General features: G+C 53.7%; 105 protein-coding genes, 1 tRNA gene and 3 pseudogenes (2 of these 109 cut by a window edge). 36 read left to right on the top strand and 73 right to left on the bottom strand.

Going from position 1 to position 115,343, the window contains the following annotated elements:
• The 5 genes from ABC336_RS15445 to ABC336_RS15425 form a co-directional block, all read right to left on the bottom strand.
• A protein-coding gene (locus ABC336_RS15445) for an Ig-like domain repeat protein (RefSeq protein ID WP_413239475.1) crosses the window boundary here: on the bottom strand, positions 1 to 2,611 show its 5' portion. 4,733 nt of this gene lie to the left of the window's left edge; 2,611 of the gene's 7,344 nt are visible here — the first part of the coding sequence; its start codon is at positions 2,609 to 2,611; the stop codon falls past the left edge of the window.
• 357 nt (positions 2,612 to 2,968) lie between these two features.
• Positions 2,969 to 4,288, bottom strand: a complete 1,320-nt coding sequence (locus ABC336_RS15440; protein WP_413239474.1) for a sensor histidine kinase — start codon at positions 4,286 to 4,288, stop codon at positions 2,969 to 2,971.
• Positions 4,289 to 4,300: 12 nt separating this feature from the next.
• Positions 4,301 to 4,927 carry a response regulator gene (locus tag ABC336_RS15435; RefSeq protein ID WP_413239473.1) on the bottom strand — a complete coding sequence of 209 codons (627 nt, stop codon included), beginning with the start codon at positions 4,925 to 4,927 and terminating at the stop codon, positions 4,301 to 4,303.
• Positions 4,928 to 5,442: 515 nt separating this feature from the next.
• Entirely contained in the window at positions 5,443 to 5,766 is a 324-nt protein-coding gene (locus ABC336_RS15430; RefSeq protein WP_413239472.1) for a type II toxin-antitoxin system PemK/MazF family toxin, read from the bottom strand.
• A complete protein-coding gene (locus ABC336_RS15425) occupies positions 5,767 to 6,039 on the bottom strand; it encodes an AbrB/MazE/SpoVT family DNA-binding domain-containing protein (protein WP_413239471.1) in 273 nt (90 codons plus the stop codon).
• A 213-nt stretch (positions 6,040 to 6,252) separates the two neighbouring features.
• Between ABC336_RS15425 and ABC336_RS15420 the strand changes: the two genes are divergently transcribed.
• The 4 genes from ABC336_RS15420 (at position 6,253) to ABC336_RS15405 (ending at position 12,312) form a co-directional block, all read left to right on the top strand.
• Positions 6,253 to 7,503 (top strand): hypothetical protein, encoded by a 1,251-nt coding sequence (locus tag ABC336_RS15420; RefSeq protein ID WP_413239470.1) that lies wholly within the window; start codon positions 6,253 to 6,255, stop codon positions 7,501 to 7,503.
• Positions 7,504 to 7,505: 2 nt separating this feature from the next.
• A complete protein-coding gene (locus ABC336_RS15415; protein ID WP_413242530.1) occupies positions 7,506 to 10,505 on the top strand; it encodes a DEAD/DEAH box helicase in 3,000 nt (999 codons plus the stop codon).
• 59 nt (positions 10,506 to 10,564) lie between these two features.
• A complete protein-coding gene (locus tag ABC336_RS15410) occupies positions 10,565 to 11,416 on the top strand; it encodes a helix-turn-helix domain-containing protein (protein ID WP_413239469.1) in 852 nt (283 codons plus the stop codon).
• A 104-nt stretch (positions 11,417 to 11,520) separates the two neighbouring features.
• Entirely contained in the window at positions 11,521 to 12,312 is a 792-nt protein-coding gene (locus ABC336_RS15405; RefSeq protein WP_413239468.1) for an SDR family NAD(P)-dependent oxidoreductase, read from the top strand.
• 106 nt (positions 12,313 to 12,418) lie between these two features.
• Here the strand turns inward: ABC336_RS15405 and ABC336_RS15400 are convergent, their stop codons facing one another.
• On the bottom strand, positions 12,419 to 13,438 hold the full coding sequence (locus ABC336_RS15400) for a nitroreductase family protein (protein WP_413239467.1): 1,020 nt from the start codon (positions 13,436 to 13,438) through the stop codon (positions 12,419 to 12,421).
• 406 nt (positions 13,439 to 13,844) lie between these two features.
• Here ABC336_RS15400 and ABC336_RS15395 point away from each other — a divergent pair, with 406 nt between their 5' ends.
• The gene (locus ABC336_RS15395) at positions 13,845 to 14,333 is read left to right on the top strand and encodes a MarR family transcriptional regulator (protein WP_413239466.1); all 489 of its coding nucleotides are present in this window, start codon (positions 13,845 to 13,847) and stop codon (positions 14,331 to 14,333) included.
• Positions 14,334 to 14,448: 115 nt separating this feature from the next.
• Here ABC336_RS15395 and ABC336_RS15390 read toward each other — a convergent pair whose 3' ends face one another.
• Entirely contained in the window at positions 14,449 to 15,279 is an 831-nt protein-coding gene (locus ABC336_RS15390; protein WP_413239465.1) for a helix-turn-helix transcriptional regulator, read from the bottom strand.
• A gap of 115 nt (positions 15,280 to 15,394) precedes the next feature.
• Here ABC336_RS15390 and ABC336_RS15385 point away from each other — a divergent pair, with 115 nt between their 5' ends.
• Positions 15,395 to 16,237, top strand: a complete 843-nt coding sequence (locus ABC336_RS15385; protein ID WP_413239464.1) for an NAD-dependent epimerase/dehydratase family protein — start codon at positions 15,395 to 15,397, stop codon at positions 16,235 to 16,237.
• An 88-nt stretch (positions 16,238 to 16,325) separates the two neighbouring features.
• On the opposite strand, the gene ABC336_RS15380 is transcribed toward ABC336_RS15385, so the two are convergent.
• Positions 16,326 to 16,616 carry a hypothetical protein gene (locus tag ABC336_RS15380; protein ID WP_413242529.1) on the bottom strand — a complete coding sequence of 97 codons (291 nt, stop codon included), beginning with the start codon at positions 16,614 to 16,616 and terminating at the stop codon, positions 16,326 to 16,328.
• Between the two features lie 122 nt (positions 16,617 to 16,738).
• A complete protein-coding gene (locus ABC336_RS15375; protein ID WP_413239463.1) occupies positions 16,739 to 18,076 on the bottom strand; it encodes an FGGY-family carbohydrate kinase in 1,338 nt (445 codons plus the stop codon).
• 383 nt (positions 18,077 to 18,459) lie between these two features.
• Here ABC336_RS15375 and ABC336_RS15370 point away from each other — a divergent pair, with 383 nt between their 5' ends.
• On the top strand, positions 18,460 to 24,195 hold the full coding sequence (locus ABC336_RS15370) for an InlB B-repeat-containing protein (protein ID WP_413239462.1): 5,736 nt from the start codon (positions 18,460 to 18,462) through the stop codon (positions 24,193 to 24,195).
• Positions 24,196 to 24,314: 119 nt separating this feature from the next.
• Here ABC336_RS15370 and ABC336_RS15365 read toward each other — a convergent pair whose 3' ends face one another.
• The 5 genes from ABC336_RS15365 to ABC336_RS15345 all read right to left on the bottom strand — a co-directional run bounded on the left by ABC336_RS15365 (position 24,315) and on the right by ABC336_RS15345 (position 27,316).
• Entirely contained in the window at positions 24,315 to 24,590 is a 276-nt protein-coding gene (locus tag ABC336_RS15365) for a GNAT family N-acetyltransferase (protein WP_413239461.1), read from the bottom strand.
• A gap of 2 nt (positions 24,591 to 24,592) precedes the next feature.
• Positions 24,593 to 24,829, bottom strand: a complete 237-nt coding sequence (locus ABC336_RS15360) for a (4Fe-4S)-binding protein (RefSeq protein WP_413239460.1) — start codon at positions 24,827 to 24,829, stop codon at positions 24,593 to 24,595.
• 23 nt (positions 24,830 to 24,852) lie between these two features.
• Positions 24,853 to 25,245 carry a MarR family winged helix-turn-helix transcriptional regulator gene (locus ABC336_RS15355; protein ID WP_413239459.1) on the bottom strand — a complete coding sequence of 131 codons (393 nt, stop codon included), beginning with the start codon at positions 25,243 to 25,245 and terminating at the stop codon, positions 24,853 to 24,855.
• Positions 25,246 to 25,395: 150 nt separating this feature from the next.
• The gene (locus ABC336_RS15350) at positions 25,396 to 26,064 is read right to left on the bottom strand and encodes a DNA alkylation repair protein (protein ID WP_413242528.1); all 669 of its coding nucleotides are present in this window, start codon (positions 26,062 to 26,064) and stop codon (positions 25,396 to 25,398) included.
• A gap of 319 nt (positions 26,065 to 26,383) precedes the next feature.
• Positions 26,384 to 27,316 (bottom strand): NADP-dependent oxidoreductase, encoded by a 933-nt coding sequence (locus ABC336_RS15345; RefSeq protein ID WP_413239458.1) that lies wholly within the window; start codon positions 27,314 to 27,316, stop codon positions 26,384 to 26,386.
• Positions 27,317 to 27,480: 164 nt separating this feature from the next.
• On the opposite strand from ABC336_RS15345, the gene ABC336_RS15340 reads away from it, so the two are divergent.
• Entirely contained in the window at positions 27,481 to 28,044 is a 564-nt protein-coding gene (locus ABC336_RS15340; RefSeq protein WP_413239457.1) for a TetR/AcrR family transcriptional regulator, read from the top strand.
• A 191-nt stretch (positions 28,045 to 28,235) separates the two neighbouring features.
• On the opposite strand, the gene ABC336_RS15335 is transcribed toward ABC336_RS15340, so the two are convergent.
• Positions 28,236 to 28,979, bottom strand: coding sequence for an SDR family NAD(P)-dependent oxidoreductase (locus tag ABC336_RS15335; protein WP_413239456.1), 744 nt, complete (start codon positions 28,977 to 28,979; stop codon positions 28,236 to 28,238).
• A gap of 214 nt (positions 28,980 to 29,193) precedes the next feature.
• On the opposite strand from ABC336_RS15335, the gene ABC336_RS15330 reads away from it, so the two are divergent.
• On the top strand, positions 29,194 to 29,757 hold the full coding sequence (locus tag ABC336_RS15330; RefSeq protein ID WP_413239455.1) for a TetR/AcrR family transcriptional regulator: 564 nt from the start codon (positions 29,194 to 29,196) through the stop codon (positions 29,755 to 29,757).
• A gap of 181 nt (positions 29,758 to 29,938) precedes the next feature.
• Here the strand turns inward: ABC336_RS15330 and ABC336_RS15325 are convergent, their stop codons facing one another.
• Entirely contained in the window at positions 29,939 to 30,484 is a 546-nt protein-coding gene (locus ABC336_RS15325; protein ID WP_413239454.1) for a helix-turn-helix domain-containing protein, read from the bottom strand.
• A gap of 65 nt (positions 30,485 to 30,549) precedes the next feature.
• Here ABC336_RS15325 and ABC336_RS15320 point away from each other — a divergent pair, with 65 nt between their 5' ends.
• Together ABC336_RS15320 and ABC336_RS15315 are read left to right on the top strand one after the other, a co-directional pair.
• On the top strand, positions 30,550 to 30,939 hold the full coding sequence (locus ABC336_RS15320) for an MBL fold metallo-hydrolase (protein WP_413239453.1): 390 nt from the start codon (positions 30,550 to 30,552) through the stop codon (positions 30,937 to 30,939).
• Positions 30,940 to 30,985: 46 nt separating this feature from the next.
• Entirely contained in the window at positions 30,986 to 31,885 is a 900-nt protein-coding gene (locus ABC336_RS15315) for an alpha/beta hydrolase (protein WP_413239452.1), read from the top strand.
• A gap of 86 nt (positions 31,886 to 31,971) precedes the next feature.
• On the opposite strand, the pseudogene ABC336_RS15310 reads toward ABC336_RS15315, so the two are convergent.
• Positions 31,972 to 33,116 (bottom strand): annotated as a pseudogene (locus ABC336_RS15310) (ABC-F family ATP-binding cassette domain-containing protein).
• A gap of 202 nt (positions 33,117 to 33,318) precedes the next feature.
• Between ABC336_RS15310 and ABC336_RS15305 the strand changes: the two are divergent.
• Genes ABC336_RS15305 through ABC336_RS15285 form a run of 5 tightly spaced genes read left to right on the top strand, consistent with a single transcriptional unit; the run spans position 33,319 to position 35,617 of the window.
• Positions 33,319 to 33,564: a spore gernimation protein GerQ gene (locus tag ABC336_RS15305; RefSeq protein WP_413242527.1), complete on the top strand. Its 246-nt coding sequence runs from the start codon at positions 33,319 to 33,321 to the stop codon at positions 33,562 to 33,564.
• A 14-nt stretch (positions 33,565 to 33,578) separates the two neighbouring features.
• Positions 33,579 to 33,965 carry a spore coat protein gene (locus ABC336_RS15300; protein ID WP_413239451.1) on the top strand — a complete coding sequence of 129 codons (387 nt, stop codon included), beginning with the start codon at positions 33,579 to 33,581 and terminating at the stop codon, positions 33,963 to 33,965.
• Positions 33,962 to 35,098, top strand: a complete 1,137-nt coding sequence (locus ABC336_RS15295; RefSeq protein ID WP_413239450.1) for a zinc-dependent alcohol dehydrogenase — start codon at positions 33,962 to 33,964, stop codon at positions 35,096 to 35,098. Before ABC336_RS15300 ends, ABC336_RS15295 begins: the two co-directional genes overlap by 4 nt.
• 15 nt (positions 35,099 to 35,113) lie before the next feature.
• Entirely contained in the window at positions 35,114 to 35,308 is a 195-nt protein-coding gene (locus ABC336_RS15290; protein ID WP_413239449.1) for a hypothetical protein, read from the top strand.
• Between the two features lie 12 nt (positions 35,309 to 35,320).
• Positions 35,321 to 35,617, top strand: coding sequence for a spore coat protein (locus tag ABC336_RS15285; protein WP_413239448.1), 297 nt, complete (start codon positions 35,321 to 35,323; stop codon positions 35,615 to 35,617).
• Between the two features lie 130 nt (positions 35,618 to 35,747).
• Here the strand turns inward: ABC336_RS15285 and ABC336_RS15280 are convergent, their stop codons facing one another.
• Entirely contained in the window at positions 35,748 to 36,683 is a 936-nt protein-coding gene (locus ABC336_RS15280; RefSeq protein WP_413239447.1) for a helix-turn-helix transcriptional regulator, read from the bottom strand.
• Between the two features lie 204 nt (positions 36,684 to 36,887).
• Here ABC336_RS15280 and ABC336_RS15275 point away from each other — a divergent pair, with 204 nt between their 5' ends.
• The gene (locus ABC336_RS15275; protein WP_413239446.1) at positions 36,888 to 37,256 is read left to right on the top strand and encodes a VOC family protein; all 369 of its coding nucleotides are present in this window, start codon (positions 36,888 to 36,890) and stop codon (positions 37,254 to 37,256) included.
• A 226-nt stretch (positions 37,257 to 37,482) separates the two neighbouring features.
• On the opposite strand, the gene ABC336_RS15270 is transcribed toward ABC336_RS15275, so the two are convergent.
• Positions 37,483 to 38,019 carry a TetR/AcrR family transcriptional regulator gene (locus tag ABC336_RS15270; protein WP_413239445.1) on the bottom strand — a complete coding sequence of 179 codons (537 nt, stop codon included), beginning with the start codon at positions 38,017 to 38,019 and terminating at the stop codon, positions 37,483 to 37,485.
• A gap of 247 nt (positions 38,020 to 38,266) precedes the next feature.
• On the opposite strand from ABC336_RS15270, the gene ABC336_RS15265 reads away from it, so the two are divergent.
• Complete coding sequence (locus tag ABC336_RS15265) at positions 38,267 to 39,061, top strand: SDR family NAD(P)-dependent oxidoreductase (RefSeq protein WP_413239444.1); 795 nt, start codon at positions 38,267 to 38,269, stop codon at positions 39,059 to 39,061.
• Positions 39,062 to 39,330: 269 nt separating this feature from the next.
• On the opposite strand, the gene ABC336_RS15260 is transcribed toward ABC336_RS15265, so the two are convergent.
• On the bottom strand, positions 39,331 to 40,290 hold the full coding sequence (locus ABC336_RS15260) for a helix-turn-helix transcriptional regulator (RefSeq protein ID WP_413239443.1): 960 nt from the start codon (positions 40,288 to 40,290) through the stop codon (positions 39,331 to 39,333).
• Positions 40,291 to 40,421: 131 nt separating this feature from the next.
• On the opposite strand from ABC336_RS15260, the gene ABC336_RS15255 reads away from it, so the two are divergent.
• Complete coding sequence (locus ABC336_RS15255) at positions 40,422 to 40,901, top strand: hypothetical protein (protein ID WP_413239442.1); 480 nt, start codon at positions 40,422 to 40,424, stop codon at positions 40,899 to 40,901.
• Between the two features lie 12 nt (positions 40,902 to 40,913).
• Positions 40,914 to 41,390: a GyrI-like domain-containing protein gene (locus ABC336_RS15250; protein ID WP_413239441.1), complete on the top strand. Its 477-nt coding sequence runs from the start codon at positions 40,914 to 40,916 to the stop codon at positions 41,388 to 41,390.
• Between the two features lie 94 nt (positions 41,391 to 41,484).
• Here ABC336_RS15250 and ABC336_RS15245 read toward each other — a convergent pair whose 3' ends face one another.
• Entirely contained in the window at positions 41,485 to 42,336 is an 852-nt protein-coding gene (locus ABC336_RS15245) for an aldo/keto reductase (protein ID WP_413239440.1), read from the bottom strand.
• Positions 42,337 to 42,488: 152 nt separating this feature from the next.
• Here ABC336_RS15245 and ABC336_RS15240 point away from each other — a divergent pair, with 152 nt between their 5' ends.
• Positions 42,489 to 43,436: an AraC family transcriptional regulator gene (locus ABC336_RS15240; protein WP_413239439.1), complete on the top strand. Its 948-nt coding sequence runs from the start codon at positions 42,489 to 42,491 to the stop codon at positions 43,434 to 43,436.
• A 270-nt stretch (positions 43,437 to 43,706) separates the two neighbouring features.
• On the opposite strand, the gene ABC336_RS15235 is transcribed toward ABC336_RS15240, so the two are convergent.
• Positions 43,707 to 44,291: a Crp/Fnr family transcriptional regulator gene (locus tag ABC336_RS15235; RefSeq protein ID WP_413239438.1), complete on the bottom strand. Its 585-nt coding sequence runs from the start codon at positions 44,289 to 44,291 to the stop codon at positions 43,707 to 43,709.
• A 110-nt stretch (positions 44,292 to 44,401) separates the two neighbouring features.
• Here ABC336_RS15235 and ABC336_RS15230 point away from each other — a divergent pair, with 110 nt between their 5' ends.
• Positions 44,402 to 45,367: an NAD(P)-dependent alcohol dehydrogenase gene (locus ABC336_RS15230; RefSeq protein WP_413239437.1), complete on the top strand. Its 966-nt coding sequence runs from the start codon at positions 44,402 to 44,404 to the stop codon at positions 45,365 to 45,367.
• Between the two features lie 22 nt (positions 45,368 to 45,389).
• Here the strand turns inward: ABC336_RS15230 and rlmH are convergent, their stop codons facing one another.
• Positions 45,390 to 45,869, bottom strand: coding sequence for a 23S rRNA (pseudouridine(1915)-N(3))-methyltransferase RlmH (rlmH, locus tag ABC336_RS15225; protein ID WP_413239436.1), 480 nt, complete (start codon positions 45,867 to 45,869; stop codon positions 45,390 to 45,392).
• A gap of 378 nt (positions 45,870 to 46,247) precedes the next feature.
• Between rlmH and ABC336_RS15220 the strand changes: the two genes are divergently transcribed.
• On the top strand, positions 46,248 to 46,436 hold the full coding sequence (locus ABC336_RS15220) for a hypothetical protein (protein ID WP_413239435.1): 189 nt from the start codon (positions 46,248 to 46,250) through the stop codon (positions 46,434 to 46,436).
• Positions 46,437 to 46,624: 188 nt separating this feature from the next.
• On the opposite strand, the gene ABC336_RS15215 is transcribed toward ABC336_RS15220, so the two are convergent.
• On the bottom strand, positions 46,625 to 46,792 hold the full coding sequence (locus ABC336_RS15215; protein ID WP_413239434.1) for a CxxH/CxxC protein: 168 nt from the start codon (positions 46,790 to 46,792) through the stop codon (positions 46,625 to 46,627).
• A 126-nt stretch (positions 46,793 to 46,918) separates the two neighbouring features.
• The gene (locus tag ABC336_RS15210) at positions 46,919 to 48,250 is read right to left on the bottom strand and encodes a S1C family serine protease (protein ID WP_413239433.1); all 1,332 of its coding nucleotides are present in this window, start codon (positions 48,248 to 48,250) and stop codon (positions 46,919 to 46,921) included.
• Between the two features lie 129 nt (positions 48,251 to 48,379).
• Between ABC336_RS15210 and ABC336_RS15205 the strand changes: the two genes are divergently transcribed.
• A complete protein-coding gene (locus ABC336_RS15205; RefSeq protein WP_413239432.1) occupies positions 48,380 to 48,625 on the top strand; it encodes a hypothetical protein in 246 nt (81 codons plus the stop codon).
• Here the strand turns inward: ABC336_RS15205 and ABC336_RS15200 are convergent.
• The 15 genes and pseudogenes from ABC336_RS15200 to ABC336_RS15130 all read right to left on the bottom strand — a co-directional run bounded on the left by ABC336_RS15200 (position 48,583) and on the right by ABC336_RS15130 (position 68,481).
• On the bottom strand, positions 48,583 to 49,401 hold the full coding sequence (locus ABC336_RS15200; RefSeq protein WP_413239431.1) for an MBL fold metallo-hydrolase: 819 nt from the start codon (positions 49,399 to 49,401) through the stop codon (positions 48,583 to 48,585). The genes ABC336_RS15205 and ABC336_RS15200 overlap by 43 nt on opposite strands.
• An 84-nt stretch (positions 49,402 to 49,485) precedes the next feature.
• Positions 49,486 to 50,235 (bottom strand): two-component system regulatory protein YycI, encoded by a 750-nt coding sequence (gene yycI, locus ABC336_RS15195; RefSeq protein WP_413239430.1) that lies wholly within the window; start codon positions 50,233 to 50,235, stop codon positions 49,486 to 49,488.
• Between the two features lie 152 nt (positions 50,236 to 50,387).
• Positions 50,388 to 51,887: a YycH family regulatory protein gene (locus tag ABC336_RS15190; protein WP_413239429.1), complete on the bottom strand. Its 1,500-nt coding sequence runs from the start codon at positions 51,885 to 51,887 to the stop codon at positions 50,388 to 50,390.
• Positions 51,884 to 53,719: a cell wall metabolism sensor histidine kinase WalK gene (gene walK, locus ABC336_RS15185; protein WP_413242526.1), complete on the bottom strand. Its 1,836-nt coding sequence runs from the start codon at positions 53,717 to 53,719 to the stop codon at positions 51,884 to 51,886. The genes ABC336_RS15190 and walK overlap by 4 nt, the downstream gene beginning before the upstream one ends.
• A complete protein-coding gene (yycF, locus tag ABC336_RS15180; protein ID WP_413239428.1) occupies positions 53,719 to 54,456 on the bottom strand; it encodes a response regulator YycF in 738 nt (245 codons plus the stop codon). Before yycF ends, walK begins: the two co-directional genes overlap by 1 nt.
• Before the next feature lie 201 nt (positions 54,457 to 54,657).
• The gene (locus ABC336_RS15175; RefSeq protein ID WP_413239427.1) at positions 54,658 to 56,151 is read right to left on the bottom strand and encodes a peptidoglycan DD-metalloendopeptidase family protein; all 1,494 of its coding nucleotides are present in this window, start codon (positions 56,149 to 56,151) and stop codon (positions 54,658 to 54,660) included.
• A gap of 190 nt (positions 56,152 to 56,341) precedes the next feature.
• Entirely contained in the window at positions 56,342 to 57,175 is an 834-nt protein-coding gene (locus tag ABC336_RS15170) for a hypothetical protein (RefSeq protein WP_413239426.1), read from the bottom strand.
• A gap of 1,151 nt (positions 57,176 to 58,326) precedes the next feature.
• Positions 58,327 to 59,613, bottom strand: coding sequence for an adenylosuccinate synthase (locus ABC336_RS15165; protein ID WP_413239425.1), 1,287 nt, complete (start codon positions 59,611 to 59,613; stop codon positions 58,327 to 58,329).
• Positions 59,614 to 59,917: 304 nt separating this feature from the next.
• Positions 59,918 to 61,279 carry a replicative DNA helicase gene (gene dnaB / locus ABC336_RS15160; protein WP_413239424.1) on the bottom strand — a complete coding sequence of 454 codons (1,362 nt, stop codon included), beginning with the start codon at positions 61,277 to 61,279 and terminating at the stop codon, positions 59,918 to 59,920.
• 72 nt (positions 61,280 to 61,351) lie between these two features.
• On the bottom strand, positions 61,352 to 61,798 hold the full coding sequence (gene rplI, locus ABC336_RS15155) for a 50S ribosomal protein L9 (protein WP_413239423.1): 447 nt from the start codon (positions 61,796 to 61,798) through the stop codon (positions 61,352 to 61,354).
• A pseudogene (locus tag ABC336_RS15150) lies at positions 61,795 to 63,761 on the bottom strand (DHH family phosphoesterase). The gene rplI and the pseudogene ABC336_RS15150 overlap by 4 nt, the downstream one beginning before the upstream one ends.
• Positions 63,762 to 63,779: 18 nt before the next feature.
• Entirely contained in the window at positions 63,780 to 64,691 is a 912-nt protein-coding gene (locus ABC336_RS15145) for a DUF2232 domain-containing protein (RefSeq protein WP_413239422.1), read from the bottom strand.
• A gap of 219 nt (positions 64,692 to 64,910) precedes the next feature.
• Positions 64,911 to 66,896 carry an amidohydrolase family protein gene (locus ABC336_RS15140; protein ID WP_413239421.1) on the bottom strand — a complete coding sequence of 662 codons (1,986 nt, stop codon included), beginning with the start codon at positions 66,894 to 66,896 and terminating at the stop codon, positions 64,911 to 64,913.
• 15 nt (positions 66,897 to 66,911) lie between these two features.
• The gene (locus ABC336_RS15135; RefSeq protein ID WP_413239420.1) at positions 66,912 to 67,358 is read right to left on the bottom strand and encodes a CBS domain-containing protein; all 447 of its coding nucleotides are present in this window, start codon (positions 67,356 to 67,358) and stop codon (positions 66,912 to 66,914) included.
• 91 nt (positions 67,359 to 67,449) lie between these two features.
• On the bottom strand, positions 67,450 to 68,481 hold the full coding sequence (locus tag ABC336_RS15130) for an LCP family protein (protein WP_413239419.1): 1,032 nt from the start codon (positions 68,479 to 68,481) through the stop codon (positions 67,450 to 67,452).
• A 196-nt stretch (positions 68,482 to 68,677) separates the two neighbouring features.
• Here ABC336_RS15130 and ABC336_RS15125 point away from each other — a divergent pair, with 196 nt between their 5' ends.
• Complete coding sequence (locus tag ABC336_RS15125) at positions 68,678 to 69,025, top strand: DUF4870 domain-containing protein (RefSeq protein ID WP_413239418.1); 348 nt, start codon at positions 68,678 to 68,680, stop codon at positions 69,023 to 69,025.
• A 295-nt stretch (positions 69,026 to 69,320) separates the two neighbouring features.
• Here the strand turns inward: ABC336_RS15125 and ABC336_RS15120 are convergent, their stop codons facing one another.
• From ABC336_RS15120 to rpsF, 10 genes are all read right to left on the bottom strand, one after another.
• Positions 69,321 to 70,223 (bottom strand): aldo/keto reductase, encoded by a 903-nt coding sequence (locus tag ABC336_RS15120; protein ID WP_413239417.1) that lies wholly within the window; start codon positions 70,221 to 70,223, stop codon positions 69,321 to 69,323.
• An 83-nt stretch (positions 70,224 to 70,306) separates the two neighbouring features.
• Positions 70,307 to 71,209, bottom strand: a complete 903-nt coding sequence (locus ABC336_RS15115) for a fumarylacetoacetate hydrolase family protein (RefSeq protein WP_413239416.1) — start codon at positions 71,207 to 71,209, stop codon at positions 70,307 to 70,309.
• Between the two features lie 65 nt (positions 71,210 to 71,274).
• Positions 71,275 to 72,048: an SDR family NAD(P)-dependent oxidoreductase gene (locus ABC336_RS15110; RefSeq protein ID WP_413239415.1), complete on the bottom strand. Its 774-nt coding sequence runs from the start codon at positions 72,046 to 72,048 to the stop codon at positions 71,275 to 71,277.
• Between the two features lie 238 nt (positions 72,049 to 72,286).
• On the bottom strand, positions 72,287 to 73,036 hold the full coding sequence (locus ABC336_RS15105) for an IclR family transcriptional regulator (RefSeq protein WP_413239414.1): 750 nt from the start codon (positions 73,034 to 73,036) through the stop codon (positions 72,287 to 72,289).
• A 95-nt stretch (positions 73,037 to 73,131) separates the two neighbouring features.
• Positions 73,132 to 73,785 (bottom strand): hypothetical protein, encoded by a 654-nt coding sequence (locus ABC336_RS15100; protein ID WP_413239413.1) that lies wholly within the window; start codon positions 73,783 to 73,785, stop codon positions 73,132 to 73,134.
• Between the two features lie 27 nt (positions 73,786 to 73,812).
• Positions 73,813 to 74,667, bottom strand: coding sequence for an amidohydrolase family protein (locus ABC336_RS15095; RefSeq protein WP_413239412.1), 855 nt, complete (start codon positions 74,665 to 74,667; stop codon positions 73,813 to 73,815).
• Complete coding sequence (locus ABC336_RS15090) at positions 74,664 to 76,286, bottom strand: family 43 glycosylhydrolase (RefSeq protein ID WP_413239411.1); 1,623 nt, start codon at positions 76,284 to 76,286, stop codon at positions 74,664 to 74,666. Before ABC336_RS15090 ends, ABC336_RS15095 begins: the two co-directional genes overlap by 4 nt.
• A gap of 185 nt (positions 76,287 to 76,471) precedes the next feature.
• Entirely contained in the window at positions 76,472 to 76,747 is a 276-nt protein-coding gene (rpsR, locus tag ABC336_RS15085) for a 30S ribosomal protein S18 (protein WP_413239410.1), read from the bottom strand.
• 21 nt (positions 76,748 to 76,768) lie between these two features.
• A complete protein-coding gene (ssb, locus tag ABC336_RS15080; protein WP_413239409.1) occupies positions 76,769 to 77,323 on the bottom strand; it encodes a single-stranded DNA-binding protein in 555 nt (184 codons plus the stop codon).
• 34 nt (positions 77,324 to 77,357) lie between these two features.
• Positions 77,358 to 77,651: a 30S ribosomal protein S6 gene (rpsF, locus tag ABC336_RS15075; RefSeq protein WP_413239408.1), complete on the bottom strand. Its 294-nt coding sequence runs from the start codon at positions 77,649 to 77,651 to the stop codon at positions 77,358 to 77,360.
• A 247-nt stretch (positions 77,652 to 77,898) separates the two neighbouring features.
• On the opposite strand from rpsF, the gene ABC336_RS15070 reads away from it, so the two are divergent.
• Entirely contained in the window at positions 77,899 to 78,084 is a 186-nt protein-coding gene (locus ABC336_RS15070; RefSeq protein ID WP_413239407.1) for a YjzC family protein, read from the top strand.
• 693 nt (positions 78,085 to 78,777) lie between these two features.
• Here the strand turns inward: ABC336_RS15070 and ABC336_RS15065 are convergent.
• The 4 genes from ABC336_RS15065 to ABC336_RS15050 form a co-directional block, all read right to left on the bottom strand.
• A tRNA-Ser gene (locus ABC336_RS15065) sits at positions 78,778 to 78,868 on the bottom strand.
• A gap of 80 nt (positions 78,869 to 78,948) precedes the next feature.
• Entirely contained in the window at positions 78,949 to 79,188 is a 240-nt protein-coding gene (locus ABC336_RS15060; RefSeq protein WP_413239406.1) for a DUF951 domain-containing protein, read from the bottom strand.
• A gap of 26 nt (positions 79,189 to 79,214) precedes the next feature.
• On the bottom strand, positions 79,215 to 80,069 hold the full coding sequence (locus ABC336_RS15055; RefSeq protein WP_413239405.1) for a mechanosensitive ion channel family protein: 855 nt from the start codon (positions 80,067 to 80,069) through the stop codon (positions 79,215 to 79,217).
• A gap of 38 nt (positions 80,070 to 80,107) precedes the next feature.
• Complete coding sequence (locus ABC336_RS15050; RefSeq protein WP_413239404.1) at positions 80,108 to 80,341, bottom strand: putative Se/S carrier protein; 234 nt, start codon at positions 80,339 to 80,341, stop codon at positions 80,108 to 80,110.
• A gap of 116 nt (positions 80,342 to 80,457) precedes the next feature.
• On the opposite strand from ABC336_RS15050, the gene yyaC reads away from it, so the two are divergent.
• Positions 80,458 to 81,048, top strand: coding sequence for a spore protease YyaC (gene yyaC / locus ABC336_RS15045; protein ID WP_413239403.1), 591 nt, complete (start codon positions 80,458 to 80,460; stop codon positions 81,046 to 81,048).
• Here yyaC and ABC336_RS15040 read toward each other — a convergent pair.
• From ABC336_RS15040 to rpmH, 18 genes and pseudogenes are all read right to left on the bottom strand, one after another.
• The gene (locus tag ABC336_RS15040; protein WP_413239402.1) at positions 81,023 to 81,463 is read right to left on the bottom strand and encodes a DUF4446 family protein; all 441 of its coding nucleotides are present in this window, start codon (positions 81,461 to 81,463) and stop codon (positions 81,023 to 81,025) included. The two genes, yyaC and ABC336_RS15040, sit on opposite strands and share 26 nt — an antisense overlap.
• Before the next feature lie 81 nt (positions 81,464 to 81,544).
• Positions 81,545 to 82,708: an aminotransferase class V-fold PLP-dependent enzyme gene (locus ABC336_RS15035; protein ID WP_413239401.1), complete on the bottom strand. Its 1,164-nt coding sequence runs from the start codon at positions 82,706 to 82,708 to the stop codon at positions 81,545 to 81,547.
• Between the two features lie 128 nt (positions 82,709 to 82,836).
• Positions 82,837 to 83,688, bottom strand: coding sequence for a ParB/RepB/Spo0J family partition protein (locus ABC336_RS15030; protein WP_413239400.1), 852 nt, complete (start codon positions 83,686 to 83,688; stop codon positions 82,837 to 82,839).
• On the bottom strand, positions 83,669 to 84,442 hold the full coding sequence (locus ABC336_RS15025; RefSeq protein WP_413239399.1) for a ParA family protein: 774 nt from the start codon (positions 84,440 to 84,442) through the stop codon (positions 83,669 to 83,671). The genes ABC336_RS15030 and ABC336_RS15025 overlap by 20 nt, the downstream gene beginning before the upstream one ends.
• Before the next feature lie 123 nt (positions 84,443 to 84,565).
• Positions 84,566 to 85,391, bottom strand: a pseudogene (gene noc / locus ABC336_RS15020) (nucleoid occlusion protein).
• A 963-nt stretch (positions 85,392 to 86,354) separates the two neighbouring features.
• Positions 86,355 to 87,905, bottom strand: coding sequence for a hypothetical protein (locus ABC336_RS15015; protein WP_413239398.1), 1,551 nt, complete (start codon positions 87,903 to 87,905; stop codon positions 86,355 to 86,357).
• Between the two features lie 21 nt (positions 87,906 to 87,926).
• A complete protein-coding gene (locus ABC336_RS15010) occupies positions 87,927 to 89,696 on the bottom strand; it encodes an extracellular solute-binding protein (RefSeq protein WP_413239397.1) in 1,770 nt (589 codons plus the stop codon).
• A gap of 34 nt (positions 89,697 to 89,730) precedes the next feature.
• Positions 89,731 to 90,639 carry a carbohydrate ABC transporter permease gene (locus ABC336_RS15005; RefSeq protein WP_413239396.1) on the bottom strand — a complete coding sequence of 303 codons (909 nt, stop codon included), beginning with the start codon at positions 90,637 to 90,639 and terminating at the stop codon, positions 89,731 to 89,733.
• Positions 90,633 to 91,553 (bottom strand): ABC transporter permease, encoded by a 921-nt coding sequence (locus tag ABC336_RS15000; RefSeq protein WP_413239395.1) that lies wholly within the window; start codon positions 91,551 to 91,553, stop codon positions 90,633 to 90,635. Before ABC336_RS15000 ends, ABC336_RS15005 begins: the two co-directional genes overlap by 7 nt.
• A gap of 205 nt (positions 91,554 to 91,758) precedes the next feature.
• Positions 91,759 to 93,378 (bottom strand): response regulator transcription factor, encoded by a 1,620-nt coding sequence (locus tag ABC336_RS14995; protein ID WP_413239394.1) that lies wholly within the window; start codon positions 93,376 to 93,378, stop codon positions 91,759 to 91,761.
• 43 nt (positions 93,379 to 93,421) lie between these two features.
• Positions 93,422 to 95,188 carry a sensor histidine kinase gene (locus ABC336_RS14990; protein WP_413239393.1) on the bottom strand — a complete coding sequence of 589 codons (1,767 nt, stop codon included), beginning with the start codon at positions 95,186 to 95,188 and terminating at the stop codon, positions 93,422 to 93,424.
• A gap of 43 nt (positions 95,189 to 95,231) precedes the next feature.
• Positions 95,232 to 95,945 (bottom strand): 16S rRNA (guanine(527)-N(7))-methyltransferase RsmG, encoded by a 714-nt coding sequence (gene rsmG, locus ABC336_RS14985; protein ID WP_413239392.1) that lies wholly within the window; start codon positions 95,943 to 95,945, stop codon positions 95,232 to 95,234.
• A 7-nt stretch (positions 95,946 to 95,952) separates the two neighbouring features.
• Positions 95,953 to 97,845, bottom strand: coding sequence for a tRNA uridine-5-carboxymethylaminomethyl(34) synthesis enzyme MnmG (mnmG, locus tag ABC336_RS14980; protein WP_413239391.1), 1,893 nt, complete (start codon positions 97,843 to 97,845; stop codon positions 95,953 to 95,955).
• Between the two features lie 12 nt (positions 97,846 to 97,857).
• Entirely contained in the window at positions 97,858 to 99,237 is a 1,380-nt protein-coding gene (gene mnmE, locus ABC336_RS14975; protein WP_413242525.1) for a tRNA uridine-5-carboxymethylaminomethyl(34) synthesis GTPase MnmE, read from the bottom strand.
• A 165-nt stretch (positions 99,238 to 99,402) separates the two neighbouring features.
• A complete protein-coding gene (gene jag / locus ABC336_RS14970) occupies positions 99,403 to 100,026 on the bottom strand; it encodes an RNA-binding cell elongation regulator Jag/EloR (protein WP_413239390.1) in 624 nt (207 codons plus the stop codon).
• Positions 100,023 to 100,778 carry a YidC/Oxa1 family membrane protein insertase gene (locus tag ABC336_RS14965; RefSeq protein WP_020620976.1) on the bottom strand — a complete coding sequence of 252 codons (756 nt, stop codon included), beginning with the start codon at positions 100,776 to 100,778 and terminating at the stop codon, positions 100,023 to 100,025. Before ABC336_RS14965 ends, jag begins: the two co-directional genes overlap by 4 nt.
• A 107-nt stretch (positions 100,779 to 100,885) precedes the next feature.
• Positions 100,886 to 101,248 carry a ribonuclease P protein component gene (gene rnpA / locus ABC336_RS14960; protein ID WP_413239389.1) on the bottom strand — a complete coding sequence of 121 codons (363 nt, stop codon included), beginning with the start codon at positions 101,246 to 101,248 and terminating at the stop codon, positions 100,886 to 100,888.
• Positions 101,249 to 101,339: 91 nt separating this feature from the next.
• Positions 101,340 to 101,474, bottom strand: coding sequence for a 50S ribosomal protein L34 (gene rpmH / locus ABC336_RS14955; RefSeq protein ID WP_028563561.1), 135 nt, complete (start codon positions 101,472 to 101,474; stop codon positions 101,340 to 101,342).
• A gap of 693 nt (positions 101,475 to 102,167) precedes the next feature.
• Here rpmH and dnaA point away from each other — a divergent pair.
• From dnaA to ABC336_RS14915, 8 genes are all read left to right on the top strand, one after another.
• Entirely contained in the window at positions 102,168 to 103,520 is a 1,353-nt protein-coding gene (dnaA, locus tag ABC336_RS14950; protein ID WP_413239388.1) for a chromosomal replication initiator protein DnaA, read from the top strand.
• Positions 103,521 to 103,805: 285 nt separating this feature from the next.
• The gene (gene dnaN / locus ABC336_RS14945) at positions 103,806 to 104,948 is read left to right on the top strand and encodes a DNA polymerase III subunit beta (RefSeq protein ID WP_413239387.1); all 1,143 of its coding nucleotides are present in this window, start codon (positions 103,806 to 103,808) and stop codon (positions 104,946 to 104,948) included.
• 198 nt (positions 104,949 to 105,146) lie between these two features.
• Positions 105,147 to 105,362: a S4 domain-containing protein YaaA gene (gene yaaA, locus ABC336_RS14940; protein ID WP_413239386.1), complete on the top strand. Its 216-nt coding sequence runs from the start codon at positions 105,147 to 105,149 to the stop codon at positions 105,360 to 105,362.
• A gap of 46 nt (positions 105,363 to 105,408) precedes the next feature.
• Positions 105,409 to 106,518 (top strand): DNA replication/repair protein RecF, encoded by a 1,110-nt coding sequence (gene recF, locus ABC336_RS14935; RefSeq protein WP_413239385.1) that lies wholly within the window; start codon positions 105,409 to 105,411, stop codon positions 106,516 to 106,518.
• Positions 106,519 to 106,586: 68 nt separating this feature from the next.
• Complete coding sequence (gene remB / locus ABC336_RS14930) at positions 106,587 to 106,835, top strand: extracellular matrix regulator RemB (RefSeq protein ID WP_413239384.1); 249 nt, start codon at positions 106,587 to 106,589, stop codon at positions 106,833 to 106,835.
• A gap of 45 nt (positions 106,836 to 106,880) precedes the next feature.
• A complete protein-coding gene (gene gyrB, locus ABC336_RS14925; protein WP_413239383.1) occupies positions 106,881 to 108,791 on the top strand; it encodes a DNA topoisomerase (ATP-hydrolyzing) subunit B in 1,911 nt (636 codons plus the stop codon).
• Positions 108,792 to 108,996: 205 nt separating this feature from the next.
• A complete protein-coding gene (locus ABC336_RS14920) occupies positions 108,997 to 110,064 on the top strand; it encodes a cobalamin-dependent protein (protein ID WP_413239382.1) in 1,068 nt (355 codons plus the stop codon).
• Positions 110,065 to 110,089: 25 nt separating this feature from the next.
• Positions 110,090 to 112,153, top strand: coding sequence for an ATP-binding protein (locus ABC336_RS14915; protein ID WP_413239381.1), 2,064 nt, complete (start codon positions 110,090 to 110,092; stop codon positions 112,151 to 112,153).
• Between the two features lie 98 nt (positions 112,154 to 112,251).
• Here the strand turns inward: ABC336_RS14915 and ABC336_RS14910 are convergent, their stop codons facing one another.
• The gene (locus ABC336_RS14910) at positions 112,252 to 113,004 is read right to left on the bottom strand and encodes a YheC/YheD family protein (protein ID WP_413239380.1); all 753 of its coding nucleotides are present in this window, start codon (positions 113,002 to 113,004) and stop codon (positions 112,252 to 112,254) included.
• A gap of 319 nt (positions 113,005 to 113,323) precedes the next feature.
• Between ABC336_RS14910 and gyrA the strand changes: the two genes are divergently transcribed.
• On the top strand, positions 113,324 to 115,343 hold the 5' portion of the coding sequence (gyrA, locus tag ABC336_RS14905) for a DNA gyrase subunit A (RefSeq protein ID WP_413239379.1). It continues 491 nt past the right edge of the window; the window shows 2,020 of its 2,511 coding nt (coding positions 1-2,020); the start codon lies at positions 113,324 to 113,326; its stop codon lies off the right edge, out of view.

Genomic DNA, 115,343 nt, shown 5'->3' with positions numbered 1-115,343 from the left:
CCTGATCCACCGTCTGATCCACATCGCCGCTGCTACCCGTGAACGAATCGTCGCCCGTGTATTCCGCCGTGATCGTGTGCGTACCGACAGCCAGATCGCTCACTGCCAGCGTCGCCTCGCCATTGTCCAACATGATTGTGTCCAGCACGGCCGTACCGCTCCGGAACGTGACACTGCCGCCCGGCGTCCCCGCACCCGGCGCCTCCACCGTCACCGTGGCGGTGAACGTCACCCGCTCACCAGAGACGCTGGCGGCCTGCGAGGTAGCCACACTGGTCGACGTACCCGCCTGACCCACGGCCTGCTGCAGCGTATCTGCACTTCCAGCGTACCGGCCCGAGCCGTCGTACTCCGCCGTAATTGTGTGCGCACCGACTCCCAGATCGTCCACGCCGCTCAACACCGCCTTGCCGTCCGCCAGCTCTTCCACGCCCAGCACTGCAGCCCCGTTCCGGAACGTTACCGTGCCCTCCGGCGTGCCGCTGGCTGCGGATACGTCCGCCGTGAACACCAGCGCTTCCCCGAAGACGACCGGACCCGGCGGTGCCGTCAGCACCATCGTCGTATCGAGCTTATTCACCGTCTGCTCCACTGTCCCTCTGCTAGATGCAAAGGATTGGTCTCCGCTGTACTCCGCCGTGATGGTGTGCCTGCCTACTTCCAGACTGTCCACATCCAGCGTCGCACTGCCCCCGCTTAATGGGGCAACACCTAGCGTTGTCTGTCCGTTTGTGAAAGTTACGCTGCCAGTCGGTACTCCGGCACCCGGCGACATGACCGTCACATCTGCTTGAAATGTGATGCTCTCTCCTGGCTGGATGCCGTTCTTTGAAGATTCGACATCGATCTTTGTATTCGCCTTATCCACCGTCAGATTAATCGTATTGCTGCAGCCCGCGACAGAGCCGTCTCCACTATATTCAACCGTGATCGTATGAGAACCTACCTCCATATCGCTAACAAGCAGCGTGGCCCAGCCCTCGCTTAACGTTGCTACGCCTAGCGTAGTCATCCCCTTCTTAAACGCCACATCGCCGGTGGGCATTCCGGCTCCCGGAGCCGAGACTGCTACAGATGCCATCAGACTCACTCTCTCCCCAAAAACGCTGTATTCGGCAGCATATGGAGTGACGACGGACTCGGCCTTGGCCACGGTCTGCAGGACCGTACCGTCGCTGGGCTCAAACACAGAGTCCCCATCAAAATGCGCGGTAATGGTATGTGTACCTACAGCCAGATCGTCGCTCGTCAAGACAGCCTGTCCTCCGTCCAGCGTTCCTGAACCGAGCACATCTGTCCCGCTGCTGAATATAACCGATCCGGTCGGAGCCTCGCCGCCGGGCCCTGCCCCGTTCACGGTTGCCGTGAATGTGGCCGGCTCGCCCCAGGTTGTGTTCGCCTTTGAGGTTTGTACAGTTATGGAGCTAGCCATCCTGGCAACCTCGATCACCATAGCTGCAGATATGCTCTGGGCGTGATCGCCCGATCCTTGATACACCGCCGTAATCGATCGGGTACCGCCATGCAGCGCGGATGTCGTATAACTGGCTGTTCCGCCCGCCAGGTTGACCTCGCCTACCTTGATGTTGCCGTCCATCAAAGCGACCGTTCCCATCGGCGTACCGATCCCGTTATTCGCTGTCACGGAGATATCAAAGGTCACTGCATCGCCGTATTGGATGGAATCGGAGCTGGCCGCTGCCGTCACCGTCGTTCCCGCGTCCTTGAACACCCGCACGCCACCGTACCGATAGACGAGGTAAACATCCTTCGTAACCGGATGAACCGTGAGACCATGCACGGAATCGTTATATTCAGCGTAGATATGTTCGCCAAGGGTGCGGCCGTCCGTTGCCGATATTTTACGGAACCCGACACTGCTGCTATTGCTTATCGCTACATACAAAGCGCCATCGTGATAAGCCAGTCCGGTCAGGTAATTTCCCCCGAAATGCCAACTTTCAAGCAGGTTTTTATGCTTATCGAATTTATGGACATAGCTATGAGACATCACATAGAGATTGTCCTCTTCGTCAATCGCAACGTCCTGGCCATCTGTTGTATTGTTAGATGTGCTGAAGTCGAAATAGATGGAGGGTTGACCTGAGGGACTCACTCTCATCATGTGATAATAGCCGGCGGTGTACATTGTCCCCTCGCTATCCAATGCCATTCCATAAACGGCCCCGCCCACCAGATAGCCTACAGGGATGTCCTCGCCAATGGGTTGATAATTATTGTTGAGATCATAGCGATTGACCGATGATCCATCTACCATGTAGAGGATGTCATCCTTGATCGCCATATATCCTGGACGACCCCATGTTTCGATCTTCCCATTCTCAGTCCCGTCCGGGTTATACACCACGATACGGGATTGCCCGTTTTCCCCGACATAGATCCTCCCGCTCTCATCGATCGCGATGCCCCTTGGCCCATTGAATGGCATTCCCTCAAATGAGGTATAACTGCCGACTTGTCGATAGCTCGCTGCGGCCTGCTCTGGCCGCTCCAATATCCCTGCAGCCAGGAAAAAGATGAGCAGCGCAAAGATCAGCCGTTTCCACCAACGACTCCCTCTCTTTTGCCGCGTGGCCGTTATTTGTTTCATTTTCCGTTCCCCCCACCCACTAATGCTTACGTATCTTCAGTATATTTCTCATGTCCAATCGACGTAAGTAGACACTTTTAGGTGTACCTTCGACAAGCAAGAACGATATCGTCGTTCCAAGTCCATGCTTACGAAAGAGCCGGGTATTGGCCGTAAGTCGCTGATACTGTTGTGGCTAAGCGGCAACGGCGCGACCCTTCGGGGGACCCGGGATGAAATAATCTCCGAAGAAATACAAGCCAAGTAGATGTGAGAATGCTTTCTTGTTATTTTCAAAAAAAAAAGCCTCCTTAACGGAGACAGATGGATCAGTAAGCTGTAAAGGAAGAAAAGTACGTTACCGCTCCACGGCTTACCCTAGGGAAACAGCAGCGTAACGGTCGTTCCGGCTCCTGGTTGACTCACAACGCTCACCTTGCCCCGGTGGGCAGTCATAATTTTTTTCACGTGGAACATACCAAGTCCGAAGTTGTGTCCCGACTTGTGCTTCGTAGAGTAGAACGGTTCGAACAGGCCCTTCAACTGATCCTTGCTCATCCCTTTCCCGGTGTCGGTAATATGGATCCTCACTCTCCGTTGCACTTTCTCAACTGTAACTGTCACCTGCCCCCGTCCGTCCATCGCTTCGATCGCATTGCTTATAATATTCGAGAGACACTCCGCGATCAGCGTACGATCGACCAGCAGCATCGCAGGCGCGTACTGCTTGGCAAACGAGACGGACGTGTGAGCAAACTGTTCTGTCACCTCATCCAGCAGGACGGAGAGGTCGGTCGCCTCGGGCTCTACAGATAGCCGGCTCCGGGTAAGATAGGACAGCCTGGACACCATGCTCATGAGATGCTCATTGGATCGCAACAGACTTTTCACTTGATGATTGGCCATGTCATACTGCTTCGATTCGAGGCTTCGCTGGATATTCAGCGCATGCAGCTTGTTTTTGGCGACCACATTTTTGAACGCATGCTGCATCAGGCTCGTCCCGACCTGCATCTTGGTCAGTGCAGCTGAGGATTGGAAACGGGTAAAGACATTATACACATATAGCACCAAGCCCAGCACCAGGCTGATCAGACAGATAAAAGGGATAAAGGCAAGCAATTGTACGGGGGATTGAAAATAAATTCCTTCCAATTGCAAAAGCAGCAAAAACGTGAGAGGGATCAGGATCATCAGGCCAATCCCAAGATAAGGAAGCCGATTCCCTATGCCAGGCCCGGCCCTCCACACCCGCTTCCCAAACAGGGCCATCGACGCCGCCATGTACGGAACACCCCAACTCAGGATGTATGTATAATTCATCCTGGATACCGGGTACACATCGCTGAAGAAAAAGGAAAACAAGACCGGGACGAGCAGCAAGCCGGTCAGCATGGGATTCGAATAGCCGGCAAAATGCATAAAGAACCCAAGAGCCAAATAATAGGGAAAGCTATGAATGAGAATATTCAACCCGGTAGTCGCCACCTGTAGCGCAGTCATCCCGGCCGCCTCCACACGGACCGCTTCCATATATGGCAGAGCGAGCTTCTCCAGGCCGACCTGCAGACCGCTCAGGCCGGCAGTGATCATAAGCAGCGCGCCCCAGATGAGCAGACTGTTTTCCCTTCGCTTCACGAGCAGATAGATGCCCAGCGGCGTCATGACAACGAACAATAACAAGAATGCAATGATCATCCCTTGCTCCCCTTACTCCAGCAGCCCCCATTTTTGACACTTGTCCGCCAGTTCTCTGGTGGAACGGCTCCAGTTGAATTTGACCAATAGACGACCGACATGCTTCTTCACCGCCGATAGGCTCACACTGTTCATATCCGCAATCTCCTGCTGCGTCTTACCCTCCAGGATCAGCTTGAGCAGCACGACATCATAAGGGGTGATGAGTTTTCTTTTCTTATCGTAGACGAGCTTTTTCAACCTCGTGCCATATTTGCTCTCCAGATCGCTCGTCGCGTTAGCGATGATGGTCGGGATCTGTTCGAATTCATCCTTGTACACAAAGTCGTATGCGCCATTCAGGAACGCTTCATTAAATACTTCATCATCGTCATCCAGAGAACTCAGAATAATGACTTTTATGGCAGGATACTTGTGTGCAATATCGAGCGCCGCATCCAATCCGGACGCATCGGCATCGCCCAGCATAATATCCATCAGCACGATATCCACCGGAGCTTCGTCAAGCGCTGACATACAGGTCTCCTTGCTGTCTACGCAAGCAACGATCTCAAATCCGGATTCGTCTGCGAAGAAAACCTGCAAGCCCTGGCTCCATTCCACATCGTCCTCGACAAGCATCACGCGGGCTCGCGTCATGCCACCCACACTCCCCTCATCCATAGCAATAGGTGTAGCTTCCATCTATTATAATAGTCAGCACCTTTAAGCGTAAGTAGACACTTTAGGGTCTACCTATTCTAATGCTTAGAGGGTTTGGGCGGTACTGTAAGCACCATTTTGGCGCTTAGAGCGGTCAGCTGATGCTTGGGCCAAGGCTGTAAGCACCATCGTGGTGCTTTCAGGGCCCTCACCTTTATCGCCAGGACATGTTTTTCAAGCCTGACTTTTGCACTTGTCGGGGGGAGTGAGCCGATGCTTGGCGCCCGCATTCCGAATTCCCGCTAAGCACGCGCTCTTTTAATAATAGGCCCTAGAGTGAATGTAAGCTGAGGACAGAAAATAGCGGCGCAAGGGGATCCCCTTGCGCCGCTATTTTCTTCGTTGCGATGTGGTGCTCTAATTGAACCATTGCCCGTGGCGGAGCCTTCCGCAGACGGTAGGCTTCTTTACCCATGCCAACACCTCGCAGGCGGCGGCGTAGCTATGACAAGCTACAAAAAGGTGTGTATTTTGTCTAAACACGCGTTGACTACTTCATGGGAAGCTTTTCCTGCAATATCAATACGTCTAGCTCGCCAATCCAGATTTTTAATCTGATCCGTTAGAATAACTCCTTTAAAAATCAGTCCATCGGGCAGCAATACCTCATATCCCCAACCTCGAACCGTATGCGTAATTGGACAAACCGATACAAACCCCGTCGCATCATTAAATGCTTTTGGTGAAAGTACGATTGCGGCTCTCCTACCCGCTTGTTCATGACCTGCCTGTGGATTAAAGTTGATCCATACGAGATCTCCTCGATCTGCACTCATCTACAGCAATTCCTGCCCTTCAACACCGAAATCCACTTCCTCGTGGCGATTTTCAGGTTTGCATTGGGCCAGCAATTCTTCCAAGGTTGGTTTTTTCTTATGGGGTCTTACGATCAGCGTATGGTCATCACTTACAATCAAATCGACTTCTGATCCTTGACTGATCGCGAGCTTTTCCGCAATTTGGCTGGGAATACGAAGGCCCAGACTGTTTCCCCATTTCTGAACGGTGGTCGACATCGAGAGCCCTCCCTCTTTTTTACTTTCTCTCATTTTATCACACCTCCAACCATGCGTATATACCAGTATATACAAAGAGGTTCAATAGCATACCTTAAAGCGAACTGTAAACATGCCTCTCACCACAACCATGGATAGCAGCCTCTTCTCTTGCACTGGGCGAGTATGTCATCTTACTAAATATTCGTTATAATAAAGAAATCGATTGACGAGCGGACCGGCTCTATAGAAAGGAATACCCCATTCATGACGAAAATGGAATCTGATCGCTTGGCAGAGCTCAGCGTCGCCCAGTGGCAGGACTGGATCGCCAAGCACGCCGAAAACGCGCTCAGCACCCCCTACCAAAAAGAGTATGGCAACGAGGTTCGATTCGCGGTACGCGAAAACTTGCCAGAGCTGACTGCCGAAGAAGACTGGCTGTTCGAGCTGAATGTTCACCTGTTCCTGCTCCGCCAGCAGTCGACCAGCGGCTACTCGAGCTACTTTGCCCAAATTGCGGCCTCGGAGACGATGCAGGCGGTTGCAAGCCACCTGACAGACGGATTGACGCTGAACCTCCGGGCCAGACAGTGGGATCGGCTCTTGGAGACTTCCACGTACATTCGAGAAACAGCGGTCACGCATGCATGGTCACCAGCCGCCTATCTGGATATCTATGTGGAACTGTGGATTCGGATGATCGCTCCTGCGGCGGATAGCACCCGTCTCTTCGAGGATGAACTGGAGCGGCTACATGAGGCTGAGGCGGCGGTCATTGCGGCAGAGAAGGCAGAGGCATCCCAATCCGGCTCAACCTATGGCCATGGGCCGCGCAAGACACACAAGCTCTTCCCGCTGGTCGCCCGCGCCTGGATGCACTTCTGGCTGGAGGAGGACCAGCAGGCGTGGCAGCTGCTCGAAGCGGCCGAGCGGCATCGGCTGAAGCCCGACCAGGTGCTGCGCTTCCTGAGAGTACTGGAGGAGGCCGGCGCCTGGAGCCGGCTGGAAGCTTGGCTGACCGGTTGTGCGACTGAGCGGGTCGGGCGCCATCACGGCAGCCTGTACCCTTATGGCCACTACTGGGACGCCGTGATCCAGCGATTGCCGGAGGCGGAGGAGCGCATGTGGCAGGCGATGACGAGCTTGCTCCCCTACTCCCGCGACCTGTATGAAGAGATGTTGATGCGCTACAGCCACTGGCGGCAGTGGGTCGATTACCACCTCAGCCGGGGCAGCGATCCGCTCGACTTCCGAGCGAAGGATCTGCAGCCCATCGAGAAAGGCGCGCCGGAAGCGCTGCTGCCTTTTTACCACCAGGGCGCCGAGCGATATGTCCTGCTCAAGAACCGCGACGGCTACAAGCGGGCGGTGAAGCTGCTCAAACGGCTGGCCAAGCTGTACAAGAAGTTGAAGCGCGAGGACCGGTGGGAGTCGTACATCGAAGCATTCGCAGGCCGGCATAGCCGGCTGAGGGCCTTGCAGGAAGAGCTGCGGAAAGGAAAGCTGATCCCATGACGATGACCAACTATAATGTGGAGAGCATCGCGGTCCGATTGGTGCTGACGTCGCACGGCGACGCGCTGTTCTTCACAGATCCGGACACGATGCAGGCGGCGAGCGGACTCCTGCTGAAGCACCGCTTGTTCGCCTGGCATGAGCCGTCCTTCTACGGCACGGAGCTCGAGCTCCGCAAGGTCGGGGAACTGGAGGCTGTCGTACTGCCCTCAGAAGAGGTTATCCCTTACTTTGCCCGGTGTCCGCAGCTGGCGCATATCGAATGGAGGTGGGAAGGCGATGCGGCCAGGCTCTCCACCTTGGCGCCCCTGCTCAACGAAGTGTTGGAGAAGCGGTTGTATGCGCCTGATCTTGCTGCCTACCGCAGCGGCGAGCTGGCCTGGAGCTGGGATGTAGGGGCGATCGGAGCGACCCTGGGAAAGGAGCGCCAGAGCGAGCTGGACCTGGCGCGCGGCGGCTGGAGCGAGGAGGCGCGTGCCGGGCTGAAGGCGGCCTTCTCGGCGACCGTCACGAGCCGCTGCTACGGCACGGAGGCCGACGAGGCGGAGCTGCGGCGGGAGTTCCCGGCGCTGTTCGCGCGCGAGCATGCAGCGGCGGCGACGGCAGGACTGGATAGCGAGTCCTGGCTCGTGCAGATCGGCTGGAAAGCGGACGTCGCGCCTTTCCGCCCGATGCTGCAGCTGATCGAGCCGTGGGAGGGCGACGAGCACTCACGCTGGCGGCTGCGGCTCGTGCTGCAGGACAAGAGCGATCCGGCGACGCTCCGCCGGGTGAAGCTCAGTGGCAACGGCGAGGCGACCGGCAAGTGGCCGGATAGCTGGACGGAAGCCATCCGCAGCCGCTCTGCCGGCTGGCTGGACCGGCTGCGGGCCTGCTTGCCGCCCGAGAGGCTGTGGCGCGGTGAAGATGTGCTCGGCGCGCCGCTGGACGACGCGGCGGCTTGGCGGTTCCTGAATACCGACAGCCGCCGGTTGCTCGAAGCCGGCTGGCAGGTGCTGCTGCCCGCCTGGTGGGAAGCCGCCAGCCGCAAGAAGCCGCGCCTGCGGGCGGCGGTGCAATCCGAAGACGAGTCCAAGAAGCGCGGTGGCGGCAGCAAGTCGCTGTTCGGACTGAACGCCATCCTGAGCTTCGACTGGCGCATCTCCATCGGCGAAGCCGACCTGAGCGAGCAGGAATTCGATGCGCTGGTCGCACGCGGAGAGCGTCTCGTAAAGTTCCGGGACCGCTGGATCGCACTCGACCCCGCCCTGATCGCCCAGATCCGCCGCATGATGGAAGGCATGGACAAGCGCGAGGGGCTGAGCTTCCAGGATGTGCTGCAGCTGCACCTGCTCTCGCAGGCCGAGATGGCGGGCGATGCAGCTGAAGGGGCAGACGGCGGCGCGGAGGCATCCGAAGCCGATCCGGCCCGTGTCCAGCTCGAGGTGGAGCTGAATGCGCATCTGACGGGCCTGATCGCCCGGATCAACCAGCAGCGCGAGTGGCCGCCGCTTGATCCTCCGGCCGGCCTGCGCGCCGAGCTGCGCAGCTACCAGCAGGACGGCTTCGCCTGGCTGGCGTTTCTGCGCCGCTTCGGGCTCGGGGCCTGTCTCGCGGACGACATGGGCCTCGGCAAGACGGTGCAGTTGATCGCCTACCTGCTGCACAACAAGGAACAGACGGAGGAGGCCGCGCAGCTCCCTTCACTGATCATCTGCCCGACATCGGTACTTGGCAACTGGCAGAAGGAGCTGTCCCGCTTCGCCCCGTCGCTGCGGGTGGCGATGCATTACGGCTCCAGACGGGCAAGCGGTGCAGCATTCCAGGAGGAGGCCCGCAGGGTAGACGTCATGCTGACCTCGTACGCTACCGCCTCGCTCGACCAGGAGACGCTGGCACAGTTCCAATGGGGAGCAGTCTGTCTGGACGAAGCGCAGAACATCAAGAACGCCCAGACCAAGCAGGCGGCGGCGGTCAAAAGCATCCCAGCGCTCCACCGCGTCGCGCTCACCGGGACGCCGATCGAGAACCGGCTGGCAGAGCTATGGTCGATCTACGACTTCATCGTGCCGACCTACCTCGGATCCGCCAAGGCGTTCCAGGACCGATTCGCCGGGCCGATCGAGCGGGAGCGGGACGGGAAGCGGACGTCTGAGCTGCAGCGGCTCGTCAAGCCGTTCCTGCTGCGGCGCAAGAAGAAGGACCCTGCCATCCAGCTCGACCTGCCGGAGAAGAACGAGATGAAGACGTACGTCCCGCTCACCTCTGAGCAGGCGGCCCTGTACGATAATAGCGTCAAGGAGCTGCTGGAGCGGCTGAAGAAGCTGGACGGGATCCAGCGCAAGGGCGCGATCCTCGGCGCGCTGACGCGGCTCAAGCAGGCCTGCGACCATCCGGCGCTGCTGGATGAGGATACAGGCGGGGATCCGGAGGAAGGCCCGGCATCACCGGAGGCGATCGCCGCCCGCTCGGCCAAGCTGGAGCGGCTGGTGGCGATGGTCCGGGAGCTGCGCGAGGCGGACGAGCGCTGCCTCATCTTCACACAGTACATCGGCATGGGCAAGATGATCCAGGATGTGCTGCAGCGCGAGCTGGACGAGCCCGTGCTGTACTTGAACGGCAGCACGCCGAAGGCGCAGCGGGACCGGATGATCGAGCGGTTCCAGTCCCGCGAGCTGCCGCCCGCCGAGCAGCCCAGCGTGTTCATCCTGTCGCTCAAGGCGGGCGGCGTCGGGCTCAACCTGACAGCGGCGAACCACGTCTTCCACTTCGACCGCTGGTGGAATCCGGCTGTCGAGAACCAGGCCACCGACCGCGCCTACCGGATGGGCCAGACACGCGACGTCCAGGTGCACAAGTTCATCTCGCTCGGCACCCTCGAGGAGCGCATCGACGAGATGCTCGAGAACAAGCAGCAGCTCAGCGACAACGTCATCACCAGTTCAGAGGGCTGGATCACGGAGCTGTCGACCGAGGCGCTGTCCGAGCTGTTCACGCTGCGGCGGGACTGGTCGGCGGATTGAGCCAGATTAGTCTCGCTTACACAGATTTGGAAATGTTGATTAAGGAGGTCTCCCGTCCAATGGAGAACCGTCACACCTCCTCCGCCTTGGGGGAATTCATCACCTCGCGCCGCCATCGGCTTCAGCCGGAGCAGGCGGGGATTCCGCGATTTCCCGGCAGGCGGCGCACCCCGGGACTCCGCAGGGAAGAAGTCGCATATCTCGCCCATGTCAGCGTCACTTACTATACCTGGCTCGAGCAGGGCCGTGAGACGAACCCTTCCCCGGAGGTTTTGTCCCACATCAGCCAAGCGCTGCAGCTGGACGCGGACGAGCGGAAGCACTTATTCGATCTCGCCAGACCCACTCCCGTCTATTCGGAATCAAGCTTCGAGCACCACGATTCCGAATTTCTGCAAAACCTTGTGAATCAGTTGCGCTATCCTTCTTTTATTGCCAATGAGGTTGCCGATGTCATCGTGTGGAACCAGGGAGCGGAGCTCGTGATTGCCGATTTTGGCCGTCTGCCGGCAAATGAACGCAACATGATGACGCTGCTGTTTCTGGATCCGGAATACCCCAGAAGATTGGTCAATTGGGAGGCATTCGCTCGTTACATGACGGGGTTGATCCGGGCAAGCTTCGAGCGTTACAGGGACAACCCGATGTACATGGAACGGTTCGAGCGTTTGCAGAAGAACAGCGAGGACTTCGTACGTTTGTGGGAGAGACATGAGATCCGGCAAAAGAGCACCGCCGTCCCGGTACATTGCCGGCTGCCGGACGGACGGGAACTGACGTTCACGATTCATTGCGCCGCCGCCATCGACAACGACCCTGGGCTGCACTGGTGCTTCTTCGTGCCGACGCCAGGTTCGGGCACGGAGGAGCGGCTCGCGCGCCTGCTGGCTCAAGGCTCCGAGTTGCCTTAGCTATCCTAGCCTGTTAGTCCAGTTAATAGTAAGGCAGCGCTGTGGTTAACATTCCTTTATCGTTGGTATGATCAAGGCAACTCAACGATAAAGGGGACTCTTAGATGAACTCATACCGCTATCAAGGCAAAACGGCTTTAATCACTGGCGCTTCCTCTGGCATCGGCGAAGCATATGCCAAAGCACTGGCTGCGCGAGGCTGTCATGTCATCCTGACCGCGCGTTCCCAAGCCAAGCTGGAAGCACTGGCCAACGAGATCACACGCGCACACGGCGTGCAGGCATATGCCCTTCCCTGCGATTTGTCCCAGGCAGGGGCACCGCATCTCCTGGCCCAATCCGTCTCCAAGCTCGGCCTGACCGTCGATATTCTCATCAACAATGCAGGCTTCGGCACATACGGCCGCTTTGAAGATATCGATCCGGCGCGCGAGCAGGCAGAGATCATGCTGAATACCGGCGCGCTAGTCGAACTAACGCATTTTTATCTGCCCGGCATGCTGGAACGCAAAGACGGCATCGTGGTCAACGTGGCTTCCATGGCGGCATTTGCCCCCTGCGCCTATCTGGCCGTGTACGGCGCGACCAAGGCATTCGTGTTATCCTTCTCCGAAGCGCTGTGGGCAGAAACCCGCGGACGCGGCGTCCGTGTCATGGCGCTCTGTCCGGGTGCGACGGATACCGGGTTCTTCGATGAGGTGGGCAACCGGGACATGGTGGCAGGCAACAAAATGTCTACTCCCCAGAGCGTCGTTCAGGCCGGATTCCGCGGCATCGACCAAGGCAGCAGCTACAGTATTGACGGACGCGGCAATTATGCAACGGCCCTGATCTGCCGGCTGCTTCCCCGGCGCAGCCTAGCGCTCATCAATGAGCGCAATTCCCGGCCCCGCTAAACGTTGCTAACGCGCAGCGGTATCCGGTGAAGCGGTATAGATCATGATCTTCAGCTGGCCACGCCACCTCCCCTTTCCTTTTCTTTACAAAAGAATTGCTGCTCTATCAAAGACGTATCATATTTACCGTCGAGGAAGTGCAGGTTGAACATGATCGTTGCGCCACTGCCCCAACTTCCAGCACGGCTACAATTCTCTCATGCGGGTCTATCTCCAGTGGTATAGGCAGCTGATGCTCATATATCCATTCCGGAATGGTACGATGAACATACCATCCTTTATCGCTGGCCAACAATTGAAAGTTCTGAATCAAACAACATACTGCGGCATAATCCTCCTCTTGTTTGTGGGGGTCAGCTTCTTTCTTTGCCAATACTACAAGGAATGAGGGCGAGGTATTGGCATGTGAGGGCTGGAGCTTGGCAACTGCTTCATGGTCAGTCACATAAATAAAACGCCATGGCTCGCGAAGTCCATCATTTGGCGCCCAAACCGCGATGTTCAATGCTTCCAAGATGTCTTTAGACGATACATATTGGCCTTCCGCATGGGGCTTGGTATCTGTCGGGTATTGGGTCCAGTATTGTTCTGCGGGGGTCCTTTTCCGGGCTCTAGGCGATTTAACAACATATCCAATATTTAAGACACCGGCAAATTTTTCCCCGTCCTTCAGACCGATCTCATTAAAAAAGGACGGATTGCTCAACATGGGGTCGGTGTACCAAAGCATCCCCAAACCGTTTTCCCAGCCAAGCAATTGAAGATTCTGCATGACGCTGCAGACGGCGGCATAATGTTCGTCGCGCTGTCGTTGAGTGGCCGCAGCTTCTGCAATAAAAACCAGTTGGACCGGCGTGTTGAGAATGGATTTGGTGAGAAATCCTGTTATTGAGGACGGGATTAACTTACCAAATTGACTATCGGTTACTTTGGCAAACATGCTCTCAGCCAGTCGCAAACGCGATGCCTCGGAGTCATAATAAATGCAACGCCAATGCGTCAGCTCGTCGGATTGCCACAAACTCGAAGCTTGCTGGAGCAAGGAGTTCAACAATTCGAATGGGACAGGCTCTGCTTTAAACTTACGAACACTCCGTCGTTCTACTATCGTTTTGGCAACATTCATTGTAATGCCTCCCTGTGACAGAATGAATAGGCGGCGCAAGCTTAGCCTGTGATTGTCCATTGCACCATTTTAAAATCGAAGGTAAAGCAGTTCATTTAGTTGGGAATGGCAACGTTGATGACCGTGCTATCCAGGAGCCCATGAAAGCTCTGTGCGAAGGCTTCGGACCGAGTCATATGCAGCGCCTTCTTTTCGATTATTGTTAACAATGAAACTATATTACGCAACGGTTATTCTTGTCAACTTTCTTTTTAAATGCGGAATTCAAAAGTTGATCCCCACTACCTCATATGTTAAAATAATTTACAAATGAACAATAATATTCGACGCACTCCACCATGTAGCTTTAGCTCGCATATGAAATTTTGAATCGGGCAATTCTTTTTAATATAGGGGATGTTCAATCATGTCTGAGGGATTAAAGCGAACGCTGTACGAACGTTTTCTCCACTATGCACATTTAATCGAGCAAAGGTTTGCAGCAGAGAGTAATGAGTTTACTAGCCTGGCACAATTACATGGCATTACATCCATTCCAAGTAATTTAACAAGCGTACATGTAATTGATTGCATCGGAAACAATGAACCTATAAATAACACGTCTATTGCAGAAAAAATGAATTTGTCCAAAGCCAGCATTTCGAAAATAAGCAATAAGCTGCTTCAAGAGGGCTTTATTAAGCGAAGACAGATGGTTGATAATAAAAAAGAGGTTTATTTTACTCTCTCTCCCGAGGGCAAAAAGATTTTTGAAGTGCATGCCGCCATGCATGAAGTGTTGGAGGAACGATTCATAGCGGTTTTGCATTCATTATCCGAGTCAGAAATCCAAGGTGCCTTGAAATTTATTGATGTGATGATAGAAAACCAAGATATGGGTAAGGGAGAATCTTAGGCCATAACTCGGGGGGATTGGGTTGAGCGGGGGTGTACTCGGGAAGAACTTTTTGCAACAACACATTTAGGCCATCCTCTAACGGATAGCCTTTTCTGTAACGCAAAGCAGGATATCACGGCTTCGAAGCACCCACTAAACGTTGCAAACGCGCAGCGGTATCCGGTGAAGCGGTATAGATCATGACCTTCAGCTCCGGATTGGTGGCCTGCGGTTGCAGGGTCACATGTTCAAACTCCATGTCGCCGATCCGCGGATCGTAGCTCCTTTTATGGCGATCTGTTACGGCCTGAACGTCATGCAGCGGCCATATCTCGCGAAATAGCCGGCTCGTCTGCATGAGCTCGTCAATAAGCGCCTTAAACCCCGCATCATTAGGAAAGTGTGCGTAATCTGCACGAAATTGGGCGATCAAGACTTTGGCACCGGATTCCCAATCCTGAATGGTTGACCCCAGTTCTGTAAAAAGATATCTGAGCCAATTGAGCCGCTGCGCCCTTTGATCCGAAACCGAAGGCAATCGAAAAACGAACTCGGCTGCCTTGTTCCACATCAACACATCCCAATACCTTCCGAGCACAAATGCCGGATTTGGATCAAGAGCCCTTATTGTCCGTTCCAAACCCACGTGAATATGCTGATTGACTTCCGCTTCCTGTTGTGCCGGTTTGGCAAGAAGATGAAGATGCTGGCGTTCATCCTCTGTTAGTCGCAATGCTTGAGCTATGTTATTGAGCACATCCTCCGATGGATTGACATTTCGGCCTTGCTCCAACGAGGTATACCACGATATTCCGATATAAGCAAGCTGAGCCACTTCTTCCCTTCGCAGCCCGGGAATCCGTCGCCGCCCATAGGATACCAGCCCGACATCCTCTGGCGTAAGACGTTCCCGACGCGAACGCAAGAATTCCCCTAACGACATCTTGGAAGACACGTCCTCCATGGCTTCTCCTCCTTATCCTGACACTCCCAATCATACGATAAATGAAGGAAGGATGCTATTCGCACCTGCCATTATACTCAACCTATGACGCCAACAAATATAGGAGGATGGTATAATGAATTTTTTTGTAACCGGTGCGACAGGTAAAGTAGGCAGCCGTTTTGTGCCCCGTCTATTACAGCGCGGCCATCTGGTCAAACTCTTGGTCAGGAACGCTGCAAACGTGGAGGGGCTTCTCCAGCAAGGAGCTGAAGTGATAGCAGGCGATCTCTTGCAGCCGGATCAATACCTGGACGCTCTCCGGGGCTGTGATGTCGTGATTCATTTGGCCGCACAGTTCAGAGGTGTAGATGAGGAGACCACCCGTATGGCAAATATCGACGGCTCCGTCGCCTTGGCTCGTGCTGCGTTAGATGCGAAGGTGCCAAGGTTTGTGTTCTCAAGCACCATTCACGTTTACGGTTCGGGAGAGCATGCAAGACCCAGCCGGGAGGAGGATGAGCTCCACCCCGCTTTTGCTTATCCTCAGAGCAAAGCAGATGCCGAAGCTGCGCTGCTCCAGCTTCACCATGAAGATGGATTAGGGCTCCGCATCATACGGTTTCCATTCATCTACGGTGAGCGCGACCCCCATATCGCAGAGGTACTGCCCTACTTCCGTTCATGGCATCCGGCCAGACGGATCCATATGGCCCATCATGCGGATATCAGTCAAGCCTTGATGCTCGCGGCGTCCACACCGGGTATTGATGGGCGAATCTACAATGTTGCCGACGATGCGCCGATCTCCGTTGCGGAGATGCTGCAGCTTCATCATACCGACTTATCGCCGGAAGCGCTGCAGCAGGAGTATGATCCATGGGATATGATCGCCGATACTACGCGGATTAGAGACGAATTGCAATATCGGCCGATCTATCCGTCGTTCTATACGGCAAGAGATGCCGGAGCGTTATAAGCTACGAGGCGGCTGGGCTAGTCGCGCATAAGTATGAAAAAGACGCTCGGGATCTTCCCAGCGTCTTCTCGTTCCGACCAATGGCCGTCTATTTACCTCTTTCAAACTCCCTGTTTGCGGCTTTCAGCATCGTCTCCCAGTCCGGAAAATCCGTCTCCCTGTCAATATGCCGATCGAAAAGCTCACCGGCTATTTTTTCAATGTCTTGCAGCGTATCCGCCTGGAAGTTGCCCTTTTCCTGAAACTCCTGGAAGCTATTGAATCTGGAATGCTTTTGCATAAACGATGCAGGAAAAAGCTTTTCCAATGAAGGCTGACTGGGGTCGTCTTGCATCGTTTTCTGTCCTTGCAGGTCCTTTAGCAGATCATCAAATGACATCGGTTGTCTTTTTCTCAGAATACCACTCCTCATTATTAATTTAGCAAATTCCATCATAGCATATCTTCTCCGGAATGACGAAACTCGGGTTAGGACAAACCCCTTTTCGAGGGGTTATTAGCTTACTTCGTCCAATTTTCCAAAAAATGATCTACCGCTGCCTGCTCAATCGCCAGCCCTTCCGTGTAACGCTTCATAAACAAGGCAAAACCATTCACATCTGCGCTGTCAGGGTAAACGTCTACTCCCTCGACATCCTTGAACACCTTAGCAGTAAGGTAATCAGCCAAGCCCTCGTGCAGCTCCTTATTAGTCATATAAGAGGCCAAAATCGCCATTCCCCATGCGCCGCCCTCACCCGCCGTAGACATGATCTTAACAGGAACATTCAGTGCTGCGGCACACATTTTTTGACCGACTAGGGGCGTCTTGAACAGTCCGCCATGCGCCAAAATGCCGTCAATCGTGACATCCTCCTTCTGTGTCAAAATATCGACACCTAGCCTTAATGCAGCAAACGCGGTAAACAGCTGAACTCTCATGAAGTTAGCTAGATTGAAACGGCTTTCCGGAGAACGAACGAACAGCGGGCGACCTTTTGCAAGCCCGGTAATGTTCTCGCCTGAATAGTAACCGTAGCTTAGCAAACCGCCGCCATCAGCATCTGCCTCCAGCGCTTTGCCGAACAAAACGCTGAATAGCTGGTTCATATCGGGTTCCAGCCCCATAGCTTCATAGAATTCACGGAACAAGCCGAGCCAGGCATTAATATCGCTGGAGCAGTTGTTAGCAAGAACCATAGCGACAGGGCTGCCATCAGGAGTATTCACGATGTCAATCTCGGGGTACACCGCAGATAAATCTTTCTCCAGTACTAACATGGCAAAAATCGACGTCCCTACAGAAATGTTGGAGGCATCCCCCAAACCAAGTGCCTTACTGCCCGTTAATAGCCAATGAATGTAACCCGACAAAGTTGTCAAATAATCAATATTGGCTACATGCTCTTCATTGTCCAAAATCGCTTGATACAAATGTGCGATGCTCCAGCGTTGAGGAATTTTACACTGGAATCTCTCGGTTAGCTCAGCTGCAGCTGTACCCGTTGTGGCATTGCGCCATGTCCGGAACGGAACCAAAAGCTCCCCTGAGTGATGAAGTGCAATATAGCCCTGCATCATAGCGGAACATCCGATTGATCCGATTTTCCCCAGTGATACGCCATAAGTTTCCTCAACCTCTTGCTTCAATTGGCGATAGGTTTCTTGCAACCCGTTCATCATATCTTGCTGATGATAGGTCCAATAACCGTCGATCAATTGATTTTCCCACTCATAGCTGCTGGAAGCAATGGTTTCAAACTTGTCATCAATCAGTATAGCCTTGATTCGTGTAGATCCAAACTCGATGCCAAGCGAGGTTTCTCCCCTCACTATGGATTGTTTAATATTTTGATCCATGATGGTGTCGCTCCTCTACTTTCAAGACTCGACTCCTACTTGCGTTTTTGTATACCTTAGTGATTCGCCCAGCTCTGCCCGTGGCAAGTCAGCGCCCTTACTAAGGGACCGAGATTGTTCAGATTCTGTCAAGAACCATATATTACAATAAACAAGCAGGATGCTTATAAGTCATTAGACCTATTTTTATTGATTAATCGGAACCGAGAGAGGTGTCCGGGAAATCTGAAAGGGGCATGATTTTAATTGATTTCAATAAGCCCAAGTTTGATCTGTCAAGGGGTTGATCCATGGGATTGGCATTAGAATCAACCCGATAGAACAATCCTTGGAGTGCAGCGCAATGACAAACATAGATTAACGTTATACGAGGAGGAAGACCTTTGAAGTTGAAAAACAAATCAATGAACCGCATTTGCACGTGGCTGCTTATCGTCACCATGCTGAGCGGGATGCTGCCGACACAGGTGTGGGCGGATCAATCCGGAGCGCAAATGAACGGCCTTAACAACTACGTCGTGGAGTTAAGCTCAGATCCGTCCACAGCCGCACGGCCTTCTACTTTAGGCACTGCCACTGACGACGGCCGTATTTGGGCGGACAAATCTGTTTCGGTAAACGAAACTCAATTTGACGTCACCCTGTCGGCATTAGCCCAGGAATACGTCCGCACCTCTACCAACACAGGGCGGGAACAGGCAGCCGCCGACGTAGCGATGGTTCTGGATATGTCGGCGAGTATGACAGCGGATCGTGTTACCAGAATGAAAGATGCCGTAAATAAGGGGATCGATATGATTATGGCTGCCAATCCGAGGAATCGGATCGGTATCTATTATTACGGTCTCTCGACCCCCGGCAACGTCGGGACATTGTTTCCGCTGGCCTCCTATTCTACGCCTGAAACCGGGGACAGCACCACCGTAACCGACCGTTATATCACCAGCAATAATCAAACCATAACCAGGAAGGCAGGAGTGACCCAGACATTCCTTGACGGAACAACGGGAACAACTACAGCCCAAACGATATCTACCTCTACCGGTACGGCCACTCAAATGGGGCTGTATACGGCCATCCATGCTTTAAAAGCAGACATTACAGAACTACCAGTTAGTAGCGAAGACACCGAAAGGTCTCCGTATGTTCTGCTCCTGACCGACGGTGAGGCCAACAGAGCCTATACGAACTGGTATAACAGTCCACCGAACGGAACAGAAAGAGCGGGCAGCGGTTCAACCGGTACGGCTGAGATTACGGCGCTGAGCATCTTGAGTGCGGCCAAGCTTAAAGAAGAGCTCAAGATGGCGTACAGCGCACATAGCGGCGGCAAGGATGTTGTATGGTTTAATGTGGCCTTTGGTCTGAGCGAAGGCAACAATCTGGCCACAGCTCTATTGAAGCCAAGTCGGCTGGCATCGGCATCGGCTGGCGCTGAATTAGATGTACGTAACCAACTGACCACACTTACAACAAACGCACCTGGGGATAATAATAAGTATGGTATAGCGGGTACGCCCGGCTACGTATATGCAACCGATTATATTTATTTTATCTCTCCGACTGATCTGACCAAGGTGGATGAGGCGCTTGGCGATCTGGCAGCATTGGTAGAGGCCGCTACCAAGGAAAAAAATATACCGTTCGAACAGACCAATGAGTTCGGCGAACCGTTGAATCTTATCCTCACTGATGTGTTGGGGGACGGGATGGAGCTACAATCAGCCCCCAGAATGGGTGCATTAACAGGAACGATAAAATCCCAATCCGGGGCAGTGACCATCTATGAGTTCCCGAACATGGGCACGACGGTTGAGTACGACAGGGATACGAGGGAAATCAAATGGATCATCCGTCCCGATGAAGTACCGTTGATCATGTTCAGCGATCGTCAAAATCCTGTGCCGGGCAGTTATTCCAATGCTCAACTTCTCCCTGTGCAGCTTACCTATACGGTGGGATTAACGGATATCTACGATTCCGGTACGTTCTACAGTAACGAGTATATGGATAACAACATTGCAACTGCAACTGCGCGCTTCATACCGAACGTAGACAATCCGTATTATTATGATAACATTACTGAGAGTGAAGGCGAAATCTCAAGCACCCCTAAAGTAATCGACAACAACGTATTGGCATCCCAGCCGAAAGGCAGCAATATCACCGGCACTGCCGGTGCGGCATACGCCAATGCATGGCTTGGTGATCAACATGGCACGTTTGTTACCAGACTGGGGAATAACGGCAAGATTATCCCTAAACTGAAAATCGATATCGCCCCAGCATCGGATTCGGTGTCTGCAGGTGAAAAAGTCATCTATACCATTACTGTTACCAATCTGACCAATAGTGATATTACTAACGTCATCCTTAACGATAATTTGCCCATCGGTCTGACATTTGTGGATGAGAGTTTAATCGAAGACGGCGATGCGAAAGAAAACGCCACCTTCCCTTATACGATAAGCTCCGTACCTGCAAACGGTCATACGGAATTGACCTTTGAGGCTTCCGTGCCGTCTGGTGCAACGGCAGAAACAGAATATATCAGTGAGGCTACCATCACATCGGTCGAAGGCACAGCATTGCCTACCCCAGCAACAGCAACAAGTGATAAGGTGACCGTTGCCGATACCTTCTCTCCGAGCGTAACCATCCTGCTCGACGGAGCGAGCTATCCGGGTCGAACGGTGGAGCTGTGGCAAGACGGCACCCGCCAATACACGCTTGCAGCAAGTGAAAATATCCATTCGGCCAGCGGCGTCGCGCCCGGGACTTATGACATCTATGTCAACGATATGAATACCGGGGTACAGCTCTCTGACTCCAACGCGAGCAGAGACATCCATTATTACACTGTAGCCTTCTATGACGGAGCACAGCTGCTTGATAATCCTGCTCCGCAAACGATGCTGTCTGGTGGGCAAGCCACCTCGCCGGCAGACCCGACGAAAGTGGGCTTTACTTTCAACAGCTGGGTAACCACAAACGGAGGCTCCACGGCGTTTGACTTCCAGACGGCGATTACAGCAACCACAGCCGTCTACGCCACATGGACACCGAACACCGGTACAGCGTATACGGTTAACCATCATCAGGCGGCCATCGACGGCGGTTATACCGCAGCTCCCGACGTTGAGAGCCTGAGCGGTACGACCGGGACTCCAACAAATGCTGAGGCGAAGACCTATCCCGGCTTCACCGCCTTACCGTTTGATCAGGAAATCATCGCAGCGGACGGCAGTACGGTCGTGGATATCTATTATGCGAGAAACGTGTATACCATTACCTTTGTCATCGACCCGGCTAAGGGAACGACGACAGGTGCCACCACGTCGCAGGTTGTCTACGGGGCAACGCCGACGGCACCGGGCATTACAAACATTCCAGGGTATGCGTTCACCGAGTGGGACAAGACCATCGAACCCGTCACTGGTGACGACACCTATACGGCACAATTCGAAGTGACCGACTTCACGATCACCTACATTCTTAACGACGGCAGCGATAACGACGCAAATCCTGATACCTATACGGTAGAAAGCGATGACTTTACCTTAACCAATCCGACAAAAACGGGGTATACCTTCGCGGGATGGACGGGAACAGGGCTGTCTGCACCAACCCAGACGGTAACGGTAACAAAAGGTTCGACAGGCGATCGCAACTACACGGCGACATGGACAGCCATGACTAGTATCGTGACGTTGGACGACAACGGCGGCAGTGGCGGCAGCGACAGCGTCACGGCAACGTACGATCAGCCTATGCCGGCTGCAACAGCACCGAGTCGGGCAGGATATACCTTCCTCGGATACTTTGACCAACCAAGCAATGGCACAAAGTATTATGATGCGGACATGAGCAGTGAGAGAGACTGGGATAAAGCCGATGGTTCCACGACTCTCTATGCCGTGTGGACGGAGATCGGTCATATCACGATTGAATATGTTGTCAATCATGCGGACTACGGTACAGTTAGTCAGACCTATGAATCGTTGAACCCCGAGAGCGGTACGGCAACGGGTTCGGTAGCAACGGCAAACCCGGGATATCGCTTTGTCGAATGGCAGGACGCATCCGGTGCGACTGTTAGCACAAGTGTTAGCTTTGACCCGCAGAAGGAGGATTCCGGCCGTTACGCGGCGGCAACCTATACGGCTGTCTTCGCAGCTGACATCTACATGATCAACTACGAGCTTGACGCTTGGACAGTCGATCCGTCGAACCCGGCAACCTATACCGTCGAGAGTGAGAACTTCACCTTAACGAACCCGACCAAACCAGGGTATACCTTTGCGGGATGGACGGGCACGGGGCTGTCCGAACCGACCCTTACTGTCACGATAACAAAAGGCTCGACAGGCCGTCGCGATTACACCGCCACCTGGCAAGCCGAGCCATCGACCGGGAATTATATTGTCATCGGCACTGTGGTGGACGACAGCACGCCTGCCGTTACCCTTCCGGGAGCCACCGTGGAGATTGTGAAAGGCAATACTCAGTATGGAGACACAGCGACTACGGATGCCGCAGGTCGTTTCACCATCCATGATGTACCGGCGGGGACGTACAACCTGAAGATCACGCTAGGCGAGAAGACAGCCATCATTGCGATTGTCATCGGGGGAGAGCTACAGGTTGTAGATCTTGGCAACGTTGTATTCCCCTACAATGCCAGCAGTGCACTGAAGCTGCAAGGCACGGGTACGCCGCCGATCGTCATCGATAATCTGCATCCTGAGTCCGTAGAATACCTGCTCAACGAGTATAACAATACAGGGTTTACCAAGGTTGAAATGGTCATTGAAAAGGTCGATGAAACCACGAATGATTCCGATATCTTAGATGCCATCAGAAAGATCGATACGAGCGCTCGGAATAACAATACGACAATCGGGTTATACCTCGACATGATTATTGAAAAGTTCTATCGTGTTACCGAAGCGGTTAACTGGGATTCCGAGGGCCTTATCGGACAAACCAATGGGCTGATCAAAGTCATGATTCCGATTCCTGCGGAATTGCAAGGCAAGTCGAATTATACCGTGTATCGCTATCACGGGAACGCGGTCAATGTCATCCGCACGACTCCGAATGCCGATGGGGAGTATCTCACCCTGGATTCGTCCGATTGGACGCTGACCTTATATGTGAAGAACTTCTCAGTCTATGGTATCGCTTATCCTAACCTTAGCTCCCCTCCTCAAACGCAGTACCCGCCATTTGTTGGCCAACCAACTGCGTTCACGGTCACCTTTGACGGGGATGGAGGCACGCTAGCACCAGCCACACAATCGGTGACCAGCGGAGGGCTGCTAACCAAGCCGGCAGATCCGATCCGAACCGGTTACACGTTTGAAGGCTGGTTTAGAGCGGATGGCACGGAGTGGAATTTTGGCACCGACAGGGTGAATGGCGATCTGACCTTGACTGCAAAATGGACACTTGCCGATGTGGACATCCCTGTTCTCGACAAGGTCAATCATTTTGCTTACATGCAAGGCTATCCTGACTTGACTTTCGGTCCCCAAAAGAATATGACACGCGCAGAAGTGACGGTCATGTTCGCGCGGCTGCTGGTCGAGAAGATGGACGTAGACAAACGATATCCATCCCGATTCAACGATGTGGATCCTGCGAGATGGTACGCAGATGCCATCGGATATATGGAGCAATACGGCATCATTACGGGCTACGCCGACGGCGCCTTTAGGCCGGATGCAGCGATTACCCGTGCAGAGTTTGCAGCCATTGCCTCCCGATTCGATGAGCTGGTCACAGGCGAGCCTGTGATGTTCTCAGATGTTACAGCGAATTACTGGGCAAGAGATTACATTTCCTTTGCTGCTGCCAAAGGGTGGATCAAAGGCTATCCTGACGGAACCTTCAAGCCCGGCAACAACATCACCCGTGCTGAAGTGGTAAGTCTGGTCAATCGTATGCTTGAGCGAGTGGCTGACAGAAGTTATGTAGACAGTCATACAGATACCCTTAACCAATATGTAGATTTAACTAATGCGCACTGGGCTTACTACGATATCATGGAAGCTACCAATAGTCATAATTATGAAAAGACCGCAGACAGCGAAACTTGGATCAGTCATACGAAGTAAAAGAGAATCGTAAAAGAAAATAGCGGGCGAGGGGAGGCAAGTGGCTTCCCTTCGTCCGCTATTTTTTGTGTATCGGTACACCTGGTATGATGTCTTGAACTTAGCTGCAAGTTGCAATATTATTTCAATAATACATCAGCATACGATTCATGACGGTCAAATTGACCCTTAGCAAAGGGGCATAGCGGCATGATCTTCACACCCTCCGCCCGGGCATATTGTACCATTCGCTCCACTAACGCCTGTCCCACACCTTGACCACTCAGATGATCGGAAACCATCGTATGGTCTATAATAATGATATCCTTGCCACTTGGAACATAATGGATCTCCGCTTCCTTTTGATCGGCTTCCCCTACGTAAAACCCGTTCTCCGCTTCTTTAATTTCGACCACGTTTATTCCCCCTCCCCTTGCGTTTCTTTTCTCCGATATTGCAAAGCTCCGCTGGGGCATTGCCCAATCTGAGCCGCGATGGCCTCCGCCGATGCTCCATCCGCATGAACCCAAGGCTTCTTCTTCACATTGAAGACGCCCGGCAACCCCTTTACACAATTAGCAGAATGCGTGCATTTATCGGGAGAAAAGTGAACTTCAATGTCCTGCCCCACATACCGCTTGAACTCATCACTCATTAGGATCACACTCCATGAAAAGATTATAAATCTTGTGCGCTTAGGCCGATCTTCTTCAATAAAAGCAAGAGCTGTTCTTTTTCTTCGTTCGTTATAGCAGCGAGATTGGCGGATATGGTTTCCACATGCTGCGGGAAAATCTCATCGAAGAGCAATGTTCCTTTTTCAGTCAAGACCACATGGTAAGCTCGACGGTCGGTTGGATTCACCTTCCGCTCGACCATCCCTTTTTTCTGCAATTTATCGATAACGTAAGTGATGCTTCCACTGGGAATCGACAATTTCTCGCTTATTTTTTGAACGGGATGAGGCCCCTTGCTATACAGCAGCTCAAGAACCATGAAATGCTCCGGACTGATCTCATAACGATCCACATCCTTGCGAACATTATCAAAAACCACTTTGGATGCTTTCATCCAGATTCGAAAAAGTCGTAAATCCAGCTGATTTTGTTCATTGTGGCCATCCTTTGTGAAAATGGGTACTCCTCTCCTTTATCCTAATGTTAGGGTGTATACATCCTAACATTAGGACAAAGGACTGTCAACCTCCCTAGTGGCTTCCCTTCAGGATTGTTCCGTTCGTTTATTCACTTCCATCGCAATAAACTCCGGCAAATAATTGGGCGTGCAGCCCTTGGATACCATTTCATCTTTATACAGACCCGTTTTCTCACCCAGCTCAATACAACGTGCCCGATACGTTTGATCGTAAACGCCGATCCAGCCTGCCGTGAAATTCATAGCCCATTGCACTTCTGGTTCTTCCCCCGCCATATTCGCTTCAATGGCAGATAATAAGTGTGCGGTGTTATCAGGCGGTGTTTGTCCCGTCCATCTCAATCGCGCTTGATAATACCAGAAGATTCGCCTTTGAAGAGCAGCAGGACTATTCTCCCATGACTCGATCAATGCCATAGTCTTCTTGTCTTTGGTGAGTTGGTTAGCCATTAACCAATCCATTAAGTTATTTCGTTCATCATAGGTGTGAATCTGCATATCCTGATCCAGCTTATTTAGGACATCTTGAGAAAGAAGTTTTTTGTCCATGATCAAGATCGCCAACAGTCTGGGTAGAAACCGTTCAGTTGACCAAAGCTCCATCGCTAGCTCGTGGTCTTTTTTAATGTCCTTCGCGATTTTTCTTAAGTCGCCTAGCTTAGTTTCACTAGTGATTTGTGATAGAATGTCTTCTGCTTTTGAAGAGCGTTTCACTGAACTTTTCGTCTTATTCATCTGATACCACTCCTTTTTTACTATTTTTGGGATTGAAGTTATAGTAAAATGTATTGATATGCTTATACACGACCATATCAACAGGATAACCGGTGTAAATAAGGTTCGCAAGCCGTCAAGGACGATAACTGCCGCGCCCGATAGCAGACACTTGACAAGCGCCACGCGAGCCTTCTGTCCACCGGACAGAGCCAGCGGGTCTTCCGGTATATCGATGTCGAAGTCGATGGACAAGGCTTCGGCTTCGAAGGGGGGCCAGGCATTAAGATAACCACTCGAAAGATTCAAGGCCGTCCCTTCGCGAGACGGCCCTTTCGCCTTAATTCCGAATTTGGATTGCCAATTTCCCCCTGGTATGCTTGGTCTCAATTTGACGATGCGCCTTGCGCAAGGCTGACTCATCCAAAGGGAAGATCTCGTTTATGTGTACTTTTAGCTTTTGCTCCTGTACCCACCGATCAATCAGCTCTAATTCATCACGTTTCGGATCGACAACTACAAACTTCCCGTCCACACCGTATGCTTGAGCGATATCCGCAATGGCTGGAGTTACAATTGAAACCACCCTGCCACCTTTCTTCAACACCCTACAATTTTTCTCCTGTTCAAGTCCAACAACGAAATCAAGAACCATATCCACGTCTTTAGCTTCCTCAGAGAAATCCGTATTGGCGTAATCGATTACCTCATCCGCGCCTAATTGACGGACAAACTCATGATTCCTTAAGCTTGCAGTTGCGATAACATGGGCGCCTGTTAACTTGGCCATTTGAATCGCTATATGCCCCACACCGCCTGCCCCTCCATGAATGAGTACGCGTTCGCCTACCTTCAACTCCCCGTAACGGAACAATGAATGCCAAGCTGTCAGGGCAACGGCAGGCAATGCTCCTGCTTCAATGAATGTATGATTAGAAGACAGTTTTGCAATTTGATCCTCTGCAGCAACCGCGTATTCGGCATAAGTCCCTGAACTCCCCAACCCGAACACCCTGTCTCCTATCTTGAAATGTTTCACGCTGGCTCCCACTTCCCTAACTATGCCTGCAAGGTCCAGTCCTAGAACATGCGGAAATGTATGTACCGGAAAAACCTCCTGTACTCGACCTGTCCGAATGTTACTGTCGACAGGATTTACGGAACCGGCATGCAGCTCAACCATGACCTGATTGTCGTTGCATGTTGGTACGGACACTTCCTGTTCTACCAGTACGTCCGGATATCCATATTCGTGGATCGCTATTGCCCTCATCTATTGTACCCCTTTCGTTATTGAACATCTGTTGATTTACCAACATTCGTTTACTATAATTAAAATTGTAGACCGTGTCCCAGAAATCTTCAATCGTTAAGACAACTGCGATTGTTCATTAATCAACACAGCTTCGATAAATGTCCATTTTTGAGGGGGTAGCAATGGGATCCGTGGATCGCAGAATCTTAAAAACGCGAGAAGCCATAAAAAAAGCCTTCTTTGAGCTCATGGCTCAAAAAGACTTTGAGAGTATTACAGTCCAGCTTATATCGGAAAGAGCCAATCTAAATCGGGGCACGTTCTATTTGCATTACTTGGATAAATTTGACCTGTTAGACAAATGCATCGAGGAACAATTTACTGAGTTACTACGGGTCTGTGCATCGCAAGGGCATGAACAGACGCAGGTCCCTAGCTTCGAGTCCCTGCTCTCGACCACAGCGTATTTTGAAGAGCACTTCTTATTCTATTCTTGCATGCTGAACAGTAAGGGGATGCCTTCCTTTCGGGATCGTTTGCATCAATTCATGGTGAAGGGCATTCGTGAACAGTTGAATATGGACGATATAAATAAAGGGCTAAATAAGGAAATCCTGGTTCAATTCATGGCATCAGCGATTGCAGGCATTGTGGAGTGGTGGATTCATAACAAAATGCCTGTCCCTGCAAGCGAACTGGCTCGTGAATTGTGGGCCCTGTTGGAAAGAAATCAAATCCACAAATAATTGAATTTGTCTCTACTTGTGGTATGGTTCACCTTAACATTTCAAAGGCGAAATTACTTCCATGGCACTATTGCTAAAAAAAAAGCCAGCCCTTAGAAAAGGACTCGCTACACTTACCACTAAATCCACTTCGGTTATCACGGATTTTCGATTCTACAAACTCTGCTCCGAGAAATATCCGATGAGAGCCGTCAGACCGCCATGAAACCGCCATCAACAAAAAGTTCGGCGCCCGCGATGAAACTACTCTCATTCGATGCTAGGAATAGCACCGCCTTGGCTACCTCATCTGCCTCGCCGAGTCTACCGAATGGCGTCATCTGCTTCATCGCTTCCTCGGCCCCCTCATTGGCTCCAAGATACGTTTGGATTGCTGGCGTTAGGATCACTCCAGGGGAAACTACATTCACGCGGATGCCCTGACCTTTAAGGTCGGTTGTCCATGTTCGCGCGAACGAGCGGATTGCGGCCTTAGTGGCACTATAGATCGACAAATTGGGAAACCCTTTGCTGCCCGACCCCGATCCCGAAAGGATCACCGTGCCCCCAGCCTCCATTAATGGCAACGCCTTCTGTACGGTGAAGACCATACCCTTTACGTTCGTGTTGAACACACGATCGAAGTGCGATTCCTCGATACCGCCGAGTGGAGCGGACTCGGATATCCCTGCGTTAGCAAACACGACGTCAACCTTGCCGTGGTCACGCTGGATGTGCTCGTAGAGCCGATCGAGGTCGGCGGAGTTGCTGACGTCTCCCTGGACGCCGACGGCACCACGGCCGATTTCCTCCAAGGCCTCGTCCAATCGTTCTTGCCGACGCCCTGTGATGTACACATGCGCGCCTTCTGTCGCGAACAGTTTTGCCGTCATCAAGCCGATACCATCACTACCGCCCGTGATCACTACGACCTTGTTCTCAAATCGCTTTGTCATTTCATCTGCCTTCTTTCCTTAAAAGTGGAGTATTACTCCACTTATTATACGGAGGATCCCTCCATTTTTCAAGTAGCAGCGAAAACATCAACTTCCTTTTTAACTCCCTAATCCCTTTTGACACTTTCTCCGACTATCATTACACTAATGAGAGCAGAGCAACTGTCCATAAAAAGACGCTTTACGACACGGAATCACTAAAGAAGGACTGGGGTTGAAAAAATTGACTGACATAAATCCACTGAGGGCAGATGCCCAACGTAACCGCGAACGCATCCTCGCTGCGGCTGAAGATGTCTTCCTGGAGCAAGGTGCTAATGCTTCGTTGGAAAATGTCGCAAAGCGAGCGGGGGTTGGAATCGGAACGCTCTACCGGCGCTTCCCTACGCGCGACGCGCTCTTGGCTGCAACCTACAACGACCGCTTCCTGTCATTCGCACAGGCCAGTCGGGAAAGAGCTGCAGGGCTTGATCCAGCAAGTGCGGTGCGTGCCTATATTGAAGAACTCGTCCTGCACACGAACGTTTATCGCGGACTTGCTGCCTCGCTAGGAACTGTTCTTCAAGTCGGCACACCAGGGTGCCAAGCGACAAGCGAGGAGGGCATGCGGTTGCTGGACCATGCCCAGAAGGCTGGGGTTATTCGTGTTGATATCACCTTCGATGATCTGGTGTACGTCGTAACCGCGATCTCCCTTGCTGTTGAACAAGAGGGCTCGCCGGAATCTCGTATTGCTCATTTGGTCGGCTTGTTCCTCGACGGCATCAGCGTGCGGTGACGGTCCGGAAACTCTCAGATCTGTTATCCGGACTTTCAGCGTATCGATGGTGCCCATGCTGGGTACACGAAAACACCGCCACGTTGCCCATATGAACTGACCCGGAAGGTGGACACTTAGAAAAAAGTGCCTACCTTCCGGGTCATTTGGGTTTATAGCATGTTAACAGAGGGGAGTCAGGTCAAAAAGTAGGCGGAGTAGCAACCGCTAGTAGCAGCGTTTCGCCTTCCCAGATATTCTTATAACTATGGGGGATTCTGGCATCATAATAGATACTGTCCCCTTCTTCGAGCGTGTAACGTTCATTGCCCAGCATAAACTCCAATCGCCCGGAGTGGACAAACAGAAATTCCTCTCCATCGCTATGTCCGACGCCAATGTCACCGTAAGCCGCTCCTTCTTCCAATACTCCCCATATCGGTCCCATTCGGTTGCTGCTTCCTTGACTGAGCGCGTACCAGGTAATACGGGAGCCTTCGGAATGCACCAAAAGTTTGCGCTCGCTTTCCCTTACGACAATGCTTCGTTTCTCCTCGCCAAACAGATCGGTAAAATTCACGTTTAATGCATTCGCTATGCGCTTCAGAACACTGATGGACGGATTCGCCTTATCGCGTTCAATTTCACTGAGAAAAGATAAGGATACAGAGGCGGCTTGAGCTACCTTCTTGAGCGTTAATTTATGTTTCTTTCGCGTGCTTCGAATGGCTTCGCCGATCGAATTCATATGCAAGCCTCCTAAATTTTCAATGAGATTTCGCTAGCGAGGCCAGCCACACCAAAGCAAACGAAGTGAATTTTAACGTTTACGAAGAAAGCGTATTGCCTGTTGTTGAAGCTGGCTTAACGCAAACCATTGGTCCTGAGGGCGGGGAATTCCTTGATCTATTCACATTCATTCCGACACCCAGCCACAGCATCGGCCAAATGTCCATCCGTCTTAAATCCGGTGAAGAAGAAGCTTTATTCTGCGCCGACGTGATGCATCATCCGTTTCAGGTCTACAATCCGGAATGGAATTCTGTGTACTGCGAATTTCCCGATCAAGCGCGTATTTCTCGGCTCCAGGTGCTAGAGCTCATCGCGGATCGTGCGGTCATTTATTTCAGTACGCATTTCCCCGGAAGCGCGGCGGGGTACGTGACTAGCAGCGGGGACAAGTATAAGTGGGACTTTATTTAAAATAACCTGACAATAAAAAAAATGAAATACGGAAGGCGATGAGCTTATGATAACCCATGATTTTTTTAAAGATAACGAAAAAACAATCCTGATGGTTCATGGCGCGACCTATTCAATTGGCAGTCTGTACGATGTGGAGCTAGACGGCTTCACTTTTCTGGACTACCTTGCCAGCTATGGCTATGACGTGTACGCCGTGGACGTTCGCGGCTACGGCGGCTCGACAAGACCGCCTGAGATGGAGCAGCCTGCCAATCTTAATCCACCGCTTGTCCGTACGGAGACAGGGGTGCGGGATTTGGGTACAGCCGTGGACTACGTTCTGAAACGCCGGAATTTAACGAAGATCAACATACTGGGAATGTCTTGGGGGGGAACGGTTGCGGGAGCTTATACCAGCCAAAACAACGAGAAAGTAAACAAGCTTACGCTTGTCGCGCCGCAATGGCTAAGCTCCAAACCGGTTCCGATCGATACCGGAGGCCCGCTCGGTTCGTATCGCCTTGTTGCTCCCGACAGCACGAAGGAACGCTGGCTCAGCGCGGCACCCGAGCATAGACGCGATGGTCTGATTCCGGACGGTTGGTTTGAACAATGGGTCAAAGCCACTCTTGCTTCGGATCCGGGGAGCTTAACCGATCATCCTGAGCATATCCGGGCGACCAACGGCCCCATCCTGGATATCCGCGAATACTGGACAGTTGGCAAAGCTTTCTATGATCCTAAGGATGTCACGGTTCCCGTCCTTCTTGTCCATGCCGAGTGGGATATCGATGTCCCTCTTGATTTGTCTCGGAATTTCTTCACTTCCCTGACAGGAGCCGCCTATCGCCGCTGGGTGGAAATCGGTGAAGGAACGCACATGGTATTGCTAGAGAAAAACAGACTTCAGGCTTTTCAAGCCATCCGAGGTTTCTTAGACGAAGCATACGCGCCGGCGAAGTAAAGCTACCACTGCACGAGCGGACTTAAAGATGATAACTCTTTCTCATTTATGGTAAGGTTCTACATCACGGATTTGTCCATTGGCTTCTACAGACTCTGCTCCGTCACTCCCGCTACAGGGTCGAAGGTTAACATCTTCGTCCCGATCTTATCGATGAAGAAGCGATCATGACTTACCGTAATGACGGCACCGGGAAAATGGATGAGCGCTTGCTCCATGACCTGAATACTCATGAGATCCAGATGGTTGGTAGGCTCGTCCAAGACAACAACCGCCGCACCCGATAGAAGACACTTGGCAAGCGCCACGCGAGCCTTCTGTCCGCCGGACAGATTGCCGATCACTTTGCTCAGATCCGCTTCCGAGAATTGCAGCATGGCTAGGAATTTGGCCACCCTTTTGCGCGGGGCGTCCAGCCCCAATCCATACGTATTCACCGCGTGACTGACGGTATCCTTGGGATCAAGCTCCTCCCACATTCGGTTGAAGTAGGCGTAGCTGACGCCCTTCTCCCAGATCACCTCTCCTGACTCCGGCTTCTCCGCCCCGGTAAGGATCTTGATGAGCGTGGACTTCCCGCTTCCGTTCGGTCCCGTGATCACCAAGCGATCTTCCTTCTCTGCTCCAGCCAGGTGATGCCTTCGATGTCCAAGTAATTGGTAGGCTCGTCGAGCAGGACGACATCGGGCAGCTCAATGAGCATCTTCGCGAGCGCCGCGCGGTTACGCCATCCCCCGGACAGCTCATCGATCGGCTGATTGCGAGATCTGTCGTTGAATCCTAGCTTCGTGAGCACGGTATTAATTTCGACGGACACGTTCCAGCCATCGAGATGATCCATTTGCTCGAATAACTCCGCCTGCCGCGCTAGCAGCTGCTCCATTCCGTTATCGTCTGCAACCAAACCCAGCTGATCTCCGACCTCTTGCAGCTCTCGTTCGATCTGGGCAACCTGCTCGAAGCATCGTTCCAGTTCTTGCTGAACGGACAGGCTTCCGCTTAATTCCGAGAATTGCGAGAAATATCCGATGTTCACCTGAGGATCGATTTCTACTCTGCCGGACGTTGGCTCTTCCTTGCCCATAATGAGTTTAAATACCGTAGACTTGCCTGCACCGTTCCGTCCGATCAGGCCGATCCGTTCCCCTGGCATCACTCGAAAATAAATATCGCGAAAGATCAGGGACTCTTCATACTTCTTCGTCACATTCTCCAACCGTATTATGCTCATGGCTCTCACCCTTCTGGTTCCAACACTCTAGAGTGATTATACCATCCTCGTCATAAAGATTCTTCTCTGATCGCCAACATGCGCAGCTTCCCCCCTCTGTTCTCTTTATTTCCGGCGTAGTTCTAGCCACTGTGCAGGGACCAATTTTCCATGCATATCGCTGACTCCTTAGGGAAAAATATCCTCGATGATTAAGGGGGTGATAAAAATGCAACCTCTAGCTCCGCATGAAGCGTTAGAGATTCACGAAGCAATTAATTTCAAAACGTTATGTCTGGCCAAATCGAAGCTGATGCAAGGTCTCGTGTTTGACCAAGAACTGAAGGATTTAATGCAAAAGGACGTTAATCAGACGCTCCAAGCCTTGACCGATTTGCAGGCTTTATATACGCGGGCGCCGTTCAGCGCTCCTGTACCGGAAAAACGGCCCAATCCCATTCTAAACTGAGGTGACCTCCATCAATGACTATGGATTACTTGGATCCGTCTGAGGCGCTGAATATGCCTGAGAAGGCGGATATGACCTTCGCTCTGGATTTTCTCGTGCGCGTGAAGGACGGCGTGCGCAACACCGCCTTTTCTTTGACGGAAACCGCATCACCGGATGCACGAGCACTGCTGCGCGCCCAGCTGAACCAAGGCATTGCGCTGCATCAGGAAATCTCGGAGCTGATGATCCGGAAGAAATGGTTCCATCCCTATGAGCTGCAAGAGCAGTTTCAGCTGGATATGCTTGGAGCGACGCAGACGATGGACATCGCGAGGATGAAGCTGTTCCCCGACGACACATCACGCAAAGGTATGTTCGACCGTACGCCGGACGAGCATTTGGGAGGTCATCAAGCATGAAGGCAGTAACCTATCAAGGCATAAAGAATGTCATGGTCAAAGAAGTGCCTGATCCGAAAATCGAAAAGCCGGACGATATGATCATTCGTGTGACAGCCAGCGCAATTTGCGGCTCGGACCTCCATCTAATACATGGAATGATACCGAATATGCAGGAGGATTACGTAATCGGTCATGAGCCGATGGGCATTGTCGAGGAAGTAGGACCGGAGGTCACCAAGCTGAAGAAAGGGGATCGCGTCATCATCCCATTCAACATCAGCTGCGGGCATTGCTGGTACTGCCAGAACCACTTGGAAAGCCAGTGCGACAACTCGAATGAGAACGGCGACATGGGCGCTTATTTCGGATACACCGGCACAACCGGCGGCATTCCTGGAGGGCAGGCTGAATATTTGCGGGTACCTTTTGCCAACTTTACACATTTCAAAATCCCGGAAAGCTGTGAACAGCCCGACGAGAAGCTAAGTGTAATCTCCGACGCGATGTCGACGGCCTTCTGGAGCGTCGACAATGCGGGAGTGAAAGACGGGGATACGGTCATCGTGCTCGGCTGCGGCCCGGTCGGCCTATTTGCGCAGAAGTTTTGCTGGCTGAAGGGAGCCAGACGGGTCATCGCCGTAGATGTGCTGGATTACCGGCTGCAGCACGCAAAGCGGACGAACAGCGTGGAGATCATGAACGCGGAGCAGTATGAGAACGTTGGCAATAATCTGAAGGAGATGACGAAGGGCGGTGCGGACATCGTGATCGATTGCACCGGCATGAGCGGCAAGATGTCGCCGCTTGAGCAACTGGCCTCCGGCCTCAAGCTGCACGGCGGCGCGATGGGCGGTCTTGTGATCGCCTCCCAATGCGTGCGCAAGGGAGGTACCATCCAGGTGACCGGCGTCTATGGCGGAAGGTATAATGCCTTTCCTTTCGGAGACATCTTCCAACGCAATGTGACGGTCAAAACCGGACAAGCTCCGATGATCCACTACATGCCTTATATGTATGAGTTAGTGGACACCGGCAAGATTGATCCGAGCGATGTAGTGACACACGTGATCCCTCTCAGCGAAGCGAAGCAGGGATATGAGATATTTGACACGCGACAGGATAACTGCATCAAGGTCGTATTAAAACCGTAGAAGGGAGCACAAGCTATGGAATACGCATTACATGAAACGCTGGAGGTCCACGAGTTGGCTGCCTTCAACACCGTCTGCCTGACGAAGTCCAAAACCATGCAGGCGCTGGTCAGCGATCCGGCATTAAAGGAAATCTTGCAGCGAGATGTTGAAGTTACGACGCGGAAGCTGCAGGAGCTCGGCGCGATCCTATCCAAAGTCAAATCTTAGGCGGGGGACAACATGAACATAATACTAGAGCATTTAACCAGGATGAATGTACTAACCGATCAGGTCATTGTGATGGATTATTTAACAGCTGCCAAATCCGCGGTGCGCAATTATGCCGTAGCCGTTACGGAAGCCGGCACGCCTGAAATTAAGGAGACGCTGATACGTCAGTTGAACGAATCGATCGATATGCACGAGCAGATTACAAATTACTTGATGGTGAAGGGTCTTTACCATCCATGGGATCAACAGGAACAGCTGCAGCTTGATCTGCAGAACATCCAGACGGCGTTAAGCCTTCCATCCTGATGATACACTCAATCTAAATCCACTTTACACGCATGATGTTAATCTTAATTCTGACCGGGGAAGTAAATTACTCCTCCGGTCAGTAGTACATAACCATGTTTTGGTGAAAACTGCTGCTACCAACAAAATATCAGTAGTATTTTAACATTTTTTCGGCTTCTTCCCGAATCCGGAAACGTAAAGACTCCGGTTCCAAAACCTCAACCTTTCCTCCCCAGCTCAGGATATGATGCAGCAACTCCTCCGGCGTTCGAACGCGGAAGTGGATCAAGAGACATTCCTCCCGCTCCTCGATCTCTGCCAGATAAAAGCTAGTCGACTCAACAATTACACTTAACATATCCTGATCGGTTCGTACAAGCACGCCTACGTTGCGGTCATCCTTAGGACGATAATGGCTCAAGTTAAATCCATGTGGTATAGCAAAGTGCTGATCCAATATAGATAGTTCCATCATCCGTGACAAACGGAAATGACGGATATCCTGTCTCAGTTCGCAATACGCAACCAAAGTCCAATGGCCTTGAACTAGAGCCAATCCATAGGGGGCAATCTCACGCTTACTTTTAGAATCCGTTGCTTTCTTCTGATAAATAATCCTTATCTTTCGTCGTTCCAGAATGGCTCTTCGGACCTGCCCGAGATAATCCTTTTCCCTCGCGCCTGTAACCGGTTCGCTAGGGTGCCGAAGCTGCATGGTTTCACGAATGCGTGTCGACTCCTCCTGCACGGGTTGGGTAAGAATAGCTTCAATTTTGCGTCGAGCTGCTTTTGCTATAGTTGCGTAATCGCCATCTAAACGTTGTTCAATAAAATCAGTACCCATCAGCAGGGAGACAGCCTCTTCAGCGGAAAATGCGACTGGCGGAAGAAAGTATCCCTCCATTAGAGAATATCCATGACCGGGGGTGGCGAGTATCGGAATTCCCATTTCGCTTAAGGCTTGAATGTCTCGATATATCGTCCGTACACTCGTCTCGAATCGAGCGGCCAAATCCTCTGCTCTAATCACCTTATTTCGTTGCAATTCTAGCATGATGGCAAGCTGCCGGTCTGTTTTGTTCATGTCCTTTTCCCCAGTTCTACTATATAAAGTCGTCACCCCATAGATTAGATACATTCGTACAGACATCCCTTTGTTCCTGCTTCCATGACCGAGTAAGAGAAAATTTCGAAAAAATGAAAGGACGCTACTGACATACTGTTGGCAGTAGGGGGCTAGTATACTCAAGACAACACCCTAAACAACCCCAAATACAAGGAGGACGTTATGTCAGCTATTGGACCCGACTTCATTTCACTTCAAGTGAGCAATCTTGAAGGCTCTGCGCAATTCTATCAAAACTATCTCGGACTGGTCCGATCACAGGCGGGACCCCCTCATGCTGTGGTCTTTGAAACAAAACCTATTGCCTTTGCGCTTCGTGACCTCATGCCAGGAATAGAACTCGGTTCAGGTGCTCAGCCTGGACTTGGTATCGCTCTGTGGCTTCTTGCCCCTGATGCGCAAGAAATCCACGACAAGCTCTTTGCAGCAGGTATACAGATTACATCCCCGCCAATAGATGGACCATTCGGGCGAACCTTTACATTTGCCGATCCCGATGGTTACCTCGTTACCCTTCACAGTAAAGCCTGATATGCAAAATTGTAGAACCTACGCAAAATGGGGAGAATCCTTGTAACGCAAGGACGCTCCCCTTTGTTTTTACCAAAAAGCTCGTCATTTGTGATACGGTTCACCGTAACCCGTCATACGGCGAAAGAACGTGTATCCATGTAAATGTTGCGGTAGCTCTACTTCCTAAACTGCTCTAACTTTCTAATGATCATCATTCTCAAGCCCGTTGCTTTCACTCGCCAAACTACACCTTAATCACTTTCCAGCAGGATTCCAATATAAATTGAACATGCTTCTCTTCAAATGAATATTTATTTTCATAATAACCTCTGACGGCTGAATTAATAAACCCCACAATGATATGACACAAAAACAAAGCATCCATCTCACGAATAACGCCTTGTTTCTGCCCTTCCTCAATAATCTCATAAACCACCAGATCGGACGGAGGCTGCATTGTTCTCACCGTCTCCTCGATAAAGGGGGATTGACAGTAATTATCAATAAAAAAAGCATGATCAGGATAATCTTTTGCATACGTCAGCGTCCTGGATAAAATATGCTTTACTTTTTCATAAACCGTACGATCGGAGCGAAAGCCCTGCAGCACGTGTTCACTCATATGAAGACGAGTATTTCTAAAAAGCTCCGTTACCAAAGCTTCTTTTGTACTGTAATAGTGATAAACCGTGCTGTAACCCACATTTGCTTCTTTAGTTATCTTGGCAAATGTCACCGACTGCAATCCTTCGGCAATGATTAATTTTAAGGTCGCCGCCAAAATATCGTCACGCTTGCTAATGACACCTCACCTGCCTATCCCATTCGTTCATTCCCCTCAATTATAAACGATATGGTGGTTAGTTTAGCAATAATGGATTAAAAAATCCACAAATATCATGCAATCCACTAATTGAGGGAGAGAATCTCTATAGATATAAACAATTTTTCATCCGCCCTTGCATAATCCCCTTCAATCGAATACACTATAGTGGATTAAATAATCCAATATGGAGGAGTGTACTACATTGAACTATACAGGGAAAATTGCATTGGTGACTGGGGCTTCTTCCGGCATTGGCAAAGCGTATGCCAAGGAATTGGCCGCAAACGGAAGTGACGTCATTCTCGCGGCGAGGTCGATTGAGAAGCTCAACACTTTGGCTGCGGAGTTATCCTCACGTTATCACGTGAAAGCTTACCCCTTGTCAATTGATCTTTCCAAACCTGAAGCTGCTGCGGAGCTGATGCAATCCGTTGAAAAGCTGGGGTTGACCGTCGACATTCTGATTAACAACGCCGGGTTCGGCACGCATGGTCGTTTTGAAGAAATTTCACATGCGCGTGAATATGACATGATGCAAGTGAACATGTCTTCTTTAGTAGCTCTGACACGCATGGTATTGCCCGCAATGCGCAAGAGAAAGAGCGGCATTATAGTCAATGTCGCTTCCGTAGCTTCCTTCCAGCCGATTCCTTATATGGCGACCTATGCAGCGAGCAAAGCTTTTGTTCTGTCGTTTACAGAATCGATATGGGCCGAGAACAAAGATGCTGGCATTCAGGTACTTGCCCTGTGCCCGGGCACGACAAAGACATCGTTTTTTGATGAAATCGGAACTTCGGAAATGCCGGGCGGCATCAATGGAACCCCCGAGTCGGTTGTGCGGACTGGATTTAAAGGCCTGGCTAAAGGCAGAACTTATATCGTAGATGGTTTGAATAACTATTGGTTGGTGCAAACGGCACGATTTCTAACCAGACGCTTCACAGCAGTCATAACTGAAAGAATAAATCGACCGTCACATGTTCAGCAAAACTGAGGCAAATGGGGGAGGGTGCGGGTTCTTCAAGTCTAGAGATCTCGCATCAAGGCTTCCATATGCTCAACCTTAGCCCTGCCATTGACAGAGATCCTGCCGTCCGGGGAAAGGAAGACCTCGAGGCGGTTGGGAATATCCCGTAAAGATCCTTCGCCGTTGTACCTTAATCTCCATAGCGGCAGTGGTAATATTCCACTAACTCTGAAGCAACCTCCACAAGTTTATTCTTCTAACTTGAATTGATTTCCCATAGGGAAGTTCTATCAAAACTACCTCGGACTGGTGTCGGCACTTCCCCTTAACCGGTCTTCCATAATCAAGCGCAGCTCATCAGGAATCCGTTCAAACTCGACCCCTTTCCCCAAAAACAAAAGCCAATCCGCATAATACGCTAGCGTCTCAACATCGTTCACATCCAGTTGAACATTGAAAATCCCACTCGACTGGAACATCCCTGTGAAGGACAAAATAATCCCCGGGGGGTGCAAGCGCTTAAAGCGCTGAATCCCAGTCGTATCAAGCTTTACAACCAGATTGGACTGACGTGCACCAAGCCGTTTTTTGCTTAATATCTCTTGCTCAGATCGCTTCAACTTCTTCTCGGAAATTGTCGAATCCCGCAGCATCTCAACAGGCAAATAACGAAACTCATCCGTATCCAAGTCATATACCTCGACCAGCCAACGAGCGTTTGAGTTAAAAATATGAATCAAAAAAACGTCCATCAATTGCGGCCAGCCAGGGCTCGGCTCGTAAGTCAAGCGCAAGTGCTTATCCCGCACAGCAAGGGAAATCAACTGGTTCAACTCCGCAGGCGCAGCATCATCGAGTTCCAATAGATTCGGATTGGCAGGGTTTGTATTCTCAAAAAGCAAGATATGGTTCAGCTCGATCAACTCGTCGTGCTGGGTTTGTGACGCAATGCCGATGAGTTTTTCCGTGATGGAGCGGCGATTTTGCAAATAAGGCAGCTGCGAATTTTTCGAGGCGATAAAGCTGATAAATATCGCTTTCAGTTCTTCTGGCGTGAAACGGACAGCGGACAGATACTGATTCTGCAGGACATGGTAACCGCCGCCGCGTCCAAGCTCGGTCGTCAGCGGAAAGCCCATCGCCTGAATTTCGTTAATGTCGCGGATCGCGGTCGCGCGAGAAATCTTGAACTCCCGCTGGATCTCTGCAATCGTAAAATGCGCGCGGTTATTGATGAAGCGCATAATCAGATTCACTCGTTCTTTTTTTCATGATTTTATTGTATCAGAAGTGTAGCATCATGCACTAGATAAAAGGTATCGTTTTTTGATACATTTAGCGAATAGTATCAATCTTGTAAGAATAAATCCACTAAGGAGAGATTAAAATGTCTAACTACTCTATCCAAACCATCTCAGAAAACTACAAAATGACTGCTTTCGGTGTTACACTTGAAGACTACAACGACTGGGCAGGCAATGCAGCAAAAACGGCGGCAAAAAAAGCGGAAATCACGGAAAACGGCAAGCTTGCTGAACTTCTCGCACTCGCTGACGGGCAAGAATATCAAATCAACTACGTCCTGGCCGGCAAGGCTTGGCGCGGCTTTGGCGTGATGGGCGCGTATGACGTGGAAGGCGCGATCGCTCTCGACTTTCTGGCTGGCGACTACATCGTGGTGCCGGGCACAGGTGCTGATCAAGACCGTCTTGCTGACGAAATCACAGGCAAAGTATTCGGTGGGCTGCTGCAAGAAATCACAGACTACAAATACGTTGGACCGGGTAACTTCACATTCGTCAAACCGGCTGAAGACGGTACATTTTACGGCGAAATGTGGCTTCGTGCCAAAAAAGCAGAAGGCTAAAGGAGCGTCTCCATGGCAGTTTATACCGTTGAACACAAACAATCATTTTTATTGACCGGTTATGGGTTTTGTATTCAATCTAATTTCCAAGACGTGCCATCGTTGCAAAAGGAAAAAGCAGCGTTTTGGGGAGGACTGCAGGCTGACGGGCGTTTTAGTAAGCTTAAGGCTGCCGCAAAGGATGATCGCGAATGGTCCGTCAACGAGGTGTATCAAGGAAAACCGTGGAATTATTTTGCGGTAGAAACAGGTAAAACGGTAGCCGACGCCACACGTCTCATCGAGTTTCCAGAGAGCGAGTACATCGTGGTCGCAGGAACCGGGGACAAAGAAACATTGTTCGATCAGTTGACTTATCGTGCTTTTGGCGAAGTTTTATCTCAAATCACGGACTATGCTTATATCGGCGGTCCCAACGCGACTTATCGCAAAGAAAACGGTGACGGCACTTTCTACGGCGAATTTTGGGTGCCTGTGGTAAAAAAATAAGGATTCGGAATTTGTTAACCAGAAAGAGGGGGTTCCTCAGATCACTTTCATGACCTTTTGGAACACCCCCTTCTTGCATGGAAGGTATCTCCCGTTAATGTTCCAGCTTAAGGCTGCTAAACATTTTCACGATTTCTGGATCCCTATGAGAAAAGAATAAGCTCTTGCCCGTGTCTAACGAGGCAATGTTCACCATATCCTCTTGGCTGATCTCGAAGTCGAAGATGTTGAAGTTCTCGATGATTCTCTGTTTCTGAACGGACTTTGGAATCACAACGACTCCCCTTTGCGTCAACCAGCGCAAGATCACTTGCGCAACGGATTTGCGGTATTTCTCGGCGAGCGATACGAGAACTTCATTCTGAAACATGTTATTTCGTCCTTCCGCAAAAGGCGCCCATGACTCGATCTGAACGTTGTTCTCATGCATCAGCCTGGCATCATCGGCCTGTTGGCAGAATGGGTGCGTCTCTACCTGGTTGATGGCAGGAATAATTTCATTATAAATCATCAGATCCAGCAGACGATCCATCTGGAAGTTGCTGACGCCGATGGCCTTAGTTCTCCCCTCGCGATACAATTCCTCCATCGCGCGCCATGAACCGTGGACGTCTCCGTACGGCAGATGTATTAAATACAAATCCAAATAGTCCAACTGCAATTTTTTCAGCGATCTTTCAAACGCTTGCTTGGTTCTCTCATAACCGGCATCTTGAACCCAAAGCTTGGTTGTCACGAATAATTCTTCTCTTCGCACGCCGCTTCGCTGGATAGCCCTGCCGACTGCCTCTTCATTCTGGTACGCGGCAGCGGTATCGATTAGACGATAGCCCGCCATAAGGGCATCGTATACGGCTTGTTCGCACTCCTTCGCATCTGGAATTTGATAGACGCCAAAGCCGATGATCGGCATTTCAACCCCATTGTTCAAAATAACTTTTTGCATCTAAATTCCTCCCGTTTATTTTTTGATCCCTTTCCCCGGGTACAGTCTTATTATGCAATAATTGGCCAACAGGCCGGTATCTCATTCGTCTTAAATGGTTGCCTATTCCTACCACTGTCGATGAAAATACAGAACCAATCGTCTATAATTAAATGAGAAGTAAGCCACTAGGAGGAGGACATTTCGTGGATGAAATATATAAGCTGCAGAATGAGTTGGCCGCACGAATCGAGCGCCATTCGGGCAAAAACGGCCTTTACGAGACCACAATTCCATCGTTGTCATTCATTCATTACTCCGAATTCACTGAACCGGCCTGTCGGGTATACAACCCGTCGCTCTGTTTCATAGCTCAAGGGTTAAAAGAGGTCTTGCTCTCTCAAGAGTGTTATGAATACGGCCCTGCCAACTACCTTGTTGCTTCCATGAATCTGCCGATGACTGGCCAGGTTATCAAGGCTTCTTCCGATCATCCACATTTAAGCTTAATGTTCGAATTCACGCACAACCAAGTCTTGGAGGTCCTTAAAGAGTCGGAAAATCATTTCTCCTCGAAGGAAAACACCAGACGGGCGCTATTTATCGGTCAAATCGACGTACCGTTGCTGGATGCGATCGTCCGTTTCGTTCGGCTGCTGGATCAGCCACAAGAAATTCCGTTTCTGGCTCCTCTCTATAAGAAGGAAATATTGTATCGACTTCTGCAAGGGCCGTATGGCATCGCGCTGGCTCAAATCGCCTTGGAAGGAAGCAACACCTTCCGAATCCGGGATACGATCGAACAAATCGTCCATCACTTCGATCGGCCTTTGCGAGTGGAGGAGCTTGCGGAAACGGCTCGCATGAGCGTCTCTTCGTTCCACAGACACTTCAAAGAGGCCACCGCTATGAGCCCGCTTCAATTTCAGAAACAGATCAGGCTGCAGGAGGCCAGACGCATCCTATTATCCGAGTCGGCGGAAGCTGCCGAAGTCGCGTTCCGGGTAGGCTACGAGAGCGCATCCCAATTCTCACGGGAATATGCCCGCATGTTCGGCGCTCCTCCCAGGGAAGACATCAAGCGTCTGAAGGAAAGATACGATCACCAGTTGCAGGCCTGACTTTTTCGGAGAAGGTTTATTTCGAAAATCAAAGGAGCCCTCCCCAAGTCGATGATTTGGGCCCGGCTCCCTTTGCTGTTTACAACACTTTTTGCTTTGCTATTGGATAAGGCTCACCGCGCAGGCTGTAACGGCAAGTTCGTTTTTTACGTGTAAACGCAGTTTAGCCTCATCTCTTGACTTAAGTCAATGCACGTAATCAACCCCCTAGTTACAATAAAATCATTGGTTGAACTAGGGGGCAATTGATTCCAGTATAGGGTAATCGGATTAGCGGGGTTTTTGGTAGAGTCTTTTCTTAATTCTGCTCAATGACTCTGGTGTAATGCCCAGATAACTGGCCAATTGATGTTGGGGTACCCGTTCGATGAGCAAGGGGTTTTTCATTAGCAACGTCTTGAAGCGTTCTTCAGGCGTAGAAGCTATAAAAGCAGCAAATTCCTCTTGGACCTGACCCAAGTTCTCCTCGATCATCATGCGGGTCATCGTCTCCAATTGAGGGTATTTGTTGTACATGTCCTTTTCCGTATCGAGGTCGCCAACGACCATTACCGCATCTTCAACGCACGCGAAGGTGTAATGGGATGCCTTTTCCAGTTTGTGATGATTGAAAATTGCAATTGCTTGCTCTTCAGTGTAGAAGTTGGATGTGATCTCTCTCCCCTCTTCATCTATGGAATACTGTCTTACGCAACCTTTCAGAATGAAATAACAGGTCGTAGGGACATCTCCTTGTTTAATTAGAACGGTCCCCTTTTTATAATGTTCTACTGGAATCAGGTCCATAATGACTTGCTGTTCTTCCTCGTTCATGGAAGTCCATCTTGACATATATTTAAATAAAATGTCCTTCATTGCCGGTTTTCTTCACTCCTTCTCTGAGATACTCCTCCATCCATTTTCTACTCTTAGGGAGCATATTGTAAAGAAATATTGCAGTGAAACTAAAAATAGGAGGGAACTTCATGAAAGCTATGGTTCAACACTCGTATGGTCAACCGGAAGTGATCGTCCCGCAAGAAATCCCGAAACCGTCGCCTGAAAAAAAGGAGATTCTCATTCGTGTCCAAGCTGCCGTCGTAGGTCCGTCGGACTGCGCTTTTCGCAAGGGCGATCCACGAATCATTAAATTAATCTACGGTTTTTCCAGACCGAAATTCGCCGTTGGAGGATGCGAGTTAGCCGGAGAGGTCGAATCAGTCGGCCAAGAAGTGAAGCAGATTAAACCCGGGGATCGCGTTCTGGGGATGAGCGTCAAAACCTTCGGTGCTTATGCCGAATATAAATGTCTGCCCGAAGATAGCCCCCTTGTCGTTATACCGGATAACCTTTCTTTTGAAGAGGCTGTCGGCATCTGTGACGGGGGAGCCACCGCTTTGACGTTTCTAAGAGATAAGGCAAAATTGCGGAAGGGACAGAAAGTGCTGATTAATGGTGCCTCGGGGGCTGTCGGCATCTACGCAGTGCAATTAGCCAAATTCTATGGCGCTGAAGTAACAGGTGTTTGCTCTGCCAGTAATTTGGGTCTGGTAAGAAGAGCAGGCGCAGACTTCGTTATAGATTATAGCCAGGAGGATTTCACGAAGGCGGGCAAAGCTTATGATGTCGTATTCGATGCTGTTGGCAAACGCTCCTTCTCGGCATGCACGCGTGTACTTACGGCCAAAGGTATTTATCTGACTACCGTCCCCAAGCTGTCTATCGTTATACAAATGATGTGGAGCTCCCTGTTTAAAGGCAAACGAGCCTTCTTCGCAACAGCTGGGCTAATGCAAAACAAAGCAAACTTGGAGTATCTCATGGAACTCGCAAGTAATGGAACGTTGAACGCTATGATCGATCGTCGATATCCTCTGGAGCACCTGCCTGATGCCCACAGATATGTAGAAACTGAACGTAAAAAAGGAAACGTGATTATTGTAGTGCCATGACGAATCACTCAAAAACTTGCCGTTACTTATGGTAAGGTTCCCCCCGGTTAATCTTCACCGCCCGATACACCTGTTCTACCAGCATCAGCCTCATAAGCTGATGCGGATAAGTCATCCGCCCAAAGCTCAGCTGCTGCTGCGCACGAGCCAGCACCGCCGGTGACAACCCATTACTCCCTCCAATGACAAACACAATGTGGCTGCGACCATACGTAGCCAGCTTGTCCATCTGCGACGCCAGCTCCTCTGATGACCATAGCGCGCCTCCGATGGCTAGCGCAATGACGTGGGCATCCGGTTTGATCTGAGCCAGTATACGCTCACCTTCTTTTTGTCGCACCTGATCCTCTTCTGCCGCGCTCATAGTGTCAGGTGCTTTTTCGTCCGCTACCTCCGTCAGCTGCAGCTTCACGTACGGCCCCAGCCGCTTGGCATACTCTGCGATGCCCTGCACCCAGTACTTCTCCTTGAGCTTGCCTACTGCCAGGATCTGAATGTTCATCTGGTCCGGCACTCCTTTCTCGTATCCTATATGTAAATGTTGGCTTCCTACGTGGTAGAAAGGGCTGAAGCAGGTGGGGTGTTCTGGAGAAATGAAATGCTCGCCTTTGTCCGCCGGATTTTTCCCCAGGGAAATCTAATCCATAAATCCGGCGGACAACAGCGATCGGAAGAACCCCCATTCTGCGCAAGCCCCCCGACCACGTATCAGCTCCATATATTTACATCCCCTCTCCAACCAAAACCATAACCCGCCCCATGTGAGGTTGAATCTTAAGCTTTTCTAACCGTAAAAGCCGTTTATACTTCTCGTTAGCGGTTAAATAGATGTCAGGCAAGCAAATTCCAAAACGCGAAAGCGCGAAAGGGGAAGATGAAAATGAAAACACGTAAAAAGTGGGTAACGATGTTGCTGACGTCTATTATGAGTGTGGGTCTGGTATTCGGCGCTGCGGCTTGTGGTGATGCAGGCAACGGTACGAATAACAGTCTGACGGATCCAGGTACAACACCTCCGCCAGCTGACGATCCAATGACTCCAGATGACACTGCTCCTATGGCGCCTTAATGCAGGGATTGCATAAAGGGCTGAAGCAAGCAGGGCAGGTAACACCTGCTCCGCCATGGAGGCTCGGTTAGATGGTGCGCGTCCGTCAGCGCAAGCCAGCGGTACGTCGGTACCCCTCTAACGCCGAACCCCCCGCGTCACCTACGCATCATGCGTAGGGACGCGAGGGGTTTTGTGCGTTCCATGACTCAAACAATTAAATATGACGCTGGTTCCTCACACAGCTCGCACTTGAGCGGAGGGTCCCAGTTGGCAAAGCGCGTCTCCTGCAGATCGACGACATCCGGGGCGTCCTCGTATTCATCGACAAACTTGTCAATCGACAGCTCGATATGTTCCTTGCATACACAATACATGCGTTACCCATACACTCCATCTCTGCCAGGCGCCGGAAGCGTGCGCGATCATAGAAGGTCTGATGTATCCAACACCCAACCCTGTTCCCGGCCGTCTGCCCGCCGCGGCGCCTGTTCTGCTAGTCTTTATTGATCCTCGTCGCTCACTTCCGCCAGCGTGAGGGTGGTCGTCTGCTTCTTGCCTTCCCTGTAGAAAGTGACCTCGATCTTGTCACCGATCGCTTTCTTCATATACAGGTATTTGCGCAGCTCCATCGTACTGCCGATCGGCGTGCTGTCGAGCTGGACGATCACGTCGTCGAGCTCCAGTCCCGCCCGTTTGGCCGGTCCGACGGCTTCCAGGACGATGATGCCCCGCTTCACCTCGGCCGGCAGCTGCAGCGTCTTCTCCGACTCCGTCTCGGTCTCCTCGCCCTCATCCGCGGCCGCGCGCTTGCGCATCTCTTCCTGCAGATAGTATTGCTCCAGATCAAGCGTGAATACTCCGACATAAGGCCGCTTCACCTTGCCGTACTCGATCAGGCTCTTGACGACCGGCATCGCTTGGTTGATCGGGATCGCGAAGCCCAGTCCCTCGACGCCATAATCCGACACCTTCATGCTGTTGATGCCGATCAGCCGGCCATTGAGGTCGATGAGCGCACCGCCGCTGTTGCCCTGGTTGATCGAGGCGTCGATCTGGATAACTTCCTGCTCCCAGTCATATACGCCGTCCTGATTGAGCGAGACGGGGATGACACGGCGGGTCTTACTGACGATGCCCATCGTCAGTGAGTCGCCGAGGCCGAGCGGGTTGCCGATGGCGATGACGGTCTCACCGTCGCGGATCTTGGTCGAATCGCCGAGCTCGGCGACGACATCGATGCCCTTGCCGTCAATCTCTAGTACGGCCAGATCCGTGATCTGATCCTTGCCGATGATCTTCGCTTCGCGGATCTCGCCGTTGATCAGCACAGCCTTCACGGAGACAGCATCCTGGACGACGTGGTAGTTGGTGATGATGCGGGCTTTGCCCTTTACCTTCTCGAAGATGACGCCCGAGCCGAGTCCGGCCTCTTGCAGCGTCGCTTCCTCCTCGAACCAATCAGCGCCGCCCTCCTCCTCATCCCAGAAACCGCCGGGCAAGCCGAAGCTGTCGAGCAGTTGCTCGTTGATGATGCTGACGACCGCCGGTCGAATCTTGGCGGAGGCCTGGATCGGCCGTTCGAACGGGTCGTTGGTCTGGATCGTGCCGGTCGCCGGTTTATTCGTCGATATCCCCGATCCGGAGCCCCAGCTCTGCGTGACCAGCGCAAAGACCAGTACCACCGTCAGCGAACTGATCAGCGAAGAGGCCACGATGATCCGCAGCGGCGACCAGCCGCTGCTCGAGCGTCGGGCGCCAAAGGCCGGCCGGGGCTCCCGGTGGCTGCGCCGGGATACCTTGGTCGAGAAAAAATCGTCATCGAATAAACTCATAAGCTCCCGCTCCCCTCGATGTCTCCGACATCAAGACAATATGTTAGTAAATCCCCCGGTTAGGAATGATCTCTATATCTTTAGACTACACTAGTGATAGAAATGTTACGGTGAAGGAGCGATATAATCATGCAAACCATATCCCGCACGACCTGGGAACACGTCCAGCTGGCCGCGAGCGTCGGCGATCTGAAGGACGAGCATTACCAGCTGTTACTGAACGTAAGCGCCATGATGGAACTGCTCGTGGAGAAGGGCATCCTCACGCGCGAGGAGATCCGCCAGAAAGCCGCTTTCCTCGACCGCGATGCCAGCGCCGGCGTGCCAGATAGCTATCTGCGTTTCACTTCGTCCCACTCGGTCGACCGGTTATAGTACGTATCCTTCAGGGCGAACTCGTCGCGCTTGAAGAAAAACCCGTTGCTCTCTAATACATTATTCACCGTGAGCTTGGCCAAATCCATCAGATTATGGTCCCGGCTCAGGTGAGCCAGGTATACCCGCTGGGTCCGGTCCGACAACAGCTCGCACAGCGCCTCGCCGGCTGCTTCGTTGGAGAGGTGGCCGATGTCGCTGAGGATGCGACGCTTGATGTTCCACGGATAACGGCCGACGCGCAGCATATCCACGTCATGATTGGACTCCAGCACCAGCACGTCCGACTCGATTACCTGTTCCTTGACCTTGTCGCTCATGTAGCCGAGGTCGGTGACGAGGCTGAGCTTGCAGCCGCCGCTGTGGAAGCAATACCCTACCGGCTCCGCTGCATCGTGGGAGATCGCGTAAGACTGCACCCGCAGCCGTCCCAACATGCCCCCTAATTCTACCGCAGTCCCGGTCTCCATGACAAATCGTTTGTCCGACTCGATAGCGCCCACATGCTTGTGCATCTCTTCCCATGTCGCCTCGTTGGCGTAGATGGGCAGCTCGTGCTTGCGAGCGAACGCCCCGAGTCCTTTGATATGATCCGAATGCTCATGCGTGACGAAGATGGCATCGATATCCTTGCCCTCGACCTCGCGCTCCCGCATCAGCTCCTCGAGCTTCTTGGCGCTCAGGCCGGCGTCGATCAGCACCGTCGCATCCTCCGACTGCACGATCGTCGCATTCCCCGTCGATCCGCTAGCCAATACTGTAAACCGCAGTCCCATAGCTCCCCTTGCCTTCTTTCTCGTCCCATTGCTGTAGTGTACATCCTAAATGTATCTATATTATATCAATTCATGCCTGTCCGCTCACAGGCCGTCCAGCGTCACCGTGCTGTTCTCCGTCACGATGTCGCCGCTGATAGCGTGCACGTACACTGGCGGTTCCCCGTCCTCCAGCAGCACGCGCCAGAATGGCGCCGATACCTGCGTCTCCGAATCGAACATCTGGCCCTGATAGCCGAGCCGGATCTCCTGGATCGTCGAGCCCTCCTGCAGGAAATTCTCGATCAGGCTCTCGATCACCTGCAGCGCCGACAGCACGGTCTGCGCCTTGGCCTCGCCCGGCTGCACCTGATCCACGCGGTCCTGGCGGTAGGCGATGATCTGCTGATTGCTGTAGTACAGCTCCAGCTTGACATCGAACATCGGCAGCCCGTCCGTCATCCGGTACAGGGTGAAGATGCCGTCGCTTCCCGCTGTCGAATCGATAAAGGTGTACTGGTCGAGCTCCGGGATCACATCCCCCAGCCCTCGCATCAGGTCCTTCTCCGAGTAGACGATCGTACTCGGCACCGGCTCCTCCAGCTCCTGCCGTTCCTCCGGCTGCGAGGTGAACCGGTACGTCAGATCTCGCAGCTCCGGCTTGTCCGAGGGGATGCTGCCGGCCAGCCGGATATTCTTCTCCTGCATGGTCCGCTGCGTCGCCTGAGGCAGGTCGCTCAGATCGGCGCTGTTGTTCAGCCGCTCCCGCACATCCAGCCACAATTGATAGCCGAGTATGATATTGAGCAGCAAGAAGGAGAAGATGAGTACACTCTTCGCCCGACTCCAATCCATCGCGTCCCTGCCTCCTCTCCAAAATGGTGGGCTCAAACCCTGCGAAGACGGATCGTTCTTCCGATCGCTGTGGTTCCCAGATTCCGTCCTCTCCGGTTTCACCACCATTCTCCGAAATCCAACTAACCTCCGCTATTTTCATGTTAGCTTCGTCACTCTACAGCAGGCGCACCTTCTTCGTCACCCAGCGTGTCGCCGTCATTCTCGTCGTCAACGCCGTCAGCAGAGATATCGACGCTGGCCGGTGACTCGCCGTCTGGCAGGTCAGCCTCACCATTCATACCTTCCGCTTCCTCCGTACCTGTCTGGCCTTCCTGCTCCTCCACCGGCGTCACCGGGATCGAGATCTCGACGGCGGTGCCCGACGGCAGCGCCTCGGACAGGATCTGCTGCGTGCCGTCAGTGAGACGCACCGCCCAGACCGGCGTCAGCGACAGCTGCTCATCCCCCAGCACCTCGGCCTGCAGCGCCGGGTACAGCGCTCTCACCTCGTCACGCCGCTCGTACGCTTGCAACTGATTCGTCAGTGTCTCGCCTCCCGGCAGATAGCGGATTGACTTGTCGACCTCTTCGCCGAGCGTCAGAAGCGAGCGCTCGTACTCGCCGACCCCGCCGCGCTGCAGCGTCAGCCGGATCTGGCCGAAGCGCAGCGGCGGCTCGGTGATAACCGGCAGTGAGTGCCAGTACTGCTGGAAGACGACGACGCGTCCGCCTTCGGCGCTACCAGGATTGACGAAGCGGTGCTTGCCGTCCCAGCCGCCGTGTTCGTTGGTGAACTGCAAGGCCGCCACGACGTTCTCCGTGAGGTTGTTGACATTGCCGCTGGAAGCTACCGGATCGGTATACCGCACCCACTGGCCGTTCTGCTCCACCTGCAGGCCCTGCTTGCCGTCGGTGAAGATCTGTGTGCCGCTGCGGTCGCGGATCGTCCGCGTCACTGCGGGATCGAAGAACAGATTGCGCTGCATTTGCTCGGTCGTATAGCTGTCATAGCCGAGCACTGCCTGTACCGTTTCCAAAGGCTCCGTCGGTAGATATAGCAATCCATCGGTCGTACGGTACTGCGGCCAATACGTGCCGTAGCCGACATATTCCTGGATATCGCTGATCGTCAGATCCGCCCGTACCGACTCATAGACTAGCTGACGGTCGGAGCTGAAAAAGTACACTCTGACTTCCTCGCGTCCCTGCGGGTTGAAAATCCAGATTCGGTCGATCTGATCGGACAGGAACTGCGGATCGGCCTCCAGCTTCAGCACCCGCTGCAATAATTCGACAGGCATCGGGCTGCCGAAGCGCAGCTCGACACCTTGATCGCGGGTCCGCACCTCGCCCCAGTCGACCACCGTCCGAGCGCCCCGCTGGAACCCCTTGAACTCGCGGCCCCGCAGCTTCTCGAAGATCCGTTCGTAGAAGTTGGTCCCCGGATAGAACACTGTGTGCCGGTTCTCGCCCAGATGCACCACCATATCCTCGGGATAGATCAGATTCTCCAGCCGCTCCACGTCGCCCATCTGCTCGGTCTGCACATAATCCTGATCGGTCGTCGTTGTCGTCCGCAGGGAGGGGACGCTGTAGGCAAGAAAATAACTCTGTACCAGACTGAGCGCCACCAGCACGACAAGCGCACCGGTCTTGAATTTCTCCATCATGCGTTCTCACCCCCCTCTTCCAGGGCAGGCAGCGTGAACGTGACCGTCGTGCCTTCGTTATATTCCGAGGCCAGTGCGATCGTCCCGCCATGGGCTTTGATGATTTCCCGGGCAATAGACAGCCCCAGTCCCGTGCCGCCCATATTGCGCGAGCGAGCCTTGTCGACCCGGTAGAAGCGGTCGAAGATCCGGTTGAGATCACGCTGCGGGATGCCGATCCCGGTGTCGGACACCTGGATGGCGATCGCCCCCGCCTCCGGCTTCATCGCGGCGATCTCGATGCGCCCGCCGTCCATCGTATACTTGATCGCGTTGGAGACGAGATTGTCGAGCACCTGGTCGATCTGGTCGCGGTCGAGCCATACGGACGATATGCCGTGCTCGACACGGACTGACATGCCGATCGACTTCTGGCGCAGCTGGAAGGAGAACCGGTCGGCCACCTCCTCCAGCATCTCCGGCACGCTGGTCGGCTGGCGCCGCAGCGGCGCCTGGTTGGAGTCGAGACGTGACAGATGCAGCAGATCGGTGACGAGGCGGATCATCCGCTCGGTCTCGTTGCGGATGACGCCGACGAACCGCTCGCCCAGCTCCCGCTCCTGCATCGCGCCGTCGTCCAGCGCCTCGGCGTAGCTCTTGATCGTCGTCAGCGGCGTCCGCAGCTCATGCGAGACGTTGGCGACGAATTCCCGCCGCGAGTGTTCCAGCTTCTCCTGCTCGGTAACGTCCTGGAGCACCGCGATCGTCCCGGCCGCGCTCTTGTCGCGGCGATAGATCGGCGTGAAGGTGACGCGGATCAGGCTGTCTTCCTTGTCCAGCGAAGGCTCCATCCGGATCACCGCCGCATGCTCGATGCCCTGGACGAGCTGCTGCACCCGCTCCTCGGTCATGCCGAGCAGCTGGCTGAGGTACTCGCCGTCATGCTTCTTCACGCCGAGCATCTCGCGGGCCCGCCGGTTCGTCACCATGACCTGGCCCTGATCGTCCGCAGCGACGACGCCATCGCTCATGTTGGCGAGGATCGACGACAGCTTCTCCTTCTCCTCCTCGTTGGCGGAGAGCGCCTCCCGGAGCCGGTCGGTCATATTGTTGAAAGCCTGGCTGAGCTGGCCGATCTCGTCGTCGCCGTACACCGGCACCCGCTGGTCGAAGTCGCCCTCCGCCACCGATGACGCATGCCGCGTCAGGCCTTTGATGGGACTGGTGATCGTGTGCGCCAGCAGCACGCACAGCACGCCGGTCATGCCGAGCGCGATCAGCATCCCCGAGACGAAGATCCGGTTCACCCGGTTGATCGTATCGTTGACTTCATTCATCGAGGCGACGATGTAGACGGCGCCGACGATCTTGGCCTGGCTCGTGCCGGGGCGCGAGATGACCGGCTTGGCGATCACCTTTTTGCGGACATTGTCGGTGTCGATAATATCTTCTTCGTTGTTGCTGATCCCCTGCAGCGCCCGGCTGACGGCGAGCGTCGTGTTCTTGCTGCCTACGTACGACTGATGCGCCACTACCGAGGTCGTCAGCACCTTGCCGCTGGCGTCGAGCACCTGGATCTCGGCTTCATTGATGCTGAACAGCGTACTGACGAGGCCGCGCAGATCCTCGATCATCTGCTCCTCCGTCAGCTGCGAGGGGGCGAGCTTCTGCTCCACCAGCCGGGTGAGCATGTCCGCCTGCTCGTTGAGGTTGTTCGTGAAGGAGGCAGTCAGCGAGGTCTTCATCGTACTGATAAAATAAACCCCGATCAGCTGCATGGCGATCAAAATTAGCAGCACATAGATGATGATCAGCTTGACCTGGATCGTGCGGAAGAAGCGCGCGCCTTTCATCATCCGTAACCGAAACCGCCGGACTTGGGATTGCGCATCAGGTAGCCGAGGCCACGGCGGGTGAGGATATACTCCGGCTTGCTGGGGTCATCCTCGATCTTCTCCCGCAGCCGACGGATCGTCACATCTACCGTGCGGACGTCGCCGAAGTACTCGAAGCCCCAAACCGCCTGCAGCAGATGCTCGCGCGTCATCACCTTGCCGCTGTTGCGCGCCAGATAATAGACGAGCTCATACTCGCGGTGGGTCAGATCGAGCGGCTCCTGGTCCTTGTAGACGACGTACATGTCGGTGTCGATGAACAGGTTGAACAGCTTGAGCCCCTGGTTGCCGCTCTCCCGCTCTCCCGCGTCCTGGGCCGCCGAAGCGCTCTTCTGCTGCCTGCGCAGCTGCGCCTTCACCCGCGCCAACAGCTCCCGCGTGCTGAAGGGCTTGGTCACATAATCGTCCGCACCCAGCTCCAGCCCCAGCACCTTGTCGAGCTCCGTATCCTTGGCAGTCAGCATGATGATCGGTGTCTGCAGCTTCAATCGCACCTCGCGGCAGACGTCCATGCCGTCCTTGACCGGCAGCATCAGATCGAGCAGGATCAGATCCGGCTCCTCGGCCAGCGCCAGCTGGACCGCCGTTCCGCCGTCGAACGCGCAGATCACCTCATAGCCTTCCTTCTCGAGATTGAATTTGATAATATCGGCGATCGGCTGTTCGTCGTCTACCACCAGGATTTTCCTCTGCACAAAGCACACCGCCCTTCGCTTGTCCGTAATCGTACTGTATTCTTGTGCCGCATCGCTGCGGTCATCTGTCGATCATAGTTACGCTCTCTATTTTACCATATCTGGGTCCCCCCGTTACAGCCATTGTTGGCCATTCCCCAGCCCTGCTCAAAAATAAGATCGCCGCAGTGCAAACTGCGGCGATAGGTCGTATGAATAAGTTCAATTGAGGTATTTGCTCGGGTTTTGCGGACTGTCGTTCTTGCGGATCTCAAAATGCAGATGCGTACCGGTGGACCGGCCGGTATTGCCCATGTCGCCCAGCTTGTCGCCCTTCTCGACGATATCGCCCTGCTGGACCGAATAGCCGCTCAGATGCGCATACAAGGTCTTGTAGCCGTTCTTGTGATCGACGATGATCGTCTTGCCGTAGCCGCTGCGCGTCCCGACGAATTCGACGACGCCGTGGTCAGCGCTCAGGATGCTCTTATTGCCAACCAGGTCGATGCCGTTGTGCATCCGTCCCCACCGTGGGCCGAAGCTGCTGGTGACGCGGGCATTCTGTACAGGCCATGCAAATGTCCCCGAACCTTCGCCGTTGATCACCTTGGTGCCTTTGTAGACGACTTCGGAGAGCGGGGCTTGCAGCACCTCTTCCCCGATCAGCTCCTCGTGCATCAGATAGCCGTTCTGCTTGATCAGCTTGAATGTAACCTGCTTCTTGCCAGGCTGGCCCGGCCTTACCACCTTGGAGGTGCCGGCCATCAGCTCAGGATGCTCGCGCACCTCCACAGGCGGCTCGATATCGATCGTCTCTTTGATCTCTTCCACCGTCTGCACGGTGATGGCCGGCCGCTCCACGGTCAGGTCGAGCACCGCGCCCGCTTCGATCGTATCTCCGGTGATCCAGGGGTTATTCTGATAGATCACCTGCGAGGAGATGCCAAACTTGCTGGCGATGCAGCCGATGCAATCGCCAGGCTGCACCGTGTAGCTGATTGGCTGCTGCGCACCTACCGCCAACCGCTGGTACAGCTCTTCCTCGGCGGTCACCCGCTCCGGATCGACCTGGGTACGGCTCGTGCCGATCTCCTCGAGGATCTCCACCGAGGTGACTTCCCGCTCATCAGCCGAAGCGTCCACTGCGCTCTGGCTATGGGAGAGCCGCATCACCTGCGGCCCCTTGGGTTCCACGGATTGGATCCTGTATCGGTCCTGCACCTGGCGCAGCACCTTCTTTGCGGTCTGCTCGTCCTTGGCGATGCCGATCAGCTTGCCGTCGACCTTCACCTCGTAGCCAACCGCATGTGTGCTCAGACGGCTGCCTAGTGCTTCCAGCGCGGCGTTCGTATCCGGCTCTGCCTTGTAGCCTTTAGCCCGGATATAGGATATCTCTCCCGATGTCAGCTCCATATGTACCTCGGGGTTCGCCTCTCCCGCCTCCTGCAGCCGCTGCTCCAGCAGTTCGTCGATCGAGGCGGGGTCGGCAATCTCGCCGATCAGCTGACCGTCATGATAGAGATGGTAGTAGGTTACCGTATTAGCCTGTATATAGCGGTCGATGCCGTAGCCTGCCAAGACGACCAGCAGCAGCGCTGCGGCGGCCAGCCAGAAGGGCTTGCGCTTCAACCTTTGGAAGGAGGCGTTGTTTACCGTCAGCGGACGGCCCGTCTCTTGTGCTTTGAGCTTACTGCCCTGCTTTTTGGCAGATTTCACCTGATTCGCAGGACCTAGCTTACTGTTACCTGATGGGGGCGTTCCTAAGCTCATAATCTGCTCCTTTATGCTCATCCGGCAAGTATACTCGTCTCATCAAGCCAGCTCCCGGACAGGGGACGGCTCTCCACGAGTTCTACTCTAGCATAGGCAAGAATGGCAGATCAACAGCACTTTGGCGCCTTTGAGATTAATATTTACTTAGAATATTCATTAATTGTTCGTATTCCTCATTCGTCAAAAATCTGGCGACGATCTGCTGGACCTCTACCAGCTCCTCCTCCGTTAGTCCGTTTTCCATATAGGTCGAAATACTCTGCCACGCTTCCTGCGGCAGCTTGTTCATGAGCAGCCCGAACATCAGCTGCTTGTCCTCGTCAGTCATCTGATCCTTCGCGTCGGCGATCTCGCCGGAGGACATCACCGGCGCCCCGCCGCTGGCGCCGCCCTCGGCGCGCGTACCCGTGCCGCCGCCGGTCTCGGTGGAGAGCGGCGGGCCCTCCTCCTCGCTGCCGTTCCCACTGTCGCCTTCGGGGTCATCCGTTCCTCCGCCGCCGCTCGTCCCCGCATCCGGGCTTCCTCCCGCGCCTTCGGTGCCAGCCCCGGATCCGCCGCCCAGACCGCCAGTATGATCATCGCTGCCAGCTGGGCCGCCCTCGCCTTCCGGTCCGAGCGCTCCATCCCCATCGTCGTCGCCGGCTTCGCCGCGCATGCCGCCCGTACTGCTGCCGCCGCCGCTGCCGGACCCTGTGCCGCCGAGCGCCGCTTCCTCCTCACGGTCCGGCGTCTGCCGCTCCGTCTGCTCCGCCGTCTCCGTCTTGCCGGATGCCCGGGGCTCCGCGCCCCACAGCATGCCCCAGACGCCGGACATGCCCAGCGGCTGCACCTCCAGCGGCAGCTCATACTGCTTCAGCAGACCATCGATATAACTGGTGACGATGAAGCCGGTCGTCCAGATCGACAACACGCTGACGAGCAGGGCCGCAGCTACCGTCTTGCCGACCCATTCGGTTATTTTCCACATACCCATCATCCTCCCGTACGTTCCCCATGCGGGAACTTGCACTATATTTCCAGTATGGGCAAGCGGGAGGATGGGCATTCACCTGGAGGCAACTAAATGATCCCGCCCCATCGGCACACCCTCAGCAAGTGCGACAATCAGGCTGTTGAAAAATGGCCGGAGAGGCACGGAGCCGATTCTGGTCTAGCAGAAAGCAACTTCCGGAGCATAAGCTGCGCAGCGTTCGCCTGATAGCTTTTCGCAGAAAAGCTAGCTTCGAAAGCTTACGCGGTTCCCGGATTTCTCCCCTAAAAGGGGCTGATTAAATAAACAAATCTGGGAACAACAGCGATCAGAAGAACGATCCGTTACTATGAGGCTTTATGTTGAGGGCAGTCTGAAAAGCGCACCTGATGTATACGGATTTGGTAATCATCTGGAAATATCGAGGGCATTTAGTGTACTTTTGCACTTATGGATATGAATGTCGGGTGCTGGGCGCAAATAAGGTGTACGTTTGTCCTTGCCGACAGACCTGAAGCCAGCTAAGGCTTGCTAAGGACAAAAGTGCAACTATATCCGAGCTGTACTCCGACTAACGGGATCTCAACGACAAAAGTACAATTAATTTCGCAAAATTTCCCTTTTATACCCATTTTTCAGCATATTAACTGCACTTTTGTCCTTACACCGTCCGTGTGTGTCTTTTCTACTGTTTTTAGTTGTACTTTTGTCCTTAATCGGGACACTACCTGGGTTCCGCGCCGCGGGCATCCTCCATAACATTGTTACGACGACGCCATCTATTGCTTCCTCCATGTGCTCCAAAACTAAGCCCACAACGTGTGGCTCAGCTTCGAACCTTAATCAGGTACTTGGCGCGATGAATAAAAAGGAACGCCAAAAAGCGGCGCAAGGATCACTCCTTGCACCGCTTTCCGGCTCTTGCATCCGTCCCAGGTAGGTTGCGGCTGCACGATTATTCTATTCGTAGATTGGAACGCACCTGGGGGCCGTCCGATCTACGCGTTCTATTCGTAGATTGGAACGCACCTGGGGGCCGTCCGATCTACGTGTTCTATTCGTAGATTGGAACGCACCTGGGTGCCGTCCAATCTACGTGTTCTATTCGTAGATTGGAACGCACCTGGGGGCCGTCCAATCTACGTGTTCTATTCGTAGATTGGACGCACCGGATTCGTCTGTTCACGGTTGCGGCCGACGGAGAAGATGGCGATCGGGATACCGGTCAGCTCAGCGACTCGAGCGACGTAGCGCTGGGTCGACTCCGGCAGGTCCTCCAGCTTCTTGGCGCCTGAGATATCCTCGCTCCAGCCCGGCAGCTCTTCATAGACGGCTTCGCATTCGGCCAGCATCTTCAGGCTGGCCGGGTAGTGCTCGATGATCTCGTCGCGGTACTTGTATGCGGTGCAGATCTTCACTGTCTCCAGACCTGTCAGCACATCCAGCGAGTTGAGCGACAGGCCAGTGATGCCGCTCACGCGGCGGGCGTGACGGACGACGACCGTATCGAACCAGCCGACGCGGCGCGGACGGCCGGTTACGGTGCCGTACTCATGACCGGTCTCGCGGATCGTATCGCCGATCTCGTCATGCAGCTCGGTCGGGAACGGGCCGTCGCCGACACGGGTCGTGTAGCTCTTGGCGACGCCGATGACCTGCTGAATCTTGGATGGACCGACGCCCGAACCGATGCATACACCGCCCGCAGTCGGGTTGGAGGAGGTTACGAACGGATATGTGCCCTGGTCGATATCGAGCATAACGCCTTGCGCACCCTCGAACAGCACCCGCTTGTTGTCATCAATCGCGTCATTGAGCACGACTGACGTATCCGTCACATAGAGACGCAGTTTCTCGGCATAACCGAGGTAGTCGCTGATGATCGCCTCGGCATCGACCGGCTCGCCGCCGTAGACCTGCTCGATGACGTGATTCTTCTCGGCGACCAGCTTGCGCACCTTGGCTTCGAAGATCTCCGCATCCATCAGGTCGGCTATCCGGATGCCGGCGCGCGCCGCTTTGTCCATATAACAAGGGCCGATGCCTTTGCGCGTCGTTCCGATCTTGTTGTCCCCTTTGCGGTCTTCCTCGAGGCCATCCAGCACCATATGATAAGGCATGATGACATGCGCACGATCGCTAATCTTCAGGTTTTCAGAGGAGAAGCCGTGTCCATGGATATATTCGATTTCTTCGATCAGGGCTGCCGGGTTGATGACCATCCCGTTGCCGATGACGCAGACTTTATTTTCATTAAAAATTCCGGATGGAATCATCGTCAGCTTATACTTTTTGTTATCGATAATAATCGTGTGGCCAGCGTTGTTACCGCCCTGATAACGGGCTACGACATCAGCGCCCTCCGCCAGATAGTCGGTGATCTTGCCTTTGCCCTCGTCGCCCCATTGCGTACCTACAACAACAACTGTTGACATCAGTCATTCCTCCACTTCAGTGTATGTACACACCGAAAATTACTGTCTCGCTTTTGATCACGAAGTGATTCATTGATGTGGATTCGGCACCGAATCTTGAATGCATTCGGAACTTCCGGTGCTCACGTAGATCTATCTACGCTACGCTCCTCATTTCCTCCTGCCTCCAATCTTCTCGGTGCTGAAAACCGACACACTTAAATCAAGACAGCACTCTCAGTGTAGCAGTCTGATTATACCCTGTCAATTAAAAAACGAACATTTAACCTAACCCACATATTAATGTTCGGAATTTGCCGATTCATCATGAGGCAACCCCCGGTTCCTGATGCGATCGGTCGAGGCTGACGAATTTGTTGAAATTTTTCAGAAACGCCAGTTCCACCGTACCGACTGGACCATTCCGCTGCTTGGCGATGATGATCTCGATAATGTTCTTCTTCTCCGACTCCTTGTCATAGTAGTCGTCCCGGTAGAGAAACGCGACGATATCGGCATCCTGCTCGATCGAACCGGATTCGCGCAAGTCGGACATCATCGGCCGTTTGTCCTGCCGCTGCTCGACGCCCCGGCTAAGCTGGGACAGCGCGATCACCGGCACTTCCAGCTCACGGGCGATCTGCTTGAGCGTCCGCGAGATCTCGGAGACCTCCTGCTGCCGGTTCTCTCCTGCCTTGCCACGGCCCTGGATCAGCTGCAAGTAGTCGATGAGGATCATCCCGAGCCCCTTCTCCTTCTTGAGCCGGCGGCACTTGGCACGGATATCCGCGACAGTGATGCCCGGCGTATCGTCGATGTAGATCTCCGCCTCCGACAGCGAGCCGATCGCCATCGTCAGCTTCTCCCAGTCGTCGCCTTCGAGGTAGCCTGTCCGCATGCGGCCGGCGTCGACATTGGACTCGGCGCAGATCATCCGCTGCACCAGCTGGGCAGCCGACATCTCCAATGAGAAGATGGCGACAGTCTCGCGGGCGCGCACGCCGACATTCTGGGCGATGTTGAGCGCGAAGGCCGTCTTGCCGACGGAAGGTCGCGCAGCGACGATGATCAGGTCGTTGCGCTGGAAGCCCGAGGTCATCTTGTCAAGGTCGGTGAAGCCGGACGGGATGCCAGTCGAGGTGCCTTTGTTGGTATAGAGCTGCTCGACGCGCTCGAAGACCTCCATCAGCACATCGCGGATGGAGATGAAGCCGCTGCTGGAGCGCCGGTTGGACAGCTCCATGATGCGCGCCTCGGCGTCGCTGAGCAGAGCGCTAACCTGATCCTCGCCGGCGTAGCCGTCAGTGACGATCTGAGTTGCCGTCCGGATCAGCCGGCGCAGCATCGATTTCTCTTCTACGATCTGCGCGTAGTAATCGACATTGGCCGCCGTCGGCACGCCGCCGACCAGCTTGGCCAGGTAGCTGACGCCGCCGATGCCCTCGAGCTGCTGATGATCCTGCAGGTACGCCGTCAGCGTCACGAGGTCGATTGGCTGGCCAGCCTCGCCGAGCTCGACCATCGCATCGAAGATCTGCTGGTGCTCGGCCGTATAGAAGTCCTCGCTGCGCACCCGCTCCATAGCGGTGATGAGCGCCTCGCCCTGGAGCAGGACGGCACCCAGCACCGCCTGTTCTGCTTCGAGGTTCTGCGGCGGTACGCGGTCATACATCATCTCGGGGTTCATGCGTTTACAGCTCCTTTGATAACATGGTGAAAAATGGCGGTCCTAGAGGGCCGCCGTCCGTTTTAAATCTGCTTACTCCTCCGCTGCCTGCACCTTCAGCGTCGCCTTGACTTCAGGGTGCAGCTTGACGCCGACCTGAGTGAAGCCCAGGGCGCGGATCGGCTCGGCCAGCTCGATCTTGCGCTTGTCGATCTTGATGCCGTGCTGCTCTGCCAGCGCCTCGCCGATCTGCTTGGTCGTGATGGCGCCGAACAACCGCCCGCCCTCGCCGGCCTTGGTCTTGATGACGACCGTCATCTCGCCCATCTTCGCCGCCAGCTTCTCAGCATCAAGCTTCTCCTGTTCTTTTTTCTTCTGCTCTGAGGCCTTCTGGTTCTGCATCGTCTTGATATTGCCGTCGGAGGCTTGCTTGACGAGCCCTTTCGGGAACAAAAAATTGCGCGCGTAGCCCTCCGAGACTTCCTTCACTTCACCTTTTTTGCCTTGTCCTTTGACATCCTGCAAGAAGATTACTTTCATTCGAATAACCCCTCTTCCTTATCGATTGCTTCGAGTACTTGCTTCAGCTTCTCCGCCACATCCTCTGTCGTACCCTCCAGCTGCGCCGCGGCATTGGTGAGATGTCCGCCTCCGCCCATCCGCTCCATGACAACCTGGACATTGATGTGGCCGAGCGAACGTGCGCTGATGCCGATCAGGCCGTCGTTCCGCTGGCCGATCACAAAGGAGGCCATGATGTCAGTCATATTAAGCAGGGTATCGGCAGCCTGGGCGATCAGCAGCTGCGAATACTGCCGGCCCGGATCGGTAACGACGATGCCGATGTGGTCATAGATAATCTCGGCGTGCTTGATGATATCGGCTTTCTTGATGTATTCCTCCAGGTCCTCCTTGAGCATCCGCTGGATGAGCGAGGAGTCCGCGCCGTTGCGCCTCAGAAACGACGCTGCCTCGAAAGTGCGCGCTCCCGTCCGGAGCGAGAAGCTCTTGGTATCGACCGTGATGCCTGCCAGCAGCGATGTCGCCTCCGCGACATCAAGGATGACACGCTCATGGATATACTGCAGCAGCTCGGTCACCAGCTCGCAGGTGGACGAAGCGTACGGCTCCATATAGACGAGCAGCGGATTGTGGATGAACTCCTCGCTGCGCCGGTGATGATCGATGACGACGATCCTGTCGGTCATCCCCAGCAGCCGGGGCTCCTTCACCATCGAAGCCTTGTGGGTGTCGACGACGACCGCCAGCGTACGGCCGTCCACCAGTCCCAGCGCCTGCTCCGGCGTGATGATCCGCTTCATCAGATGCTCCTCGCTCTCGAGGATCTCCATCATTCTCTGGATCGCCGGGTTGACGGACTCCAGGACGAAGTACGCTTCCTTGCCGAACAGTCTGGCCGCCTTCAACACGCCGATGCCGGCGCCTACAGAGTCCATGTCCGGCATCTTGTGTCCCATGATGACGACATTGCTGCTCTCCTTGATCATATCGCGCAGCGCATGGGCGACGACCCGGGCCCCACCCGCGTGCGCTTCTCCACGGCGCCCGACTTGCCGCCGTAGAACGTCTGCCGCTGCCCGTCCTTGACAGCTACCTGATCGCCTCCGCGTCCGAGCGCGATGTCCAGACTGGTCTGCGCCCACTGGCCGAGCTCGCTGATACTCTCGGCACCTACGGCGATGCCGATGCTGAGCGTCATCGGAATCTTGTTCTCGATGGTCATCTCCCGCACCTCGTCGAGGAGCACGAACCGCGACTGCTCGAGCTGGCGCACCGTACGCTGGTCTGTGATGATCAGGTAGCGGTCGGAGGTGAGACGCTTCAGATACAGCTGATAATGCTGAGCCCAGCCCGTGATCTCCGCGGTCACCTTGGAGAGAAAAGCGGCGCGCTGCTGATCGTCCATCCCCTGGGTCGCCTCCTCCAGGTTATCCATCATGACGATCCCGAGCGCCAGCTTCTCTTCCTCGTACCGCTTCTCGATCGTCCAGCGCCGCGTGATATCGCGGATATGGATGAGTCGCTCCTCCTGTTTCATGAGGAACTCGAAGACGCGTGATTCGACCGTCACCTCGACCACGGTCTCCTTCTTATCCTTGAGCGCCGCCTGCAGTGCAGGGAAGAGCTCGGCTAGGGGCTCGCCGATCACCGAGTCGCGCCCCAGCATCTCCGAGACATACTGATTATGCCATTCGACGAACCGCTCGTCGTTGTAGAGGAGGATCCCGAACGGCAGCTCGTTGATCACCTCATTGCCGGCTTTCTTCACCCGGTAGGATAAGGTGCCCAGATAGTTCTTGAGGTCCCGGCGGTACGCACGCTCCGCGCGCACTGTATACCATGCGAAGGCCAGCATGGCTGCGAGACCGATCAGACCGATCGGCCACTCGTACCATGCGAGTGCCGCCGTCATGACAGCCATGACGGCAAATGCCCACACCTGATGCATGCCGTGCCATCGTTTGATTAGGAACTTCGGCATTCTAATCCGCCCCTGTAGCTAGGATTTCGTAAATGACTTCCGGATCGGAAACGCAACATCCAACACACCGATCAGACTGAGCGGCGGAAACAAAAACAGCGGGATGGCCAGCAGTACCGGCACCGCTTTGCTCCATCGCTTCTGATCGGCGATATAGAAGAACAACCCGATAGCCTGAATCGTAAACACAAGCCGCAGCAGCGGGATCAAATTCACGAGCACCGTATTCATAAACGAGTCGACCGAACTGTCCACGAACAAGTCCGCAATCAGTGCAATCAAATAGTACAAAACAAATGACTTGGGGAGCATCCATTCCTTGGCCGGCTTGAAGCCCGGCACCTCGATGCCTTCACGGGCGAGCAGCCTCCGGGTCAAGCCGTGCGTCACGATGACGACGGTAAATGAAACCGCAATCAGTACCCAAGGAATCGATTGGATAACCGCCCGGATGAAGGACTCCGTCACTTCGGTCGTCCAGCTCGGAGGCATCAGTCCCTGCGCCTCCAGCATGGCTACCTGGTTCCTGATGATATTGCCCATCTCGCCTGTGATGGAGATATCGAGGATTGCGCTGAACAGCACCATCTCCAGCAGGAATTGGCCCAGGACGGCGAGCACCCCGGCAGTCACGACGGTGCGCGCGGCGGCCCGTTTGCGGTACAGATGCCCCATGATGAGCGCCGGTACCAGGAAGAAGAAGCCCAGGATCAGCGACACCGGCCCCATGATTAAAAAAGCGACGAGCAGCACAACCAGCACGTGCAAGGCAAACTGCTGTCTTGTAAGCGTAGTATAAAGCAGAACATATGGCACCATAACGACCGGTACGGCGAGCAGATTGATGCCCGGCAGCGATACCGACACTAGCAGCACAAGTGCCAGGACACTCCAAAGAATTGATTTCAAGCCGACTTTCAACCGGTTCACCTCTTGCTTCTAAATAGGCTTGGTAGCAAGCTTTACGCCCCATTATACCATAAAATCCAGCCGTAATATACGCGCGCCCCTCCCATGCGGCGGCTAGGACCCTGTGAGCCCTTCTATATCTATGTAGTCAGACCCCGCAGATATGTGTGCTGTCGCTGCCGTCCCTGCCATGCCAAACAGACGCAATCCCATAAGGTCTGCGTCTGTTCTGCCCTGCGGTTATTCCACCGTCCAAGCGTCGCCCTCGTCACTGAGCGTATAGCCCAGCTCCTGAAGATACTGGATCGGCATATACGCACGGTCGCCGATCGAGATCAGCTCTGCTTCGGTATCGCCGAACACCGCCTTGTAGCCGCGCTCCAGCATGAGTTGTCCGTTCTCCGGCGCTGCCCCCGGATCGCCGGCGCTCCCCGCAGCCGTTTCACCTTCGGTGATCGTAAAGGTGCGCGCCACCTTGTCCCATGCCAGATCATAGCCATGCCCCTTTAGAGCGTCCAGATCGACATAGTTCAGATCGCGGTAATGAACGACCGGGTAGCTGGCGTCCTCCCAGACGACGCTGCCGGCCGTGCCTTCGACACGCACGAACTCGCTTCGGATCGGCTTGCCGAGCCGCGTGCTGCGGTTGACCTCGCCGTTCTCCAGCGCCAGCTCGCCTTCGACAAACACATACTCGATGCCCGCCGACTCCAGCTCCGGCTGCTCGACCGTCGAGCGGTCGATGATCGTGTCGAAGTCGAAGATGACGATGTCCGCGTCCATCCCTGCTGCCAGCCGTCCCTTCTTCTGCAGCGCCGGCACCTGCTTCTCCAGGCGCTGCGCCGGCATGAGCGACAGCTTGGCGATCATATCCGGCAGATCTACGACCTGATCCTCACGCACATATTTGCCGATCGAGCGGGCAAAGGTGCCCGATGCCCGAGGATGATTGTTGTGCCCCGGCTCGAGGATCGCATCGCTGCCGATCATCACCGACGGATGCTGGAACGACAGGACCACGTCTTCTTCCGGAATCGCATAAGCGACCGCCAGCTTGCCTTCCCGCTGGTACTGCCGGAAGCTCTCCTCGGTCAGCCGTTCGCTCGTCCCGGCGATCTGCAGGTCCTCGTAGGAGATGCGGAACCGCTCCTGCCAGCCTTCATCGAAGCGGGCCGAGTTCAGATAGGTCCCCCAGAAGTTGTACGGGTAGATACACGCCGTCACATCGATGCCCTCGGCCAGCGCCTCATCGATCATCGCCAGCGACTCCGGCATCGAGAAGGTGCCGCCGGTGCTGTTGATGTGGTCGATATGGACCGCCGCGCCGCTCTCCCGGCCGTAGTCGATGATCTCCCGCATCGTATCGAAGTTATCTCCGTCGCTGCCTTCCATGCTGGAGTAGCGGCCGTGGAAGAAGACCGGCACATTGTATTCGTGCGCCAGATGCATGAACGGCATGACTTCCTCTACCGTGATGCCCGGCACGTACTCAAAGCTGAAGGACAGCCCCAGCGAACCGTTGTTCAGCGCCTCCTCGGCCTGCTTTAACATCTCTGCCGTATGCTCCGGCTTCGCCTCCTCATACCGGCCCAGTTTGAACTGGTTGCGGGCCTGGGTGTAGAAGTAAGAGGCGCCAAAATGCACCGGCGGCCGATCCCGCTCGTAGTGTGCATACCAGCTGTTATGCGTCGTCGTGCCGCCATGCATGGCATTGTTGGTCGTCACGCCGTCGGCGATCTTGTTCCAGACGCCAAGCGGGTTCGGATCATACGACAGATTGTCGATAAATCCCGGCGCCACGACCAATCCGCTCGCATCGATCACGCGCTCGCCCTGCAGCGGCTCGGAGGTGACGACGCCGATCGTATCGCCCAGGATCCCGATGTTCATGCCTTCCTTGTCCAGATTGTTCTCCGGATTGATGACCCGGCCGTTCGAGATGACGATATCGTAGACCTGCGACAGCTGAGCGGCTGTCGCCTCTTCCTCGCCATCCCACTCCGCTGCCGTCTCTTCCGGTTCCACGCCCTCATCCTTATTGCCCTTGCCTTCATTGCCTTCATTGCCTTCGGCGATCGTGTTCGGATCGGTACCCGGGTTATCCGAGTCCCCGAACAGGGATGTCGTCATATAGATGCCGGCTGCCACGACCAGCACGACTGCGAACGCCAGAAACACCCGCATGGGCCGGTTGCCCGCACCCGTCGGTCTTCTTCTGTTTACCATGTGTTACCTCCTAGCCTACTGCAAATGCTGTTGTCCGGCGGCTTCCTGCGCGCCGTCCGATTCTGCAATGATCTTCTCGCAATAGTCGATGATATCGCTGCGCCGCACGATGCCGATGAAGCGGTTCATATCGTCGACGACCGGCACAAAATTCTGCACCTTCGCCAGCGAGATCAGATCTTTCATATTGGCATTGATCTGTACCGTCCGGATATCCTTGCCGAGCGGCACCTCCGACAGCTTCACCCGATGGACCTGGTCAAAGGTCAGCTCGGGATGGTTCTTCATATACCAGAGCAGATCGCCCTCGGTGACGGTACCTGTATACCCGCCGTCCCGGTCGAGGATCGGCACCGCCGTATAGCGATGATGCTCCATCCGTTCCAGCGTCTGCCGCAGGGTTACTTCCTGGGTCAGACAGACGACTTCCTGTTTGGGCAATAAAAAAAATGCAATATTCATACCACTTTGCCACTCCGTTTCTTCTTATGTCAATAAGCACAGTTCTTCCAAGTCGCCGAGCTGCGCCGGGAGAAACGGCAGAGCGGCCGGCTCAAGCGGCCGGTGAAGACGGTGAGGTCTGTCTCGCATACTGATCCGGCAGCGGCAGCTCCCCCTTCGGGATCGAGCCGTCCAGCCAGCTGTCGATCCAGCCCTTGGCCTTCTCCAGATCGGCCTCATCCAGGTTGAACAGCCAGGCTCCGCCCCTGCCGATCGCGCCTTCTCCTTGCAGCGTATGACTATATATCGTGCGATGGTCAGCCTGCAGCATCGACTTGCCCAAGCTGACGATTTCTTGCGGTCTCAGATCCGTAGCAAAATTGCTGCCCATAATCTCGATCAGCTCCGGCACCTGGCCCCACTGACTGATTCCCGTCGCCTTGTCCAGCATCGCCTGGATAAATGTCTGGTGGCGGACGGTGCGGCTCATATCGCCGCCGGCATCTTCACGGTAGCGCACATAATTAAGCGCGTCCTGTCCATTATATAAGTCTTGACCCGCTTTGACCACAAACTTCTCGTGATTCGGGTCTTTGTTCACCAGATCTTCTTCGATCGGCAGTGCGATTCCCCCCATCTCATCGATGACATCGCGGAAGCCTGCAAAATTGATGCTGGCATAGTAATCCACGCTTCTGCCAAACAGCTCTTCGACCGTCTCTACCGCCATTTTGGCGCCGCCGAAGGCATAGGCATGGGTGATCTTGTCATTACGCTTCCTGCCTGGGATCTCGACATCCGCGTCGCGCGGGATCGATACCATCAGCATCGCACCATCCTTGGGCCGGACGACCGTATAGATCATCGTATCCGAGCGTCCATGCTCTTCCCCGCGCTGGTCTACGCCCAGCAGCAGCAGGCTGAACGGATCCCGGGGCTTTACCGCCTCCTCTACGGGCTGCGGCTTGGGCTCGCACCCTTCGAGCGGCTTATGGGACTGCTCCAGACTTTTCTCGATATCATCCGATAACAGCAGGTCAAAGCCCCACATGGCCAATGTGGTTCGATTGAGATATGCCATTGTCGAGATGAGCAATACTAGGGAAGCGATGGCAATCAGCCATTTACGTTTGCGTGTCTGCATACGGGATGCTCCACTCCATTCCTCTTTATCTAATTAAACTCTTTCCTATTTTAATAAACGATACACAACGACATGAAGTTACATGTCAAAAAAACGCGAATCTGTGCAAAAGCGCACGATAAGCAACAGGAATACGCGGGCCAGGCATCGAATAGGGTTAACGTATAAATACGTGTGGGAAGGAGGAATGGTACCGATGCATGAACCGAATCCGCCCGCTTCCTCGACTGGACTCGATCCCAAGGTGGCCGGTTTGCTGTGCTACCTGGGTATCTTCGTCACGGGCATTATTTTTCTCGTCATCGAAAAAAACAGCCGTTTCGTCAAGTTTCATGCCATGCAATCCATCATCGTCTTCGGCGCCTTGTTCGTCGTGAATATGGTTCTGGGCATGATCCCCTTCATTGGCTGGATCGGCAATCTTATCCTGACGCCGCTGACTTTTATCGCCTGGGTCGTCATGATGCTGATGGCGCTGCGCGGCAGCTGGTTCAAGGTTCCTTATGCAGGTGACATCGCGGAGCAGCAGGCGGAACGATTTTAACAGACCAACTCGAGCATGCTCCCATGCTCCCTCCTCTACACTTCCGAGCTCCCGAGCGGAAGATTATCCACATGTGGATAATGCAGCTTTGCATTCGACTTATCCCCTTGGGGATAACCTGAATGCTAATACCAAAGGGTGGTTGTCCCAGGTCGGGATCGCCATCCTTTTCTGTGAGGATGGGCTGCAGCAACGCACATCAGCCTGCCCTCAGACGAGGACAGGCTGATGTGCGTTGCTATTCCGCGTTCCGTGAACGTTTGAGCGTCTGAGAGGCCCTTGCTCCGATATACCCTCAGGCAAATATCGAATGTCCTTTGAATAGACGCCGTACCTGAGCTTCGGCTTCCTCGCCTATGCCTTTGCCGTCACACAGGGCTGCGTTTTGCCTCAGCTGCTCTGACGATGCAGCACCGGTCAGCGTCACATGTATCGGCGGATGGGAGAGACTGAATCGCATCGCCGGTTCGACCAGTCCTGCCGGCCCGGGCTGGCGCAGAAACGCCAACTGATCTACAGCGATCCGCGCTTTCTCCAGCGTGTCCTCCTCCAGGAATGGCGCCGGCGAATCCGCAAGCAAGCCCATCGCCAGCACACTGCCCTGGATTACGCCGACATCCGCTGCCGCTGCAGCAGGCAATAATCGCTCCTCCGCAGACTGATCCATCAGGATATAGCGTCCATAGAACTGTACGGTGTCAAAGACGTTCGTCTCCACCAGCCGTACGAGCAGATCGAGGTCGCGCGACGTCACGCCAAGATAACGGATCTTGCCGTCTTCCCGCAGTCTGCAAAGGGCGGGGATCGCTTCCTTCACCAGCAGCTCATACGGCTGTTTCTCCACATCGTGCAGTTGGAGCAGATCGACCCAGTCCGTCCGCAGCCTGCCCAGGCTCTGCTCTGCGGATTGGATGATCGTCTTATACTCGTAGGGCTGTGCGGCGAGCGCTGCCTTCGTAGCGAGAACGACCTTCTTCCGCTTCCCGCCGGCCAGCGCCCGGCCGATCCGTTCTTCAGACACGCCAAGACCATATTGGGGTGCCGTATCCATGAGATTGATCCCGCAGTCGATCGCCTCATGGACGACTCGGGTGACCTCGGCCTCCTCCCTGCGGCCAAAATCATCCGACAGGGGCGCGCCGCCCAGTCCCATCACCGACACGCGTAAACCGGTCTTGCCCAACACCGTATACTGCATGAAGATGCCTCTCCTCCTAGTATCTACATTGTTATCACAGGGTACAGCGGGCAGGAGCACAGTGTGCGTGCCATGCCTGAGTCTTACTGCTCGGAAACCATCCGGTTCGTCAGCTTGCCCAGCTTCTCGATCTCGATCGTCACGATATCGCCGTCCTTCAGATATACCCTCTGCTCGCGCGGCAGTCCGAGCACCACGCCCTCCGGGGTACCGGTGAGGATAATATCGCCGGGGTCAAGGGTCATATGCTGCGAGACATAACTGACAATCTCGTCGCAAGGGAAGATCATGTCCGACGTGTTGGACGATTGGCGAGTCTCTCCGTTGACAACCGCCCGGATCGCCAAATCATTCGGATTCCCGACTTCGTCAGCCGTGACCAGCCACGGGCCTAGCGGGCTGAATTTATCGCAGCTTTTGCCCAGCAGCCACTGCGGCGTTCGCAATTGCAGATCGCGTGCGGACAGATCATTGACACAGCAGTAGCCGAACACATAATCAAGGGCGCGGTCTTTGTCGACATACTTGGCCTTCTGACCGATGACGATGACCAGCTCCGCTTCGTAGTCCACCTCGGAGGTGACGCGTTCCGGCAGCGGGATATCCTCGCCATGGCCGGCCAGGGTGTTGGAGAACTTGTTGAAGAGAATCGGATATTCGGGGATAGGCGCCTTAGTCTCTTCCGCATGCTTGCGGTAGTTAAGCCCGACACAGATGATCTTGCCCGGTCTTGTGACACAAGGACCATAGGTGATGTCCTCCTCCCGGAAGAGAAATTTCTCCCGTCCGATTCCGGCAAGCAAGGTTTGCTTCACATAGCTCTCCATCGCCGCTCTGTGATCCGGGTTTCCGATAACCTCCATGATATCGGCGATGATGCCCGGTTCCGGATTCAGGGCCAGCGCCTCTCCGATATCCATGACGTATCCGTCTGTAAGCACGCCCAGCACATCCTCATGATCTTTGCGAATCGTTACCCATTTCATTTCTCCTCATCCCTTCGCAGCTATTGTAGACTAAATATCACCAGGTCGGTTTGTCATGAACCCGATCAGGCATTTTTGCCAAAGACGACGCCGCCGTCGATATATAGCGGCGAACCCATCATAAACTTCGACTCGTCCGAAGCCAGGAACAGCGCCGCCTCGGCTACATCGTCCGGCTTGCCCAGCTCTCCGCTGAGCTGCCGGTTCTTGATCGCCGCGATCGCCTCGTCCGGATCCTCATAAGAGGTCTTGAGATAGTTCTCGACGAATGGCGTCATGATCGTCCCCGGCAGCAGCGCATTGACCCGGATGTTATAAGGAGCATAGTCCACTTGCATGGATTTGGTCAATGCCAGCACGGCGCCTTTGGTTGCCGAGTAGGAGGCCCGTCTGGCCAGGCCAATCTCGGCGATACACGACGACATATGGATAATATTCCCTGATCTCCGCTCCATCATGTGGGGCACGACATACTTGGACGTCAAGTAGACGCCATTGATATTAACACGCATCACCTTGTCCCACTGCTCCGGTTCGATCTCGTGAATGGCTCCTACGCCGCTGATCCCCGCATTGTTGAACAGCACATCGATCCGGCCATATTGTCCGATGATCTTCTCTACCATCTGCTGTACGGATGCAGGATCGGTTACATCCGCCTTGACAAACGTCGCCATACCGCCCGTTGCAGTGATGGTGGACGCGGCTTCCTCGCCGCTTCTCTCATCCAGGTCATTGATGATGACTACGGCGCCCTCCCCGGCGAATCGGAGCGCTGTGCTCCTCCCGATCCCCGAACCAGCCCCCGTGATCAGAACCACCTTATCCTTTAACCGCATCCAATCTCCTCCCTCTAGGTTCTATATAATAAACTTAATTCATTAATTAAAACCATCGTACCATTGATAACCATAACCCGTCAAACCTTCCTTGCCTTGCATGCCATCCCCGCAAGCAAGTACTTTTCGAGAGTCCGAAACAAAGGCAACCTGGCATGCAGATCCTTCCTATTTGGCATGGAAAAGCCCGCAGCGGCCTGTTCATTGCACATGACAGGCGGCTGCGGGCAAAGATGGACTATAGTGCGGCAGACAACTCGGCGGCAAGCCGGCGGATCTCCTCCACCGCTTCCCGGTGCTTGTGCTCCCATCGCGAAGTGGCCATCGTAAAGCTGATGGCAGCTACAGCTTCACCTGAGCGGCCGCGCACAGCGGCAGCAGTGCACGAAAAGCCGAGCGCCACCTCCTCCATATCTGTGGCGTAGCCCCGCTCCCGGATTCCGTAGAGCTGATCCAGCAGCGACCGGACATCGCCGACGGTATGCGGCGTAAGCCGATTGAACGACTCTTGCTCATATAGACGGAAGATGGCGGAGTCCTCCAGGCAGGCCAGCATGGCCTTGCCCATCGCTGTAGCATATGCCGGGAGACGCATCCCCGGCTCGGAGAGAAGTCGGACCTGTGCAGGCGCCTCTTTCTTCGCCAGATAGACGATATCGCCGCCCTCCAGTCTGGCAAGCTGGAGCGTCTCCCCTACACGCTCGACGGCTGCGGCCGACTTCTGCATGAACAGCTCTACAAGGCTGAAGCCCGAGAAGTAGGCATTCCCAAGATGGGCAAACACGGGCCCCAGCGAATACGTGTCGCCCCTCTCCCGATTCACCCAACCGAGCGTCTCCATCGTCTGCAGCAGCGAGAACATCGTGCTCTTGTTGATCGCCGTCGCTGCCGTCAGATCGATCAGCCGCAGCCGTGACGGCTGCTCGGCTATGCATTGCAACACCGTATGCGCCCGCTCCAGTGCGGGTACCCAATATTTTCTCTCCATCTTTCTCACCCGGTTCTTTCAAGAGGTTATTCACAAAGTCCGCATTAGAGGGTGCTGAGCCCCTTTTTTTCTGAACACGCACTATTATGCTAGCCCTATTGTAGCATATTGACCGGCTCGACCGTGCACAAATGGACCATAGACTCCCAGTGACTGCCGTTCTCCCACGGCTGGAAATGCAGCGTCATCCGTTCTTGCCACTCATGGTGGGGGGAGTTGCGGGTCTGCAGCGCGCCTGACGGCTTGAGCTCGTCTATCGCAGCCGGGAGCTCCTGGTAGGAAAATATCAGATTGTCATAATAGCCGATGAGATAGGTCTTATTGAAGCGCTGCGGTTCCTCCTCCTGCAGTTGGTAATGATAGAAGATATAGCTGGCAGCCATCTCCGGCTTCAGCCTCAGGATCGAGCCTGCCCGCTGCTGGATCCGTCTGCCTTCATGCCAGCTTCGGCGGTCGAGGGGAACGCCGTCATGAAAGATATCTGTCATGCGAACAGAATAACGGCTCCCCTCCAGCGAAGGCCATACGGACAGCCGTTCTGCCAGCGGTCCATCCCAGTCAAATGGTGCATGCAGCCGGTCGGCTTCCAGGTAGACGCACAGGTAGCGTCCATACAGAAAAGCAGAATAGGCCGCAATGCCTGCTTGCCCCGCACGTGCCTGTTGATCCCCCAGCTCTCGGACAAGGACGGGATGCTCCGATTCCTCCAGCCCACGCTTCAGATAAGACAGCAGCATGATTCTGATCAAGATACATTCACTCCTTTCGTTGAGCCGTTATGACCTTCCAGCCGCATCTCCCCTGGAGCAATAGATGCGCATGGCATTGTCCCTGCGCACGGCGTTCTTCTGCTCCTCGCTCCAGGATGCGGGCAGCTGGGCTTCCATATAGGCGATCGTATCCCTGTAGCCTCCGCACCGCAAGGCTACAGGCCAGTCACTGCCGAACAACAGCCGATCCGATCCGAACTGCTCGCACAGGGTTTGTACCAAAGGGCGATGGCGATCTTCGTCCTTGGGATCGCCCTGGGTCAACATACCGGAGAGCTTCACAGCCGTATGCGGATATTGCGCGCACTTCTCCATCCTGCCCTGCCATGCATCCCTTGCTTCCCCGAGCACCGGAGGCGCCCCCAGATGATTGACGATCGCTGTCATCTCGGGCAGCTCTTCCAGACATTCCAACAGGATATCGAACAGACCCGGACCAAGCAGCCAATCGATGGTCAATCCATGCGCAGTCAGCATAGAGAGCCGCTCCAGAAGCATTGGCTTGTATCCTTCCTGATACGCTTTTCCAAAACCGCCATTGACCCGGATCCCCGAGAGTCCGGGCTGTTCGGCTAGCCAGGCTATTGCCTTGCCCGCATCTTGCCCTGTCAGATCAGCCCACCCGACAACCCCCAGGATAGACGGATGCGCGCTCGCCTGCTCCAGCAGATATGCCGTCTCCTCCAATGTCGGGGCTGCCTGCACAGCGATGACGCCTTCTACACGATGCTCCGCAAGCAGCGGCTTCAACTGTTCCATCCCGTAATCCTGATACAGGATTCCCGCCGAGGGCGTCAGCCAGCCATAGTCCCCCCGGGACAGCTTCCATACGTGAACATGACTGTCAACATAGGATCTCATGATGATCCATCCCCCTCCTCTCGATAGGCAAACCGGGTGAAGCGCGCTTGGCCGTGGTCGGTTCCCAGGACCCCTCTTGCGAAGATACCCGCCCTCGGCGCTGTAAAGCATAAAAATCGGGGTGCCCGTTCCGGGAACAAGAAGGAGACCGGAACCTCCAAATCCATGCTCTCGTACTCTTCCTCCCCCGGAAGGGCATACTCCATCCGGCAGCAGTCGGCAACAGCGTCGACGCGCATCCTCAGTCTGATCCGCTCTCCCGGCTGAAGAGGCAGCGGCAGCTGGGCAAGGATGCGGCGATTGGCATTCTCATAGCGGTCCACTTGCAGATACAGTCCTTGCTCCTCCTGAATCTCGTGCAGACGCTTCGTGTCAAATGGCAATCCGGTCGTCTGGCCAAGCCCGTTGCGAATCGTCAGCATCACGAATGCGTCCGTGTCCCTGTAAAGCAGCAATCCCGCTTCTTCACCCGGCGTCATCGGCAGAAAGCCCAGCTCCGTCTCCACCCGGAAGCGCAGATGCTCCCACCGCCTCGTCAGCAGAAGTGTGGGTTGCGGTACGAGCAGCATATACGGCTTGCATGCCATCACCAGCCCACGATCTCCCGTCTCGAAACCATCAGCGACCGGCTGTCTTACCCATTCCCATGATGGATCCAACCGTTCACCTGCAAACGTATCCTCCCATTGGTACAACCTCCCTGCTGCAGGCTCCTCCTCCTCTGACACACCTTCCACCTCGATGATTTCAAGCGGCCTGGTATTCTCGCCAATCACAAACCATCCATCCTCTGTCCATGTTACAGGCTGCAGAAAAGTCTCGCGCCCCAGCGGACAAGCTCCCTTCGGCTCCAAAGGCCGTCCGCCCAGATGCGGGAACCACCACTTTCCTTGCTGGTCCTGGACGAGCTTGCCGTGACCGGTCTTCTGAATCGGCTTCAGCGGATCTGACTGTTTCAAGATCGGGTTATAGGGACAAGGCTCGTATGGCCCCCAGATGGAGCGGCTTCTTGCGGCAGTAACCATATGATCAAAGAACGTCCCGCCCTCGGCGAGGATCAGATAATACCATCCATCCCGCTTGATGACATGGGGAGCTTCCGGAGCCGCCCCGCCGGTACCGGGCCAGACTTGCCTTGCTTCGCCGATCAGAGAGGAACCGTCTGCCGCCAGTTCATGGATCCACCCGCCGCCAAAGGCCAGATACTTGCGCCCGTTCTCGTCATGGAAGATAGAGGGGTCGATGAAATGATGGTTGAGCACAGTACCGTTATCATATGGCCCTTCCGGGCGGTCTGCCAGATACAAGATATTCGTGCAGCGGGGCTGGCCGTGATAGTAGGGAACGACCACCCAATACTTTCCGTCGGCATACGAGATATCCGGTGCAAAGACGCCAAAGGAATCCGGCACATCGGCCAGATCGAGCTGCTCTACTCGTTCGATGACATGTCCGATGGGACGCCAATCCACCAGATTTTTAGCATGCAGCACCTCGACAGCCGGAAAATATTGAAAGGTGGAGCAGACCATATAGTAGTCATCACCGACCCGCACAACCGAAGGATCGGGATGATCGCCCGGAAGAACCGGATTGGCCACCCGCCGTTTTGCCTTCATAAGCACGCACCTCTTTCTATTATAAGTTCTTTATAATAAACTTGTTTTATTAAATAAAACAATCGTACCATTTCAATCCAAAAAAGGTCAACCCGCTTCCGACTTTCCTCAAAGCGGGGCCCAGGGAACCTATAAGTAAATAAAAAAAACAGCCGATTGCTCGACTGTTTTTTGTGTATATGGGACTACTCCGTTGTGTAAGGCAGCAATGCGATTTGGCGCGAACGCTTGATCGCAGTAGTCAGCATGCGCTGGTATCTTGCACTCGTGCCGGTTACCCGACGAGGCAGGATTTTGCCGCGCTCGCTGATGAACTTACGGAGCAAGTCAGTATCTTTATAGTCAATGTGTTTGATCTTATTGGCTGTAAAGTAACAAACTTTACGACGTTTGTTGCGGCCGCCTTTGCGGAACTTACGCTCCGGACGCTCGCCGCCGTCTTCTCTTGGTTTAAAGCTCATTCGTCTCCATCGTCCTTTCTCTTAAAATGGTAGATCATCTTCGGAGATATCGATAGGGCGTCCGTCATCTGAGAACGGATCGTTATTGCGTGAGTTATTCCCGGACCGGTTGCCACCGCCGCCGCTCCCATAGGAGCCGCCGCCAGATGAACCACTGCCTGATCCGGAGCTACCATAGTTGCCTCCGCCGCCGCTATTGCCACCGCTATTACCGCCACTGTTGCCATTATCCTCGCGCCCTCCGCCGCCGCCTTCACGATTGGACTCCAGGAACCGGACATTGTCCGCGATGACTTCGGTCACATAGACGCGTCTGCCTTCATTGTTCTCGTAGTTCCGCACCTGAATCCGGCCTTCGACTGCCGCCAAACGGCCTTTGCGCAAATAATTGGCACAAGTCTCGGCTAGCTGCCGCCAGGTCACGATCGGGATAAAGTCTGCTTCCCGCTCGCCCTGCCCCGTCGTAAACGGTCTGTCCACCGCCAGCGTAAACTGGGTTACAGCCACACCGGCCGGGGTATAGCGCATCTCGGGATCCCTTGTCAGTCTCCCTATCAGAATAACACGGTTTAACACCTTATCGCCTCCAATCCCACATCACTTGCGAAGTTTAAGCAACTTCTTTTTTGACAACCATGAAACGCAAGATCTCGTCTTGGATCTTCATGACACGGTCCATTTCATTGACAACTTCGGGAGTTGCACTGAAATCAACCAGGACATAAATACCTTCACGAATACGTTTCTCGATCTCATACGCAAGCCGGCGTTTGCCGATGATGTCGGTCTTGGTGACTTCGCCACCGCCGTTTTCGATGATACCATTATATTTGTCGACGATTGCTTGAACAGCTTCCTGTTCAACTTCGGGACGAATAATATACATCACTTCGTAATTGCGCATTGTTTTTCACCTCCTCTTGGACTGAGCGGCCCTCTTAGATAAGAGAGCAAGGAGCGATTTTACTCGCATGCCATATTTCGCACCAGGGTATTATACCAAATTTAGATGGGCTATTGCAAGCTTTCTTCTTAACTGCCGTCGGCTTCGCATGATCATCTTGAACGCTGCTAACACTACATAGGCATGGCGTATCTGCGCATAGGCCGCGCAGACTCGCAATGACATCCTATTCGTGGAGGCGAACAGCATGGGTGAATGGACCAAATTCAATCCGGGCGATCGTGCCCCCAATCATGGAAAGTACATCGAGGTGGGCGACAACGACTACCATATGGGCATTGAAAACCCGCACCAGATCGAACTGGAGGAGGGGCAGCGCTTCCCGGAAACGTCGAAAAAAGACCGCAAATGGGTGAAGATGAAACGAAATTAAACTTCTCTTCCTGGTGCATAAACGATAACTACTCTGCACAATCTAAGCTCGGACGGTGTTCCATGAGAGGTGTGGTTCCGTTGGACCTGAATGGCGAAACAACCGCAAGTGAAACCGTAACGGTAGTGTACTGAATCAAAGCGTAGTGGTGAAGATACCGATCTGAAGCACCTAACCGTCGAATGGAAGCGATGGGCGCATTGGGACAAGCACAAGCTGGAGCATTTCACGTACCGAATACATCACCGTCCACCCGAAAAGCGCCTTGTTGTCTGTGAAGACAGCAAAGCGCTTTTCTTCACCTGAGCAACAACAAACCTGCTCACGCAGGTTGTCACTGCGATACGGACACAATAGGCTCTGTTTTGCACAAAACCCGCCAGAAACCGGCCCTGCGGACTGACGATCCGTTATTTGCTGGTTTGATGCCCGTTAGCCCTCGTTTACAGACCGATAACGGATCCTCTGTCCGCAAGCAGCTCTACAAACACGCCCATGCTCGAAATAGGTGCTACTGTGTCCGTTCGTGAGCGAGCACTACCCTCCGCGGTCTTCTTCCACATTCCATCAACCCACTTATCCACATGTTAAAGTGTTGCATCATTTCCTAAACCACAAAAAAATCCTCTACGCTACAAGCGTAAAGGATGTCTGTTGGTAAGATCGGGTGTCTCATCTCTTCCTGCAGGAAGATGGCGGAAAGGGTGGGATTCGAACCCACGCACGGCCTGAACCGCCTAGCTGATTTCGAGTCAGCCCCCTTGGGCCTCTTGGGTACCTTTCCATATCGGACACGAAGATTATTTTATCATAAACAAGCCGTAGTATGCAACAATTTATTTTGACCCTGAACAGCCTTAGCCCTCAAGCTTGCCCCGGACCTGCATCCGTTCCTTCGTCAGCTGCCTGGTCGGCTTTGGAACGCAGTACTTTCTTCAGGTTCTTCTCAAACTTGGCCCGCGGGATCAGGACACTGTGCTTGCAGCCTACACACTTGATCCGGATATCCATCCCCATGCGGATGATCTCCATCTCATTGGTGCCGCAGGGATGCTGCTTCTTCATCTGCACGACATCCCCCAGCTCGAACGTTTTGCGCTCCACCTTGCTTCCTCCTCTCTATCCACCTGTTACGATGTCGCCCGTTCGATTTCGGCCGCCCGGATATCCAGTGCCCTCCGTACAGCCGAGTTGATCACCGTAGCGATCTCAGCATGCGCATTGGGGCGGCATTCGGCGATTATCCGCAAAGTGGTGCCTGCAGTTGCGATCTGCTGGACGCCCAGCACCTGCGGTTCACCCATCAGATTAGGGTCCTGGATTCCTTTTACCGTATTCTTTAACAAATCCATAACTTCCTCGATACCGTCTCCCACGGGAACGACGATATCGACTACCGCCAGCGAGTTGCGCAGCGAGAAATTGGTGACCTCATTGATCGACCCGTTCGGGATAATGTGCAATTCCCCGGTCCAGCTGATTATTCGGGTTGAACGCAGCCCGATCATTTCAACAGTGCCTTTGAAGCTGCCAGTCTGGATTGTATCGCCTACTGCAAATTGATCCTCAAGAATGATGAAGAAGCCGGTAATAATGTCTTTTACCAGGCTTTGCGCCCCGAAGCCGATGGCCAAGCCCACAACCCCGGCGCCAGCCAGCAGCGGGCCTAGATTCACATTAAACTCCGAGAGAATCAGCAACACACTGACAAAGTGAATGACATAGGACACCACATTTTTAAGCAGCTTCCCCAGCGTCCGCATCCTGCGTGTCTGTACCGCCAGTCGTTTGGACTCTCGATTGATGAATGAGGCATTGATCGCCTTGTTAGCGATCCAAATGACAATCCAGCTGATCAGAAGGATGAATGCGATCCGAATCAGCGAAGTGCCGAAATTGGTCCACATCTCCTCATTACGCAGCCAACTCACAAAACGATCATTGATCGTATCAAGCGCTAGTGAAGCCACCCACCAGCTTTTCATCACGCTCAGCCTCCTCCATTGCGACATCACTCTGAACGTTAGACGGTGCCGTAACCATCCTCCGTCTTGCGAAATATCCCTCGGATCTCCACCTGTTCATCCGAGATGATCCGAGCAACCTTGGTAAGCTGGTCCTCTGGAAAGTGAATACAGAGTGCGCATCCAGCCGTGATCTCTTTGGGAGTCGGAGCGAGATCAATCTCAATCTCCGCATATTCCAGCAGCATCTCAGCCCGAAGCGCCTGCTGGGTAGAATCAAATGCGATCAGCATTGCTGCCGTCCTTTCCTGGCCGCCTGGGCCTTCGAACTTTTTGAACTTCCTCTCCTAGTATAAAACTGCTGGCCTGTCCATATACTAGTAACACACTATTCAGCCGGAGGGATCCTATGAAACTAGCAGCCCGTCATGATCTGCCCCTGAAAATCGCTTATACCGAACCAAACGTACAGTCCATCCTCACGGATCGTCTGACCAGCCATCTCAGTCAGCTCGGCCGCGATCGACAGCTCGCCATCGTCTGCATCGGTACCGACCGATCGACCGGTGATGCCCTCGGACCGTTGGTTGGATCGGCGCTGTCCAAATCGCGCAGCCCTCTTTTTCATATCTACGGCACGCTAGAGGCGCCTGTGCACGCGCTCAACCTCCAGGATACGCTGGATGAGATCGACTACAAGCACTCCTCCCCCTACATCATCGGTATTGATGCTTGTCTGGGCCAAGTCTCTAGTATCGGCTGCATCCAGTTGGGTCAAGGTCCGGTCAGACCAGGCGCGGGGGTTAACAAGGATCTCCCCCCTGTGGGCGAGCTTCATATGACAGGGATCGTCAATGTCGGCGGTTTTATGGAATACTTCGTCCTCCAGAACACCCGCCTTCATCTAGTCATGCAGATGGCGGATCTCATCTCCGGAAGCTTGCTTCACAGCATTCTCTCTGTCCGTCCGACCTCTATGACTGCTGCAACGCAAGAGTAATCGCATGTTTTTCTTCCGGTGTGAGCGCGTAAGGCGACTCTCCCCCTGACAGCGGCTTGGCATAAACATACGTCTCGTCCCGACTGTGCAGGCCGCTGAGAACCACACCGTCCTGCTGGGCGTTGATAAGCGCCAGGGAAAAACTCAAGTCATTGCCTTGCTCGGCAAATGCGTTGTACCGGTGGAATCCAATATGACCTTTGAATTGACCGAATGCTTGGGCGATCGCGTTGATCTCCGCTTCCTGAAGCTGCTGACGTTCGCGCAGACCACTCATTCGATCCTGGATATCTGTCAGCAGTCCCTCCAGATTATCGATACCGACACTATCCATCATCCGCCGATATTGTCTCTTTACCCGATTGAACTTCACAGTCAACACCAAATTCCACAGGAACAACACAAATAACATCATTGCTATAACTAATCCACCGATCTGTACTGCCGAGATATCTCCCATTGTAATCCTCACTTCCCCATTTGCTCTACGTTGCAATCAATAATGGCTGCTGATCTCTTGGATCGCTGAGACTAACGCATCCGCATCCGCCTCACTCGTATAGCAGCCCACGCTGGCTCTCACTGCTCCTGTATCATTGGTGCCCGCGCAATGGTGTGCTTGCGGCGTGCAATGATATCCTGATCTTACGGCAATGCCATAATGCTGATCCAGGATGAACGCAATCTCGGACGGATCAGCCTTCTCCAGAACAAATGAGACAATGCCTGTCCGTGGTTCGCCTTGCTCCGGCCCCAGTACACGGACACCGTTGATCCGCATTAACCCTTCCATCATCCGCTGTGTCAGCTGCCACTCATGTTCATAGATCCGCTTAACCGTCATTTGCTTTATGAACACAGCCCCTTCCCGGAGTCCGGCGAGACCCGGTGTATTCTGTGTACCTGCCTCATAACGATCAGGACGAATCGAGGGCTGATCCGGCGCCTCCGACTGACTGCCTGTCCCTCCGTGCATATGCGGTTCCAGATCAACCTCCGGACTGATATACAGGCCTCCCGTTCCCTGAGGACCCAGCAGTCCCTTATGCCCCGGAAAAGCAAGCATATCGATCCCCATTCCTCTGACATCGATATCCAGCACACCGGCACTTTGCGCAGCATCGACCAGCAAACGCAGATTATGACTCTTGGCGATCTCACCCAGCTCCACAATTGGCAAGATGCTGCCAAGGAGATTGGAGCTATGATTGGCGATGATCATCGTCGTTTCAGGACGGATCGCCCCTTTGACCCGTGACGGATCAAGGTTACCCTTTGCATCTGTTTCTATATAGCTCACTTCAACATTGCGAGTCTGTTTCAGATACTCCAACGGTCTTCTTACCGAGTTATGTTCCACCGCTGTGGCGATAAGATGATCTCCCGGTTTGGCGTAGCCTTTGATAGCAAGGTTTAGTGCACCCGTTGTATTTAGACTAAACGCTATGTCATTGGGATTTTTGATATTGAATAAGCTAGCCAACTGTTTACGCGTATCGAATAACACTCGACTCGCTTTAACAGCCATCTGATGACTCCCCCTGCCAGGATTGGCCGCTTCTTCTTTCATAGCCCTATAGACCGCCTCAAGGACCTCTGGCGGCTTCGGCCAAGACGTTGCTGCGTGGTCCAGGTAGATGAGTGGCCTTTCTTGCTTCACGTTATCACGACCTTTCGCAATCCCTGTTTCAGCTCAATTTCCGTGCGAAAACACAAAAAGAAAAGCATACCTTAGTTTAATCTTTCCACAGAAAGAAAACAACTCAGGCATGCCCTAAGGGAAGTGAATTAAGCCAGTCTCTCCAGCAGCTCCAGCAATCGTTCCAGATCCTGTTTGTTGTAGTACAACAATTCGATGCGACCCTTGTCTTTTTGTTGTTTGATCTTCACCGTCGTCTTGAAACGTTCCCGTAAGGTTTCTTCGATGTTTTCTAAGTAAGGATCACGTTTTTTTGCTTTTGCAGACCGGACCGGGTCTTCTTTCTTCTGGCTCAGCGACTGAATCGCTTCCTCCAGATCGCGCACGCTCCACTCGTTATCCAACGCCAACCTTGCCAGTTCTTTCTTCTGCGCATCTTCCTTGACGCCGGCGAGCGCCCTTGCGTGCCCCATGGACAATGTTCCACGTGAAACATTGTCCTTGATCTCAGGTGGCAGGGACAGCAAGCGGACGAAGTTTGCAATATGCGACCGGGATTTGCCGACCTTTAAGGAAAGTTCTTCCTGGGTCAAATCAAACTTATCCAATAAGGCCTGGTATGCAATCGCAATCTCAATCGCGTTGAGATCCTCCCGCTGCAGGTTTTCGATAAGCGCGATCTCCATAACTTGCTGATCTGTAAATGAGCGGACGACAGCCGGGACTGTGTCTGCTCCGATCAACTTCGAAGCTCGGAAACGACGTTCTCCGGCAATGATCTCATAACCCTTCAATACACTCCGAACGATAATCGGCTGGATGACGCCATGCTGCTTGATTGACTCAGCCAGTTCTTTGATCGAGTCGTCATCAAAGGTTTTGCGAGGCTGATATGGGTTCGGGCGAAGCTGTGTCAGTTGAATTTCAATTACTTTGTCATCATCATTTACAGACAGAGACGGGATAAGAGCATCCAGCCCTCTACCTAGCCGCTTGCTCATAGGTTATCACTTCCTTCGCCAATTCAAGATAGACCTCCGCCCCTTTGGACCTGGGGTCATACGTGATGATGGATTGACCGTGAGAAGGCGCCTCACTCAGCCGCACATTGCGAGGGATGATCGTCTGGTACACTTTTTGTTGAAAGTATTTTTTTACCTCTTCGATCACTTGCATCCCGAGGTTCGTTCTCGCATCGAACATGGTCAGCAATACGCCTTCTATTTGAAGCGTTGTATTCAGGTGCTTTTGCACCAGTCTCACTGTATTCAACAGCTGACTGAGCCCTTCTAAAGCATAGTATTCACACTGGATTGGTATGATGACCGAGTCTGCCGCCGTCAACGAATTGATCGTCAGGATACCAAGTGACGGCGGACAGTCGATCAGAATATAATCAAACATGTGCTTCACTTGATGCAACGCCTTTTTCAAGCGCACTTCACGGGAGATCGTCGGCACCAGTTCGATCTCTGCTCCCGCCAACTGAATCGTGGCCGGGATAATCGTAAGATTGGGAATCTTCGTCTCAGCCATTGCGTCCTTGGGATGAACTTCATTAATAAGCACATCATAGATGCAATTCGTGACGTCGCCCTTATTAATCCCTATTCCGCTAGTCGTGTTGCCTTGCGGATCGATGTCGACCAACAGCACACGCCTGCCCAGCGAGGCCAATGAAGCACCCAGGTTGACAGAAGTCGTCGTCTTCCCGACGCCACCCTTCTGGTTCGTAATGGCAATGATTTTGGACAAACCGGCTCACCTCGAGTCTTTCATAATATAGCCGTTGATGACAGACCGCGTACAAGCGATTTAGCCGTCCTTAGCCAGGACGGCAAATGCATGCAACATTTTCTTGCAAAGTGCTGCGGTTCATCAACGCTTAGGGATGCGAATGACAATTTCGTAATGATCTTCGGCATCCTTTTCATCGGTTTTTATCTTTAGTCCCGAACCGGATACCATCTCGATGGATTGTCGGATCGTATTCACAGCCAGCCGGACGTCCTTTGTAAAGGAGATACGTTTGGTTTTTTTAAGCTTGCTGGTTTCTTTGTAGAAAGCTACTCGCGCTTCCGTCTGTTTGACGTTGAGGTCCTTCGTGAGGATATCCTCCAGCACCTTGAACTGCAGCTCCGGCGTCTCAAGTGCTAACAGCGCGCGAGCATGCCGCTCGGTAATCTTGCGACCGATCAAAGCTTCCTTTACCGGGTCGGACAGATTGAGGAGCCGGATCTTGTTGGCGATTGTCGATTGGCTCTTGCCAAGCCGCTGCGCAAGACTTTCCTGCGTTAGATTGTGAAGATCAATGAGCTTTTGATAAGCAAAGGCTTCTTCGATAGCAGTCAAACCTTCTCGTTGGAGATTCTCGATAAGGGCGATAGAAGCCGCTTGGCTGTCATTGAACTCGCGGACGATACCGGGGATGGTGTCCATACCCAGTTTCCGGACCGCTCGAAACCGCCGTTCGCCAGCAATAATCTCGTAACGGTCGTTGCGCATGCGCACCACGATGGGTTGAATAACGCCATGCGTCTTAATGGTCTGGAGCAATTCATCGATTCGTTCATCGTCAAATATTGTGCGCGGCTGATAAGGACTGGGAAATCTGGTCGATGGGCAGTTGCTTGACTTCATCCTGATTGGAAACACTGGTCGAGCGGTCTCCCAGACCGAATAGGCGCGAAAATTGTTCTTTCATATGGTTGATTACCACCCAATTTCATTATACCGACTATTAAGTACATTCAAGGTGAAACGGCTATCGCCGTCCTCTGGCGGCGTCGCTAGTTTCATTCCGGAGAAATAGAAGCCAAGTAGATGTGTAAAACATATACTTTCTTATATTTCAAGGTGAAACGGCTTCGCCTAACCGTTTTGCAAAGCAAAACTGGCTCCGTAAGCACACGGCGTCGCAATTTTCTTTCCGGAGAAATAGAAGCCAAGTAGATGTATAAAACATATACTTTCTTACTAATTCACGGATGCTTGCCAGTGTCCTCTCCGGATGGATCACCAGCTTCCCCTTGAACACACGGTCGAGAATAGAGATGTCGCACGTGCAGACGCCCCGAAGAACAACCCGTGCATAGCCTCCAGGCAGTATCTGGTTACGATTGCGGTCTCATTGTTAGAAAAGCCCGCCTTTGCGCGCAACGCAAGGACAGCGAAAAGCTCTGTCGTTCATCCCACAATGCGGTGAGTCTGCCAACGGACTCGCAGACTCTCTCACCGTATCCTCTGAATTCCAACAAAGTCAGTTCGCGCTATGAGAGATTAAATCGTTCTCGTGTTCCACACGCCTAGTGACACGCTGACTACACCATTTCGCCAATCGCCCTGCATTCTCCTGCTTGACGAAGGCGATTGGAAAAATTAAAATAACCCCACAAACTTTCATGACCTAACGGTCACCGGCGGGCAAAGGAATGTTCCACGTGAAACACCTTCCCAGACTGTAATTATAATGAATGAAAGGTGTCGCTGCAAGGTGGGATGGCTTCGCCTAACAGTTTTGCAAAGCAAAACTAGCTTCGCAAGCACCGGCGCAGTATGTTTCATTCCGGAGAAATAGAAGCCAAGCAGATGAGGAAATCATATGCTATTAAATTTCAAGCAAATACCCCTATCTATGCCTCGTAGCTGCACAAATAGGGGAGCTTATTTAAAACTGTATTTTTATTCTGTTAGCCTCTGGTCTCAGTACTACGCTCCATTGGTTCGTATCGACAGCCTTGACGTCTTGCAAACCAATCGCATAAGAGTAACCCTGATATTCATACTTAATCCCATCCGCTGCTGCTTGCATCTCAGGCATTTCAGGGGTCTCCCCCCACACGATCTGCAATCCCCAGTTCGATGCTCCAGCGTTGCTGGAGACTGTCATGCCCCTCTCTTCGAAATGCATCGTCCAGATCGAGCCATCTTCCATCTCCAGCGTCACAGCGAGCTCCCCGGCGACCGACTCATCTGTGGAGAGGTCGCATACAGTCAGCGGCGATTCGTCTCCCGCCTCATCATAGACAACCGGGTACATCCCCGATATCGTCTGGTCGTCGCTCCACTGGGCCCCGTCCACGATCGGCAGCGTATCATATCTGCTGTCCCGCTCTTCGCATACTGCGTTCAGGTATCGTTCCTCGTAATTTTCGTCGAACAGATGGATATCGCGCACCCGTAACTCCCCATGCTTCCGCAGCAGATTGGCCCGATAGAAGCGAGAGCAGTACCAGATCGATTGATGCCCCTCTTCTTTCCAGTCAGTCAGTGCGCTGATGGAGGAGGCTGGTGTCAGCGGATACCGGCGCCGGAACCATCTGCCAGACTCTGCTAACGTGACCACTGCGAGTCTATCCGCCGCTTGCAATTCGACCAATCGCTCGATCTGATCCTTGAATCCGCTCTTGATCAGCTCCCAGCCGAATGAATTCTCCTGCCCTACCTGCGCATAGCCGAAGGAGACCTGCTCCGGTCTGAAGTTGACGTCGAAGAACCAACGTACCCAGTCCGGTATCCCCCCGCCCCCTTCGTGAGTGGCATACACCGGTTCGAGGGTAATGACGCTTTGGCCATTTGACCCTAGCTTGGCTTCATACTGATAGATCGGATCGCTTCCCAGCATACGGAAGATAGGTACAGGAATCTGGTTGTCAGCCGTCTGCGCGGGCATGAATCCGTTGCGCCGGCTGGCATAGTAGGCTTGGTTATAGTAGCCACCCCAGAGCGTGTAGCCGTCCGTCCCCCACTGATCCTTGCAATTGCAAGAAGCAACGATCTGATATTTGTCGGACAGATAGGCGAGCAGATGAGCGTCGATGAACCAGGAACCGACAGACTGCGGATAGTAACCAAACTTGTTGTGGAACTCTGTCATCACCACATCGGCCAGCCGTTCACGCTCTTCCGGGGTATAGCCGACAGAGAACCCTACATGCGAATGCCAGTCCCACGGATAGCGTCCCCGCCATGGGATCCCCGCTTTCTCAGCCATCGGCTGTACAACTTCAAACCATATTCCGATCTCCTGCAGCGGATCCGTATCATGCAGCATCTCCGTAAAGCGAGAGTCAATCAAAGCATCGTACTGGAGCAGCCAGGTGGCAGGCAGTTTGTGCTTTCGCACCAGGGCAAGCTGCTCACGAACGGGCTCGACAAGATCTATCGATTCTCTTGGTTCAACTCCGCGGATAAAATTAATGATATTGACTTGATTCAACGATTATCACTCCGATTTCCCTTATTCCCCAATGACAGCTGGCTGATCTTCGTAAACATTGCGCGGCAAGCTCCGTTTGATGTCCACGGTAATCTTTCCAGCCGGGGTTTCGCTATAGGCCTGAAATTGCTCATTAAACTCGGCGATCGTTTCCTCATCATGACCGCGGACCTTCATCTCGTTCAAGAACTGGTTATAGGCATTGTCAAACATTTGCTCATTTTCAGCGAGTAGCAGACGAGCATAATATTGAAGTCGAATGTCATTCTGCACGGGGCTGTACTTCTCCACCGCGCCGCCGATGATCGGGCGGATCCGGCTTGATGCAGGAATCAGGTCGAAGGTGCCCTGTTCGCGATTGATTTCTTCTGCTTTGTAAAGCATCGCATTGTTGGCCGGCCATGGCGGCTCCAACGTTTTGATGTGTGTATTCCCCACACTGGCCAGATGCTTCCACCACCAGAACCCGTGCTCCGTGACGCTGGCCATGCCTCCCGAACCGCCTCCCCAGAATTCTGGTCCACGGAATACCTCGTCGTTGACAACCACGACGTCATCTTCCATCGTAAAGGCGCCCATCTCCTCTGTCCCATACTCCATGAGGATAAAGGCTTCCTCGGTCTGCATCCAATCGATAGCCTTCATCAAAGCGTCAGGATTGCTGATGTCTGCACTGAGGCCGGTTCCATTGTTGCCAAACGGATTGAAATTGGCATATTGGGCCAGCTCTGCACCTTCATTTACCGGCAGGTAGGTCGGACTGAACCAATTGTCCGGGAACCCTTGCTCTTCCAAAGTTTTGATCGGAGTAGAGTTGGGGATATTATTGCTCTGCATAAGCGTAAGATTCGGATTGTCCCATCCTGCGAATAACATCGCCCCGAAACGCAGGTTGTTCACTTTCTCCACGAATAGATCCTTCTTATGAAAGGAAGTTTCCGGATCAAGCAGCCCCTGCAGGTGCATGCGGTTCAACCAGCGGAATGCTTCTTTGAATTCCGGCATCTGATAATCGGGGATCACCGTGCCGTCCTCCTGTTCGTTCCACCCATTCCCGCTGCTGCGAACGCCGAACATGGACATGACCACTTCCAGACCTGCGAAGTTCTCGCCTCCGAGCGACAGCGGGATGATCGGTCGTCCTTGCCCATCCTGCTCTCCTTTGGCAGCTTGCAGATACTGCTCAAACCCCTCTATCGACCGTAGATCGTCCCTTGTCATGCCGACTTTCTCCAGCAAGGTGTCGTTCACCCACAGCCCCTGGGCATTCCCTTGCCAGGCCGACGGCTCATCGACGTAAGGCTCATAATTGGATGGGATAAAATAGATATGACCGTCAGAAGCGCGCCAATTGTCGATAATTCGATTGTCTATCTTGGCCAGATTCGGGTATTCGCTTTCATTTTCGAAATAATCGTCCAAGGGCAGCAAACGGTTCTCATCAATCAAACGGGACCATAGGACACTATCTGATGGCAGGACGATGGCATCCGGGAAGCTGCCGCCAACCAGCTTAAGATTGATCTGCTGGGCAAGGTCGCCGCCATTGCCGATCTCGACATTCTCCCATTGAACGCCGGAGCGTTGCATCACTTCCTGGGTAATCCTGCCGTCCAGATTCACGGGTGTAGTGAGCGCGGGAACATAAAGCGAATAGGAAGGCGGTGTCTCCGTCTCTCCCTGGGAGCCTTCTGTGCTGCTCCCCTGATTGGTGCAAGCGGCCAGCGCCACTGCTGTCATGACCACGACAGAAGTCCGCAGCACACGTCTCATTTTCTTATTGGCAATCATCGTTTATCCCCCTAATTTTCAAATGCTTGCGGCTCTACTCTTTCACGGAGCCGATCAATACGCCTTTGACAAAATATTTCTGCAAAAACGGGTAAATAAACAAAATCGGTAAAATGGTCACGACTGTTGTAGCCATCCTTACGGATTTGGACGTTACGGCATCGGGATTGTACATACTTGCTTCACGGGCTTGGTTAAATTGCGTGGAGCTGATCATATTGCTCGCTTCCACCGTACTCATCACGCGCTGCAGATAGGTCGGCAGCGGTTGTAGCGAGATGTCATGCACGAAGAACGCGCCTGTGAACCAATCGTTCCAATGCCCTACAGCTGTGAACAGGCCCAAGGCCGCCAGCAGCGGTTTGGAGAACGGCAGCACCACGCTGAAGTAGACACGGGTGTAGCCGGCGCCGTCGATCTTCATCGACTCGATGACGCTCTCGGGGATGTTGTTCTGAAATGACGTCTTCATAACGAACATATTCCAGACGCTGAACAGACTCGGGAAAATATACACCCAGAAATTATTGATGAGGCCCAGATTGACCAACTGGATGTAGAACGGAATGAGACCGCCGCTAAATAGCATGATGAACAAAAAAACAAATAATAGCTTGTTGCGTCCAGGCAGTTCCCTGCGTGACAAAGGGTAGGCAACCATCGATGTAACCAGTAGAGACAACACCGTACCGATAACCGTACGGCTGACTGTAATCCAGAACGCATTGATGACTGTCTTATCTGCAAGAATGACTCGGAAGTTGTCCAATGTGAAGGATCTCGGCCACCAATAGATGCCGCCGAGCGCGGCGTCCCTGCCTTCATTCAAAGATAAGATAAATATATACCATAACGGATAGGCACATAGAAACGCAAAGATAGTGAGGATCAGGCCGTTAATCAGTGTGAATATCCGGTCTCCCGGCGTCATGCGATTTACCATAGGCCTTCCCCGCCTATCCGTTTGGAGATGGAGTTGGTAAGGAGCAGCAGGACCATGGAAATGACACTCATGACCAATCCGATCGCTGTCGTCATGGAGTACTGAGCCTGCCCGATGCCGAGCCGGAGCACATAGGTGTCGATAACTTCCGCGACTGCAATATTCGCCGGATTAATCATCGCGTAGATCTGGTCGATGCCGACGCTGAGCAATCCGGGGATCGTCAGGATGAGCACAATTGAGATGATCGGTACGATCGCAGGAAGCGTGATATAGCGCATCTGGGTAAAGCGCCCCGCTCCATCTACTACAGCCGCTTCGTACAGCACCGGATTAATGCTTGAGATAGCGGCCAGATACAAGATGGTCCCCCATCCTAATTCTTTCCACATACTGCTGACAATAAAAACCGGTCTAAACCAGGATTCACTGCCCATAAAGGCGATCGGATCGACACCAAGATTCCTGAGAATCGAGTTGGCCGCACCGCTGTCGATCGACAAAAAGGCATCCAGAAAACCAACTACGACGATCCAGGATATAAAGTGCGGCAGGTAGCTGAAGGATTGGACTGTTCGTTTAAAAGCATAATGCCGAACCTCATTGATGAGCAATGCAAGAGCAATTGTTGTCGGAAATACGAACAGCAATCGCAGTACCGTCAGTAAAAACGTGTTCCCTGTGGCCCTCCAAAAGTCAGAGCTGGCCGTAAATTCCTTGAAATTTTGCAGCCCAACCCATGAGCTTCCCCAAATCCCGTCCCGAAAGCTGTAATCCTTGAATGCCATCTGCAGCCCTAGAATCGGGATGTAGTTAAAAAGGATGATCAATACAAGTCCCGGTACGAGAAAGAGGTACAAGGGCAGAAGTCCTTTTTGCTTGATGAGTGACAGGCGACGAATGATGATGGGCAACCTCCCTTCAGGTACGGGCTGTTCATCAGCCTTAGCAGAATCACATGCGCAATGTGTAAACCAAGTATAAATCGCTGTAGAAGCGCTTTCAATAATCGCATCACACGAAAAATTACACTCTGGCACGATCTTTATATTTCAACAAAAACGCCCCTCTCCCGTTTCTACAACGGTTTAGGAGCGCCAATTGCTTTATTTTGTTCCCTTACTCCAGACTGGAAATGCCGATATAAGACCGATACTGCTTGGGCGTATACCCGGTAATTCTCTTGAATAAATTAGTGAAATAACCTACATTGTGGTACCCCACACGTTGTGCGACTTCATACAGTTTCAGCTGGGGGAGCTGGAGCAGCTCCTTAGCCTTGTTCACACGGATCTGGATCAATTGATCGGTGAAGGAAACGCCCAGCTCGGTGCGGAACAACTCGCCTACATAGTTCGGGCTGAGGAAAACATGCTCTGCCACGTTGCGCAGCGACAAGCTCTCTTCATAATGAGCATGCATATAATCAAGCGCATGCTGGATAATCATCTGTGTAGAGCTTTTTTTACGTTCTGCCACGAAGTCGCAGATGCGGGTGACGATTCGAACGATCTCCCGCATCAACTCGTAATCACTCGGGCACTCGAGCATCTCCTCCCACAACGACTTCTCTGTGCCGATCTGGCTGCCGATATCCCCGATCTCCCCTGCGACCCGACTGGCAGTACTGACCAGGTGCATGCATAAGCTCCTTAGCTGAGCCCCATCCATACTCGCATCCCCTGCTATCCCCCGCATGATCTCGCCCAGCAGCCCCAGACTAGTCTGACTGTCTCCGACCCCCAGCCCTTCCAGAAATTCTTGCATCAGATTCTCGATGCTTTTACCTGTTGCAGAAGCCGGATCACCGATGTGCTCCCAGATATAAAGCTGGCGTTCCTCGCTGATCAAACGTTGGTTCACCGCTCGCTGCGCCAGCAGGAAACTGTCGCAGATCTTCCCCGGCTCCGTCACCTCAGGACCGAGACCGGCATAAATGCTGCTTCCGGGGATGTCAAGACCTCCCCGTCCGATCGATTGCATGAGCTTCTCGGCCTCTTGCTGGAGCACAGCAGAAGCGTCGCTTTGCAAGATCAAGACCAAATGTTCACGCGGAGTGGTCGTCGCTGCAGCCAGAGCGGCACCCAGGCTCGAAGCGGCGACCGTGCGGATGGATCCGAACAAGCTTTGGCGGTCTTCAGGAGTCAATGGCAGGTTGGCATCCATGTCTACCACCAGTACCATCACACGATACCTCTCACAGGATCTGAACAGATTCAAGCTGGAAGACCGTGACACGAGCTCCTCCTCTGACAATATCAGTCCGTGAAGCAATTCCTGCAGGAACTTGTCGCGGGCCATCGGCCTGAACGTATCCAGCTGCGCCTTCAAGCGTTGTTCTTCCTCGCTTTTTGCCCATGCCGATTGAATCGACATGCTGATCTCCTGCAATATCCCTTCCAACTCGTCAAACAGCACCGGCTTCACCAAGAAAGCATCCACACCAAGACCTACAGCCGCCCTCGCATACTCGAACTCCTCATAACCCGTAATCATAATGACCCGCAGGTTATGATTGGCGGCACGCATGGCGGCTGACAATTGCAACCCGTCCATCCCCAGCATCCGGATATCCGTAATCAGTACATCCGGCGGATCTGCATAAGCCAGCCGGATCGCTTCCTCTGCCGCTTCCGCTTCGCCTGTTACCCGCATACGGTATCGCTTCCAGTCCACATGCCGGATAATGGATTTTCGCTGTCTTTCCTCATCATCCACGACATATACCTTGATCTCCATAGCTTCCTCCCCCTTATGATCCGCTCGCTATGCATCTCCTTCGTCAGAAGGACTGCGGGATCTCCAGACGAACCGTCGTGCCGTTACCGCTCGAGCTATGGATATCCATGCGGTAGGCTTCACCATAGTGTCTCTTCAGACGCTCGTTGACATTGGATAGTCCAAAGCCGCCGCTGCTCCCCTCTTCTTTTGGGTTGCGGGGACCAATCCCACTCAGCCTGGCTTGAAGCGCATGCAGCTGGTCCTCATCCATTCCTGTTCCGTCATCAGTGATCGCGATCCATAGGCGACCTTCGAGCAGCCCAGCTTGGATCGTTATACAGCCCCGGCCGCCGCTGTGTTTGAAAGCATGCTGCAGGGCGTTCTCTACAAGCGGCTGCAACGTGATCTTGACGATCCGGCAATCCAAGACGTCGTCCTCAATCTCCCATACCGTCTGCAACCGGCCGGGGTAACGCCAGTTATGGATCTCGAGGTAAGCGCGTACATGATCGAGCTCATCGCGCATGGACAACCTGTCGCCTCCCCGATTGAGCGCAAGACGGAAAAATTTCGCAAGTGCATCGATGGTTCCGCTGATTTCTGCTGATTTTACATCCATGGCCATACTTTTGACAAGAGCCAATGTATTGTAAAGGAAGTGTGGATTGATCTGCGCCTGCAGCAGACGAAGCTTTTCTGTCTCCGCAGCGATCCGGGCCTCTGCGCTATCCTTCAGCGATTGATTCAATCGGATAGTCATGCTATTGAACTCTTCCTCCACATCGGCAAGCTCGTCCTGGCCGTGGACGACGGTGCTCAAGCCCAGATCGCCGTCCCTCACCTTGCGCATCTGCCGGATCAGAGCATTCAAGCGGTTCGAGATCCTTCTGCCGAAGCCTACCAAAACCGTCAGGGTGAGTACGACGAACAGGATGCTGACCGCAATCGCCGCACTCCGTACAAGCCGCAGCTGCTGCCACAGCTCCTCCTGCGTGACGACCGTAATGATCTTCCAGCCGAGCCGGTTGGTCTCAAACATGACCATACTTTGTTCTCCTTCGATTTTGGCTGAAAAGGATCCCTTCTCCGCCTCGAACACCTGCTGATAATAAGGAAGCTCGTTTACGGCAAAGCCCGGTTGCTCATTATTGTATCTAATGAGTGATCTCCCGTTCTGATCCGTTATGATAACGTTGCCTTTTTTAAACTCCAACGGATTGAACAATTGGCTGAGCAGCGCTTGATTTGTTACTTCAATATGCACGATTCCAAACCGTTCATTGGTTAAGTAGTCTATCATCCATTTGCTCAAATGCAACGCAGGCTGTGGCTCCGGCCCTTCCCAATTGAAATGCCAGTAGAACTGCTTGTCCACCCGTTCCATCGGATGAAACCATGAATAGGCTTCCGCTTGCTCCATGTTCAGGACGACGCCGCCATCTGCGTTCAAGGAGGGATTGGTCTTGTAGAACTGCACCTTTCTCATGGGGAAATAGGCACGAATTCGGTTAGTCACAGCATTCAACTGTTGAAGCGACATCACTACGTCTTCGAGTGAATCGTACTGTTGTGTCAATGTGGTTGTGATTCGAGGATCCAAAGCCATCTGCATCATAATATTTTGGTAGCCCGTTATCCGGTATTCGATGTTTTCATTCAACTGATACATGACTTTTTCCAACATTTCGCGGCTCTCATTTTGCGCCAGCTGAAGGCTTTTGGAGAACAAAAAATAACCGGTAACTAGTACCGGCACAATAAGAAAAGCGATAATAAGAATGATAAGCCTCTGCAGCAACCTGACCCTTCGCCAGTGCTTGATGAACATGGGAAGATCCCCCTTTATAGAGATCGTTCAACATTTCTATAATCTATAGCAGCGGCGTCTTCACCGGCGTACCCGCCTTGCGGGGGTAAGTGCGCGGGGTCGCTAGTTTGTCGATCAGGATAACATGACGTTCCGACTGCTCCAGCGGCAGCTTCATCGGGATGATCTGCCGGACCTTGCCTTTGAGCTCACGCAGACTGCGCTGCGCTTCGTCTACCTCTTCCCGGGGGTCCGTTCCCTTCATCGCCGCGAACACACCGCCAGACCGAGCAAACGGCAAGCATAACTCGTTCAATGCAGCCAGACGAGCGACCGCTCTCGCCGTGACAAGATCATACTGGTCCCTGTGCTCCTTCTGTCGCGCGACATCCTCTGCGCGTCCATGTACGCACTCGACATCCTCCAGACCGAGTTCCGAAGCTACATGCTGAAGGAATTGTATTCTTTTGTTGAGCGAATCTACGATGGTCACCTTCAAGTGAGGAAAACAGATCTTGAGCGGCAGGCTCGGGAAGCCTGCACCCGAGCCAATATCCGCTATCCTTGCTACATCGGCCATGTCTGTCACGACAGACAGCGTCGCCGAATCATAAAAGTGCTTTTCGTACACGGCATCACGCTCGGTGATCCCCGTCAGGTTCATCCGCTCATTCCACTCGACCAGGAGATGAAAGTAGCGGTCAAACTGCTCCAGCTGCCGGTCATCTACGGTTAGACCTTGTGCCGCCAGCAGTGCGGCAAAGCTTTCGTTAGTCATCGCCGCCTTACCCCCGTGCCGCTACTACGCGATTGTAATGTTCCAGATAGACGAGCAGGATCGAGATGTCTGCCGGCGTTACCCCGGCAATTCGCGAAGCCTGGCCGATCGAGAGCGGCCGGATCTCGGAGAGCTTCTGTCTCGATTCGGATGAGAGGTTATGCACATCGTGATAGTCGATGTCGTCGGGGATCTTCTTCTTCTCCATCTTCCCGAGCCGCTCGACCTGGATCAACTGCTTCTCGATATACCCGGCATACTTGATCTGGATCTCTACCTGTTCCTTCATCTCTTCGGTCAGCGGGAGCGGCGACGGACTGACCCGCTCCACTTGCGCATAAGAAAGCTCCGGACGGCGCAGCAGCGACAAGGCATCTATGACTTGCGTCAGTGGCGAGGAGCTTCCCTCGGCCAGCATCGCCTGTGCGTTTTCGTCCTCCGGACGAATGCGCTCTGCCTTGAGACGTTTCACTTCCTGATCCACCAGTGCCTTCTTCTGCAAGAAGCGCTCATAGCGTGCTTCAGAGATCAGTCCAATCTCCCGGCCGAGCGGCGTTAGCCGCATATCGGCATTGTCATGCCGCAGCAGGAGCCGGTATTCTGCCCGCGATGTGAGCAGCCGATAGGGATCGTTGGTGCCTTTGGTCACTAGATCATCGATCATGACGCCGATGTAGCCCTGCGAGCGCTCGATGATGACCGGCTCCTTGCCGAGCACTTTGCGTGCGGCATTGATCCCGGCGATGATGCCCTGTCCTGCTGCTTCTTCATAACCCGACGTACCATTGATCTGACCGGCTGTGAACAGTCCCGGCACCAGCTTGGTCTCCAGAGTAGGCCACAGCTGCGTAGGCACGACTGCATCGTATTCGATGGCATAGCCGGTACGCATCATCTCCACTTTCTCCAGGCCGGGGATGGACCGCAGGATCGCCAGTTGGACATCCTCGGGCATGCTCGTCGACAGACCTTGGACATAATATTCCGACGTATGCTTGCCTTCAGGCTCCAGGAAGATCTGGTGCTTCGGCTTATCGGCGAAGCGGACGATCTTGTCCTCGATCGACGGGCAGTAACGCGGCCCTGTCCCTTCGATCGCTCCGGAGAACATCGGCGCGCGGTGGAGATTATCATTGATGATCTGATGGGTCTGCGCTGACGTATACGTCAGCCAACATGGCAATTGTTCATTGTCCGAGTATTCCGTTTCGTAGGAGAAGAACTTCGGCTGGGGATCTCCCGGCTGAATCTCCGTCTTGTCGAAATCGATCGTATCCCGATGGACGCGAGGCGGCGTGCCCGTCTTGAAACGGGCCAGCTCGAAGCCAAGCTCCTTTAAGCATTCGGACAGCTTGATCGACGGCTGCTGGTTGTTCGGACCGCTCTCATAGATGAGCTCACCCATGATGACTTTGCCGCGCAGGTACGTGCCGGTCGTCACGACAACCGCACGTCCGCGGTAAACGGCGCCGGTCTTGGTGATGACGCCGGTGCAGGCGCCGTCTTCGGTGATGAGCTCCTCCACCATCCCCTGACGCAAGGTCAGCCCGGGCGTTTCTTCGATCGTCTGCTTCAGTGTATGCTGGTACAGAAATTTGTCCGCTTGCGCACGCAGCGCATGAACGGCCGGCCCTTTGCCGGTATTGAGCATCCGCATCTGGATGAAAGTCTTGTCGATATTGCGTCCCATCTCGCCGCCGAGCGCATCGATCTCGCGCACGACATGACCTTTGGCGGGCCCGCCAATCGACGGGTTGCAAGGCATAAAAGCGACCATATCGAGATTGATCGTCAAGAGCAGCGTCTCGCAGCCCATCCGAGCAGCGGCAAGCGCCGCTTCGCAGCCGGCATGACCCGCCCCGATGACGATCACATCATATTGGCCTGCATCGTAACTCATGGCGTCTTCGCCTCACTTTCCTAGACAAAATTGGGAGAAAATCTGATCGATCAAGGAGTCGCCTGCTGTGTCGCCCAGGATCTCCCCGAGCCGCTCCCATGCGGTCCGGACATCGATCTGTATAATATCAATCGGTATGCCGCTCTCTGTCGCGACTACCGCATCTTGCAGCGATTGCATGGCTTGCTTGAGCAGGGCAATGTGCCGGGCATTGCTGACATAGGTATGATCTGTCGTCTCCAGCTGACCGCTGAAGAACAGCTCCGAGATCGCCTTCTCCAACTGCTCGAGCCCTTGCTCCTGCAGGACCGACATCTTCACTAGCGCCGCCGTCGGCAGAAGCCGCGTCACTTCCTCCGGATCGAGCTGCCCCGGAAGATCGGTCTTATTCATTATAACAACAACCTGGCGTCCGTGCAGGGATTCCATCAGTTCCCTCTCGTCAGCATGCAGCGGCTCCGCATGATTGAGAACGAGCAGGATCAGGTCAGCCTCCTGCAGCGCGCCCCGGGAACGCTCGACGCCGATTCGTTCGACGACGTCCGCCGTCTCCCGGAGGCCGGCCGTATCCAGCAGCTTGAGCGGGATGCCCCCCACCGTGACGAACTCCTCGATCACATCTCGGGTCGTCCCGGGGATGTCGGTAACGATCGCCCGGTTGTCCTGCGCCAGCGCGTTGAGCAGCGATGACTTGCCGACATTGGGACGACCGACGATCACGGTTGTGATGCCCTCTCGGAGGATCTTGCCTTCCGATGCCGTCTTGAGCAGCTGCTGGATCTCATCGATGAGAGGAAAGCATTGCTCGCGGATATACTGGTTGGTCATCTCCTCGACGTCATGCTCGGGATAGTCGATATTGACCTCAATATGCGCCAGCAGCTCGATCACCGTCTGCCGCAGCTCGCGGATCAGCCGGGACAGCTTGCCGTCCACCTGCTTGAGGGCGATGGAGAAGGCGCGATCCGACTTGGAGCGGATCAGGTCCATGACCGCTTCCGCCTGAGCCAGATCGATGCGCCCGTTTACGAAGGCCCGCCGGGTGAACTCGCCGGGTTCCGCCAGCCGCACCCCCTCCTGCTGAAGCACAAGATCGAGCACTTTTTTGACGGATATCACACCGCCGTGGGTGCTGATCTCGACCACATCCTCAGCGGTGAAAGACCGCGGTCCGATCATGATGGTGACGAGAACTTCCTCTATTGTCTCTCCGCTTCGAGGATCGAATATATGTCCATAATGAACCGTATGTGATGGCGCAGACCGGATGTCCGCTCTCGTCCGCAATAGCCCATGAACCGTCTTGACAGCATCCGGGCCGCTGACGCGGATAAGGGCGATCCCGCCTTCCCCGACGGCAGTCGAGATCGCGGCGATTGTGTCGTGCAGCATCATGATTCACCACCTTAGATATAGGTTAAATTTCAAAAAAGCAATGACTCGCTCAGGAGGCATCGCGTGGTCTGGAGATCAAAATCAAACGGGTCAAATGCGGCTCATGAAGCGGCTAAACCGCCTGCCCATATACGGGAGACGGTCATCGTAGGTTCATATTCATCAAGGCTTGGGAGCAATGACGACGCGCCGATGCGGCTCGTCCCCTTTGCTGTAGGTCTTCACCCGCTCGTGATGCTGCAGCCGAGAGTGAATGACCTTCCGCTCGTGAGCGGACATCGGCTCCAATACCACTTCTTTGCGAGTCCGGATGACGCGTCCGGCCAATCGGTCGGATAGAGCCTCCAGGGTCTTGCGTCTGCGTTCACGAAAATTCTCGGCATCAAGCACCAGTCGAAAATGGCTGTCGGTATATCGATTGGCCACAATATTGGCCAAATATTGCAAGGCATCGAGCGTTTGTCCGCGTCTGCCGATCATCATCCCCAGCTCTTCTCCGCCGGACAATGCCAGCACGAGACCTTCTCGGGATTGGTGATGCTCGACAGCGACGGTAATTCCCATCGTGCGTGCCACTTCGCGCAGGAAGGCTTCCGCCTCCTCTGCCGGATCCGGGATGACGTCCAGCTCGACGCGGGCATCCCTTGCCCCGATCAGTCCGAACAACCCTTTGGAGGGCTGCTCCAGGACAGTGATACGGACGCGATCCTCAGTCAATTGCAATTGCGATAACCCTTTGTGTACAGCATCTTCTACTGTTTTCCCTGATGCGACGAGTTTTTTCACTTGGCAGGAACCTCCTTGCCCTTGTCAGCATTGCGTACGTATAGGAAATAGTTTTGGATGATGGTGTAGATGTTACTGTATACCCAATAGAGCGGCAGCGCGGCCGGAAACGAAATCGCCATCACAAAGATCAATACCGGGAAAATCAGCATGATCGCTTGCAGAGGATTGTTCGGCTGCTGCGGCATCATCTTCGTCTGAAGATAGGTTGTAATGGCAGCTATAATCGGCAGGATGTAATACGGATCCGTCTGACCAAGCTGCAACCAGAGGAATGTATGCTCCCGGATCTGGTCGTTGCCGTAGATGGCATTGTACAACGCGATGAAAATCGGCATCTGAATGAGCAGCGGCAAACAACCCGCTAGCGGATTCACTTGATGCTGCTGAAACAGCTTCATCGTCTCTTCCTGCTGCTTCTTCGGATCATCCTTATACTTGTCCTTGATCTTCTTCATCTCAGGCTGCAGCGCCTGCATCGCTTTGGAGCTCTTATACTGCTTCAGTGTGAGCGGCAGGATAATCGTTCGCACGATGATCGTAAGCATCAGGATAGATAATCCGTACGAGCCTTGAAACCAGTTGGCAAAAGTGTCCAGCATGAGCGCGAAGTAATACACGACATTGCGCTCCCAGAAGTTACCTTGCAGCAGGTCTTCTGTTTTCGTCGTATGATCGGCCGGCACACAGCCTGCCAGGAAGACGACGAACAGCAGCATGGTGAGAACCAGCAGCCATCTTTTCTTTGTCATCCGAGACAACATCAAAACTCCTCTCTAAAGAGCAACTTGCACACTAAACTATACCATATCTTGTACCACAAAGAAACAGCCCGGACATCCGCCGATTGGCATCCTTTTCAGGAGCTCGACCGGGGCGGACGGGGCTTCAGCAGATTCGCTTTTTTCAGGACATGCAGGACGCTTTTCTCAAGCTCCTTGGAGGTCATCTGCACCGATGGCTTGCGGGCAATCAGGATCAGATCGGTATGATCGGCGATCCGTTCCGCATGAATTCTGACGATCTCCTTGAGCACCCGGCGCATCCGGTTGCGGACGACCGCATTGCCCAGCTTCTTGCTCACCGATACGCCCAGCCGGAACTGCGGGATATCGGGCTTCTTCGACCAATAGACGACCAACTGGCTGTTCGCGAACGACCGGCCGCCGCGATAGACCCGATTGAAGTCTTGTCTGTTGCGAAGACGCAGCTTTCTATGCACGTGCGTTTTCCTCCGTACCTCTCATACTTAAACCTGACTTTGGGGTTCCAACTAATTTAAAAAAAAGACCACTTGGCGGTGGTCTTCACGTTTACGCGCTCAATACTTTACGGCCCTTTTGGCGACGGGCGCTCAATACTTTGCGGCCATTTTTCGTGCTCATCCGTTTGCGGAAGCCATGCACTTTTTTGCGCTTGCTTACATTGGGTCTGAATGTCGGTCTCATTTTGCTTGCACCTCCCTGACACAATCTATAATAATGAACATTTATTCATCGTCTACCTTCAGAAAAAACGCCTTTTTCCATTTAACCACGTCTTCAATTAAAAGTCAATGCCGACTTCCATAGCCACTGGGCCTGGATCAAGCATCTTTCCACAGTTATCCACATTTCGACGGGAGTTGTCCATTTTCGCCGATTTTGGACATCTCGCCAGCTGTTTCGTCGGCAATTAGCAACATGTGTATAATTTTTTCGCTGATTTCCACAATTGCTGTCGAATCTTAACAAGATATAAACAATATCTTGTGTTGTCGATAACTTTTATACACAACCTATTGAAATTGTGGATAAAATCCGGAATCGCATTGAAATCAAGGGTTAATTTTGCTATGATAGATTTGTTTTCGTTGTGGATGAAGTTATTTAATCCCCATATTTATCAACAGCCTGTGGATAACATTGTGAACAATTGTTGTCCCCTTCTCATAACATCTGCTCCGTATGTCTTAACAATGTGGATAGATGACACGTTTCATCATTAATAAGAGGCGCATCAGTCTGCTAATGAGCTCTCCGCCGTCACACCGCGACGCGCGGAGTCGTTTTTGCACGAATGCTTTTGCGGTATATGCTATCTCCCTCCTTCATAACTTCGACATGCTGAGAGCGGACCGACCGGATAAGGAGTGACCGTCTGTGGATAACCATACCCACGAAATGTGGCAGCAAGTGTTATCGATTATCCAAACCAAATTAAGCAAACCCAGCTTCGACACCTGGTTCAAGGCGACCAAGGCGTCGTTTCTTAGCGATGACATGGTGGTCATCTCGGCGCCGACGACTTTTGCGGCAGAGTGGCTGGAGGGCCGTTATACCAAACTGGTGCGGACGACATTATATGAATATCTGGGGCGAGAGGTCGATATCAAGTTTGTGATCGAGGAGAATAAACCGTCAGAGCCGGCTTCTGCCCCGCCTCCGAACGTACCTGATACTCCGCAGGTGCAGGAAGAACCGTTCTCGCATATGCTCAATCCCAAATATACGTTTGACACCTTCGTCATCGGCGCCAACAACCGGTTTGCCCACGCTGCGTCGCTCGCCGTCGCCGAAGCGCCGGCCAAAGCGTATAATCCGCTGTTTTTGTATGGCGGCGTTGGACTGGGCAAGACGCATCTGATGCATGCGATCGGGCATTATATTATGGATCACAACCCGAGCACCCGCGTGCTCTATATCTCATCCGAGAAGTTCACCAACGAATTCATCAACGCGATCCGGGATAACCGGGGCGAGAGCTTCCGCATCAAATACCGCAATATCGACGTCCTGCTGATCGACGATATCCAGTTCCTCGCCGGCAAAGAGCAGACGCAGGAAGAGTTCTTCCATACCTTCAACGCCTTGCACGAGGAGCGCAAGCAGATCATCATCTCCTCCGACCGCCCGCCAAAGGAGATTCCGACCTTGGAGGAGCGACTCAGATCCCGCTTCGAGTGGGGACTGATCACCGATATCCAGCCGCCGGACCTGGAGACGCGGATCGCCATCCTGCGCAAGAAGGCCAAGGCCGAGAACCTGGATATCCCCAATGAAGCGATGGTCTACATCGCCAGCCAGATCGATACGAACATCCGCGAGCTCGAAGGCGCTCTCATCCGCGTCGTCGCCTACTCGTCGCTGATCAATGAAGACATCTCGTCCCATCTGGCTGCAGAGGCGCTCAAGGACATCATCCCCTCCAGCCGGCCGAAGATGATCACGATTCAGGACATCCAGCAGAAGGTGGGCGAGTTCTACGGCCTCAAACTGGAGGATTTTAAAGCGCGAAAGCGCACCAAAGCCGTCGCCTTCCCGCGGCAGATTGCCATGTACATCGCCAGAGAGGTGACGGACTACTCTCTGCCCAAGATTGGCGAGGCTTTCGGCGGACGGGACCACACAACCGTTATTCATGCTCATGAGAAGATCTATCAGCAGATCAAGCTTGACCAGGAGCTGTACAAGATCATTCAGAATTTGACCGAGAAGATCAAGACGAACACCTGAGAATCCCCCACAAGCAGGTATTTTGCGTGGGAGCCCGGAGACATCAGAATCGAACGGTTGTGGACAGCTGTCATAAACCTTTATAATTCAAGCAAGCCTATGCACACGATATACACATGTGGATAAGCTTGCTTGATCAGCGTTTTGTCCACTTATACACATATTCAGCGCCCCTACTACTACGACTACTATTTTTAAAAGATCTAAATAACATCTACACAGCAGCAACAAATGCAGCTCAGATCATGCCGTGCCCCAAACCCACTGGCCATTAGGAGTGAAACCATGAAATTAATGATCCTGAAAAACGAACTGAATGACGCGATTCAGCAAGTGGCCAAGGCGAGCTCATCCCGTCCAGCCATTCCGATCCTCGGCGGTATCAAGATCGATGTCACCCATCAAGGCGTCACGCTGACAGCTAGTGATACTGATATATCTATTCAGAGCTTCATTCCTGTAGAACTGGGAGACAAAGTAGCCGCCCGCATCGACAAGCCGGGAAGCGTCGTCCTGCCGGCCAAGTTTTTCGTCGAAATCATCAAAAAGCTGCCTGCGGACGAAGTCGAGATCGAAGTGCAGCAGCAGTTCCAAACGATGATCCGCTCCGGCTCGACGGATATCCAAATGGTCGGCCTTGACCCCGAGGAATTCCCGGTCTTGCCTTCCATCGAGATGCATGAAGCCTTTACGATGTCCGGCGAACTGCTGAAGATGATGATCCGCCAGACGACGATCGCAGCATCGACCAATGAACAGACACCGGTCCTGACCGGGGTGCTATGGAATCTGCATGAAGGACAATTCAAATTCGTCGCTACCGACCGCCACCGGCTTGCCAGCCGTACCGCCCAGGTGGACACAAGCTCCGAGCATCGCTTTGCGAACATTGTTGTCGCTGCCCGGACGCTGGGCGAGCTCTCGCGGCTGATCCCTGATCAGAATGCCCAGGTGGAGATCGTCGTCACGGACAACCAGATCCTCTTCAAGGTCGGCCGAGTGCTGTTCTATTCCAGGCTGCTCGATGGGACGTACCCGGATACGTCCAAGATCATCCCGCAAGCCTACAAGACGGAGCTGGTGCTGGACACGAAGACGCTGATCGAGGCGATCGACCGGGCCTATCTGATGTCGAGAGAAGAGCGGACCAACATCGTCCGCCTGATGACACTCGACGACGGCAGCATCGAGATCTCTTCGAGCTCCTCGGAGCTGGGACGGGTAACTGAGCAGCTGTCGCCTGTGTCCTATGAGGGAGAACCGCTGCGGATCGCCTTCAACTCCAAATATATGCTTGATACACTTAAGGTACTGGACAGCGAGCAGCTGTTCATCGGCTTTAACGGAGCAATGAGCCCGATCACGATCAAGCCGACCGACCACGAGCATAGCTTGCATCTGATCCTCCCTTACCGCACAACAAGCTAATGCCTAGAAGATTGGTGAAAAAGTGCCGGAAGTGGGGCGGAATTGTCCTGGAGAAGCGTAGCGCTCGCCTTTGTTCCTGGAATTCAACCCTTTTAAGAGGTGATCATCTAAGAATTCTGGGAACAACAGCGATCGGAAGGACGATCCGCACAACGGAGGCTTTATTTTCACCACACTTCTAAAAATGAGGTGACAACCATGAAAGAAATCCAAATCTCGACCGAATATATCGCGCTCGGTCAGTTCCTGAAGCTCGCCGAATGCATCGATACGGGCGGCCAGGCCAAGTTCTTCCTCCAGGAGCATGAGATTATCATCAATGGGGAAGCCGACAACCGCCGCGGCCGCAAGCTGTATCCCGGGGATAAGATCGAGGTCGCGGGGCACGGTTCTTTTACGGTCGGCAAGCGATGATGCCTGCGCGAGTGCGGGTCGGGGCCGCTCAGGAGGCAGTGAAAGCGTGCGACTAAAAAACATTCATTTGCAGCACTATCGGAATTATGCAGAACTGGATCTGGATACCGGTCACAGCGTCAATCTGTTCGTCGGTCCCAATGCTCAGGGCAAGACCAATCTGCTCGAGGCGATCTTCGCTCTGGCGCTGACCAAGTCCCATCGGACCAGCAAAGACAAGGAATTGATCGGTTGGCAAGGGAATACGGCCCGGATCCGGGGCGAAGTGGAGAAGAAGTACGGCAACGTCCAGCTTGACCTCACCTACTCGTCCCAGGGCAAGAAAGCCAGAATCAACGGACTGGAGCAGCGGAAGCTGAGTGATTTTGTCGGCACGCTCAACGTCGTCATGTTCGCTCCCGAGGATCTGGAGATTGTAAAAGGCACACCGGGCGTCCGCAGACGGTTTCTCGATATGGAGATCGGTCAGGTACAGCCCGGGTATTTGCATACGCTCCAGCAGTATGGCAAAGTACTGGTGCAGCGCAACAATTACCTTAAATCCGCTTATGGCGGCACCGTGCAGGAAGCGATGCTGGAGGTGTGGAATACCCAGCTTGCCGAGCATGGTGTTAAAATGATGAAAAAAAGGCAAACCTTTATCCATAAGCTCCAGCGCTGGACTGAACAGATCCATACCGGGATTACAAGCGGAGGGGAGGAGTTGCGGATCCAGTACCGGCCTTCCTTCGAGGCGGATGCTTCCCAAGATGAATCTGTTTTATTTGAGCAATTTATGATAAAGTTATCACAGGTTAGAGATCAGGAGCTGCGCAGAGGCATGACGATGATCGGTCCGCACCGCGACGATCTGGCATTCTTCATCAACGGCAAGGAGGCCCAGGTCTTCGGTTCGCAAGGACAGCAGCGGACGACCGCATTATCCCTCAAGCTGGCGGAGATCGAACTGATCCATGAGGAGATCGGAGAATACCCTCTGCTGCTGCTGGACGATGTTCTCTCGGAGCTCGACCAGAACCGGCAGAATCAATTGATCGCGACCTTCCAGGGCAAGGTTCAGACCTTTATCACCACTACAGGACTGGAGAGCGTCGAACTGGGCAAGCTGCACGATGCCGGCGTATATCATGTACAAGACGGGCAGGTCGCCCACTAAACAAGCGGCCTAGCCCGTCTTGCGAGGTTCTTTGCAGGAATTGAAGTCTTGATAAAGGGGTGGATCGGATGTATATCCATTTGGGCGGCGAGAAAATCATTCGTGCCATGGAGCTTGTAGCGATCTTTGATATTTCGATCGAGCAGTCCTCCAAATTGTCCAAGCAATTTGTAGCAGGTGCTCGCAAGCGCAAAGATGTCGAAGTCATCGGCGAGGAAGAAGCCAAATCCATCGTCGTTACCAAGCAAAAAATCTATTATTCACCCATATCATCCTCCACGCTGAAGAAGCGCGCGCATCATTTCGCAGCGAATTAGGCAGGGAATCAGGTGTGAGCAGTCGAGAGGAGCAGTGGAACAAGCATGTCATCTAATCAACACACGTATGATGAGAGTCAGATCCAGGTTCTGGAGGGGCTCGAAGCGGTACGCAAGCGCCCAGGGATGTATATCGGCTCAACCAGCGTAAAAGGTCTTCACCATCTCGTATGGGAGGTCGTCGATAACAGTATCGACGAGGCGCTGGCCGGCTATTGCGACCGGATCGAAGTGAATATCCACGAAGACAACCGGATCACCGTCATCGACAACGGACGGGGCATCCCGGTCGGCGAGCATGCCAAGATGAAGAAGTCTGTGCTAGAGGTTGTCATGACCGTCCTTCATGCCGGGGGCAAGTTCGGCGGCGAAGGCTACAAAGTGTCTGGCGGCCTGCATGGTGTCGGCGTCTCGGTCGTCAACGCACTCTCCGAGCATCTGCTCGTCAAGGTCAGCCGCGACGGCAACGTCTATCAACAGGAATATCGCCGCGGCGCTCCGCAGTACGATGTCAAGGTGGTCGGTGACAGCGAGTCGACCGGTACGGCGATTACCTTCAAACCGGATGCCGATATCTTCACCGAGACGACGATCTATGATTATGACACGCTGCAGTCCCGGATCCGGGAGCTGGCTTTCCTGAACAAAGGTATCGAGATCGTTCTGCATGACGAGCGCACCGGCACCGGGCAGACGTTCATCTACGAAGGCGGCATCAAGGAGTTCGTCACCTATCTGAACCGCAACCGTGAAGCGCTGCATGAGCAGCCGATCTATGTGGAGGGCACCCGCGACCATATCCAGGTCGAGATCGCGCTGCAGTACAACGACAGCTATACAGAGAGTATCTACTCTTTTGCCAATAATATTAACACCCATGAAGGCGGTACTCATGAATCCGGCTTCAAGAGCGCACTGACACGCATCATCAACGATTATGCACGCAAATCCGGGATGATCCGCGACAACGACTCCAATCTCTCCGGGGATGATGTCCGGGAAGGATTGACGGCGATCATCTCCGTCAAAATCCCGGATCCGCAGTTCGAAGGTCAGACCAAGACCAAGCTGGGCAACAGCGAGGTGCGCGGCATCGTCGAATCGCTGTTCGCCGAGAAGCTGCAGGAGTTCCTCGAAGAGAACCCGTCAGTCTCCCGCAAAGTGCTGGAGAAGGCGCTCTCGGCGGCTCGTGCAAGGGAAGCGGCCCGCAAGGCGCGGGAGCTGACGCGGCGCAAGAGTGCGCTTGAAGTCAGTTCCTTGCCCGGCAAGTTGGCCGACTGTTCCTCCAAGGATGCGTCGATCAGTGAACTGTACATCGTCGAAGGCGACTCCGCCGGCGGCTCGGCCAAGCAAGGCCGGGACCGGCACTTCCAGGCGATCCTGCCGCTGCGCGGCAAGATCCTCAACGTCGAGAAGGCACGGCTGGACCGTATTCTCGGCAACGCCGAGATCCGGGCGATCATCACGGCGCTCGGCACCGGCATCAGCGACGACTTCGACATCCAGAAGGCGCGTTACCACAAGATCATCATCATGACCGATGCCGACGTCGACGGCGCCCATATCCGGACGCTGCTGCTGACGTTCTTCTACCGGTACATGAGCAAGATCATCGAAGCCGGATATATCTACATCGCCCAGCCGCCGCTGTTCAAGCTGGAGCGCGGCAAGGTGGTCCGTTACGCGCAGTCGGAAGCGGAGCGGGAGCAGATCATGGCCGAGTTCGGCGAGGGCGCCAAGGTGGGTGTTCAGCGTTATAAAGGCTTGGGCGAGATGAACGCGACGCAGCTATGGGAGACGACCATGGATCCCGAGAGCCGCAGCATGCTGCAGGTGACGATCGAGGACGCGATCGAAGCCGATGCCGTATTCGATACGCTCATGGGGGACAACGTCGAGCCGCGGCGCGACTTTATCCAGAGCAACGCGAAGTACGTGAAGAATCTGGACGTATAGCCAGTACACTGAGGTTTGCTTTTTCCATGCTTTTTAGCAAGGGATAAGCAAGCCTTTTTTGTTATAATTTACCATATATTTAGTTTTTTTCGTAGTTAACAAGCATTAATGTTGGGATAATCGCTGCAAATGTAGTAAGATATAGGTCGAGAAACTGAAAAAATAGGTTCAAAAGACGTGCTTCATCCCGTAAGGAGGCCTAACCATGACAACCTTGCAAATGAGAATGAGCGCGGCAGGAGAGTATCTGCTTACCCGCAGTGACGAATTGGCCGACCAGGTAACGGCCAGACAATATCAGCTCCAGCCGGAACTGGAACAGCGATTCGGTCCGGCTGGCTATAAAAAAACGAGGCAGGACACATTGTATAACATACGCTACCTGTCCCAGAGCATACAGATTCAGAGTCCGCTGCTCTTCGCCAGCTACATCACCTGGCTGAAGGTGCTGCTGGAGGGCTATAAGATTACCTCCGATGATCTGCTGATCAACCTCCGTTGTCTCAGACAGGTGATTGAGGAACAGATGGAGCTCCAGATGCTGGAGGTGATCAACCCGTATATCGAGCAGGCACTGCAGCAGATTGCCGCCCCGCTGGAGCCCGAGGAATCGCATCTTACGAGGAGCGGGCTGCGAGAGGAAGCCGAGCAATATGCCAGCATGTTGCTCGGCGGAGACCGGAGCGGCGCCAGCCTGTTGATCATGGATCTGGTCAAGCGGCAGGTGCCGATTATGGATATTTACCTACACATCTTCCAGCAGGCTCAGTATGAGATCGGCCGACTATGGCAGACCAACAAAATTACGGTCGCCCAAGAGCATTATTTTACGGCAGCGACCCAGTCGATCATGTCCCAGCTGTATCCGTATATTTTCTCCAATACTCCGACCGGACCGCGCATGGTAGCGGCTTGCGTAGGGGAGGAATTGCATGAGATCGGTCTGCGTATGCTATCGGATATGTTCGAGATGAACGGATGGGACACGTATTACACAGGGGCTAATGTCCCGGTCCCGGACATTATCGATACCTTAGTTGAACGCAAGGCCGATGTCCTGGCGCTGTCTGTGACGATGACCTACCATGTGACGCTGGTCAAAGAGCTGATCGGGAATATCCGTGAGCATGTAGAATGCCGGCAGGTGAAGATTCTCGTCGGCGGACTGCCGTTTAATATTGACAAAAAGCTGTGGAAAAGCGTCGGAGCGGACGGCTATGCCCCCGATGCGAAAGAAGCATTGCAGACAGCCAATGATTTATTGCTGCAATAAGGAGCGAGCGTAGGAGGATGGAGCAGTGAGCGAGGATCAGGGTCAAGTCATTGCACTACTATGCAGTACCGATGGCGTTATCATAGAGATTATAAGAGATGATCTGCTGATCACCGAGCAATTGGATACTCGCAGCGGCTTTCGTTCGGTGATGGATGAATTGAACGCTCACAAATTCAAGGAATTCCTGACGGAGCTTAGCGAGCGACAAGCGGTGTTCAACTGGGAGATCAATCTGATCACGGGCAAAGGTAACGAGTTATTGTATTTTAACGGAGGGATGTTCGAGGAACGCGCGCTCGTCGTAGGGTCCACCTACCATACGAATTATTCGTACTTCTACGACGAACTGATGAAGATCAACAACCAGCAGATGGTTTCCCTGCGCGAGACGATCAAGAAGCTGTCTCAGGAAATGGTGTTCAAAATGGAGCAGGAGCTCAAAAATTACGACGAGTTCTCCGCCTTGAACAATGAACTGGTATCCCTGCAGCGCAAGCTCGCCAAGACCAACATGGAGCTCAAGCTGGCCAAGGAAAACGCCGAGCAGGCTAATCGGACCAAAAGCATTTTCCTGGCGACCATGAGCCATGAGATCCGGACCCCGATGAACGGTATCATCGCCAGCAGCGAGCTGCTGATGTATTCTCCGCTTCAAGATTCCCAGAAACAGACCGTATCCGTCATCCTCGAGTCCGGTCAGCTGCTGCTCAGTATTATCAACGACATCCTCGATTTGTCCAAGATCGAAGCGGGCGAGATGAAGCTGGAAGAACAGATCTTCCATCTGCATACGATGATCAACAATGTGACGGAGCTGCTGCAATCCCGTGCCAAAGAAAAAGGCAATCGCCTTACCTTTTATCTCGATCCCCAGATTCATGAATATCTCGTGGGCGATGCCAACCGGCTCAGCCAGATTCTGATCAACTTCGTGGGCAATGCCATCAAGTTTACCTCGAACGGTCAGATCGATATCCGTTTCTTCTTGCTGGCTGACACCGGACCAAGACAGAATCTGCGTTTTGAAGTGAAGGATACCGGTATCGGCATTGACGAGGAGAACTGCAAAAAGCTGTTCCAGCCTTTTTTCCAGGTGGATCAATCGTTCGCCACCAAAAATAGCTCGACAGGGCTGGGCCTGTCCATCTCGAAACGGCTGGTCGAGATGATGAATGGCTCGATCGGCGTCAACAGCGAAGTGGGCAGCGGCTCTACCTTTTGGGTGGAGCTCGAGCTGGACAAAGCGAAGACGGAGGGGCGTGCGGAAGCGCGTGAAGTGTCGGGACAGGTGCAGCAGCTGCACCGCAAAGACCTGACGACGCCTATTCTGTTGGCTGAAGACAATACAGTTAATCAGCGGATCTCGATGCTGCAGCTGCAGCAGCTCGGCTTTCATCAGATTACGCTTGCGACCAACGGCGAAGAAGCAATTCGACTCTGGCAGGAGCACAAGCCCGGGCTCATCCTCATGGACAATCAGATGCCTGAACGCAACGGCTTTGAGGCCACCCAGATGATCCGCGAACTGGAGCGGCTGGTACCGGACAGTCCACGCGTGCCGATCATCTCGATCACGGCCAATGCGATGAAAGGCGATAAGGAACGGGCACTGGAAGCAGGGATGGACGACTATCTGACCAAGCCGGTCCAACTGGGCAAGCTTAAGGAGATGCTGAACCGCTGGCTTCCCGATCTTGCTCTGTCGCCGGAAGAACGGCAGCGGGAAGAGCTGGATCAGCTGCTGGACCGTTCAACCGTCAGCGAGATCGTAGCGCAGCCTTGGGGGGAGGAGGACAAGGAGATCCTCAAGCAACTGATCGACATGTATGAGCAAGAAACGCCTGCCAAGCTTGAGGAACTGAGACAATGGATCGGATCGGCTGAATATGGCAAAGCCGAGCAGTTGGCCCATCACATCAAGTCTTCCAGCGTCAGTATCGGGATGTCATTGCTGGCAGAGGTTCTGTCGACAGTGGAACGGATGGCCGGCGAGCGGAAGGAGACAGGTTACGGCCAGGTGCTGGAACGGTTGGAGCAGCTGTTCCGGAAGTCCTGCCAAGCCTTTAGAAGCATGATTGATGAATAACTATGCGAGCCCGTCAGCCCTCTACCGGCTAGCGGGCTTTTATTTTCTAGGGCTTCACAACGTATTTAAACCCTCGAAGTAAAGCTCCACTTTGTGGGTTATTTACGTGCAAACCTGCCGTAGGCCCTACCGTACCGATACACTTTGCGGAAAATGCTGCGGTCTTTCAATTTGCGGAAGATGTAAGGATCTGGCTTCGTATTGACTTCAAGGATCCATGGCCGCATCTGGGTATCAATGGCAACATCGATACCGATCTCCTTGAGCCCCGGGTATACCTGCTGCAGCCGCTGAGCCGTTTGTACACCCAGCTTCTCCAGTCTGGCGGCATAGCTGCGGTGTTCTGCCTGCGGCAGATGCGTAGCTAGCAGATCGCCAAAAGCCATCGGGGTACCGCCGCTGTGGTAGTTGGTGACGATCTTGCCGGGATGAGCCAGCCGTCCGATCAGTCCTGTCGTCTCCCACTGTCCGGAAGGGCTCTTCTGCACCATTACGCGCAGGTCAAAACGCCGCTTGCGGTAACGCAAGAGATGGATGCCGCGCTGAACGAGGTAGGTGCGATTGCCGATCATATTTTTCAAACTTTGATACATGGCATCGTAAGAGGCGAAGGAGCGGACGCGCATGTTCTCCTGATACTGGTACCCCTCTCCCGCTGTCTCCACCCGGATCACCCCGATGCCATAGGTCCCCCGGTCCGGTTTGACATAGACCATGCCGTACTGTCTCAGCATCGCAGAGAGCGACTCCTGAGAGAGCTTTCTGGTATGAGGGATGTAAGCTGCCACTTTCTCGCTTCCGAGCAAGACGCTCGTTTTGCTCCATTTGCTTACTACACGCTGGATTGCCAACGATTCTTCCACCTTTCGCGTCCGGATATGAAAATATCTTGCCTTGGGGTGCACACTTCCGCTACAAGGAATGGTATAATAAATCATACGTGACCTCTGACAGGCTATGCGATACGCTTGCCGCCATTATGTATCCTATGAAACCTAAGGGTGCAGAGGCAGCGGCGGATACCCAGCCTGCTCGGAAGGTTTAATTGTGCCGTTTAAGTGAAAGTAATATAATAGGTTCTAGCAAGATCGGGATGCTTTTGCGCAGGCGGCAGCTTCAGCCGGCAAGGCGGGCAGCCGTTTACGCTAAGGATACGTCAGGAGGTTTAGCATGGCCGAAGAGCATTTGAATTCTCAGATACGCGATCGTGATATCGGCGTTGAGATGAGAGACTCATTTATGGATTACGCGATGAGCATCATCGTCAGCCGCGCCCTGCCGGACGTCAGGGACGGTCTCAAGCCGGTGCACAGGCGGATTCTGTTTGCAATGTCGGAGTTGGGGATGTCGCCGGACAAGCCCTACAAGAAGTCTGCCCGGATCGTAGGCGAGGTCATCGGCAAGTATCACCCGCATGGCGATTCTGCCGTCTATGAGACGATGGTACGGATGGCGCAGGATTTCTCGCTCCGGTATATGCTGGTGGACGGGCACGGCAACTTCGGCTCGATCGATGGCGATATGGCAGCGGCGATGCGGTACACGGAAGCGCGCCTGTCCAAGATCGCGATGGAGATGCTGCGCGACATCAACAAAGAGACGATCGATTTCGTCCCGAACTATGACGGCGAAGAAGAGGAGCCGGCCGTACTGCCAGCCAGATTCCCCAATCTCTTGGTCAATGGCGTCTCCGGGATTGCGGTAGGCATGGCCACCAACATTCCTCCGCATAACCTGGTTGAAGTCATCGACGGCGTTCAGGCGATGATCGAGAATCCGGATATCAGCTCGCTGGAGCTGATGGAATACGTCAAGGGTCCGGACTTCCCTACCGCAGGCATCGTCATGGGCAAGGAAGGCATCCGTCAGGCTTACTCGACCGGACGAGGCTCCGTCACAATGCGGGCACGCGCCTCGATCGAAGAGAATGGCGGCAAGGCGCGCATCATTGTTCACGAGATCCCTTACCAGGTGAACAAGGCCCGACTCGTCGAGAAGATCGCAGAGCTGGTGCGGGAGAAGAAGATCGACGGCATCACCGATCTGCGGGATGAGAGTGATCGCAACGGGATGCGGATCGTCGTCGAGCTGCGGCGCGATGTCAATCCCAACGTTGTACTGAACAATCTGTACAAGCAGACTCAGATGCAGTCGAACTTCGGCATCAACATGATCGCCCTGGTAGGCGGCGAACCGAAGGTATTGAGTCTCAAGGACATGCTGCATCACTACCTGGAGCATCAGATCGAGGTCATCCGCAGACGGACGGAGTTTGATCTGAAGAAAGCGGAAGCGCGCGCTCATATCCTTGAAGGCTTGCGCATCGCACTCGATCATCTGGATGAAGTCATCCAGCTGATCCGGGCGTCCAGGACAGCCGATGAAGCCCGTGACGGCCTGATCAGCCGGTTCGAGCTGAGCTACGAGCAAGCCCAGGCGATTCTGGACATGCGTCTGCAGCGTCTGACAGGCCTGGAGCGGGACAAGATCGAAGCCGAGTATGCCGAGCTGCTGCAGCGGATCGCCGAGCTCAGAGCCATCCTGGCCGACCAGCAGCTGGTGCTGCAGATCATCGGCGAGGAGCTTAATGAGATCAAAGAGCGCTTCGGCGACGAACGACGCACCGAGCTGACACTCAGCGATGAGGAGATCATGGATGAAGACCTGATTCCGCAGGAGGATGTCATCGTAACGATCACGCACTCCGGCTACGTCAAGCGTCTGCCCGTGACAACCTATCGCAGTCAGAAGCGCGGCGGCCGCGGCGTCATCGGCATGGAGACCAAGGATGACGACTATGTCGAGCATCTGTATGTCACCAATACGCATCATTTCCTGCTGTTCTTTACGAACAAAGGCAAGGTGTATCGTCTAAAGGCTTATGAGATTCCGGATCTCAGCCGGACTGCGCGGGGGACGCCGATCATCAATCTGATCCAGATCGAGCAGGGAGAGATGGTCAAAGCGGTCATCCCGGTACCGGCCTTTGATCCGGATCACTATCTCTTCTTCGCTACCCGTCAGGGAATCGTGAAGAAGACATCGCTTGAAGACTATGCGAATATCCGCAAGGTCGGCCTGATCGCGATCTCGCTGCGCGAGGATGATGATCTGGTCGGCGTCAAGCTGACCGATGGCAAGCAGGAGATTATCATGGGCACTGCGCAAGGTATGTCCATCCGCTATCCCG

Source organism: Paenibacillus jepli (assembly GCF_047238105.1).
In the GTDB taxonomy this organism is placed as follows: Bacteria; Bacillota; Bacilli; order Paenibacillales; family Paenibacillaceae; genus Paenibacillus_D.
This window is presented reverse-complemented; position numbering and strand designations above follow the sequence as displayed.

What these genes read in the sequence shown, in the direction of transcription:
- dnaB (WP_413239424.1), bottom strand. Translation starts at nt 61,279, where the DNA reads ATGAACCCCGAGATGATGTATGACCGCGTACCGCCGCAGAACCTCGAA.
- ABC336_RS15400 (WP_413239467.1), bottom strand. Translation starts at nt 13,438, where the DNA reads ATGAATGTTGCCAAAACGATAGTAGAACGACGGAGTGTTCGTAAGTTT.
- ABC336_RS15240 (WP_413239439.1), top strand. Translation starts at nt 42,489, where the DNA reads ATGAGAAGTAAGCCACTAGGAGGAGGACATTTCGTGGATGAAATATAT.
- ABC336_RS15430 (WP_413239472.1), bottom strand. Translation starts at nt 5,766, where the DNA reads ATGAGTGCAGATCGAGGAGATCTCGTATGGATCAACTTTAATCCACAG.
- ABC336_RS15235 (WP_413239438.1), bottom strand. Translation starts at nt 44,291, where the DNA reads ATGAAGGACATTTTATTTAAATATATGTCAAGATGGACTTCCATGAAC.
- ABC336_RS15380 (WP_413242529.1), bottom strand. Translation starts at nt 16,616, where the DNA reads ATGTCATTTGATGATCTGCTAAAGGACCTGCAAGGACAGAAAACGATG.
- ABC336_RS15360 (WP_413239460.1), bottom strand. Translation starts at nt 24,829, where the DNA reads ATGAGTGATGAGTTCAAGCGGTATGTGGGGCAGGACATTGAAGTTCAC.
- ABC336_RS15345 (WP_413239458.1), bottom strand. Translation starts at nt 27,316, where the DNA reads ATGAGGGCAATAGCGATCCACGAATATGGATATCCGGACGTACTGGTA.
- ABC336_RS15385 (WP_413239464.1), top strand. Translation starts at nt 15,395, where the DNA reads ATGAATTTTTTTGTAACCGGTGCGACAGGTAAAGTAGGCAGCCGTTTT.
- ABC336_RS15105 (WP_413239414.1), bottom strand. Translation starts at nt 73,036, where the DNA reads ATGGAGAGAAAATATTGGGTACCCGCACTGGAGCGGGCGCATACGGTG.
- rplI (WP_413239423.1), bottom strand. Translation starts at nt 61,798, where the DNA reads ATGAAAGTAATCTTCTTGCAGGATGTCAAAGGACAAGGCAAAAAAGGT.
- ABC336_RS15440 (WP_413239474.1), bottom strand. Translation starts at nt 4,288, where the DNA reads ATGATCATTGCATTCTTGTTATTGTTCGTTGTCATGACGCCGCTGGGC.
- ABC336_RS15125 (WP_413239418.1), top strand. Translation starts at nt 68,678, where the DNA reads ATGCATGAACCGAATCCGCCCGCTTCCTCGACTGGACTCGATCCCAAG.
- ABC336_RS15405 (WP_413239468.1), top strand. Translation starts at nt 11,521, where the DNA reads ATGAACTCATACCGCTATCAAGGCAAAACGGCTTTAATCACTGGCGCT.
- ABC336_RS15010 (WP_413239397.1), bottom strand. Translation starts at nt 89,696, where the DNA reads ATGATTGCCAATAAGAAAATGAGACGTGTGCTGCGGACTTCTGTCGTG.
- ABC336_RS15120 (WP_413239417.1), bottom strand. Translation starts at nt 70,223, where the DNA reads ATGCAGTATACGGTGTTGGGCAAGACCGGTTTACGCGTGTCGGTGATG.
- ABC336_RS15050 (WP_413239404.1), bottom strand. Translation starts at nt 80,341, where the DNA reads ATGCTGATCGCATTTGATTCTACCCAGCAGGCGCTTCGGGCTGAGATG.
- ABC336_RS15290 (WP_413239449.1), top strand. Translation starts at nt 35,114, where the DNA reads ATGGAATACGCATTACATGAAACGCTGGAGGTCCACGAGTTGGCTGCC.
- ABC336_RS15435 (WP_413239473.1), bottom strand. Translation starts at nt 4,927, where the DNA reads ATGACGCGAGCCCGCGTGATGCTTGTCGAGGACGATGTGGAATGGAGC.
- ABC336_RS15410 (WP_413239469.1), top strand. Translation starts at nt 10,565, where the DNA reads ATGGAGAACCGTCACACCTCCTCCGCCTTGGGGGAATTCATCACCTCG.
- mnmE (WP_413242525.1), bottom strand. Translation starts at nt 99,237, where the DNA reads ATGCTGCACGACACAATCGCCGCGATCTCGACTGCCGTCGGGGAAGGC.
- remB (WP_413239384.1), top strand. Translation starts at nt 106,587, where the DNA reads ATGTATATCCATTTGGGCGGCGAGAAAATCATTCGTGCCATGGAGCTT.
- rpsR (WP_413239410.1), bottom strand. Translation starts at nt 76,747, where the DNA reads ATGAGCTTTAAACCAAGAGAAGACGGCGGCGAGCGTCCGGAGCGTAAG.
- ABC336_RS15200 (WP_413239431.1), bottom strand. Translation starts at nt 49,401, where the DNA reads ATGGGACTGCGGTTTACAGTATTGGCTAGCGGATCGACGGGGAATGCG.
- rsmG (WP_413239392.1), bottom strand. Translation starts at nt 95,945, where the DNA reads ATGACTAACGAAAGCTTTGCCGCACTGCTGGCGGCACAAGGTCTAACC.
- yycI (WP_413239430.1), bottom strand. Translation starts at nt 50,235, where the DNA reads ATGGATTGGAGTCGGGCGAAGAGTGTACTCATCTTCTCCTTCTTGCTG.
- ABC336_RS15285 (WP_413239448.1), top strand. Translation starts at nt 35,321, where the DNA reads ATGAACATAATACTAGAGCATTTAACCAGGATGAATGTACTAACCGAT.
- ABC336_RS15340 (WP_413239457.1), top strand. Translation starts at nt 27,481, where the DNA reads ATGGGATCCGTGGATCGCAGAATCTTAAAAACGCGAGAAGCCATAAAA.
- gyrB (WP_413239383.1), top strand. Translation starts at nt 106,881, where the DNA reads ATGTCATCTAATCAACACACGTATGATGAGAGTCAGATCCAGGTTCTG.
- ABC336_RS15245 (WP_413239440.1), bottom strand. Translation starts at nt 42,336, where the DNA reads ATGCAAAAAGTTATTTTGAACAATGGGGTTGAAATGCCGATCATCGGC.
- ABC336_RS15280 (WP_413239447.1), bottom strand. Translation starts at nt 36,683, where the DNA reads ATGAACAAAACAGACCGGCAGCTTGCCATCATGCTAGAATTGCAACGA.
- ABC336_RS15190 (WP_413239429.1), bottom strand. Translation starts at nt 51,887, where the DNA reads ATGATGGAGAAATTCAAGACCGGTGCGCTTGTCGTGCTGGTGGCGCTC.
- ABC336_RS15420 (WP_413239470.1), top strand. Translation starts at nt 6,253, where the DNA reads ATGACGAAAATGGAATCTGATCGCTTGGCAGAGCTCAGCGTCGCCCAG.
- ABC336_RS15415 (WP_413242530.1), top strand. Translation starts at nt 7,506, where the DNA reads ATGACCAACTATAATGTGGAGAGCATCGCGGTCCGATTGGTGCTGACG.
- walK (WP_413242526.1), bottom strand. Translation starts at nt 53,719, where the DNA reads ATGAAAGGCGCGCGCTTCTTCCGCACGATCCAGGTCAAGCTGATCATC.
- rpsF (WP_413239408.1), bottom strand. Translation starts at nt 77,651, where the DNA reads ATGCGCAATTACGAAGTGATGTATATTATTCGTCCCGAAGTTGAACAG.
- ABC336_RS15395 (WP_413239466.1), top strand. Translation starts at nt 13,845, where the DNA reads ATGTCTGAGGGATTAAAGCGAACGCTGTACGAACGTTTTCTCCACTAT.
- ABC336_RS15425 (WP_413239471.1), bottom strand. Translation starts at nt 6,039, where the DNA reads ATGAGAGAAAGTAAAAAAGAGGGAGGGCTCTCGATGTCGACCACCGTT.
- ABC336_RS15230 (WP_413239437.1), top strand. Translation starts at nt 44,402, where the DNA reads ATGAAAGCTATGGTTCAACACTCGTATGGTCAACCGGAAGTGATCGTC.
- ABC336_RS15135 (WP_413239420.1), bottom strand. Translation starts at nt 67,358, where the DNA reads ATGAATATTGCATTTTTTTTATTGCCCAAACAGGAAGTCGTCTGTCTG.
- rpmH (WP_028563561.1), bottom strand. Translation starts at nt 101,474, where the DNA reads ATGAGACCGACATTCAGACCCAATGTAAGCAAGCGCAAAAAAGTGCAT.
- ABC336_RS15055 (WP_413239405.1), bottom strand. Translation starts at nt 80,069, where the DNA reads ATGAAAAGCTGGTGGGTGGCTTCACTAGCGCTTGATACGATCAATGAT.
- ABC336_RS14965 (WP_020620976.1), bottom strand. Translation starts at nt 100,778, where the DNA reads ATGACAAAGAAAAGATGGCTGCTGGTTCTCACCATGCTGCTGTTCGTC.
- ABC336_RS15295 (WP_413239450.1), top strand. Translation starts at nt 33,962, where the DNA reads ATGAAGGCAGTAACCTATCAAGGCATAAAGAATGTCATGGTCAAAGAA.
- ABC336_RS15095 (WP_413239412.1), bottom strand. Translation starts at nt 74,667, where the DNA reads ATGAGATCCTATGTTGACAGTCATGTTCACGTATGGAAGCTGTCCCGG.
- rlmH (WP_413239436.1), bottom strand. Translation starts at nt 45,869, where the DNA reads ATGAACATTCAGATCCTGGCAGTAGGCAAGCTCAAGGAGAAGTACTGG.
- ABC336_RS15390 (WP_413239465.1), bottom strand. Translation starts at nt 15,279, where the DNA reads ATGGAGGACGTGTCTTCCAAGATGTCGTTAGGGGAATTCTTGCGTTCG.
- ABC336_RS15315 (WP_413239452.1), top strand. Translation starts at nt 30,986, where the DNA reads ATGATAACCCATGATTTTTTTAAAGATAACGAAAAAACAATCCTGATG.
- ABC336_RS15030 (WP_413239400.1), bottom strand. Translation starts at nt 83,688, where the DNA reads ATGAGCAAGCGGCTAGGTAGAGGGCTGGATGCTCTTATCCCGTCTCTG.
- ABC336_RS15130 (WP_413239419.1), bottom strand. Translation starts at nt 68,481, where the DNA reads ATGCAGACACGCAAACGTAAATGGCTGATTGCCATCGCTTCCCTAGTA.
- ABC336_RS15375 (WP_413239463.1), bottom strand. Translation starts at nt 18,076, where the DNA reads ATGGATCAAAATATTAAACAATCCATAGTGAGGGGAGAAACCTCGCTT.
- ABC336_RS15250 (WP_413239441.1), top strand. Translation starts at nt 40,914, where the DNA reads ATGGCAGTTTATACCGTTGAACACAAACAATCATTTTTATTGACCGGT.
- yaaA (WP_413239386.1), top strand. Translation starts at nt 105,147, where the DNA reads ATGAAAGAAATCCAAATCTCGACCGAATATATCGCGCTCGGTCAGTTC.
- ABC336_RS15070 (WP_413239407.1), top strand. Translation starts at nt 77,899, where the DNA reads ATGGGTGAATGGACCAAATTCAATCCGGGCGATCGTGCCCCCAATCAT.
- ABC336_RS15005 (WP_413239396.1), bottom strand. Translation starts at nt 90,639, where the DNA reads ATGGTAAATCGCATGACGCCGGGAGACCGGATATTCACACTGATTAAC.
- ABC336_RS15040 (WP_413239402.1), bottom strand. Translation starts at nt 81,463, where the DNA reads ATGATGTTATTTGTGTTGTTCCTGTGGAATTTGGTGTTGACTGTGAAG.
- ABC336_RS15210 (WP_413239433.1), bottom strand. Translation starts at nt 48,250, where the DNA reads ATGAGTTTATTCGATGACGATTTTTTCTCGACCAAGGTATCCCGGCGC.
- ABC336_RS14920 (WP_413239382.1), top strand. Translation starts at nt 108,997, where the DNA reads ATGACAACCTTGCAAATGAGAATGAGCGCGGCAGGAGAGTATCTGCTT.
- ABC336_RS15205 (WP_413239432.1), top strand. Translation starts at nt 48,380, where the DNA reads ATGCAAACCATATCCCGCACGACCTGGGAACACGTCCAGCTGGCCGCG.
- dnaN (WP_413239387.1), top strand. Translation starts at nt 103,806, where the DNA reads ATGAAATTAATGATCCTGAAAAACGAACTGAATGACGCGATTCAGCAA.
- ABC336_RS15165 (WP_413239425.1), bottom strand. Translation starts at nt 59,613, where the DNA reads ATGTCAACAGTTGTTGTTGTAGGTACGCAATGGGGCGACGAGGGCAAA.
- ABC336_RS15255 (WP_413239442.1), top strand. Translation starts at nt 40,422, where the DNA reads ATGTCTAACTACTCTATCCAAACCATCTCAGAAAACTACAAAATGACT.
- ABC336_RS15355 (WP_413239459.1), bottom strand. Translation starts at nt 25,245, where the DNA reads ATGAAAGCATCCAAAGTGGTTTTTGATAATGTTCGCAAGGATGTGGAT.
- ABC336_RS15220 (WP_413239435.1), top strand. Translation starts at nt 46,248, where the DNA reads ATGAAAACACGTAAAAAGTGGGTAACGATGTTGCTGACGTCTATTATG.
- ABC336_RS14990 (WP_413239393.1), bottom strand. Translation starts at nt 95,188, where the DNA reads ATGTTCATCAAGCACTGGCGAAGGGTCAGGTTGCTGCAGAGGCTTATC.
- ABC336_RS15335 (WP_413239456.1), bottom strand. Translation starts at nt 28,979, where the DNA reads ATGACAAAGCGATTTGAGAACAAGGTCGTAGTGATCACGGGCGGTAGT.
- ABC336_RS15325 (WP_413239454.1), bottom strand. Translation starts at nt 30,484, where the DNA reads ATGAATTCGATCGGCGAAGCCATTCGAAGCACGCGAAAGAAACATAAA.
- ABC336_RS15170 (WP_413239426.1), bottom strand. Translation starts at nt 57,175, where the DNA reads ATGTGGAAAATAACCGAATGGGTCGGCAAGACGGTAGCTGCGGCCCTG.
- ABC336_RS15115 (WP_413239416.1), bottom strand. Translation starts at nt 71,209, where the DNA reads ATGAAATGGGTAACGATTCGCAAAGATCATGAGGATGTGCTGGGCGTG.
- ABC336_RS15090 (WP_413239411.1), bottom strand. Translation starts at nt 76,286, where the DNA reads ATGAAGGCAAAACGGCGGGTGGCCAATCCGGTTCTTCCGGGCGATCAT.
- ABC336_RS15350 (WP_413242528.1), bottom strand. Translation starts at nt 26,064, where the DNA reads ATGAATAAGACGAAAAGTTCAGTGAAACGCTCTTCAAAAGCAGAAGAC.
- ABC336_RS15110 (WP_413239415.1), bottom strand. Translation starts at nt 72,048, where the DNA reads ATGCGGTTAAAGGATAAGGTGGTTCTGATCACGGGGGCTGGTTCGGGG.
- yyaC (WP_413239403.1), top strand. Translation starts at nt 80,458, where the DNA reads ATGAAACTAGCAGCCCGTCATGATCTGCCCCTGAAAATCGCTTATACC.
- ABC336_RS15300 (WP_413239451.1), top strand. Translation starts at nt 33,579, where the DNA reads ATGACTATGGATTACTTGGATCCGTCTGAGGCGCTGAATATGCCTGAG.
- ABC336_RS15275 (WP_413239446.1), top strand. Translation starts at nt 36,888, where the DNA reads ATGTCAGCTATTGGACCCGACTTCATTTCACTTCAAGTGAGCAATCTT.
- ABC336_RS15140 (WP_413239421.1), bottom strand. Translation starts at nt 66,896, where the DNA reads ATGGTAAACAGAAGAAGACCGACGGGTGCGGGCAACCGGCCCATGCGG.
- ABC336_RS14995 (WP_413239394.1), bottom strand. Translation starts at nt 93,378, where the DNA reads ATGGAGATCAAGGTATATGTCGTGGATGATGAGGAAAGACAGCGAAAA.
- ABC336_RS15215 (WP_413239434.1), bottom strand. Translation starts at nt 46,792, where the DNA reads ATGTATTGTGTATGCAAGGAACATATCGAGCTGTCGATTGACAAGTTT.
- mnmG (WP_413239391.1), bottom strand. Translation starts at nt 97,845, where the DNA reads ATGAGTTACGATGCAGGCCAATATGATGTGATCGTCATCGGGGCGGGT.